The organism is Streptomyces sp. RG80, from assembly GCF_040446465.1.
In the GTDB taxonomy this organism is placed as follows: Bacteria; Actinomycetota; Actinomycetes; order Streptomycetales; family Streptomycetaceae; genus Streptomyces.
In genome coordinates this window covers 454,235-552,042 of the sequence record NZ_JBEAAJ010000009.1, presented here as the reverse complement: position 1 = coordinate 552,042, position 97,808 = coordinate 454,235, and the positions used below count along the sequence as shown (strand labels likewise).

Here is a 97,808-nt window from a genome sequence, read left to right as displayed (position 1 = left end):
ACGACTGGGTTGATAGGCCGGATCTGGAAGCCCAGTAATGGGTGGAGGTGACCGGTACTAATAGGCCGAGGGCTTGTCCATATTTGCTCGCGTCCACTGTGTTAGTTCTGAGGCAACGACCGTTGCCGGTTTTTTGAGCAGAACGCATAACTACAGAGTGTGCTTGTTCGCTCGAAACCATTAGGGTTTCGGTGGTCATAGCGTGAGGGAAACGCCCGGTTACATTTCGAACCCGGAAGCTAAGCCTTACAGCGCCGATGGTACTGCAGGGGGGACCCTGTGGGAGAGTAGGACGCCGCCGAACAATCTTTGGAAGGACCCCTGGTCCCAGCGTTCAGCTGGGACCAGGGGTCCTTTTGTTTTTACAATGCTTGCAGTACCGAGACAGGAGTCACCCATGTCCACCAACTCTCCCGACGACCGACCGGAGCGCGACCAGCGGCGACGGGACAGTGGTGACCGCAATGACCGCGGTGACCGGGGCGGATACCGCGGCGACCGTGGTGACCGCGGTGGCTTCCGGCGCGACAACGACCGAGGCAACGACCGTGGCGGCGACCGCGGTGGTTACGGCCGGCGTGACGACAACCGCGGCGGTGGCTACGGTCGACGTGATGACCGTCGGGGCGACGACCGCGGTGGCTTCCGACGTGACGACAACCGCAGTGGCGACAACCGCAGTGGCGACAACCGCGGCGGCGACAGCCGAGGCGGTTACGGCCGCCGCGACGACCGGCGTGATGACCGGCGTGAAGGGGACCGTGGTCCTCGTCCGGCGTTCCGTCGGGACGATCGTCCCAGTGGGCCGCGTCGGGACGACCGTGACCGCGGTTTCCGCAGGGACGGTGACCGGCCGGCCTTCCGTCGCGATGACCGTCCCAGCGGGCCGCGTCGGGATGACGACCGTGGTCCTCGCCCGGCCTTCCGGCGTGACGACAACCGGGGCGGCGGCTACGGCCAGCGTGACGACCGCCGGAGCGACGACCGCGGCGGCTTCCGACGCGACGACAACCGAGGCGGCGGATACGAACGCCGCGATGACCGGCGTGACAACGACCGTGGCGGCTTCCGTCGCGATGACAACCGCGGCGGTGGATACGAGCGCCGTGACGACCGACGGGACGATCGCCCGAGTGGGCCGCGTCGGGACGACCGTGACCGCGGGTTCCGCAGGGACGGTGACCGGCCGGCCTTCCGTCGCGATGACCGTCCCAGCGGGCCGCGTCGGGATGACGACCGTGGTCCTCGCCCGGCCTTCCGGCGTGACGACAACCGGGGCGGCGGCTACGGCCAGCGTGACGACCGCCGGAGCGACGACCGCGGCGGCTTCCGACGCGACGACAACCGAGGCGGCGGATACGAACGCCGCGACGACCGACGCGATGACCGCCGTGACAACGACCGCGGTGGCTTCCGCCGCGATGACAACCGCGGTGGCGACAACCGCAGCGGCGACCGTGGTGGATTCCGTGGCCGGGACGACCGGGGTGCCCGTGGGCCCCGTCGCGACGACCGTGGTGGCCGTCCCGGAGGGTTCCGCGGTCGCGACGACCAGCGTGGCGACAGCCGCGGCGGTTACGACCGTCGGGACGACCGGCGTGGTGGCGGCCGGTTCCGTGACGAGCGGGACCGGGACCGGGAGCCGATCAAGCGGCTGCCGATCCCCGAGGACGTCACGGGCGACGAGATCGACAAGGACGTGAAGCAGGAGCTGCAGAGCCTGCCGAAGGGGCTCGCGGAGGACGTCGCCAAGAACCTGGTGATGGTCGCCCGCCTGATCGACGAGGACCCCGAGGGCGCGTACGGCTACTCCAAGGTGGCCCTGCGGCTGGCCTCGCGTGTCGCGGCGGTGCGTGAGGCGGCCGGGTTCGCCGCCTACGCGAACCAGAAGTACAGCGAGGCGCTCGCCGAGTTCCGGGCCGCACGGCGGATGACCGGTGGCGTGGAGCTGTGGCCCCTCATGGCTGACTGCGAGCGTGGGCTCGGGCGACCCGAGAAGACGCTGGACATGGCCGGGGCGCCCGAGGTGAGCAAGCTCGACAAGGCCGGTCAGGTCGAGATGCGGCTGGTCGCGGCCGGTGCGCGGCGTGATCTGGGGCAGTTGGACGCGGCCATCGTGACGCTCCAGAGCCCGGAGCTGGCCTCCAACTCCGTACAGCCGTGGACCGCGCGACTGCGCTACGCCTACGCCGACGCGCTGCTTGCCGCCGGGCGTGAGGGTGAGGCTCGGGAGTGGTTCGCGAAGGCCGTGGAGTCCGACAAGGACGGCAGCACGGACGCGTCGGACCGGCTCGCCGAGATGGACGGTGTCGAGTTCGTCGACGCCATCGACGAGAGCGAGAGCGAGGACGTCTCCGAGGCCGAGGCCGAGGGCGTGAACGCGTCGGCTGAGGAAGGCGACGAGGGCGTCGACGAGTTCGACGAGCTCGACGAAGACGACAAGGACTGACGTACCTACGTAAAAGGGCGGGACCCCGGTCATGGGGTCCCGCCCTTTTGCGTACCTCGATTCAGAGTTCCAGCGCCCGCAGTACCAGGCCCGAGGCCGGCTTCGGGCCGAACGATGTCGACTTGCGGGGCATCGTGACGCCCTGGCGGGCCAGGTCGCGGACGACCTCCTCGCGGACCGGGTGCATGAGGACGGCCGTACCGCCGTCGCGTTCCGCCTTGCGGACCGTGGCGGCCGTGTCGTGGATGTAGGCGATGCGGGTGGGGTCGTTCTCGGGGACGTGCCAGACGTGGTCGAGGAGGGTGGCGTGCAGGACCGTCGCGTCCAGGGTGCGCCAGGCGGCCGGGCGGTCGGTGGGGATCGTACGGGCGAGGAGGTCCGGGGCCGGGCGGTCCAGGAGGTGGAAGGCGCCGTCGCCGGCGAGGAGGAAGGCGTTGCCCGCGCAGGCCGCGTCGGCGAGCGCGTCCAGGGCCTCGGCCAACGGGACGTCCAGGCGCTGTATGCGGAACAGGCCCTCCAGGGGGGCCAGGGCCTCCGCCACCGGCAGGCCGTGCAGGAGGCGGTGGATGGCGCGGACGCGGAGGGGGTAGCGGGCCGTGTCGACGAGGAGGACGAGGCCGTGGTCCCAGGGGCTGGGGGAGGGATGCTCGGCGCGGAGGCGGCGGTAGGTCGCCCAGCGGTGGTGGCCGTCGGCGATCAGAGCCTGGTGGCGGGCCAGGTCGGACTGGATCGCGGTCAGGTCGGCGGGGTCGGTGATCGACCAGAGGCGGTGGCTGTAGCCGTCCTCGGTGGTGGTGGAGAGGAGCGGCTCCTGCTCGGCCGTACGTTCGACGACGCCTGTGGTGTCGGACGCAGAGCCGTCGCCGCGGTAGGTGAGGAGCAGGGGCTCCAGGTTCGCGGAGGTGGCGCGCATCAGGGCCGCGCGGTCGGCGATGACGTGCGGCATGACGTCCTCGTGCGGCAGGACCACGCCCTCGGAGGGATCCGACAGGCGCAGGGTGCCGATGACGCCGCGCTGGAGCATGCCGTCGTCGGCGCGCTGCTCGTAGACATAGAGGCAGGGTTCGGGGTCGGCGGCCAGGACGCCTTCGGCGAGCCAGCGGCGCAGGGTGTCGGCCGCCTGTTCGTTGCGGGCGGCCGGGGTGGTCGCCTGGGGCAGGATCAGCCGGACGATGTTGTGCGGGTCCGCGGACTGGAGGTGGACGACACCGTCGGGGCGTACGACGACGTCGTACGGCGGGGATGTGACGGCCGCCAGGCTGCCGACCCGTTCGGGGTCGTAGCGAAGGCCGCGGAACGGGGTGAGTTCCAGGCCTCGGGGCGCCGTTGCTTCCGAGTGACCTGCGGTGTTCATCCCGGCATCGTACGTGTGTCAGTGGCGTGAGGGATGATCGGGGGAAAGCCGTCCAGTGAGGAGCGATGCGGAATGAGCCAGAGCGTCAGGACGAGGCCCGAGGGCAGTGGCCGGGTACTGAGCGAGGCGTACGACACCGCGCTGCTCGACCTCGACGGTGTCGTGTACGCGGGTGGGAACGCGATCGTGCACGCCGTCGAGTCGCTGGCCACCGCCCGCGCGGGTGGCATGCATCTCGCGTATGTCACCAACAACGCGTTGCGGACGCCGGACACCGTCGCCGAGCATCTGACCGAGCTCGGGATACCGACCGGGGCCGATGACGTCATCACCTCGGCTCAGGCGGTGGCGCGGCTCATCAGCGAGCAGGTGCCGGCGGGGGCGCGGGTGCTGGTGATCGGTGGTGAGGGGCTGCGGGTCGCGTTGCGGGAGCGGGGGCTGGAGCCGGTGGAGTCCGCCGATGACGATCCGGCTGCCGTGGTGCAGGGGTTCGGTGGTCCCGATCTGCCGTGGGGGCGGTTCGCGGAGGCTTCGTACGCCGTCGCGCGCGGGGTGCCGTGGTTCGCGTCCAACACCGATCTGACGATTCCGAGCGGGCGGGGGATCGCGCCGGGCAACGGGGCGGCGGTGGAGGTCGTGCGGATCGCGACCGGTGCCGAGCCGCAGGTCGCGGGGAAGCCGTTGCCTCCGATGCACCGGGAGACGATCCTGCGGACCGGCGCCGAGCGGCCGTTGGTGGTCGGGGACCGGCTGGACACGGACATCGAGGGCGCGTTCAACGGCGAGGTGGACTCGCTGCTGGTGCTGACCGGAGTGACCGACGGCGCCCAGCTGCTGGCCGCGCCGCCGCAGCACCGGCCGACCTATGTCGACGCCGATCTGCGGGGCATGCTCACCGGGCAGCCCGAGGTCGTCGAGGCGAACGGCGGCTTTCGGTGCGGAGGTTGGACGGCGACGGCCGGCAGCGACCGGCTGGAACTGGACGGCGACGGGGAGGCGCTGGACGGACTGCGGGCGCTGTGCGCGGCGGCGTGGACGGCGGCCGGTGCGGGAACGTGCGAGCTGGACGGGGGGAAGGCGCTCGCCCGACTGGGGCTGTGAGGCCTGGCGGGCGGGGCACTTGGCGGTCTTCCTGTGAACCCGTGCAGCGGAATCGTGGCTGGTTCCGAGGGTAGGCTAACCTAACTGCGTGTTGGTCGACAGTCCCCCTGAACAGCGCGCGGAGACCGCCCCCGCGCCCCCGACCCGACAGGCGATACGGGCCCTTGGGCTGCTCGTTTCCGTCGCGATCCTGGTGCTCGTCGCCTTGGCGAGCATCGCGATCGGGGCGAAAGAGCTGTCGATGGGGCAGGTGTGGCACGGCCTGTTCGAGGACTCGGGCACGTACGCGGACGTCGTCGTCGACGAGCGGGTGTGGCGCACGCTGCTCGGCCTGCTGGCCGGTGCCGCACTCGGGCTGTCCGGGGCCGTCCTCCAGGCGCTCACCCGTAATCCGCTGGCCGACCCCGGGTTGCTCGGCATCAACGCGGGGGCGTCCGCGGCGGTCGTCACCGCCATGACGTACTTCGGTGTCACGAGCCTGACCGGCTACGTCTGGTTCGCCTTCCTCGGCGCGGCCGCGGTCGGGGCGCTGGTGTGGTTCCTCGGCGGCAGCCGGGGGGCGACTCCGGTACGGCTCGCGCTCGCCGGTACCGCGATCAGCGCCGCGCTCTACGGCTATCTCCAGGCCGTGATGATCACGAACGAGGCCGCGCTCGGCAAGATGCGCTTCTGGACGGTGGGTTCACTGTCCTCGGCGAGCGAGTCGACCATCCTCCAGGTCCTGCCGTTCCTCGCGGCCGGCACGCTCCTCGCCCTCGCCCTCGCCCGGCCGCTCAACGCCATGGAGATGGGCGACGACACCGCCAAGGCCCTCGGCGCCAACCTCAACCGCACCCGGGCGCTGTCGATGCTCGCGGCCACCGTGCTGTGCGGGGCCGCGACCGCCGCGTGCGGACCGATCGTGTTCGTCGGTCTGATGGTGCCGCACGTCGTGCGCTCCTTCACGGGGCCCGACCTGCGCTGGATCATGCCGTACGCGGCCGTCCTGTCGCCCGTGCTGCTGCTCGGCGCCGATGTCATCGGCCGGATCGTCGCCCGGCCCTCCGAACTTCAGGTCGGTATCGTCACCGCGATCCTCGGTGGCCCGGTCTTCATCTTTCTCGTACGACGGCGGAGGACGGCGCAGCTGTGAAGACCAACCGTGCCATCAGGACGCCGGGCGGCCTCTCGGTCCGTCTCGACGTCCGTGCCCTCACCGTCGTACTCCTGCTGCTGGCCGCCGCGCTCGCCGCGAGTGTCGTGCTGATCGGCACCGGCGACTTCCCCATCTCCGCGGGCGATGTGCTCAAGACGCTGCTCGGGAACGGCAACGCGGGGCAGGAGTTCATCGTCAACGAACTGCGGCTGCCGCGGGTCCTCGTCGGGCTGCTGGTCGGGGCCTCGCTCGGGCTCGGCGGGGCGCTGTTCCAGGCGGTGTCCCGCAATCCGCTGGGCAGTCCGGACATCCTCGGCCTCGGGCAGGGGGCGACGGCCGGGGCGCTCGTGATGATCGTGCTGTTCTCCGGGAGCGCGGCCGAGGTCACCGTCGGGGCGCTGGTGGGCGGTCTGGTGGCCGGGCTCTCCATCTATCTGCTCGCCTGGAAGCAGGGCGTGCACGGATACCGGCTGGTCCTGGTCGGCATCGGTGTGTCCGCGATCCTCACCGCGGTCAACGGCTATCTGCTCACCGTCTCCGACATTGTCGACGCGGCCCGGGCGATGGTCTGGATGACCGGGTCCCTCAGCGGCCGTGACTGGGAGCAGGTGTGGCCGCTGCTCTGGCTGTGCGCCGTCCTCGTACCCCTCGTCCTCGCCAACGCGCGCGGGCTGCGGCTGATGGAGATGGGCGACGACGTGTCGAACGCCCTCGGGGTGCGCGTCGAGCGGGTGCGGGGGCTGCTGATGGTCGCCGCCGTCCTGCTCACCGCGACCGCGACGGCCGCCGCCGGTCCGGTCAGCTTCGTGGCGCTCACCGCGCCGCAGCTCGCCCGGCGGCTGACCCGCGCGCCCGGCCCCAACCTGCTGCCGTCGCTGTGTATGGGCGCAGCCCTGCTGGTCGGCGCCGACTGGATCTCGCAGAAGGTCTTCGGCGCCGACCAGATGCCGGTGGGCGTGGTCACCGGTGTGCTCGGCGGGGTCTATCTGCTGTGGCTGCTGGTCACCGAACGGAAGGCGGGCCGGATATGAGCGCCCGCACCCCTCAGGACCCGCGCGGTTCGGAGAACGAGAACATCCCAAGGAGTACCGTGAACCGCCTCTCCGCCGAGAACGTCACCCTCGCCTACGACCAGCGCGTCATCGCCGAGCAGCTGTCGGTGGAGATCCCCGACAACTCCTTCACGGTGATCGTCGGCCCGAACGCGTGCGGCAAGTCCACGCTGCTGCGGGCGCTGTCGCGGATGCTGAAGCCGAACCAGGGCCGGGTGCTGCTCGACGGGCAGGTCATCCAGTCGATGCCCGCGAAGAAGGTCGCGCGGACCCTGGGTCTGCTGCCGCAGTCGTCCATCGCGCCCGACGGGATCACCGTCGCCGACCTGGTGGGCCGCGGCCGGTACCCGCACCAGGGCATCCTGCGCCAGTGGTCGACCGAGGACGAGCGGGTCGTCCAGGAGTCGATGACCCAGACCGGGGTCGCCGAACTCGCGGACCGGTACGTCGACGAGCTCTCCGGCGGTCAGCGGCAGCGCGTGTGGATCGCGATGGCGCTCGCCCAGCAGACCCCGCTGCTGCTGCTCGACGAGCCCACGACTTACCTGGACATCCAGCACCAGATCGACGTCCTGGACCTGTGCGCCGAGCTGCACGAGGAGCAGGGGCGCACGCTGGTCGCCGTGCTGCACGACCTCAACCACGCCGCCCGGTACGCCACCCACCTGATCGCCCTCAAGGGCGGCAGCGTGATCGCCGAGGGGGCGCCGAACGACATCGTCACGGCCGAGCTGGTGGAGGAGGTCTTCGGGCTGCGCTGCCAGGTCATCGACGACCCCGAGACGGGCACGCCGCTGGTGGTGCCGGCGGCGCGGAAGGCGCGCACGAGCGGCGAGCGGGCACGCGCGCGTGAAGAGGCGCGGGTCGGGGCTAAAGAAGCTTCCTGAGCTGGAACAGGTCGCGCAGGCCGGCTTCGAGCTTGATCCGGCCCGAGCCCCAGGCCTTCGCGAAGTTCAGCTCGCCGTCGACCAGGGCCACCAGGTCGTCGCCCTTCATGGTCAGCCTGATCTGGGCCTTCTCCTTCGGAGCGCCCTGGACGGTGTCCTGGACGACGATCCGGCCGCCGGTCATCCGGCCCACGAAGGTGATGTCGAGGTCGGTGATGCGGCAGCTGACGGACCGGTCCAGGGCCGCCGCCGTGCGGGCGTCCCCCTCGGCGTGCTGCATGGAGTCGGAGAGCTTCTCGAGTGCGGCGCGGCACTCCTCGATCGTGGCCATCGCGATCGACGGTACACCCGCCCTTCGCGGTAGCGTCGGGGCATGAGCGACGCAAGTCCGCAGACGGAGAGCCTCGCGGAGGCCGTGGAGCCGGAGTACGACCCGGCCGCCCCCGCTCCGCTGAACGTGCCCCGCACCCCCACCGGCAACGCCGAGGTCGACGAGCGGATAGAGCGGCTCACCGACGCCGACCACCTCGCCACCGACGGACACGTCGAGGTGTACGAGGATGTACACCGAGGGCTGCGTGACGCGCTCACCGCGCTCGACGCCCGCCCGGGACCTCCGGCGCCCTCACCGCCGTACGGACAACACAGGAGCTGAACCGAACGTGGCAGGAGTCGCACGTCGTCGTCTGGACGCCGAGCTGGTCCGTCGGAAGCTGGCGCGCTCGCGCGAGCACGCCAGCCAGCTGATCGCCGCCGGGCGGGTCAGCGTCGGCAAGACCGTCGCGACCAAGCCCGCCACACAGGTGGAGACCGCGGCGGCGATCGTCGTCACGGACGACGACGGCGATCCCGACTACGTGTCCCGGGGCGGCCACAAGCTCGCCGGCGCGCTGGCCGCGTTCGTGCCGCGGGGGCTCGCCGTCGAGGGGCGACGGGCGCTGGACGCCGGGGCGTCCACCGGTGGGTTCACGGATGTGCTGCTGCGGTCGGGCGCCGCGCACGTCGTCGCCGTGGACGTCGGATACGGCCAACTCGCGTGGACTCTCCAGAGCGATGAACGCGTCACCGTCAAGGACCGTACGAACGTACGCGAGTTGACGCTTGAAGCGATCGATGGGGAACCTGTGGATCTTGTCGTGGGGGATCTGTCCTTCATCCCGCTCGGGCTGGTGCTGCCCGCCCTGGTGCGGTGCGTGAAGCCGGACGCCGACCTGGTGATGATGGTCAAGCCGCAGTTCGAGGTGGGGAAGGAACGGCTGGGCAGCGGGGGAGTCGTACGGAGTCCGCAGCTGCGGGCGGAGACCGTGCGCTCAGTGGCCGAGAAGGCATGGGAACTCGGGCTCGGGGTGAAGGGCGTCACGGCAAGTCCGTTGCCCGGACCCTCGGGGAATGTCGAATACTTTCTGTGGCTGCGTGCCGGGGCGCCCGCCCTGGACTCGGCCGACGTTGACCGTGCGGTGGCGGAGGGGCCTCGTTGACACAGAACCGAGCTCGTACTGTTTTCCTGCTCGCCCACACCGGTCGGCCTGCGGCGATCCGCAGCGCCGAGCTGGTCGTGAAGGGGCTGCTGCGTGAGGGCATCGGCGTGCGGGTCCTGGAGTACGAGGCCGCTGATCTGCCCCTGCCGGAGGAAGTGGAGCTCGTCAAGGAGGCGACTCCGCAGTGCCTGGACGGGTGCGAGCTGCTGATCGTGCTGGGCGGGGACGGGACGCTGCTGCGGGGCGCCGAGTTCGCCCGGGCGTCCGGGGTGCCCATGCTGGGCGTCAACCTGGGGCGCGTCGGGTTCCTCGCCGAGGCCGAGCGGGACGATCTCGACAAGGTCGTCGACCGGGTGGTGACCAAGGCGTACGAGGTCGAGGAGCGGATGACCGTTGATGTGGTGGTCCACAGCAACGGGGACATCGTGCACACCGACTGGGCGCTGAACGAGGCGGCGGTGCAGAAGGCCGGCGCGGAGAAGTTGCTCGAGGTCGTACTGGAGATCGACGGGCGGCCGGTCACCGGGTTCGGGTGTGACGGCATCGTGCTGTCGACGCCTACTGGATCTACCGCCTACGCCTTCTCCGCGGGTGGGCCTGTGGTGTGGCCCGAGGTCGAGGCGTTGCTGATGGTGCCGATCTCCGCGCACGCGCTGTTCGCCAAGCCGTTGGTGACGTCGCCGGATTCCGTGTTGGCTGTGGAGGTTCTGCCGCACATTCCGCCGGGGGTGCTGTGGTGTGACGGGCGGCGGACCGTGGAGTTGCCGCCGGGGGCGCGGGTCGAGGTGCGGCGGGGGGCTGTGCCGGTGCGGCTGGCTCGGTTGCACCATGCGTCCTTCACCGACCGGCTTGTGGCGAAGTTCGCGTTGCCTGTTTCCGGGTGGCGTGGGGCTCCGCATTAGAGCTCGGGTGTTCGAGGAGCGTTGGCGGGTGCGGGTGGTTTGTGGTTGCTCGCGCAGTTCCCCGCGCCCCTTCGGGGCGCTTCCCTCGGCCGGGTGACAAGGGCACCTCGCACTCTCCCAGCCCGACCTCGTAAGGTCTTCACCGTGCTGGAAGAGATGCGGATACGGTCGCTCGGAGTCATCGACGACGCGGTCGTCGAGCTGTCGCCCGGGTTCACCGCTGTCACGGGTGAGACGGGTGCGGGCAAGACCATGGTGGTCACCAGCCTGGGGCTGCTGCTCGGTGGGCGGGCGGACCCGGCGCTCGTGCGGATCGGGGCCGAGAAGGCGGTCGTGGAGGGGCGGATCAGCGTTCCCGCGGGCGCGGCGGTGGCCGTGCGGGCGGAGGAGGCCGGGGCCGAGCTCGACGACGGGGCGTTGCTGATCAGCCGTACCGTTTCCGCCGAGGGGCGGTCGCGGGCGCATGTGGGCGGGCGGAGTGTGCCCGTGGGTGTGCTGGCCGAGCTCGCCGACGAGCTGGTCGCCGTGCACGGGCAGACCGACCAGCAGGGGCTGCTGAAGCTGTCCCGGCAGCGGCAGGCGCTCGACCGGTACGCCGGGGACGCCGTCGCCGTGCCGCTCGCCAAGTACACCGAGGCGTATCGGCGGCTGCGGGCGGTCTCCGTCGAGCTCGACGAGATCACCACGCGCGCGCGTGAGCGGGCCCAGGAAGCCGACATGCTGCGCTACGGCCTCGACGAGATCGCCGGCGTCGAGCCGCGCGCGGGCGAGGACGTGGAGCTGGCGGAGGAGGCGGAGCGGCTCGGACACGCCGAGGCGCTGTCGTCCGCCGCCACGGCCGCCCACGCGGCTCTCGCGGGCAATCCCGAGGACCCCGAGGGCATCGACGCCGCCACGTTCGTCGCGGGCGCCCAGCGGGCCCTGGACGCCGTACGGTCGCACGACCCGGCCCTGGCCGCGCTCGCCGACCGGATCGGGGAGATCGGGATCCTGCTGGGCGATGTGGCGGGGGAGCTGGCGGGGTACGCCGACGATCTCGACGCGGATCCGTTGCGGCTGGCGGCCGTCGAGGAGCGGCGGGCGGCTCTGACCGCGCTCACGCGGAAGTACGGCGAGGATGTCGCCGCAGTGCTGGCCTGGGCCGAGCAGGGGGCCGCGCGCCTGACCGAACTCGACGGCGACGACGAGCGGATCGACGAGCTGACCGCCGAGCGGGACGCGCTGCGGACCGAACTGGGCGGGTTGGCGCAGGCGTTGACCGACGCCCGGGCGGAGGCGGCCTCGCGGTTCGCCGCCGCCGTCACCGCGGAGTTGGCCTCGCTCGCGATGCCGCACGCGCGCGTGTCCTTCGACATCCGGCAGACCGAGGATCCCGAGGGCGTCGAGGTCGACGGACGTACGGTCGCGTACGGGCCGTCCGGCGCCGACGAGGTCGAGCTGCTGCTCGCGCCGCACCCCGGTGCTCCGCCGCGGCCCATCGCCAAGGGCGCCTCCGGTGGTGAGCTGTCCCGCGTGATGCTGGCCGTGGAGGTGGTGTTCGCGGGGACCGACCCCGTGCCGACCTACCTCTTCGACGAGGTCGACGCCGGTGTCGGTGGCAAGGCGGCGGTCGAGATCGGGCGGCGCCTCGCGAAGCTGGCGAAGTCCGCGCAGGTCGTGGTCGTCACCCACCTGCCCCAGGTGGCCGCCTTCGCCGACCGGCAGTTGCTGGTCGAGAAGACCAACGACGGGTCCGTCACCCGCTCCGGTGTGAAGGTGCTCGAAGGTGAGGAGCGGGTACGGGAGTTGTCCCGGATGCTGGCCGGCCAGGAGGACTCGGAGACGGCCCGGGCACACGCGGAGGAGTTGCTGGAGGCGGCTCGGGCGGACGCGTAGGGCTTCGCGAGGTGTTGTGGCTCGGGGCGGGTCGGGATGGCCGGTCTGCGGGAGGTGCGGCTCAGGGTGACCGGATGATCAGCCGCCCCGCCGCCGTGGCTCTCGCCGCTGCCTCCAACCGCCCCGCCGCCCTCGCTCTCGCCGCCGCCCTCACCCGTACCGCCGTCGGCGCCCTCCGGGCCAAGGCGCCCGGTGGCCGTGGCCGTTGGGAGCGGGAGAACTACGCCGGGCGCACTGTCGGGCTGTACGCCGGGCCGGCCACCGCGACCGTCGCCGCGCTTGCCGCCGCCCGCGTCCACCCCGCCGCCGGGCTCGCCGTGGCGGCTGCGGGTGCCTGTGGGGCGTACGACGATGTCGCCGGCGCCCACGACCCCCGCAGGGGCTTCCGCGCGCATCTCTCCGCCCTCCGCGGCGGCGAAGTCACCAGCGGGGCCGTCAAGTTGTTCGGTATCTCGGCCGCCGGGCTTGTCGCCGGGGCGTTCCTCGAGAAGCGGGTCGTCGACAAGGTGCTGGCCGGGGTCGTGATCGCCGGGGCGGCGCACTTCGTCAACCTGGTGGATGTGCGGCCGGGGCGGGCGGCCGGTTCGGTTGTCGCGTTCGGGGTGCCGGGGATGCTGCGCGCGGGGCCCGGCGGCGAGTTGGCGGCCGCGACCGTGGGCGCCGCCGCTGCCGTGCTGCCGGCGGATCTCGGGGAGCGCGGGATGCTCGGCGACACCGGGGCGCACGCCCTGGGCGCGGCTCTGGGAGTCGCCGTCGTCGCGGGCAACGGGCGGGCGGGGCTGCTCGCCCATGCCGTAGCTGTCGTCGCCGCGGCCGGGTACGGGGACCGGGTGAGCGGCATCGCGCGGTCGCTGCCGCGCCGCCGCTCGGGCGCCCCCTGTGACCCTGGTCGCTTCCGGCACGCTCCCGGTGACCCCACCCGTTCCGAATGACCCCGTTCGCTACGAACACGCCCCGTTTCTCACCCGTGTGAGTGACCTGCCGCCTCTCCTCCCAGAACCCCCACACCCCCGGCGTTCCCGGAACACCCGTACGTGCTGGCATCCTTGGCCCATAACGCAGTACGCGTAGGAAGCGCGCGGTCCACCCCTCCGCTCGATACCTTCTGTACGTTTCCTCGTGACCGCCCGACGCCGAACCAGGAGCCCCGGCCACGTGACCCCCGTGAGCAGCCACGCACCGCACGGCCAGCCGGCTCTGCGCACCGTTCAGGTGCTCGGCGGCGGCAACGCCCGCAGCGGTGCTCATGTGCGGTCCCTGGCCTCCGGGCTCGTCGCGAGGGGCGTGAAGGTCACCGTGTGCGCCCCGGTCGAGGCCGATCGTGCCTACGACTTCAGCGGGGCCGGTGCCGAGCATGTGCATGTGCCGCGCAGCAGCGACCCCGGATCCGTCGCCGCGCTGCGGGCGGCCTGCGCGGACGCCGACCTCGTCCACGCGCACGGGCTGCACGCCTCGTTCCGCGCGGTGCTCGCGCTCAGCGGCCGGCGGACACCGCTCGTCGTCACCTGGCACGACCGGGCGCACGCCGAGGGTGCCCGCGCCCATCTGGTGCGTCTGTTGGAGCGGCGGGTCGTGAAGGCCGCCTCCGTGGTGCTCGGCGCCAGTTCGGCCCTCGTCGACCGGGCGCGGACCACGGGGGCACGGGACGCGCGGCTCGCCGCCGTCGCCCTGCCCGGGGTCCGCAAGACCGTCCGGCTGGAGGACCCCGACCGGCTGCGGCCCAAGGTGCGGGCCGAACTCGGGGCGACCGGGCGGCCGTTGCTGATGGCCGTCGGCTCCCTCGACGGCAACCGGGGATACGACACGTTGCTGGACGCCTCGCGCGCCTGGCGGGACCTCGACCCGGTGCCGCTCGTCGTGATCGCGGGGGAGGGGCCGCTGCGTACGGAGTTGCAGCGCCGGATCGAGGAGGAGGAACTGCCGATGCGGCTCATCGGACGGCGCGACGACGTCACCGAGCTGCTCGCCGCCGCCGATCTCGCGCTGCTGCCGAGCAGGTGGGAGTCCCGTTCCGTCCTCGCCCAGGAAGCCCTCCACGCGCGCGTGCCGCTCGTCGCGACCGCCGTCGGCAGCATGCCGGAACTGGTGGGCGACGCCGCCGAACTCGTGCCGTACGGCGACGCGGCGGCCCTCGCCGACACCGTCGTACGCCTGCTCGGCGATCCCTCGCGCTGCGAGGAGCTGCGGGACAAGGGCGTACGACAGGCGGCGACCTGGCCGACGGAGGACGAGACCGTCGCCCAAGTGCTCAGCGTCTACGACGAGTTGACCCAGCCGCGGCCGCTCATCTGAGAGCCTGGGAGGCCTAGGGGACGTGTCGGCGGGCCCGCAGCGCCAGGCTCAACGCCAGTACCGTCTGCGGGTCGTCGAGGTCGGTGCCGAGCAACTCGCCGATCCGGGCGAGACGGTTGTAGAGCGTCTGGCGGTTGAGGTGCAGTTCGCGTGCCGTCTCCGCCTTGCGGCCGGCGTGTGCCAGATACGTCTCCAGGGTGGGCAGCAGCGGCGGCTTGGAGCGGTTGTCGTGGTCACGGACCGGGCCGATCGCGCGGTCCACGAAGGCCGCCAGGTCGGGATGGTCGCGCAGCCGCCACAGCAGCAGGTCGATGTCGAGGCGCCGGGCGTCGTACCAGGGGCGGTCCGACAGGCCCTGCGCGGCGGTCGCCGTCTCGGCCGCGTGCCGCAGCCCCGCGGAGGCGGCCGCCCAGCCGCCCGCGACGCCGACGACCACCACCGGTGGCTGGGCCCCCGCCCGCTGCATCCCGGCCCGCTCCACACCGGCCCGCAGCGCCGCCGCGACCCGGTCCGCGACCGCGGCGCGCTCCGACTCCGAGCGCAGGCCGAGCAGGACCAGGACGCGGCCCTCGACCGGTCGTACCCCGAGGAGCACCGGGACCCCCACCGAGGCGAGCTCCTCGGAGACCGCCCGCGCCAGTACCGCCCAGCCGCCGCCGGGTGACAGGGCGTCGCCGAGCCGCATCACCACGGGCAGCAGCGGGCTGTGGCCCGGCTTGAAGCCCAGGACGCGCGCCTGCGCGGGCGCGTCCTCCGCGGCGATGCGGCCCTCGGCGAGGTCGGTCAGGAAGTCGCCGCGCCCCCGCGCCGCCAGCTCCTCCTCCTGCCGGGCCTGCATCAGCACCACAGCGAGGATGCCCGCGGCCCGCTCGGCCGCCATCCGATGGACCGGGACGAGCGGGGAGCGCACCGGGAGCAGGACCAGGCGGGCCCGTACCGAGCCGGTGCCCGGCCCGCCCCCGGGCACGTCCACCAGGACCGAGCCGGCCGGCGGGGTGTCCTTGTGCAGGCCGCGCAGCCCCTCCCAGACCTGGAGCGGGTCCGCGCCCTCGGGACCCGCGCCGGCGGCGTACAGCAGCTGGCCGTCGGTCGTCTCCAGGAACACCGGGTTGCCGCTGAAGTCGGCCAGGATGCCCAGCACCTGCGGCACCCCGCCGCCGCCCAACAGGGCCTCGGTACAGCGCCGGTGCACCTCCTCGGCCCGCTGGAGCAGGGCGTAGTGCCCGTTGACGATCTCGGTGTGGATCTCCTCCGTCACCGTCACGAACGGCACCTCGCGGTGCAGCTGGACCAGCGGCAGCCCGGTCGTCCGGGCCGTGTCGACGAGGGCCGCGGGCAGCCGGGTGAAGCGCGGGCCCAGCTCGATGACCAGGGCCGCGATACCGCGCTCGGCGAGGGTGCGGACGAACGCCCGCTGTTCGGCCGGGCGGGTGCCGAGCCCGTAGCCCGTGGTCAGCAGCAGCTCGCCGCCCTTGAGCAGGGAGGCGATGTTGGGCACCTCGCCCGCGTGCACCCAGCGCACGGGCCGTTGCAGCCGGTCGGCGCCCGCGAGGATCTCCGGGAGGCCGCTGCGCAGGCCGGGCAGCTCCAGCGCCCGTTGAACCGTGATGCCGGCGCCCTGGCTGTCGAATCCGCTGTCCATGAGCCGGACGCTACCCGCGCGCATGCGTCGGGGACATCTCCGAGCGGTTACGGGGACGATCACCGGGCCCGCGGGCCCGACAATCCGTCGCGCCCGCGGTCGAATTGCATGACCGCGTGTCGCTTGTGGCATGTGTCACCTCACCGACACACTGACGCATCCGGAACCGAAGAGCTGTTTGATGTTCGGAATTCGTTGTCATTAACCATGGATGGGGGCGGGAATGACAGACAAGCCCACGCGAGAGGTGCACCGGCTCAAAGCGAATTCCGTCGGCCTGGTCGGCGTCGTGTTCATGGCGGTCGCCACCGCCGCGCCGATCACCGCGATGACCGGCAACCTGCCCATCGCCGTCGGCTTCGGCAACGGCACGGGCGCGCCCGCGGGCTATCTCTTCGCGACGCTCGTCCTGACGGTGTTCTCCGTCGGCTACGTCGCCATGGCCCGGCGGATCACCGCCGCGGGCGCCTTCTACGGCTACATCTCGCACGGCCTGGGCCGGATCGCCGGGATGGCCTCGGGGATGCTCGCCGTGCTGGCGTACATCGTCTTCGAGGCGTCCATCGTCGGCGTCTTCTCCTACTTCGCGAAGACCACCGTCCACGACCAGCTCGGCGTCGACCTGCCCTGGATCGTCTACGCCGTCGCCATGCTGCTGGTCACCGCGGTGCTGGCGTTCTTCGACATCAACCTGACCGCGAAGGCCCTCGGCGTGATGCTGATCGCCGAGATCGCGGTCCTCTTCGTGGTCGCCACCGCCGTACTCCTGAAGGGCGGCGGCCCCGACGGCATCCCGCTGGAGCCGATCAACCCGAAGAACGCCTTCACCGGCACCTCCGCCGGACTCGGCCTCTTCTTCGCGTTCTGGTCGTGGGTCGGCTTCGAGTCGACCGCCATGTACGGCGAGGAGTCCCGCGACCCGAAGCGGGTGATCCCGCGCGCGACCCTGATCTCGGTGATCGGCGTCGGCATCTTCTACATCTACGTCTCCTGGATGACCATCGCCGGCAACGGCCTCGCCGAATCGGTCGAGGTCTCCTCCTCCGCGAGCCCCCTCGACCTGTTCTTCGACCCCACGCAGTCCTTCATCGGCGCCTGGGCCGTCGACACCTTCCAGTGGCTGCTGATCACCGGCTCGTTCGCCTGCGGCATGGCCTTCCACCAGTGCGCGGCCCGCTACTTGTACGCCATCGGCCGCGAGGGCTTCCTGCACCCGGCCCTGGGCCGTACACACGCCAAGCACGGCTCCCCGCACATCGCGTCCTTCGTCCAGTCGGTCATCGCGGTCGCGCTCGTGGCGGCCTTCTGGCTCACCGGCCAGGACCCCTTCCTGCACCTCTACACCCTGCTCGCGATCCTCGGCACGATGGCGATCCTCATCGTGCAGACCCTGTGCTCCTTCGCCGTCATCGGGTACTTCCGCAAGAACCACCCCGAGGACCGCCACTGGTTCCGCACCTTCACCGCCCCGCTCCTCGGCGGCCTCGGCATGATCGCGGTGGTCGGCCTGCTGGTGACCAACCTCGACACCGCGGCCGGCACGGCGGCCGACTCGCTCTTCTTCAAGGCCATCCCGTGGATCGTCGGCCTGGTCTTCTTCGGCGGCCTCGGCCTCGGCTTCTACCTCAAGGCGAGGCAGCCCGAGCGCTACGCCGTCATCGGCCGGATCGTCCTGGAGGACGCGTCCGAACGCACCGAGGAAGCCCCCGTCAACGTGTGAGGAGCGGACGCCGAGGGCGCTCAGGCCGGCCTGATGTTGTGGTTGTAGCGGAACACGTTGTCCGGGTCGTACTCCCGTTTGAGATCCGCCAGTCGCCGGGCGTTCTCGGCCCCCAGCCCGGCGACCACCCGGTCCGCGCCCTCGTCGCCGATGAAGTTGAGGTAGACCGCGCCCGTGCTCCACGGCTGGGCGTCGGCGCGCACGTCCCGGACCCACTGGACGCATCGCTCGTCGTCCGCCGGGTCCTCCCACAGTCCGAAGGGGTGCACGCCCCACGGCGCGTCCCGGTACGGCACGGGGAACTCGTGCGGGCCGCTGCTGATGGCGCCGCCCTGCGGGAACAGGGCGTGCATGGTGCCCGTCGGCACGGGCAGGGCCTCGCCACGGGCGCAGTAGACGTCCACGAAGTCGTCGGGCGCGCCCGTCAGATACTCCGCCGACCAGTAGTTCCGCATCCCCGGCGGATCGTCGATCATGCACTGCACGTCGGCATACGGCATCGCCCCCACGATCTCGGCCTCGTGCGGCAGTGCCAGCAGCGGCTCGGCCACCTTGCGCATGTCCGCCTCGGAACCGGCGTACGTCAGCAGCACACCGCACAGCAGCGTGCCGACCAGGTGCGGCGGTATGAACTCCTCGGGCGGGCCGGTGAGATAGAGGACGGCGCCGCTCGCCTCGTCCGGGCCGGCCGTGATGACGTCGCGGTAGGTGCGGGTGACCTCACGCCCGAACTCCGGGAGGTAGAACACCATCGCGATGGCGAACGCGGGCAGCTCGTGCAGCTTCAGCGTGAGCGCGGTGGCGATGCCGAAGTTGCCGCCGCCGCCGTGCAGGCCCCAGAACAGCTCGGGGTTGTCGTCGGCGCTCGCATGGACCCGTTCGCCGGCGGCGGTGACCAGTTCGACGCCGAGCAGGTTGTCGACGGCGAGCCCGCACCAGCGGTCCAGCCAGCCGGTGCCGCCGCCCAGCACGAAGCCGCCGACCCCGGTGGTCGAGGCCCGTCCACCGGTGGTGGCGAGACCGTGCGGCTCGCAGGCCCGGTCCAGGTCGCTCATGGTGGCGCCGCCCGCGACCCGTACCGCCTCGGCGGCCGGATCGACGGTGACCGCGCGCAGATGCCGCAGATCGACGACCAGGCCGCCGTCGTTCAGCGCCATGCCCGACACGCTGTGGCCGCCGCCGCGCACCGCGATCGGCAGATCCAGGTCACGGGCGAACCGCACGGCCCGTACGACGTCGTCCTCGGACACGCACTGCGCGATCGCCGCCGGACGGCGGTCGATCATCGCGTTGAAGACGGTCCGGTTCTCGTCATAGCCCGGATCGCCCGGGGCGAACACGTCGCCGACCAGATCCTCGCGCAGCGCGGTGAGGGCCGCGCCCGCCTTCGACGGGGATGCCATGGGGCGCCCCCTTTCGTGCAGGGGCTGTGGTCGATCCCAGCCTAGGCGCGCGCGGCCCAAGTGGCGCGCTCAGCCGCCGTACGCGCCCGACGCGGTCAGTCGCAGCGCGGTGTCGATGAGCGGAACGTGGCTGAACGCCTGCGGGAAGTTGCCGACCTGGCGCTTGAGGTGCGGGTCCCACTCCTCGGCGAGCAGTCCGAGGTCGTTGCGCAGGGCCAGCAGCTTCTCGAAGAGCTTGCGGGCCTCGTCCACCCGGCCGATCATCGCCAGGTCGTCCGCCATCCAGAACGAGCAGGCCAGGAAGGCGCCCTCGTCACCGGGCAGACCGTCGACGCCCTCGCTCTCGCCCTCGGTCGGGTAGCGCAGGATGAACCCGTCCGGCGTGGACAGCTCGCGCTGGATCGCCTCGATGGTGCCGATGACGCGCTTGTCGTCCGGCGGCAGGAAGCCCATCTGTGGGATCAGCAGCAGGGAGGCGTCCAGCTCCTTCGAGCCGTACGACTGCGTGAAGGTGTTGCGCTCCTTGTCGTACCCCTTCTCGCACACGTCCCGGTGGATGTCGTCGCGCAGCTCGCGCCAGCGCTCCAGCGGGCCGTCCGCGTCCCCGGACTCGATGAGCTTGATGGTGCGGTCGACGGCGACCCAGGCCATCACCTTGGAGTGCACGAAGTGGCGGCGCGGGCCGCGCACCTCCCAGATGCCCTCGTCCGGCTCGTCCCAGTGGTCCTCGAGGTAGCGGATGAGCTTGAGCTGGAGCAGGGACGCGTAGTCGTTGCGGGCCAGGCCCGTCATGTGCGCCAGGTGCAGGGCCTCGGTGACCTCGCCGTACACGTCCAGCTGGAGCTGGTGGGCGGCGCCGTTGCCGACCCGGACCGGGGCGGAGTTCTCGTAGCCGGGCAGCCAGTCCAGCTCGGCCTCGCCCAGCTCGCGCTCGCCCGCGATGCCGTACATGATCTGGAGGTTCTCGGGGTCCCCGGCGACCGCGCGCAGCAGCCACTCGCGCCAGGCGCGGGCCTCCTCGCGGTAGCCGGTGCGCAGCAGCGAGGAGAGGGTGATCGCGGCGTCTCGCAGCCAGGTGTAGCGGTAGTCCCAGTTGCGGACGCCGCCGATGTCCTCGGGCAGGGAGGTCGTCGGGGCGGCGACGATCCCGCCCGTCGGGGCGTACGTGAGGGCCTTGAGCGTGATCAGGGAGCGGACGACGGCCTCGCGGTACGGGCCGTGGTACGTACAGTGCTCCACCCAGTCGCGCCAGAACTCCTCGGTGAGCTCCAGCGACTGCTCCGGCTCGGGCAGCGGCGGCGGCTCCTTGTGCGAGGGCTGCCACGAGATGGTGAAGGCGATCCGGTCACCCGGGGCGACCGTGAAGTCGGAGTACGTGGTCAGCGACTTGCCGTAGGTCTCGCACTCGGTGTCGTACCAGACCGAGTCGGGGCCCGCGACGGCCACCGTACGACCGTCGTGCTTGTGCACCCAGGGCACGACCCGGCCGTACGAGAAACGCATCCGCAGGGCGGACCGCATCGGGACGCGACCCGTGACGCCCTCGACGATCCGGATCAGCTGCGGGGCGCCGTCACGCGGGGGCATGAAGTCGGTGACCCGGACCGTGCCGCGCGGGGTGTCCCACTCGGACTCCAGGATCAGAGAGTCGCCGCGGTAGGTGCGCCGGGCCGCGGTGGGCGGCTGGGCGTCGGCCGCGTGCGCGGGGCCCAGTCTCCAGAAGCCGTGTTCCTCGGTGCCCAGCAGACCGGCGAAGATGGCGTGCGAGTCGAAGCGCGGCAGGCACAGCCAGTCCACCGTGCCGTCCCGGCAGACCAAGGCGGCGGTCTGCATGTCTCCGATGAGTGCGTAGTCTTCGATGCGCCCGGCCACGTGCAACTCCAGTCGAACGGCCACGTCACCCCCCGAGGAAAAGGGGGCTGTCGCTAGTGCGGTCAAGGGGTCGTTGTAATGCGTCGTTGAGCGGTGAAGCAAAGCAGCCGATGGGCTGCGAGGCAAAACGCCGATCAATACTCAACGAACTGACGAGCTCTCGTTGTTCCGGTGCTTACGGGCGGGGGTGGTGCCGTGTTGCCGGCCGGGCTCGGCAGCGAATGTCCGAGCAGGATACGACGCACGTAGATGATCTGTGTGCCGCTCCGGGCAACGCGGATGGGCCGATCGGGTGAGCAACGGGTGAGAAACGTGAGACGCGTGCACGACGGTGTCGGCGCGTGCGCGGAGCGTGGCCGGAAGCCATCCCGCCGAGGCGCTGATACCCTGGTAGCCCGTGGACCGGTGGTGGATAAAACCCCCGACCGCAGCGACGGCGACGCCGGAGATCTCCGGTCGTAGCGCCGCCCCGCACCCCAGATCGCGACCACGGGAGCCCCGTCTTGGCCATGCCACCCAAATCCACGACGACCAAGCACATCTTCGTCACCGGGGGTGTCGCCTCCTCTCTCGGCAAGGGCCTGACGGCCTCCAGCCTCGGCATGCTGCTCAAGGCGCGCGGCCTGCGCGTCGTGATGCAGAAGCTCGACCCGTATCTGAACGTGGACCCGGGCACGATGAACCCCTTCCAGCACGGTGAGGTGTTCGTCACCAACGACGGCGCCGAGACCGACCTGGACATCGGACACTACGAGCGTTTCCTGGACCGTGACTTGGACGGCAGCGCCAATGTCACTACAGGCCAGGTCTACTCGACGGTGATCGCCAAGGAGCGGCGGGGCGAGTACCTGGGCGACACCGTGCAGGTCATCCCGCACATCACCAACGAGATCAAGCACCGCATCCGGCGTATGGCGACCGACGAGGTCGACGTGGTCATCACCGAGGTCGGCGGCACGGTCGGCGACATCGAGTCGCTGCCGTTCCTGGAGACGGTCCGCCAGGTCCGGCACGAGGTCGGCCGTGACAACGTCTTCGTGGTCCACATTTCCCTCCTGCCCTACATCGGCCCGTCGGGGGAGCTGAAGACGAAGCCGACCCAGCACTCGGTTGCGGCGCTTCGGAACATCGGTATCCAGCCGGACGCGATCGTGCTGCGCTGCGACCGCGAGGTGCCCACCGCGATCAAGCGCAAGATCTCGCTGATGTGCGACGTCGACGAGTCCGCCGTGGTCGCCTGCCCCGACGCCAAGTCGATCTACGACATCCCCAAGACCGTGCACGGCGAGGGTCTGGACGCCTATGTCGTCCGCAAGCTGGACCTGCCGTTCCGCGACGTGGACTGGACGACCTGGGACGACCTGCTCGACCGCGTCCACAACCCCGACCACGAGATCACCCTCGCCCTGGTCGGCAAGTACATCGACCTGCCCGACGCCTATCTCTCGGTCACCGAGGCGCTGCGCGCGGGCGGCTTCGCCAACAAGGCCCGCGTCAAGATCAAGTGGGTCACCTCCGACGACTGCAAGACCCCGGCCGGCGCCGCCGCGCAGCTCGGTGACGTCGACGGCATCTGCATCCCCGGCGGCTTCGGCGACCGCGGTGTGCTCGGCAAGGTCGGCGCGATCAAGTACGCCCGCGAGAACAAGATCCCGCTGCTCGGCCTCTGCCTGGGCCTGCAGTGCATCGTGATCGAGGCCGCGCGCAACCTGGCCGACATCCCGGACGCCAACTCCACCGAGTTCGACTCCGCCACCTCGCACCCGGTCATCTCCACGATGGCCGAGCAGCTCGACATCGTCGCCGGCGAGGGCGACATGGGCGGCACCATGCGGCTCGGCATGTACCCGGCCAAGCTGGCCGAGGGCTCGATCGTGCGCGAGGTGTACGACGACAAGGAGTACGTCGAGGAGCGGCACCGCCACCGTTACGAGGTGAACAACGCCTACCGCGCGGAACTGGAGAAGAACGCCGGCATCCTGTTCTCCGGCACCTCCCCGGACGGCAAGCTCGTCGAGTACGTCGAGTACCCGCGGGACGTCCACCCCTACCTGGTGGCGACCCAGGCGCACCCCGAGCTGCGCTCGCGTCCGACCAGGCCGCATCCGCTGTTCGCGGGCCTGGTGAAGGCGGCTGTCGAGCGGAAGACGTCCAAGTAGCACAACAGTTGTACGGTGGCCGGGGCGCGCGCATTCAAAAGGCGGGTGCCCCGGCTTCTTTTGCGACGTCGGGAAGGACGGGCATGACGATCAAGGACACCCCCGAGGAGTGGGAGATCCGCGCGACGGAGACCCCCTTCGTGGGCAACAAGACCTCCGTCCGCACGGACGACGTGGTCATGCCCGACGGCACGGTCGTCCGCCGCGACTACCAGGTCCACCCCGGCTCGGTGGGCGTCCTCGCCCTCGACGACGACGGCCGCGTCCTGCTCATCCGGCAGTACCGACACCCCGTACGTCAGAAGCTGTGGGAGATCCCGGCCGGCCTGCTCGACGTGCCCGGCGAGAACCCGCTGCACGCCGCCCAGCGCGAGCTGTACGAGGAGGCGCACGTCAAGGCCGAGGACTGGCGGGTGCTGACCGACGTCTACACCACGGCGGGCGGCTGCGACGAGGCCGTACGGATCTTCCTCGCCCGGAACCTGTCGGAGGCCGAGGGCGAGCGCTTCGAGGTCGAGCACGAGGAGATCGACCTGGAGTACGCGCGCGTGCCCCTCGACGAGCTCGTACGGGGTGTGCTCGCCGGTGAGCTGCACAACAACTGCCTGGTCGTGGGCGTGCTGGCGCTGGTAGCGGCCCGGGCCGGGGACGGCCTGGACGCGCTGCGGCCCGCGGACGCGCCCTGGCCGGCGCGTCCGTTCGAGGCCTGAACGCCGATGGTGTGACCATCGGTTGATCCGATCGGGCGACGTGCCCGCCGTGCTCCTCCCGGAACGTTGCAGAGCGTGAACTAGGCTCTGAAATGCCCGAACCGGAGTCCCGGCGGGCTTTGCGCGTGCGGTGGGACGGGAGTGTGGCCCGTGACGGACCAGGCGGTGGACACAGGCGGCCCTCAGCTGTCTGCCGAGGGTCATTTCCTGGGCCGGACACGGGAGTTGAAGGAGCTGCTCGCCGACATCGAGCGAGCGGGCCTCGACACCCTCTCCGGCAGGAAGGCCCCGCGCGCGCGGGTGCTCCTGATCGCGGGCAGACCCGGCTCCGGCCGCACCGCACTCGCCGAGGAATTTGTACGCCAGGTCGCGGAGCGTTACGACGACGGAGTGCTGCGCGCCCGGCTGGGGGAGCCCGACGGCACCCCCGTCCCCGTCGAACGCATCGCCCGCGAACTGCTCACCGCCCTGGACCTGCCGACCCCGGCCGGCGCCTGTGAGGACGACCTGACGGCAGCCCTGCGCGAAGCCCTCGCCGACCGGCGCGCCCTGCTGCTGCTCGACGACGCGGTGAGCGCGGACCAGGTCGACGCGCTGCTGCCGGAGAGCCCGGACTGCCTGGTCGTAGCCGTGTCCGGCGGCCCGCTCACCGGAATCTCCGACGTCCGCCCCTGCACCCTGGGCGGCCTCGACACCAAGTCCGCCCTGGAGCTGCTGACCCGGTACACCGGCTCGGTCCGCATCACCGTCGACCCACGGGCCGCCGAGGGCCTCGTCGAGGAGTGCCAGGCCCACCCCGCCGCCCTGATGCTGGCCGGCGGCTGGCTCGCCGCCCGCCCCAAGGCCGCCGTCGCCGACCTCGCCAAGCAGCTGCGCACGGAGAGTGACGAGGGAACCCCGCTCAGCCGGATGTTCCGTCTCGCCTACGCCGCCCTGCCCAGCGCCGCCGCCCGGATACTGCGACTGCTCTCCCTCGCCCCGGCCGGTCTGATCGACCCGCACACCGCCTCCGCCCTCGCCGGCTGCTCGGTGGGCGGCGCCCGCACCACCCTGGACGACTTCGTCGCCCTCGGGCTGCTGCACGCGGTGGAGTCGCCGCTGCCGCAGTACGAGGTGCCGGGCTGTCTGCACCCCCTCCTCAAGGCCCTCGCCGACACCCAGGACCGCCCGGGCGAGCTCCAGCTGGCCCGCGCCCGGATGCTGGAGCGGACGGTCCGGCTGCTCCAGTCGTGCCGCGCGATCACCGAGACGGACAGCCCCGAGGCCCGCGAGAAGCTCCAGGGCATGCCCCGCTCCCTGCGGTTCCCGCACCCCCGGGCCGCCGAGGACTGGTTGCGCGTCCGCAAGGCCGCCCTGCTGGCCTCGGCCCGTCTCGCCGTCGCCGACGGGGAGCTCGACACCCTCGCCCGCCGGCTGATGTCCCAGCTGGTCCGGGCGATGGTCGCGCACTTCGGCACCCAGGCCGCCGCACCCGACCTGTACGGCATCCACCGGCTGGTGCTCGATGTGGCCGAGCGCCGGGAGCTGCCCCGCGAGAAGGCGGCGGCGCTGCTGAACCTCGGCGACCTGGACGCGCAGACCGGTCGGACGCGGGAGGCGCTGACCCGCTACCGGGCCGCGCTGGACGCCGGACGCGAGGCGAACGACCCGTATGCGACCGGTCGCGCGATGGAATCCGTAGGCGGTGCGCATCTGGAGCTCGGGGACTACGACCGGGCCGCCGACTGGTTCGGCCGCGCCCTCGCCCAGCGGCTGGCCCGGGACGAGCGCCCGGACGCCGCGCGCCTGTACGGCCGGATTGCTGCGGCGCACACCTACGCGGGCCGCTACGGCGAGGCGCTGCGCGGATGGCGGGCCGCGGTCGCCGGGCACCGCAAGAACGGCGATGTCGCCGCCCACGCACGGGCGTTGAGCGAACTGGCACGCGTCCAGGAGTACGCCGGCCGGCCCGAGGAGTCGTTGCGCACCTGCCAGGAGGCCGTCGAGTGGGCGCGGCGCGCCGAGGACGTACGGCTGCAGGCCGCGCTCCAGCTGAGGCTCGCCGACACCCTGGAACACCTCGGCGATCCGGCCGCCGCCGGGCTGCACCGGGGGGCCGCCGAGCGGCTGCTGGGGGAGGAGTTTTCCGAGGCGGAAGCGGAACCGGAACAGCCCGATCCTCCGAAACAAGACTCTGATGCCTGCGAAATCCGTAGTACACCTGCTGAAGATTGATGCAATGAAAGGCTAGACAGCAGGAACACCTTCATTAGACTGGCTCTGCCGCACCTTCTCCTGCGGTGCATCCTGGTGTGCTCATGCATGGCCGGGTACGTGTTGTATTGCCCCACATCCCCTGAGCCAAGGACCGTGATCGACGTGAAGGTCGGCATCCCCCGCGAGGTCAAGAACAACGAGTTCCGGGTGGCCATCACCCCCGCCGGCGTGCACGAGCTGGTGCGCCACGGCCACCAGGTCGTCATCGAGCAGAACGCGGGCCTCGGCTCGTCGATCCCGGACGAGGAGTACGTCGCCGCGGGCGCGCAGATCCTGGCCACGGCCGACGAGGTGTGGGCCACCGCCGACCTGCTGCTCAAGGTCAAGGAGCCGATCGCGGAGGAGTACCACCGCCTCCGCAAGGACCAGACGCTCTTCACCTACCTGCACCTGGCCGCCTCCAAGGAGTGCACCGACGCGCTCATCGAGTCCGGCACCACCGCGATCGCCTACGAGACGGTCGAGCTGCCCTCGCGCGCGCTGCCGCTCCTGGCCCCGATGTCCGAGGTCGCGGGCCGGCTCGCCCCGCAGGTCGGCGCCTACCACCTGATGCGCTCGGTCGGCGGCCGCGGCGTGCTGCCCGGCGGTGTCCCCGGCACCCAGCCCGCGCGCGCCGTCGTCATCGGCGGCGGTGTCTCCGGCTGGAACGCGACCCAGATCGCCGTCGGCATGGGCTTCCACGTCACGCTGCTCGACCGCGACATCAACAAGCTCCGCGAGGCGGACAAGGTCTTCGGCACCAAGGTCCGGGCGATCATGTCCAACGCCTTCGAGCTGGAGAAGGCCGTCCTGGACGCCGACCTCGTCATCGGCGCGGTCCTCATCCCGGGCGCCAAGGCCCCGAAGCTGGTCACCAACGAGCTCGTGGCCCGGATGAAGCCCGGAAGTGTCCTTGTCGACATCGCGATCGACCAGGGCGGCTGCTTCGAGGACTCCCGTCCGACCACGCACGCCGAACCGACCTTCAAGATCCACGACTCGGTCTTCTACTGCGTCGCCAACATGCCCGGCGCGGTCCCCAACACCTCCACCTACGCGCTCACCAACGCGACGCTGCCGTACATCGTCGAACTGGCCGACCACGGCTGGGCCGAGGCGCTGCGGCGCGACCCGGCGCTCGCCAAGGGTCTCAACACCCATGACGGCAAGGTCGTTTACAAGGAGGTCGCGGAGGCGCACGGCCTGGAGCACATCGAGCTGGAGACGCTCCTCGGCTGACCCCACGGAGTCGCCGGAGGACTAAGTCACCTTTTCGTAAAGGCGATACGTCAACAAGGCGGGTCAATCACTCACCTGCGGCCGGACCTTGCCCGACAAGGTCCGGCCGGATGTGTGTATGGTCACTTTGCGACGCTCGGTCAACTCGCCTCGAACGTAACCCTTTGGTCGATTCGTACACCGGTGAAACCTGCCGTGCGACGGCCGTACGCCCTTGACAGCGCGATGTTTGATTGCCGACACATCCTGCCGGGTCCGGCGGATTGTGTTGCTGTGAACACCCGACACGCCATAGAGTCGCCAACCGTCGGCATGGTGCCACGCTGACCTTGTCTAGAAGTTTCCTGGTCACCAAGGAGGTAAGACGACTTGTGAATGAGTCGACATTTACTCCCGGGGGTGGTCAACCAGGAATGCCTGCACGGGCCGAGGGCCCCGCGGGGTTCGAGGCTGTCGGCTCCGTCGCGGTGCGCACCTTCGCAGCCCACCAGGGTCACCTGAACTCCCGAGTGACTCTGTCAGCACACCAGAGCATGGATGGCCATCACGTGAACGCCATGGCCGGCGACGGAAGTGGCGCGCCCCACAACCAGTTCGCCGACTACGACGAACTGCCCGAGGGGCACTTCTACGACCCCGACGCCGAGTACGAGCCCGATCCCGAGTACGCGGCCACGCTCGCTCCCGACGCTGCCCGGCAGCGCCGCGAGCGCATCGGCCCGACCGGTCGCCCGCTGCCGTACTTCCCGATCCCGGGTCCGCTGACCGATCACGGTCCCGCGAAGATCATCGCGATGTGCAACCAGAAGGGCGGCGTCGGCAAGACGACGTCGACCATCAACCTGGGTGCCGCGCTCGCGGAGTACGGACGCCGGGTGCTGCTCGTGGACTTCGACCCGCAGGGCGCGCTGTCGGTGGGTCTCGGTGTCAACCCGATGGAGCTCGACCTCACCGTCTACAACCTGCTCATGGAGCGGGGCATGGCGGCCGACGAGGTCCTGCTGAAGACCGCGGTCCCCAACATGGACCTGCTGCCGAGCAACATCGACCTGTCGGCGGCGGAGGTCCAGCTGGTCTCCGAGGTCGCGCGCGAGTCGACGCTCCAGCGGGCCCTGAAGCCGCTCATGGCCGACTACGACTACATCGTGATCGACTGTCAGCCTTCGCTGGGTCTGCTCACCGTCAACGCCCTGACGGCCGCGCACAAGGTGATAGTGCCTCTGGAGTGTGAGTTCTTCGCGCTGCGTGGTGTCGCACTGCTGACGGAGACCATCGAGAAGGTCCAGGAGCGGCTCAACCCGGAGCTGGAGCTCGACGGGATCCTGGCCACCATGTACGACTCGCGCACCGTGCACAGCCGTGAGGTGCTCGCGCGGGTCGTCGAGGCGTTCGACGACCACGTCTACCACACGGTCATCGGGCGCACGGTCCGCTTCCCGGAGACCACGGTCGCCGGTGAGCCGATCACCACGTACGCCTCCAACTCCGTCGGCGCCGCCGCCTACCGTCAGCTCGCCAGGGAGGTGCTCGCCCGGTGTCACGCCGAGTGAGTCTGCCGGGGGCCGACGAACTCTTCCGTACGACAGGGGGAATGGCGCTCCAGCCGTCCACTCCGCGGCGGGGGGCCAACGGCGACGCCCGGGTGCCCGCGCCCGCGGGGGAGAGCGACGGGGCCGCGTCCGAGGACGCGCCGCAGTCGGTGCCCGCGCAGGGCGGCGACGGCGACGGGGCGGAGCACGTCGCCACGGAGCCGGCCGCGGCCGGCGAGTCCCGCAGCCGAGACGCGGCCGCGGAGCGCTCCGGGCGACGTCAGGACGCGCAGGAAGGTTCTGCCGCATCCGACGCGCCGCGCAAGCAGCGCGGTGGCGGCCGGGCGGCCGCGCGCCGGCCCAGCGGCCGGGAGCGGCACGACGAGAAGATCACCGTGTACGTCTCCGCCGAGGAGCTCATGGATCTGGAGCACGCGCGTCTGGTGCTCCGGGGCGAGCACGGGCTGGCCGTCGACCGTGGCCGCATCGTCCGCGAGGCGGTCGCCGTGGTGCTGGCCGATCTGGAGTCCCGGGGAGACGCGAGCATTCTCGTACGACGACTGCGCGGGCGGTAGCGGTAGCCTGCGGGGGCCATGACCTCGAACGACGCTCCCACCCCCGGCGCCCCCGCCGGCCGTCGGCGTGTGCTGGGGCGGGGCCCCGGGGCTCCGGTGGCCGCCTCGGTACCGGTGGCGGCGGAACCGGAGCCCGAGGTCACGGAAACCCCGGTCGCGGAGCCCGAGGTCGTCGTACCCGGGGCGGAGCCCGAGGCGCCGGTTCGTGAACCCGACGAGCCCCAGGAGCCCGGCGACGGTGTCTTCAAGGTGCGGCTCGCGAACTTCGAGGGGCCCTTCGATCTGCTCCTCCAGTTGATCTCCAAGCACAAGCTGGACGTCACCGAGGTCGCGCTGTCCAGGGTCACCGACGAGTTCATGGCGCACATCAGGGCGATGGGGTCGGACTGGGACCTCGACCAGACGACCGAGTTCCTCGTCGTCGCCGCCACGCTGCTCGACCTGAAGGCCGCCCGGCTGCTGCCCGCCGCCGAGGTCGAGGACGAGGCCGATCTCGCGCTCCTCGAAGCCAGGGACCTGCTGTTCGCACGGCTCCTGCAGTACCGCGCGTACAAACAGATCGCCGACATCTTCAACCGGCGCCTCGACGAGGAGGCCCGGCGCTACCCCCGTACCGTCGGCCTCGAACCGCACCACGCCGAGCTGCTGCCCGAGGTCGTCATCAGCATCGGCGCGGAAGGGTTCGCGAAGCTCGCCGTGAAGGCGATGCAGCCCCGGCCCAAGCCGCAGGTGTACGTCGACCACATCCACGCCCCGCTGGTCAGCGTGCAGGAGCAGGCCGGGATCGTGGTCGCCCGGCTGAAGGAGCTCGGCGAGGCCAGCTTCCGGTCGCTGATCGAGGACACCGACGACACCCTCACCGTCGTGGCGCGGTTCCTGGCGCTGCTGGAGCTCTACCGGGAGAAGGCCGTCGAGCTCGACCAGGAGACCGCCCTCGGTGATCTCATCGTGCGGTGGACCGGCGGGGAGGGCGACGCCGAGCCGACGGTGACCGACGAGTTCGACCGACCGCCCGAGCCGCCCAAGGAGGACAAGGCGTGAGCGAGGAGACCACCGACGTCCCGACCGGGCCGCACACCGTCGCCGACCTCGACCTGAAGCCCGCCCTGGAGGCCGTCCTGATGGTCGTGGACGAGCCCGCGACCGAGGAGCATCTGTCCAAGATCCTTCAGCGGCCCAAGCGGCGGATCGCGGACGCGCTCAGGGAACTGGCCGACGAGTACACCGCCCAGGGCCGCGGTTTCGAGCTGCGGCTGATCGCCGGTGGCTGGCGTTTCTACAGCCGCCCCGAGTTCGCGGCGGCCGTCGAGGGCTTCGTGCTGGACGGCCAGCAGGCCCGGCTCACCCAGGCGGCCCTGGAGACCCTCGCGGTCGTCGCCTACCGCCAGCCGGTGAGCCGCAGCCGGGTCTCGGCCGTCCGCGGAGTCAACTGTGACGGGGTCATGCGGACCCTCCTTCAGCGCGGTCTGGTCCAGGAGGCGGGCACGGAACCCGAAACAGGTGCGATCCTGTACACGACGACGAACTATTTCCTGGAGCGGATGGGCCTGCGCGGTCTGGACGAGCTCCCGGAGCTCGCGCCCTTCCTCCCGGAGGCGGAGGCGATCGAGGCCGAGACCCAGGAAGGGGTTCCGTCGTTCGATCCGGACGCTCCTGACGCGCCGGATGAACACGACGCAGACGACTAGACGGAACTTTGATGCGAAGCAGCAGCGGCAGGAACAGCAGCGGAAACAACGGCGGGAGCCGTGGTGGCAACAGCGGCGGCCGCGGCGGGAGCAGCGGTGGCCGCGGTAACTACCGCGGTGCCGGGAACTCCCGGGACGACAACCAGGGCGGCCGGCCGAAGAAGCCCCGCCCCGAGGAGCGCCGCTACGACGTGGGCCCCGGCGCCTCCCCGGAGGGTCCGAAGTCGGGGCGCGGTGCCTCGGCGCGCGGCGGTGCCAAGGGCGGGCCGAAGCAGGGCCAGGGCACCGGGCGCGGCCGTTGGGTGCCGGCGACCTCCCGTGAGTACGAGGCGCGGGCCGAGGAGCGCAACCGCGAGCGGTACGCGAACAAGAAGGACGTCAAGCTCCCCAAGACCTTCCCGGGCGCCGAGCAGGAGGGCGAGCGGCTCCAGAAGATCCTCGCGCGCGCGGGCTACGGCTCCCGGCGGGCCTGCGAGGAGCTCATCGAGCAGGCGCGCGTCGAGGTCAACGGCGAGATCGTCCTCGAGCAGGGCAAGCGGGTCGACCCGGAGAAGGACGAGGTCAAGGTCGACGGCCTGACGGTCGCGACGCAGTCGTACCAGTTCTTCTCGCTGAACAAGCCCGCCGGTGTCGTCTCCACCATGGAGGACAACGAGGGCCGGCAGTGCCTCGGCGACTACGTCACCAACCGGGAGACCCGGCTCTTCCACGTCGGACGGCTCGACACCGAGACCGAGGGCGTCATCCTGCTCACCAACCACGGCGAGCTGGCGCACCGACTGACCCACCCCAAGTACGGCGTGAAGAAGGTCTACCTCGCGCACATCGTGGGCCCGATCCCGCGCGACCTGGGCAAGCGGCTGAAGGACGGCATCCAGCTGGACGACGGCTACGCCAAGGCGGACCACTTCCGGGTCGTCGAGCAGACCGGCAAGAACTACCTCGTCGAGGTCACCCTGCACGAGGGCCGCAAGCACATCGTGCGCCGCATGCTGGCGGAGGCCGGCTTCCCGGTCGACAAGCTGGTGCGGGTCGCCTTCGGCCCGATCACCCTGGGTGACCAGAAGTCGGGCTGGCTGCGGCGGCTGTCCAACACGGAGGTCGGCATGCTGATGCAGGAGGTCGACCTGTAGGTCCCCGCGGGTCTCGCTCGCACGACGGCCGGTTCCGGATTCTCTTCCGGGGCCGGCCGATGCGTTTTGACGCTCCCGACGGTCTGTGTTCCAAACGGGCGAAGGGAGCGGGGATGACTACTACGCCGACCGACCGCGAGGAGTACGGAACGTGCCTGACGGCCCTGGAGGGCCGTGCGCGACGGTCATGGCCCTCGGGGGCCCGCCGGTCGCCGGAGGCGCCTGAGTGGCCGCTGAGGACCCTTGTGGCGGACGGTCGGGTGCGGTCGTGAACCCCGGGGAGCTGTTGGAGCGTTCGCTCGCCTACGCGCTGGGGAGCGTCGCCGTGGTGGGGAGCGCGGGTCCGGGCCGGGCCACGCCCTGTGCCGAGTGGGATCTGGGGGAGCTGCTCGGGCATCTCGACGACTCCCTGGACGCGTTGCACGAGGGGCTGACCGGCGGGCGGATCGGGCTGGTGCCGCAGACCGACCGCGTCTGCGGCTTCCGTACGCGCGCGTGCGCCGTGCTCGGCGCGTGGGCGGCCGGTCCGCCGGGCGGGGTCGTGGTGGGCGAACGGCCGCTGGACGTCCGGGTGATGGGCGCGGTCGGCGCCGTCGAGATCGCCGTGCACGGCTGGGACGTGGCCCAGGCCTGCGGGCGGCCCCGGCCTCTCCCGGACGCCCTCGCGGCCGAGTTGCTGTCCGTCGCGCGGTGCGTGGTCGGGGAGGAGGACCGGGGGGTGCGGTTCGGGGAACCGGTCGCCGTGCCGGCCTGTGCGCCGCCGGACGTGCGGCTCCTGGCCTTCTTGGGGCGGAGCGAGCCCCTCGCGCAGTGAGGGCGGCGTGAGCAGGGGTGAGACGTGCGGTGGCTACGGCTCCCGCGACGCCCTCCCTGACGGCTGCCGTTCCGCGCTCCGGACGGTGGCGGGATCGTCCCGTCCCGTGGGCCGGTCCGGGCGTGCGAGCAGGTGCCGCATCGTCTCCGCGGCGCGGACGGCCGCCGTGCCGCAGCAGTTGTTGAACAGGACGTGCAGCTGCTCGACCCGCCCGGCCAGGGAGCGCAGACGGGGCAGCCACTCCGCGAGTTCGTGCTCGCCGTACTCGTACCGGAAGCGGTCCTCCTTGCTGCCCGTCCCCCAGGCGGCGCTGCGGCCGTGGAAGCGGACCACGGACAGCCGAGGGGAAGTGACGGGGGCGACGGGCGGGATCGAGGTGGGGAGTGTCTGGGTCATGTCGACGGCCACGGCGGTCATGCCGTACCGGGCGAGCAGCGCGCAGGTCACGTCCGCCCACTCCCTGCGCCACCAGCCGGGGTGCCGGAACTCCACCGCGACCGGCCACCCGGCGGTCCGCTCGGCGCACTCGCGCAGGAACGCCCCGGCGCGCTGTCCGGGCCGGAACCAGGGCGGGAACTGGAACAGCACGCTGCCGAGCCGACCGGCCGCCCGAAGCGGCTCGACGCCCTCGGCGAACCGCGCCCACACCTCGTCGAGGACCGCCGGGTTCCCTGGCTCGGCGGGCAGGCCGCCCGGCATCACCGAACTCCGGGTCGGATGCCCCGTGAGCAGCGAGAACGCCTTGACGTCGAAGAGGAAGCCCGGCGGCGTCCGCTCGGCCCACAACCGGGCGGTGCGGGCGCCGGGCAGCGCGTAGTACGCCGAGTCGACCTCGACGACCGGGAACCGCTCGGCGTAGTGCCGCAGCCGCCCCTCGGCGTCGCGTCGGCCCGGCGGATACCAGCCGCTTCCCGTCAACGCCCGGTCCGTCCATGAACACGTGCCCACCAGGATCTCGCCCATCCGGTGCGGTTACCCGGGTTGTGCGATCCCATCCGGCGCTTTTATAGTCGCAGTGACTATTAAGAGCGGGGAGGGGTGGGGGCACGTGGACGGTTACGACAAGTACGCCCACGAACCCTTCGCCGTCACCGTCGATCTCGCCGTCCTCACCGTCACCGAGGGCGCCCTGCACGTCCTGCTCGTGGAGCGCGGACAGGAGCCGTACGCCGGACAGTGGGCGCTGCCCGGCGGCTTCGTGCAGCCGGACGAGTCCGCCGAAACGGCCGCCCGACGCGAACTCGCCGAGGAGACCGGGCTGGCGGACCTCTCCGGGCTCCATCTGGAACAGCTGCGCACCTACAGCGAGCCGGACCGCGACCCCCGGATGCGGGTGGTCTCCGTCGCGTTCGCCGCACTGCTGCCCGACCCGCCCGAACCGCACGGCGGCAGCGACGCGGCGGACGCCCGCTGGATGCCGTACGACAAGGCCGGGCCGCTCGCCTTCGACCACGACCGGATCCTGGCCGACGCCCGGGACCGGGTCGGCGCCAAGTTCGAGTACACCTGCCTGGCCACCGCCTTCTGTCCGCCCGAGTTCACCCTCGGCGAGCTCCAGCAGATCTACGAGACCGTGTGGGGCACCGCCCTCGACCGGCCCAACTTCCGCCGCAAGGTGCTCGCCACGCCGGGCTTCGTCGAACCCGTCCCGGGCGCCGCGCGGTTGACCGGCGGCCGCGGCAAGCCGGCCGCGCTGTACCGCGCGGGCACGGCCACGACCCTGCACCCGCCCCTGCTCCGAACGCCTCGGGAAGGACGTCCCGCATGACCGCCACGACCGTCAGGAAGCGCGCCGCCACGGGGGCCCTGCTGGGCCTCGCCCTGGGGGACGCGCTGGGCTTCCCGACCGAGTTCAACGACGTGCCGTCGATCCTCGCCAAGTGCGGGCCGTGGCGGGAGATGGAGCTGCCGAAGCCGGCGATCGTCACCGACGACACCCAGATGACGCTGGCCCTGGGGCGGGGGCTGCGGACGGCCATGGACCGCGGACTGCTCGCGCCCAAGCGGATGGAGCGTCCGGTGCGCGAGGAGTTCGTGGACTGGTACCAGTCACCGGAGAACAACCGCGCGCCGGGCCGCACCTGCCTCGTCGCCTGCAACTTGCTCAAGAGCGAGAGCCGCCTCTGGCAGGACGCCAGCCAGATCGGTTCCAAGGGCTGCGGCGCCAACATGCGGGTCGCCCCCGTCGGCCTCGTCCCCGGCCTCAGCGACGAACAGCGCGCCGGCGCCGCCCAGTTGCAGTCCGCGCTCACCCACGGCCACCCGACGGCGCTGGCCGCGTCCGACCTCACCGCGCATGCCGTACGGCTGCTCGCGCAGGGCGCCGAGCCGACCGGACTGGTCGGGCTGCTGCGGTCGTACGCCGTGGAGAACCGCACCCGCTACCACGAGCGCTGGCTCGGCGACCTGTGGACGCGCAGCCAGGATCCGACGCCCGAGCACTTCATCGCGCGCGGCTGGGACGAGTGCCTGGAGATCCTGAACCGCCTCCAGGAAGCGGTCCGCACGGTCTCGCCGGAGACCGACCCGTGTCTGGCCACCGGCGAGGGCTGGATCGCCGAGGAGGCCCTGGCGACCGGGCTGCTGTGCTTCCTGCTGTTCGTCGACGAGCCGGTGACGGCCCTGCGGCGGGCCGCCTGCACGGCCGGGGACTCCGACTCGATCGCCTGTCTGACGGGGGCCTTCGCGGGGGCGTACCACGGGGCCGACGTATGGCCCACCGCGTGGGCGGACCGGATCGAGTACCAGAGCGAGCTGGTGACGCTCGGGGCCCTGTGGGACGCCTGATCAGGCCAGTCGGATCGAGTCGCCCTGCACGGTGATCTTCTTCTCGGCCAGCGGCTGGGTCGCCGGCGGGTGGGCGACCGAGCCGTCCGTGATGCTGAACTTGCTGCCGTGGCAGGTGCAGTTGATGGTGCCGCCGTCGACGTTGGCCACCGGGCACTGCTGGTGGGTGCAGATGTTGGTGAAGGCCTTGAACTCGCCTTCCTTCGGCTGGGTGACGACGATCTTCTCGTCCTTGAAGATCGTGCCGCCGCCGACCGGGATGTCGCCGGTCTTCGCCAGCTCCTGACCGGACGAGGCCTCGACCGTGTCGGAGCCGGAGTCGCCTTCGTCGCCGTACTCGCCGCAGCCGACGGTGAACGCCGCGGCGCCCGTCGCGAGGAGGATCGTGCGTCGCGTCGGGCCGTGAGTCGTCATGTAGTCACTCCGAAGGTGCGGAAGAACCAGAGGGCGGAGGTCAGCCAGACGATCGTGAGCGCGGTGAAGACGAGCCCGCCGACGATCGGCAGCAGCCAGTTGGGGAGTCGCTCCGAGCGGAGCAGCAGCATCTTGGCACTGAACACACCGAAGAAGAAGCAACCCAGGAGCGAGTGCCAGAAAACGCGCGTCTCGTACGTCTGATAGCCGAGCGCGTACAGACAGTGCACCGCGACCGGCACCGCCACCAGGAAGGCCGTACGGCCCGACCAGCGGTGCAGCACCCCCGACCAGCTCGGGCCCGGGAGCTTGCCGTACAGCATCAGTGCCGAGACGAACTGGACCACCGCGAAGAAGATCGCGACCGTGGCCAGCCACGACTTGACCGCGCCCGTGCTGCTGAAGCCGGCGAGGTTGAACGCGGTCCCCGCCGGGTCGTGGGCCTTGCCGTACACGCCGAGGGCGACCGCGACCGCGGCGGCGACCAGCGCGGGGACCAGATAGCGGGCCGGGCCCGGCTGCCGGTGAGCGGGCGGCGGAGGCGGGAAGGCCTGGGTGGCGGCGTTCGGATCGACGGTCATGTCGGCTCCCTCGTACGGACTGGAGTTCAGGGGGTGACGGGGCGGGCCGTGAGCTGCTGTCCGTCGACCGTCACCACACCGGTCGCCGGGTCGATCTCGGGTGCGGGGGAGGGCTTGCCGTCCTTGTTGAGGATGCCGACCTGGCTGCCGTCCTTCAGCACGATCCAGCCGCCGTCGAACTTCGCGTCCCGCACGGTGGCCGTCGCCCGGTACAGCCCGGACGGCTTGATCGCCTTGTCGGCGGTGAAGGTGTAGTGCCCGCCGCCGATGTCGACGGTGCCGCTGATCCGCTTGCCCTCCTTGAGGGTGCCGTTCAGCTCGGAGCCGCCCTTGCCGGTGAGCTTCATCGTGCCGTCGTCCTCGACGTCGCCCTTGAGCCAGGACTCCTTGTCCCGGCCGTCGCAGAAGTACGCGATCGCCCGGCCGTTGCGCAGGGACACCGCGATCGCGGAGGAGTCGTCGTCGGTACGGCCCGCGTAGTCGGCGTCGGGCTGCGGGGACTTCGACGGGGTCGGCGAGGGCGCCGACGTGGTGGGCGCGGGGCTCGGTGACGCCTTCGTGCTGGGCGACTGGGCCACCGACGACGACGTGGTCTTCTCGCCGGTCGTCGCGTTGAGCGACAACATGAACAGGCCTACCAGCAGGCCGGCGAGAAGGGTGAGCAGCGGTCCGGAGCGCTTCATGAAGGGGCCTCCCCCGAGGCGAGCTTGCTGCCCATGAGAGCGGACCGGGGGGCCCGAGTCCAGGGGCGCACCGGTGTGTTTCCTCCCCAAGTAGCGGAGCTGTGGCGTTCGGGTGACATTGTCAGGGTTCGGCCGGCAGTCCCCGCAGGTGTCTCAGCGGGCGGGCGGCGCGCACCCGCCCGACACGGGCTGACTAGGCTGGATGGACACAAGAGCCGTACATCAGCGAGGAGCATCACCGTGGCGGTACGAGCGGTCCGGGGCGCCGTCCAGCTCGAACGGGACGAGGCCGGTCACATGGACGAGCAGGTCGGAGCCCTGCTCACCGCCGTCCTGGAGCGGAACGACCTCACGGCGGACGACCTGATCAGCATCTGGTTCACGGCCACGCCGGACCTGCACAGCGACTTCCCTGCGGCCGCCGCCCGCAAGCTCGGCATCGTGGACGTCCCGCTGATCTGTGCCCAAGAGCTCGACATAGAGGGCGCCATGCCCCGCGTCGTGCGGATCCTGGCGCACATAGAGTCCGACCGGTCCCGCACCGAGATCAACCACGTCTACCTGGGTGCCGCCGGCGCTCTGCGCAAGGACATCGCCCAGTGAGAACCGCACTCGTCGTCGGCACCGGCCTCATCGGCACCTCCGCCGCCCTCGCCCTGGTCAGCCGGGGCGTCCAGGTCCACCTCGCCGACCACGACCCCGAGCAGGCCCGGACCGCCGCCGCGCTCGGCGCCGGCACCGACGAGGCGCCCGAGGGGCCCGTCGACCTCGCGATCGTCGCCGCCCCGCCCGCCCATGTCGCCGGAGTGCTCGCCGACGCCATGCGCCGGGGCGTGGCCCGCGGCTACATCGACGTGGCCAGCGTCAAGGGCGGCCCGCGCCGCGAGCTGGAGGCGCTCGGCCTCGACCTCGCCTCGTACATCGGCACGCACCCCATGTCGGGACGCGAGAAGTCCGGCCCGCTGGCCGCGACCGGCGACCTCTTCGAGGGGCGCCCCTGGGTGCTGACGCCGACCCGCGACACCGACACCGAGGTGCTCAACCTCGCCCTGGAACTGGTCTCGCACTGCCGTGCCGTACCGGTCGTGATGGACGCCGACGCCCACGACCGCGCCGTCGCGCTGGTCTCCCACATGCCCCACCTGGTGTCCAGCATGGTCGCCGCCCGTCTGGAGAACGCCGAGGAGGCCGCCGTACGGCTGTGCGGCCAGGGCATCCGTGACGTGACCCGGATCGCCGCCTCCGACCCCCGGATGTGGATCGACATCCTCTCCGCGAACCCCGGGCCGGTCGCCGACCTGCTCACCGACGTCGCCGCCGACCTGGAGGAGACGGTCCAGGCACTGCGGGCCCTGCAGTCCTCCGACGAGGCCAAGCGCGGTGCGGGAGCCGTGGGCATCGAGGACGTGCTGCGGCGCGGGAACGCCGGCCAGGTGCGGGTACCCGGCAAGCACGGCTCGGCGCCGCGGACGTACGAGATCGTGGCCGTCCTCATCGACGACCAGCCCGGGCAGCTGGCCCGTATCTTCGCCGACGCGGGCCGGGCCGGGGTCAACATCGAGGACGTGCGCATCGAGCACGCGACCGGGCAGCAGGCGGGTCTGGTGCAGCTGATGGTGGAGCCGCAGACGGCGCCGGTACTCACGGCGGCACTGCGGGAGCGGGGCTGGGCCATCCGTCAGTGACGGGCACGGCCCTCCGCCAGTAAGGAGGCCTCCGGCGAGCCAGTACCCTTGTGCGGGGCCCCATCGCGCCCCGCACCCCACCACACCGCACCAGGAAGGTGTCCCCCCGTGGAAAACGGCGCCGCCCAGCCCGTGATCGTCGCCATCGACGGTCCCTCCGGCACCGGCAAGTCGAGCACGTCGAAGGCCGTCGCGGCGCAGCTCGGTCTGAGCTACCTGGACACCGGCGCCCAGTACCGGGCGATCACGTGGTGGATGGTGACCAACGGGATCGACATCGAGGACCCGACCGCGATCGCGGCCGTGGCCGGCAAGGCCGAGATCCTCTCCGGCACCGACCCGGCCGACCCGACGATCACCGTCGACGGCACCGACGTCGCCGCCGCGATCCGCACCCAGGAGGTCACCTCCAAGGTCAGCGCCGTGAGCGCGGTGCCCGAGGTGCGGGCGCGGATCACCGAGCTCCAGCGCTCGATCGCCGCCTCCGCCGTGGTGGGCATCGTCGTCGAGGGCCGCGACATCGGTACGACCGTGCTGCCCGACGCCGACCTCAAGATCTTCCTCACCGCCTCCCCGGAGGCCCGCGCCGCCCGCCGCAGCGGTGAGCTCAAGGGCGCGGACGTCAACGCCACCCGCGAGGCCCTGATCAAGCGGGACGCGGCCGACTCCAGCCGGAAGACCTCTCCGCTCGCCAAGGCGGACGACGCGGTCGAGGTGGACACCACCGAGCTCACGCTGACGCAGGTCATCGAGTGTGTCGTCACCCTCGTCGAGGAGAAGCGGGCCGGGAAGTGACAGCCGCCTCCGAGAAGGCCGTTCCCTCCGAGAAGGGCGCCGAGGTCGGGCGGCGCATCGGCGTCGGCCTGATGTACGGGCTGTGGAAGCCGCGCGTGCTCGGCTCCTGGAGGGTCCCCGCGACCGGTCCGGTGATCCTCGCCGTCAACCACTCCCACATGGTCGACGGCCCGATGGTCATGGGTGTCGCGCCCCGGCCGACGCACTTCCTGATCAAGAAGGAAGCGTTCGTCGGGCCGCTCGACCCGTTCCTGCTCGGCATCGGGCAGGTCAAGGTCGACCGGTCGGGCACCGACCGCACGGCCATCACCCAGGCCCTGGACGTCCTCTCGGCCGGTGGGGTCCTCGGCATCTTCCCGGAGGGCACCCGCGGCGAGGGCGACTTCGCCGCGCTGCGCGCCGGCCTCGCGTACTTCGCCGTCCGCAGCGGTGCCCCGATTGTCCCGGTCGCCGTGCTGGGAAGTTCCGACCGGCCCGGACGGTTGATAAAGGCGCTGCCTCCGTTGCGCAGCCGCGTCGACGTGGTCTTCGGCGACCCGTTCGAGGCGGGCGACGGCAGCGGACGGCGTACCCGCAAGGCGCTCGACGAGGCGACCGAGCGCATCCAGAAGCAGCTCACCGCGCACCTGGAAAACGCCAGGCGGCTGACCGGCCGCTAGGCGACACTGAGTAGTGGATCAGACCATCAGGAAGCGGTCGGTCCACCGATCACCACGATGAACGACGAGGTACGGACTTCATGAACGACCACATCCACTCCGGCGGCTCGGGCGAGCAGCACGACCACGGAGCGCTTGGCGATGCCGAGTACGCGGAGTTCATGGAGCTCGCCGCGGAAGAGGGCTTCGACGTCGAGGACGTCGAGGGCGCGATCGAGGAGGCCGGTCACGGGCCGCTCCCCGTGCTGGCCGTTGTCGGTCGCCCGAACGTCGGCAAGTCGACGCTGGTGAACCGCATCATCGGCCGCCGTGAGGCCGTCGTGGAGGACAAGCCGGGCGTCACCCGCGACCGCGTCACCTACGAGGCCGAGTGGGCGGGCCGCCGCTTCAAGGTCGTCGACACCGGCGGCTGGGAGCAGGACGTCCTCGGCATCGACGCCTCCGTGGCCGCCCAGGCCGAGTACGCGATCGAGGCCGCCGACGCCGTCGTGTTCGTCGTCGACGCCAAGGTCGGCGCGACCGACACCGACGAGGCGGTCGTACGACTGCTCCGCAAGGCCGGCAAGCCCGTGGTCCTCGCCGCCAACAAGGTCGACGGCCAGAGCGGTGAGTCCGACGCGGCCTACCTGTGGGCCCTCGGCCTCGGCGAGCCGCACCCCATCTCCGCGCTGCACGGCCGCGGCACCGGCGACATGCTGGACGCCGTCCTGGAGGCGCTGCCGGAGGCTCCCGCGCAGACCTTCGGCACCGCGATCGGCGGTCCGCGCCGGATCGCCCTGATCGGCCGCCCGAACGTCGGCAAGTCCTCGCTGCTGAACAAGGTCGCCAACGAGGAGCGGGTCGTCGTCAACGAGATGGCGGGCACCACCCGTGACCCGGTCGACGAGCTCATCGAACTCGGTGGCGTCACCTGGAAGTTCGTCGACACCGCCGGTATCCGCAAGCGCGTCCACCTCCAGCAGGGCGCCGACTACTACGCCTCGCTGCGCACCGCGGCCGCCGTCGAGAAGGCCGAGGTGGCGGTCATCCTGATCGACTCCTCCGAGTCCATCTCGGTGCAGGACCAGCGGATCGTGACGATGGCCGTCGAGGCCGGGCGCGCGATCGTGGTCGCCTACAACAAGTGGGACACCCTCGACGAGGAGCGCCGCTACTACCTGGAGCGGGAGATCGAGACCGAGCTCGGCCAGGTCGCCTGGGCGCCCCGGGTCAACGTCTCGGCGCGCACCGGCCGGCACATGGAGAAGCTGGTCCCGGCGATCGAGACCGCGCTGGCCGGCTGGGAGACCCGGGTTCCGACGGGCCGCCTGAACGCCTTCCTCGGCGAGCTGGTCGCCGCCCACCCGCACCCGATCCGGGGCGGCAAGCAGCCCCGCATCCTCTTCGGCACCCAGGCCGGCACCAAGCCGCCGCGGTTCGTGCTCTTCGCCTCCGGCTTCATCGAGGCGGGCTACCGCCGCTTCATCGAGCGCCGGCTGCGTGAGGAGTTCGGCTTCGAGGGCACCCCGATCCATATCTCGGTGCGGGTGCGCGAGAAGCGCGGCGCCAAGAAGAAGTAAGCGCTGGAACAGCAGAAGGGCGGCCCCTGTCGGGGCCGCCCTTCTCGCTTCGTCAGAAGCCGCGGCGCTGGCCGGGCGGCAGTGCCGGCACATGCTGCACCATCGTGCCGTGCTGCCCGATCTGTCCCACGCGCTGCCACTGCGACTGCTGCTGCCCGACGCGGGCGCTGTGCGCACCCGCGCTGTAGGCGCTGTACGAGCTGCTGAACGACCCCGGCCGGTGGCCCCCGTACGAGTCGAGACCCTGGGGGAGGCTTCCGAAGGCGGTGAACCCCAGCTCCTCCTCGCCACTGCGGTCACCCGGCAGCGAGCGGAACGACTTGACGTACTCGGCGTAGAGCGCGTCGTAGATCGGCGTGGCCGATGGGCCGCACAGTGGGTCCGGAGTCGGTCGCGCGGACGGGATCGACTGGTAGGACTGGCGGCGGGGAACGTCGTAGGTGTGCACGTATGTCCAAACGACACCGGGCAGCATGAGATGCGGCCGCGGAAGCGCCCGTTGGGGGCGCGGGCCGCGGCCTCAGGTGCTCAGGTCCCCGCGAGCGGCATCGCCACGGCGACCAGCTTGCCGTTCGCCGCGGCCTTGTCGATCGCGTCGCGCAGCAGGTCCTCACGCGGCTGACGCCCGATCGATCCCACCGGCGCCGCGAACATCAGCACCTGCTGGTGCTTGTTCGCCGCGGCCCGCCAGCTCTCGGTGACCTGGAGCGGCTGGTGCGCCTGCCACCACGCGACCGGCTGCCCGCCGTTCGAGCTCGGCTGAAGGACCGCGTGCAGCTGGCCCATCGCCAGCAGGACCGACCAGCCGTGCAGCACCGGCGGCACCTCGGACAGCTCGGTGACCGGCATGAACCCCTGCTCGATGAGCAGCGGCAGGAAGTCGTCGCCGGCGCCGGTCGTGCCGGGGCGCACGATGGGTCCCGTCGGCTCGACCACGAGCGCCGGGTGCAACTCCCCGGCGATCAGCACGAGTCCGCTGGTGACACCGAGCACCGCCTGCTCGGGCACGACCTTCTCGGGGTCCGGTTCGACGCGGTCGCCGCTGATGGAGCGGACGGCGCCCTGGAGCTGCTCCTCGGTGACCTGGACGACCTGTGAGGGCAGACAGGTGGCGTGGGCGAAGGCGAGGACGGCGGTCTCGTCGCCGATGAACAGGACGGTGCTGGTGCGCTCCGCTTCGGAGTCGCCCGGGGTGCGGCAGGACGTGCAGTCGTAACTGCCGGGGGCGTTCTCTCCGGCGAGCAGCCGGTCGGCCTCATCGTCGCCGATCTCGGCGCGAACCTCGTCGCTGACGTCGAGCATGCGCGGCACGGGTGACTCCCTCGGGAAGCGGTGCCCGGGTGAGTCCCGGGCTCATGAAGAAGACAACGGCCGATCTGTGGCGGGAGTCACGCTCCAGAGCGAACGGAATCGAACCATCCGGCGCACAGGGTCACGCCGGGCGCGGAATCGGGCACTCACCGTCAATTGCTAGGAAATCCAAGGAAGTTGGTTGCGTGAAGTGGGTCACAGATCGTCTGGGTGACTGGTCGACAAATCAGGAAATCCGCGAATGAAGTGGGTGGCCGAAAGAAGTCGCTACCGACGGTAACGGCGAAGTGGCCTGGAACGACAAGGAGTTGGTTGATACCGGGCGGTCGCCCTCCCTAGATTCCTCGGCCGTGTGCAACGAGCACCGCTCGGGTTCGTCCGCCGGCCGTACCGAAAGCCAGCTCGCAGCACCTGCCTCCGGCGGACGGGGCGGAGCGCGACGAGCCCGCCCCTGTGCGGGGAACGTGCCCCGCCTTGGGGGACCCGGGTCCTTCGAGAGGGATTCACATGTCCGAATGTGCCGATACCAACCGCGACCACACACGTAAGGCGCGAACGACGGCGGCGCTCGCCGGGGCGGCCCTGCTCGCCCCGCTCGGGCTGCTGGCCGCGACCGGCGACGCCGCGGCGGCCGACAGCGGGGTGTGGGACCGCATCGCCCGGTGCGAGAGCGGCGGCGACTGGCACATCAGCACCGGAAACGGCTACTACGGCGGCCTCCAGTTCTCCGCCTCCACCTGGCGCGCGTACGGCGGCACCGCCTACGCGGCGACGGCGGACAAGGCGAGCAAGGGCCAGCAGATCGCCGTGGCCACCAAGGTCCAGCGCGCCCAGGGATGGAACGCCTGGCCGACCTGTTCCGCCCGGGCCGGGGCGTACGGCAGCGCCCCCGCGGTCTCCGTCGGCTCGGCCACGACGAAGGCCGCCCCGGCCAAGCCGTCGAAGGCGCCGGCGCGTTCCGAGAGCCACTCGGACCGCGGCGCGTCCCGCGGCGACCACACCGTCCGCGCCGGCGAAACCCTCAGTGGCATCGCCGCCCGGCACGGGACCACCTGGCAGCGCCTCTACGCCGCCAACAAGGCCGTCATCGGCGGTGATCCCGACATGATCGTGCCCGGGCAGCGACTCGAACTCTGAGCTGCTCCCCCCTTCCCGGGCACAGGGTCCCGCCCGCTCGGTCCGCCGACCGGGTGGGGCCCCCGGGACCCTGCGCCGCGTATCGACGGCCCCGCGCGAGGCCCTGCTTAGCGTGGGCCGATGTACCGCAAGCCGATCGAACTGCTCCTCGCCGTCTGTCTGCTCGCCGGAGCCCCCGCCCCGGCCTTCGCGGCCCCACCGCCCCCCGCCCCCGGGCCACAGCCCACGCCCGTGCCGTACGACTGCGCCCGGGACGGGTGGCCCTGGTCCTGCGTCGCGCTGTGCGAGAGCAGCGGGCGCTGGGACGCCGACACCGGCAACGGCTTCTACGGCGGACTCCAGTTCTGGCAGCCCACCTGGGAGGAGTTCGGCGGTCTGACGTACGCCCCGCGCGCGGACCTCGCCACCCGCGAGCAGCAGATCGCCGTTGCTCAGGAAGTGCTGGCAGTGCAGGGGTGGGAGGCCTGGCCGGTGTGTGCCGAGAGGTACGGGCTCAAGGGCCGGATGCACACCGTGAAACCCGGCGACACGCTCTCGGCGATCGCCCGCGAGTACGGCGTCCCGGGCGGCTGGCAGGCGCTCTACCTGGCCAACAAGGACATGATCGGCCGCGATCCGGGCCGGTTGAACGTGGGCACGATGCTGGCCCTCCCGAAGGACACCGAGAGCGCTATCCGGAGTTCGGCCGTGTTCGGGCCGCCCTTGTCGGCGGGTCCAGTTCGGCCGCCTCTCCGCTGAACACGACCGTGCCGCGGCGCAGTTCGTAGACCAGCGTCGCCCGGCCGTGCGGGACCGGCGGCAGCCGCTGCTCGGCGACGACCACGCACGCGTCGAGGCCGCTCAGCAGGTCGTAGGTGCGGGCCGCGACCGCCGGTGACATGCCCTGCGCGGGTTCGTCGACGAGCACCACGCGCGCGCGTGCCAGCAGCGCGCGGGAGAGCGCGAGCATGCGCTGCTCACCGCCGGACAGGGTGCCGGCGCGGCGCGGCAGCAGGGCCGCGAGCTGCGGATAGGCGTCGAGGGCACGGTCGTACGAGGGGGCGGCCAGCGTCAGGTTCTCGCGCACCGTCAGGGAGCCGAACACCGCCTGCCGTTCGGGGACCAGGCACACACCGCGCCGGGCGCGTTCGTGGGCGGGCATCCGGGTCACGTCGGTGCCGTCCCACACCACGGCGCCGCCGGAGAGCGGCACGGTGCCGGCGAGGGCGCGCAGCGCGGTCGTACGGCCGCTGCCGTTGCGGCCCAGGAGGACGGTGAGGCCGGGGCCGGGGGCGGCGAGGGTGATGCCGTGCAGGGCCTCCAGGGGGCCGTAGCGCACGCGCGCGTGGCGGAGCGAGAGGGTGGTCGGCGTCATGGGGTGGCCGTCCGCAGGGTGTCCAGGACGTGTTCCGGGGGGCCCGAGGCGATGATGCGGCCCGCCGTCATGACGTGGACGACGTCGGCGAGGTCGGCGACCAGGTCGAGGTCGTGCTCCACCACCAGCAGGGCCGTGCCGTCGGCGGCCAGCGCCTTCAGGACGCGGGCCAGCGCGGTGACTTCGGCGGTGTCCAGACCGGCGGCGGGTTCGTCGAGGAGGAGTACGCGCGGGGCGCCGGCGAGGGCCCGGGCGAGCTCCGTGCGGCGCAGGGTGCCGGTGGGGAGGCCGGCGGCGGGGAGTTCGCGGACCGGGCCGTCCAGGGCGAGGAGCCGCAGGGTGCGCCCGACGGCGGCCGGATCGGGGACACGGCCCTGCTCGGCGCCCACACGGACGTTTTCGGCCACGGTCAACGACGGGAAGATCGCGAGCTGCTGGAAGGTGCGGGCGACCCCGAGGCGGGTGCGGGCATGGGCGGGCAGGGAGGTGATGTCCCGGGTGCCGAGGAGGATCAGGCCGCCGGTCGGCGTGAGCGTTCCGGCCAGGCAGTGGAACAGGGTGCTCTTGCCCGCGCCGTTGGGCCCGATGACCGCGGTGACCCGGCCGGGCGGGATGTCCAGGTCGACGCCGTCCAGGGCGGTGAAGCCGCCGTAACGGGCCCGGAGGCCGCGGGCCTCGAGCGTGCGTGCGGGTGACTCCGCCGGACGTGCGGCGACGGTCGCCGGCGGCGCCGGGATCCGCGGCGACCGCGGCTCCACCGGCCGCAGCCTCGCCCGAACCCCCTCCCCGAGCGGCGTCAGCACCACCGCCCGGCGCAGCCGCAGCCGCCCCGCCGCCGTCCGCAGCGCCTCGTACGGGCCGCCCGGGAACCGGCCCACCAGCACCGCCAGTACGCCGATCAGGGCCGCCGCCATGCCGCCCCGCGCCCCCGCGTCCAGTCCGACCAGCAGGGCCGCCGCCAGGAGCGCGCCCAGCGTGCTGTCGGCGCCCAGGACCACCACCGCGGCGAACCACAGCAGCCCGCGCACGGGGTCGAAGGCGCCGGGGTCGAAGGCGCGCAGGCCCATGCCGAGCATGCCGCCGCCGAGGGCGGCCAGGGCCGCGCCCGCGACGAACGCCAGGAGTTTCAGGGACGGCACCCGGACGCCCGCCGCCTGAGCGCCCGCCTCGTGGTCGCGCATCGCCGCCAGCGCCCGGCCCGTGCGGCCCGTACGGAGCAGGCGGGTCGCCAGCAGGGCCGCCGCCAGCAGCGCCAACTCCAGGGCGTAGTACGCGCGGTCGCCGTCGAAGCCCGACGGGCGCCCCAGTGACAGCCCCGAGGTGGCGTAGGGCTGGGCGAAGACGAAGCGGCTCACGCCGACGCCCACCGCGAAGGTGGCCAGCGCCAGCGCCAGGCCCCGGCGGCTGATCGCCGGCCAGCCCGTCAGAAGGCCGAGGGGCGCCACCAGCACGACCGCCAGCGCCAGTGCGGCCAACTCGGGCAGTCGGGGCAGTCCCGGGAAGCGGCCGGCCGCCAGGAGCGCGGTGAACAGGGCGCCCAGTCCGGCGTAGGCCGCCTGCCCCAGCGAGATCTGGCCGCCCCGGCCCGTGACCACCACCAGCGACAGCAGCACCACACCCAGCGCCGGCACCTGTACCGACGTCGTCAGATCCGGGCCCGCGAAGCCGAGCGGGAGCAGGAACAGGACCACCGCCACGATCCACGCGCCCGGCGGCGTCGGCACGCGCGCGGTGGCCGTGCGCGGCAGGGCGTCGCGGCCGCCGACACGGGGGAGTGCGAGCGCCGCGACCAGCAGCGCCACCACGAACAGGTTCGCCCCCACCGCCTGGAGCAACGGCTCGCCCCAGCCCGACGGATGCAGCCGGGTCAGCTGGCTCTGCGCCACCCCGATGCCCAGCGCGACCACCACGGCGACCGGCAGGCTCCGCATCCGGGCCGCCACCGCGACCGCCACCACCTCCATCACCAGCAGCGGCAGACCGTACGGGTCCAGGCGCACATATGGCGCCAGGAGTACGCCCGTCAGGCCCGCCGTGAACGAGCCGAACGCCCAGCCCGCCGCGGCCACCCGGTCCGCGTCGATCCCGCCCAGGACCGCCAGTTGCCGGTCGTCGACCACCGCCCGCAGCTCCCGGCCGAAGCGCGTCCAGCGGATCAGTGTCCCGACGGCCACGGACAGGACCAGGACGACGGCCAGCTGTCCCCACGGATCCGCCGACACCAGCTCCGGCGCGTCGTCCCGCGCCCCCTGCCCCCACACCAGCGCCGCCCCGCCCACCAGCAGCACGAACACGCCGATCGACGCGACCAGGGTCTGCGCCGGGTCGCCGCCCAGGACCGCGAGCGGCCGGAAGACGAACCGTTCCAGCGCCAACCCGATCCCGGGCGCGAGGACCAGCAGCGTCACCGTCGCGCCCGCCCACAGCGGCCAGCCCCACTCCACGACGCAACTCCGCAGCGCGTACGCGCACACCATGGCGATCGCCCCGTGCGCGAAGTTCAGGACGCCGGTCGCCCGGTACGTCACGATCAGGCCGATCCCGGTGAGCGCGGCGGCGCTGCCGACCGAGAGTCCGGCGAGTGTGAGGTCGTAGGTGAGCGAGGACATCAGTCGGTTTCCTCGACCGGCTCGCAGATGGGGCAGGGACCCAGCTCGCCGCTCGCCACCAGCTTGGCGTCCACCGGCACGGCCTCCACCTTCCCGGAGACCAGCGGACAGTCCGCGCGGTGCCACAGGGTGCCGCCCGGCACCATCAGCAGGTCGCCGCTGACGGCCAGGGGAGCGGTGGCCGGACGCGCGGGATCGTCCTCGGGCTCGGTGGCCACCAGCAGGCCGTACAGCTCCTCCACGCGCAGCGCGGCGATCGTGTTGCGGCCGTGCGCCAGCAGTACGGCCCCCGCGATGATCAGCGCTGCGCCGGGAACGGTGCAGGAGGCCAGGTAGGGCAGCTGCCGTTCGGCGTAACGCTCGCCCGAGATGCCGTACCAGCCGATGACGCACAGCACCGCGCCCGTGGCGAGCGCGGCCCAGCCGGCCCACAGGACGGGGTGCACGGTCCGTAGTCGGGCTGTCCGCATCTCTGGCTCCCACATGTCGTGTGCCTGTCCATGGCGGCCAATCTTTTGCACTATGCCTTCTGGAAGCTGACCCTGAAAGCACCGGGCGCACATGGCCCGGACCGACACCCGGTGGTGAGCCAGATGGTTCTCGGGAGCGACCGCAAGTGGGGGAACGGCAGCCGAGGGCTGGTGGCGACGGTGTTCGTCCTCGCCGCGGCCCTCACGGCGTGCAGCGACGACAGCGGCGGGAACGAGAGCCCGTCCGTGACTCCGACCCCGGAGACGACGACCAGCGCGCCGCCGACGAGCGCGCCGGCCAGTGGGCCCGCCGACCAGGCGGCGGCCGAGAAGGAGGTCAAGGAGAACTGGGAGAAGTTCTTCGACCCGAAGACCTCCACCAAGGAGAAACAGGCCGTCCTGGAGAACGGTGACAAGATGGGGCCGGTCCTGGCGGCCTTCAGCGGTGACAAGCGCGGCGGACAGGTCGATACCCAGGTCACCGACGTGGAGTTCGGCTCACCGACCCAGGCGACCGTCACGTACACGCTGCTCCTGAACGGTGCCACCGCCCTGCCCGACACCAAGGGGACGGCCGTCGAGCAGGACGGCACCTGGAAGGTGTCCGTCAACACGCTGTGCGCGCTGGTCCAGCTGAGCGGCAATGCGTCGGCGTCGGCCCTGCCGGGCTGCTGAGGCCGTCGCCGCGGTGCTGCTGCTCGCCCTGAGCGCGGCCTGCGGCAGCCGGCTGCCGGAGAGCGACTTCGGGCACGGGGAGCGCTCCGGCCCCGCACCGGACAGCGCGCCGATCCGCGTCGGCATCGTCACCAGCGCCACCAGCCCGGTCGGCGGCGACACCTTCGTCGACCCGCGCGACGGGGCCAAGGCCTGGTTCGACCGGCTCAACGCGCGCGGGGGCATCGACGGGCGCCGGGTGGAGGTCCGCGAGTGCGACGACGGGGGCAGCGGCGTCGGCAACAACACCTGTGTGCACCGGCTGATCGACGAGGACGAGGTGGTGGCCCTGGTCGCCACCACCGCCCTCGACTACGCGGGCGCCTCCCGGGTCTCCCACGCGCGCGTGCCCGACATCGGCGGCCAGCCCATCGGCGCCGCCTACGACACCTACCCCCACCTGTACGGCGTCTACGGCAGCCTCGCGCCCCGCGACGGCACCAAGGGCTGGGACGGCAAGCAGTACGGCGGCACCGAGGTCTACCGGTACTTCAAGCGCGAGCACGGGGCGCGTACGGCTGCCGTCGTCTCCTACAACCAGGCCGCCTCGGCCGCCTACGCCCGGCTCGTCGAGCGGGGTCTCGAAGCCGAGGGCTACAAGGTGGTGAGCGAGCAGGTCGACTTCGCGCTGCCCAACTTCCGCGCGGTCGCCGCCGACCTCAAGGAGCAGGGGGCGGACCTGGTCTTCGACGCCATAGACGCGCACGGCAACGCCCGGCTGTGCGAGGCGATGGACGACGTCGGCGTCCGGGTCACCGCCAAGGTCACCAACGTGCAGAACTGGAGCTCCGCCGTCCCCGACGCCTACAAGGACTCCCCGAACTGCCGCAACGCCCTGTGGGCCACCGGGTCCAGCCGCAACTACGAGGACACCGGCCACGAGGCGGTACGGGAGTTCCGGGACGCGACCAAGGGGCTGAAGACCCATTCCCAGTGGCAGTTGGAGGGGTGGGCCGCCGCGATGTGGTTCACGGAGGCCGCCGAGGCCTGCGCCAAGGCGGAGGGCGGCGTCACGCGCGCGTGCGTGGACGCGTACATGGACCGCAGCGAGGACTGGACCGCCGACGGGCTGCTGGTGCCCGTCCGGTTCGACCGGCTGGCCGAGCCACCGACGACCCGCAGGACGTGTCTGTCGGTGGCCCGGTGGCGGGACGGCACGGGATGGGAGTCACAGGGCGACATGGACGACACCTGCTTCGACGTGCCGCAACTGCCCTACTGACCCGCCCGGTTCGTCGCGTCACCTCAGTGAGGCGAAGAACTCCCTGACGTCGGCGGCGAGCAGCTCCGGGACCTCCAGGGCGGCGAAGTGGCCGCCGCGGTCGAACTCCGTCCAACGGGCCAGGGTGTTGGCCTGCTCGGCCCAGCGGCGGATCGCCACGTCCTCGCCGAAGTTGGCCACCGCGGTCGGAACTCCGGAGTTCGACACCGGGAACCAGTCGCCGACGTGGCTGTTCTCGTAGTACATGCGGGCCGCCGAACCGGCCGTCCCCGTCAGCCAGTACAGCATCACGTTGGTGAGCAGCGTGTCCCGGTCGATCGCGTCCTCGGGCAGCGCGGCCGAGGAATGGGTCCACGCCTGGAACTTCTCCATGATCCAGGCGAGCTGGCCGACGGGGGAGTCGGTGAGGGCGTAGGAGAGGGTCTGTGGGCGGGTGGACTGGAGGGCGTTGTAGCCGAAGCCGTCCGTGGTGAACTCGGCGATGCTCGCGAGGCTCCGCAGCTCACGGTCGGTCAGCCCCTGCCTGGCCTCCTCGTCGACCGGGCCGAGCGGGATGAAGCCGACCGACGCGGCGTTCACATGGACGCCGAGCACCGCCTCGGGGGCGACCCGGGCGAGTGCCGGCGAGACCAGCGCGCCGACGTCGCCGCCCTGGGCGCCGTAGCGCTCGTAGCCGAGCCTGCGCATCAACTCGGCCCACGCGCGGGCGACCCGGTTGACGTTCCAGCCCTTCTCGCGGGTGGGCCCGGAGAACCCGAAGCCCGGGAGGGACGGGATCACCAGGTGGAAGGTGTCGCCGAGCCGGTCGATCAGGCCGAGGAACTCCACCACCGAGCCCGGCCAGCCGTGCGTCAGGATCAGCGGCAGCGCGTCCGGCGCCGTGGAGCGGATGTGCAGGAAGTGCACCTGGGCGCCGTCGATCTCCGTGACGAACTGCGGGATCTCGTTGAGGGCCGCCTCGTGCTTGCGCCAGTCGTAGCCACTGCGCCAGTAGGTCGCGAGGTCGCGGAGATACGGCAGTGAGGCGCCGTACTCCCAGCCCGCGTCCGGCAGTTCGTCCGGCCAGCGGGTCAGGTCCAGGCGGGTGTGGAGGTCGTCCAGCCGGCCCTGGGGGATGTCGATCCGGTAGCTGTGCACGCTGTTGTCTGCCATGAGTCCAAGGTAGGAACCCTTGCGGACAGCGACTGTCCGCAATCCCTGCCAGACTCGCTTTCATGTTGGAGACCTCGGCACGACTTCTGCGCCTGCTCTCGCTTCTCCAGGCCCACCGCGACTGGTCCGGCGCCGACCTCGCCGACCGGCTCGGCGTCACCCCGCGCACCGTGCGCCGGGACGTGGACCGGCTGCGCGAGCTGGGTTACCCGGTCAACGCCAGCCCCGGCACCGGTGGCGGCTACCAGCTGGGCGCGGGTGCCGAGCTGCCGCCGCTGCTCCTGGACGACGACGAGGCGGTCGCCGTGGCCGTCGGGCTGCGCACGGCCGCCGGACAGGGCATCGAGGGCATCGGTGAGACCTCGGTGCGCGCCCTCGCCAAGCTGGAGCAGGTGCTGCCGAGCCGGCTGCGCCGCCGGGTGGGCGCCCTGAACGCCTTCACCGTGCCGATGCTGAGGGGACCGCAGCCCTCCACCGTCGACCCGGCCGTGCTGACCGAGCTCGCCCACCTCTGCCGGGACGCCGAGCGCCTGCGCTTCGAGTACCGCAGTCACCACGGGGAGCCCAGCCGCCGTACCGTCGAACCCCACCGCCTGGTCTGCACCGAGCGCCGCTGGTACCTGGTCGCCTGGGACCTCGACCGCGACGACTGGCGGACCTTCCGCGTCGACCGCATCACCCCGAAGCCGCCGCACGGGCCCCGCTTCACCCCGCGCACACCGCCGGCCGAGGACCTCGCCGCGTTCGTCTCCCGGGGCGTCTCCACGCGCGCGTACGCCGCGCACGCCGTCATCCGGCTGCTGGTGCCGATCGAGGAGGCGGCCGAGCGGGTCTCACCGAGCGCCGGGCAACTGGAGGCCGACGGCCCGGACGCCTGCGTCCTGCGCACCGGGGCCGCGAGCCTGGACGTGATGGTGATCCACGTGATGCTGATGGGCTTCGAGTTCGAGGTGCTGGAGCCCGCCGAGCTGACCGAGGCGATCAGGACGGCTCACGACCGGCTTGCTCGCTCTTTGGCTCGGGCTGAGGGGTCAGCGCCGCGTACTCGGGATGGTGCAGGTCGAACGCCGGTGACTCGGAGCGGATCCGGGGCAGCGTCGTGAAGTTGTGCCGCGGCGGCGGACAGGAGGTCGCCCACTCCAGGGAGCGGCCGTAGCCCCAGGGGTCGTCGACCTCGACCTTCTCGCCGTACTTGGCGGTCTTCCAGACGTTGTAGAGGAACGGCAGCGTGGAGATGCCCAGCAGGAAGGCGCCGATCGTCGAGATCGTGTTGAGCGCGGTGAACCCGTCGGCGGCGAGATAGTCGGCGTACCGGCGCGGCATGCCCTCCGCGCCCAGCCAGTGCTGCACCAGGAACGTGGTGTGGAAGCCGACGAACAGCGTCCAGAACTGGATCTTGCCGAGGCGTTCGTCGAGCATCTTGCCGGTGAACTTGGGCCACCAGAAGTAGCAGCCGCCGAAGATCGCGAAGACGACCGTGCCGAAGACGACGTAGTGGAAGTGGGCGACCACGAAGTACGAGTCGGAGACATGGAAGTCCAGCGGCGGTGCCGCCAGGATCACCCCGGTCAGACCGCCGAACAGGAACGTCACCAGGAAGCCCGTCGCCCACAGCATCGGCGTCTCGAAGGACAGCGAGCCCCTGATCATGGTGCCGATCCAGTTGAAGAACTTCACCCCGGTCGGGACGGCGATGAGGAACGTCATGAAGGCGAAGAACGGCAGCAGCACCGCGCCCGTGACGAACATGTGGTGCGCCCACACCACCACCGACAGGCCGGTGATCGCCATCGTCGCGCCGACCAGCGTCAGATAGCCGAAGAGCGGCTTGCGGCTGAAGACCGGGAGGATCTCCGTGATGATGCCGAAGAACGGCAGCGCGATGATGTACACCTCGGGATGGCCGAAGAACCAGAACAGGTGCTGCCACAGCAGCGCCCCGCCGTTGGCGGCCTCGAACACCTGGGAGCCGAAGCGCCGGTCCGCCTCCAGCACCAGCAGCGCGGCCGCCAGCACCGGGAACGCCATCAGGATCAGGATCGACGTGAACAGCGTGTTCCAGGTGAAGATCGGCATCCGGAACATCGTCATGCCGGGCGCGCGCATCCCGATGATGGTGGTGATGAAGTTGACCGCGCCGAGGATCGTGCCGAAGCCGGCCAGCGCCAGGCCCATGATCCACAGATCGGCGCCGACGCCGGGCGAGCGCTCCAGGCTGTTGAGCGGCGCGTAGGCGAACCAGCCGAAGGCCGCGGGCCCCGAGGGCACCAGCAGCGAGCCCAGCACGATCAGCCCGCCGAAGAGGAACAGCCAGTACGACAGCATGTTCAGCCGTGGGAAGGCCACGTCGGGCGCGCCGATCTGGAGCGGCATCAGCTCGTTGGCGAAGCCCGCGAAGCTCGGGGTCGCGAAGAGCAGCAGCATGATCGTGCCGTGCATCGTGAACAGCTGGTTGAACTGCTGGTTGTCGATGATCTGGAGCCCGGGGCGGGCGAGTTCGGCGCGCATCAGCAGCGCCATCAGCCCGCCGATCAGGAAGAACACGAACGACGTGATCAGGTAGAGATGGCCGATCTTCTTGTGGTCCGTGGTGGTCAGCCAGTCGACGATCACCCGGCCGTGGTGCTTGGTCGGTACGGGTCGCACCGTCGTCTGCACGGTCTCGGTCCCCATCGCTCGCTCGCCCCTTCGCTCGTCGCGTCCCGGGTCCGCCGTCATGATGCTCGCGTCGTCGCGTACGGCGACAGGGGGCGTACGGGGGTTCTGTGTCGGATCCGTGTTTTTCCTACGCGGTGTCAGCTCCCGCGATCCCACACCGAATCGGAATGGAAAGGCTCCGACGGCACGTCTTCCGGCACTTTCCGTCCGGTTATTCGCGGAGCGGCTCCGACACGCGGGAATTACGTTCGATTGCGCGCGGAAGGCCTACGGAACCGCCCGTACGTGTGACACCCGCCGCGGTAGCGGCTGATGTATCTCCGGCGGAAACGGCTGTCGGCATCCTGTGACAGAAGCGTGACCGGAGAGGGATCAGTGACCCACAGTGTCCTGATTCCTGGCCCCGTGCCGTGGACAGGGCCTAGCGTGGCCGTATGGCACCGATACCGACACCACCCGCCGAACCCCACGACAGCCCGGACGCCTACGTCGGCCTGGACTCCGACAGTGCCGAGCGGCTCGCCCGAGGCAAGGGCTGGTCGACCGTGCGCTCGCTGCCCCCGGGGGCGATCATCACGATGGAGTACCGCGCCGGCCGGCTGAACTTCGAGGTGAAGGACGGCCGCGTGGCCCGCGCCTGGAAGGGCTGACGCACCTCGTGGCGGACGACGACGGCCCCGGTTCCTGGAGCGGAACCGGGGCCGTCGGTGCGGGGTGGGTGTGTGCGTACCGTCCCCGCCGTCCGCCGACTAGCCGCCTGTCAGGGGGCGGGCCGCCGAGGTCGTGCCGCGTGCGACGCGGTCCGGCTGGGGCGGCCGGCGAGGGCCGACCGGGGTGATCGGGGTGCGCTCCGAGCGGGCCGTGTGGGGGCCCGGTGCCAGATGGACGGGCGTCCGGGCCGAGCGGGCCGCGGGCTCGCTCTGGGTGGCGGGGGTGCGCGGCTTGAGCGGCATCGGGACCTCGACGGGATGGACGGTCGCGGGAGCCGTACGGCCGGCCCGCCAGCGGTCGCGCAGGTCGAAGATGGCGTTCTCGGTGCGGGCGATGAGCGGCTCGCACCACGGCAGCGCCAGCAGGATCAGCAGCCCCGCGACCCAGCCGAGCAGCACGTCGCTCAGCCAGTGCGTGCCGAGGTAGACGGTGGCGAGGCCGACGCCGAGCGAGGTCACCGCGGAGACGGCGGACAGCCATCTGCGGGCTCTCGGGGTGGAGGCCAGATAGGCCAGGATGCCCCAGGTCACCACGGCGTTCGCGGTGTGGCCGCTGGGAAATATATCGCCGCCCAGGCCCATCTCGTTCGCGCCGATGGTGGTCGCGTAGTGCGGGCCGAGCCGGCCCATGCCCAGCTTGGCGGCGCCGACGGTGATGTTCAGCAGCAGCAGCGAGGCGCCCAGGGTGAGCAGCGGCCGCAGGGTGTGCTGCCGCCAGGAGCGCCAGCCCAGCCAGGCCGCGACCATCACCGCGGTCGGGCCGCGCTGGCCGAGCACCACGTAGTAGTCCACGAACCAGTGGATCTCCGCCCACTGCTGGTACGGCCGGAAGAACATGACCTGCCAGTCCAGGCGGACCAGCCACGATGTGTCGACCACGAGCCACACGATCGCCAGGTAGAAGGCGAGGCCTCCGGCGATCAGCGCGACCCGGTGCCGGGACATTTTCGGCATGTCGATGTGGGCCGGTCGTTCCGGCTCACGGTCCAGCCTGGCGAACACCCGGTCCAGACGGGTGAGGTTTCGTTCGGTACGCACCCAATCGACGTTACAGCGAGTGAGGTCGGATGCCCGTCGAATCCACGGCTTTGTGATGACGATGTGATGTGGGATTCCTCTCAGGAAGAGGTTTATTTCCGAGGAATCCACTATCCGGTCCGGTTACCTCCTTCAATTCCTTTGATCATTCCGGGTTCCGGTTTATGGGCGCTTATGAATTCGTTCACCGAATGATGGGGCGGAATTATCCGGCCGCTCATCGGACCCCGCGAGTCGATCATGGCGGACCCGAGCCGTTCAGCCAGAACGCCCCGTACACGGCCGACGCGAGCGCGATACCGCCCACCACCAGCACCGACCGGGAGGTGCGCAGCCTCGCCAGCGCGAGGGCGAGCGGGAACAGAAGGGGGAAGGCGGGAAGCAACAGGCGCGGTTTCGAGCCGAAGTAGCTCGACGCGCACAGGGCGAGCGCGGTGACGACCCCGGCGTACACCAGGAGCGGCAGCGGCTGACGCTGCCGTACGCAGATGACGTACAGCCACACCACCAGGCCGACCCCGATGATCAGCCCCACCCCGGCGAGGGCCGACGGGAAGGAGGCGAACTTCTCGCCGACGAAGCGGGCGAAGGCGTAGCCCCCGTCGAACCCGTTGCGCCAACCCGCCTGGACGTCGAGATAGCCGAGCGGGCCCTTCCCGGTGCGGTGACCGACCCAGAGGACGTAACCGGCGGCGCCGAGGGGGGCGAGGAGCATGCCGAGGGCTCGGGGCAGGACGGGGGCGGGGGTCAGGGCGGGGGTGCTGTCCGCCCGCGCCGCATTTCGGTCCCGTACGAACGAGGCGATCGCCGTCACCCACACCGCGGCGACCACCGCGAGCCCCACCGGACGGGTCAGGCCCGCCAGGGACGCCAGGGCGCCCGCGAGCACCCAGCGGCCCGTCAGCACCGCGTACAGCGACCACGCGGCGAGGGCGGTGAACAGCGACTCGCTGTACGCCATCGACTGCACGATCCCCACCGGCAGCAGCGCCCAGACCAGCACGGCGCAGACCCCGGCCCTACGGCCGTACACATGGTCCGCGACCGCGAAGATCCCCCAGGCCGCGGCGAGCGAGGCGAGCAGGCTGACGACGAAGCCGGCGTCGGCGTAGGACAAGGGGGAGATCGCGGCGAGGCCCCGCTCCAGCCAGGGCAGCAGCGGGAAGAAGGCCAGGTTGGAGTGGACGTCGCCGTTGGGCAGGCGCACCTCGTAGCCGTATCCCAGCTCGGCGACCCTCGTGTACCAGAGGGAGTCCCAGCGGGCCGTCAGCAGTGTGTACGCGCTCTTGTCGCGCGCCGCGCTCCACAGGGTCAGGGTGAGCAGGCCCAGGGCACGGACGGCCGCGTACCCGAGGAGGGCCGGGGCGGCGCGGCGCAGGGCGCTCGGCGTCGGCGCCGGGCGCGTCTCAAGATCGGTCACGGATCCGATTATCGAGGGCCGCCCGAACCGCGGGGCCCGCCTGGGGCGTATCAGCAGGGGAAGGGTAGTGGCGTACGCCACACGGGTTCGGCGCGGAGTGTGAGAGGTCCACCACTTGGCCGACGCGTGAACTCGCGTACGCTGACGTGTCACTCGCCTTCGTTGCGCGGGCCGGAGATCACCGCTCCTCTCCGGCCGAGATCACGGGGAGTCCCCACCCCGTGTGCCCGCCGATCGCGAGGGAACATCTGGGAGGTACGTGCATGTCCGGGACGACCACGGCCGCCGCTGCGCTGCGCCGTCGGGCGGCCGGCGCCGGTGCCAACCGCTGGGTCGTCCTCGTCGTCCTCTGTGTGAGCCTGCTGCTGGTCGCGGTCGACGCGACCGTGCTGCACGTGGCGGTCCCCGCCGTCACCGAGGACCTCAAGCCCGGCGCGATAGAGCTGCTCTGGATCGTCGACGTCTACCCCCTCGTCTGCGCCTCGCTGCTGATCCTCTTCGGCACCCTCGGCGACCGTGTCGGCCGCAGACGGATCCTCCTGCTCGGCTACGCCCTGTTCGGCGTCGCCTCCGGTCTGGCAGCCCTCGCCGACAACGCGCAGGTGCTGATCCTGGCCCGGGCCCTGCTCGGCGTCGGCGGCGCGATGATCATGCCCGCCACGCTCTCGATCCTGCGCCAGGTCTTCCCCGACCGGCGTGAGCGCGCCCTCGCCATCGGCATCTGGAGCGCGGTCGCCGCGGTCGGCGCGGCCGTCGGCCCGCTGCTCGGCGGCTTCCTCCTCGAGCACTTCTGGTGGGGCTCGGTCTTCCTCGTCAACATCCCGCTGATGCTGGTCAGCCTGCCGGTGGGCCGGCTTCTGCTGCCCGAGTCGAAGGGGTCGGGCCAGGGTCCCTGGGACGTGGTCGGCGCCCTGACGGCCGCGGCGGGCCTGTTCGCCCTGGTCCTCGGCGTGAAGCGGCTCGGCAGCGGAGAGCTCGACGAGATCACGGCGCTGCCGCTGCTCGTGGGCGCCGCGCTGCTGGTCCTCTTCGTACGACGGCAGCGCAGCCGCAGCCATCCGCTGGTGGACCTGGGGATGTTCTCCCGGCCGGCCTTCAGCACCTCCGTCGGCTGCATCGTGCTGGCGATGCTCGCGCTGGTGGGCCTGGAACTGATCGCGGCCCAGTACCTCCAGCTCGTGCTGGGACTGTCCCCGCTCGAGACGGGGCTGCGGCTGCTGCCGCTGACCGTCGCGGCGATGGCGTCCGGACTGGCCGGCGCGCGGATGCTGCGGCGGTTCGGCCCGCGCCGCATGGTCTGCTTCGGTTTCGTCCTGACGGCGCTGGCCGTGCTGACCCTGCTGGCCATGGGCGGCGAGGACAACGCGCCTCTGCTGCTCTTCGGTTTCGTCCTGCTGGGCTTCGGCCTGGAGACCACGCTCTTCGGGGCGTACGAGTCGATGCTGAGCGAGGCTCCGCCGGAGCAGGCGGGCGGGGCCGCGGCGATCGGCGAGACCTCGTACCAACTGGGCGCCGGCATCGGCATCGCGCTCCTCGGCAGCGTGATGAACGCGGCGTACGCGCCCGGACTCTCCTCGGTGCAGGGCGTCCCGGCCGCCGACTCGGCTCGGGCGGGGCACTCGCTCGGCGAGGCCTACGAGATCGCCGGGCGGCTCGGCGGTTCGGCGGGAGAGACCCTGCGCCGCACCGCGCGGGACTGTTTCGTGCACGGACTGCATGTCACGCTGCTGGTCAGCGCGGGCCTGCTGCTGCTCGGCGCGGTGATGGCGCTGCGGCTGCCGCGGACCATGCAGTGCGAGCCGACGGTCGCCGTCGAGGTTCCCGCGCCCCGGGAAGTCGCCGAGTCCCGCGTCTCCGCCTGAGGTACTGGACGTGCGCGACACTGCACCCGTAACGTCGGCCGCAGAGTCGTAACTAGCGCTGCTAGTTTTTAGTCGCCGGAGGGTGCCCCATGTCCGCGTCCGCGAAGCTGCCCCCGTTCGATCCCGCCGATCCGCTCGGCATCGACGACCTGCTGGACCCGGAGGACCTGGCGATCCGGGACACCGTGCGGTCCTGGGCGGCCGACCGCGTGCTGCCGTATGTCGCCGAGTGGTACGAGAGCGGCGAGCTGCCCGGCATCCGTGAACTCGCCCGTGAGCTCGGCGGGATCGGGGCGCTCGGGATGTCGCTCACCGGCTACGGGTGCGCCGGGGCGAGCGCCGTGCAGTACGGGCTCGCCTGTCTGGAGCTGGAGGCCGCCGACTCCGGGATCCGCTCCCTCGTCTCCGTGCAGGGTTCCCTCGCCATGTACGCCATCCACCGCTTCGGCTCCGAGGAGCAGAAGCAGGCCTGGCTGCCGGGCATGGCCGCCGGCGAGATCATCGGCTGCTTCGGGCTGACCGAGCCCGACCACGGATCCGACCCCGCCTCCATGCGGACGTACGCGAAGAAGGACGGCACGGACTGGGTCCTCAACGGGCGCAAGATGTGGATCACCAACGGGTCCGTCGCCGGGGTCGCCGTGGTGTGGGCGCAGACCGACGAGGGGATCCGCGGATTCGTCGTACCGACCGACGCGGCCGGGTTCTCGGCGCCCGAGATCAAGCACAAGTGGTCGCTGCGGGCCTCCGTCACCAGCGAACTCGTCCTCGACGACGTACGGTTGCCCGCCGACGCGGTGCTGCCGGAGGTCGTCGGGCTCAAGGGCCCGCTGAGCTGTCTGTCGCACGCCCGGTACGGGATCGTCTGGGGGGCGATGGGGGCGGCGCGGTCCTGTCTGGAGTCGGCCGTCGACTACGCGAAGTCGCGGGAGCAGTTCGGGCGGCCCATCGGTGGCTTCCAGCTTACCCAGGCCAAGCTCGCCGACATGGCGGTCGAACTGCACAAGGGGATTCTGCTCGCCCACCACCTGGGGCGGCGCATGGACGCCGGCCGGCTGCGTCCGGAGCAGGTCAGCTTCGGCAAGCTGAACAACGTGCGGGAGGCGATCGAGATCTGCCGGACGTCGCGCACCATCCTCGGTGCCAACGGGATCTCCCTCGAATACCCCGTCATGCGGCACGCGACCAACCTGGAGTCGGTGCTCACCTACGAGGGCACCGTCGAGATGCATCAGCTGGTACTGGGCAAGGCGCTCACCGGGCTCGACGCGTTCCGGTAAGCCTCTCCGTCGAAGCCTTTCGGTGAACCCTGCGCGGGGGCAGGGCCGGTGAGCGGCCCTGCCTCAGCTCTGGTTGAAGAAGCCGTCCGTGCGGTGCGCGGCCGGGGCGCCGTTCACGATCTCCGTGTTGGCGGGGGTCAGCAGGAAGACGCGTGTGGACACGCGCTCGATGGAACCGCGGAGCCCGAAGATCAGGCCGGCGGCGAAGTCGACGACACGCTTGGCGTCGGTCGCCTCCATCGCGGTCAGGTTCATGATGACGGGGACCCCGTCCCGGAAGAGCTCGCCGATGGCGCGCGCGTCCCGGAAGCTGTCGGGGGTGACCGTGCCGATGCGACGGCCCTTCTCCTCGGCGACGTCCGAGGCCACCTTGACCCGCGGGTCGGTGACCCAGGCATCCCCGGGCTCGGTTCCTTCGGAGTAGCCGTCGTCGTCGTAGTAACGCTCGTCATCGTTGTCGTCAACGAGGCCCAGCCAGGCACTCGCCTTGCGCACCGATCCCATGGACGCCTCCTCTCACAGCGGTCTTTCTCTCTTTACGTATCCCTATCGTCATCCATGATGCGGATGACGCGCCATGTGGATAGACGCCGCGCGGGGGGTTTGTGACGGTACTGGTGCACAGCGCATCCGTCGAGAGCCCGCGTTTCACAAGGGCCGTTTCCCATACGGCTGCTGACTGTGAGTGAAATATGATTCTTCACGGCGTATGGGTGACGGGCGGAGCGTACGGGTGAACGAGGGCCGATACGATGCCGCCGCTCAACGTCGTACCAACCACGGGGGATCGTCATGTTCGGAATCGTCAGGCCCTGCCGTCATCGGCTCGGGGAAAATCTCAAGACGCAGTGGATGGCGCATTTGTGCGGGCTGTGTCTCGCGCTGCGCAAGGACCACGGGCAGTTCGCTCGGATCGTCACCAACTACGACGGCCTGCTCATCTCGGTTCTGACGGAGGCTCAGGCCGACCGCGTCTCCTCGGGCCGGCGTACGGCGGGACCGTGCCCGTTGCGCGGAATGCGGACCGCGTCCGTCGCCGCCGGAGAGGGCGCGCGGCTCTCGGCCGCCGTCTCGCTGGTGCTCGCCTCGGCCAAGGTCCGCGACCATGTCGCCGACGGGGACGGGCTGCTGGCCCGCAGGCCGGTGGCGCTCGCGGCGCGCCGGGTCGCGTCGAGCTGGGGAGCGGCGGGCGCCCGCAGCGGCTCCGCGGTCGGGTTCGACACCGCGGTGCTCGTCGACGCCGTGGACCGGCAGCTCGGCATCGAGAGCCTTGCTGGGCTCGGCACGCCGATCCTGACCGTCACCGAACCGACCGAGACGGCCACCGCGGCAGCCTTCGCGCACACCGCGATCCTCGCCGGACGGCCGGGCAACACCGAGCCGCTCGCCGAGGCGGGGCGCCTCTTCGGCCGGCTCGCGCATCTCCTGGACGCCGTGGAGGACCGGGAGACCGACGCCGCGGCCGGTGCGTGGAATCCGCTCACGGCCACCGGCACCTCCCTGGCGGAGGCCCGGCGGCTCGCCGACGACGCCGTGCACGGGATTCGGCTCGCACTGCGGGAGGCAGAGTTCAGCGACCCGAAGCTGGCGCACGTGCTGCTGGTGCACGAGCTGCGGACGTCCGTGGACCGGGCCTTCGGCAGCTCCTCCTGCGGACACGCGGCCGAGCTGTCCCACCCCTACGCGCCTCCCGGGCCCGGCGGTCCGGGCTTCCCGCCCCCGGAGCCGCCCCGCCGGGACCGGCGCGGGCTGCTCGCGGGGTGTGCGGTGTGGCTGGGGCTCGCCTGTACGTGCCAGATGTGCTGCGGCGAGTTCGAGGACCCGTGGACCGGGCAGCGCCGCGAAGGGCTGTGCAGCCAGTGCGACTGCGGCAGCTGCTGCGACTGCTGTGACTGTTGCAGCTGCTGCGGGGACGGTTGTTGCTGCGATGGGTGCGGGTGCGACTGCTGATTCGACGTGGAGACGTAGGGGTGCGGGTTGTTCGGCGGCCGCGGGTGCGTGGTGGCCTGTCGCGCAGTTCCCCGCGCCCCTAGGTGTCTTTATGCTCCGGTGGTGAGATCTCGGACTTCTGGATCGCCGAGCCCGTCGTGCCCCACTTCTTCAGGATGTCGGTGTACGTGCCGTCCGCGAGCAGTTTGTTCACGGCGGCCTGGAAGGCGGGCGCCAGTGCGGTGCCCTTCTTGAAGGCGAAGCCGACGTCCAGGCGGTGGAACTCGTTGAGGAACTTCACGCCTTCCTGGTGGGCGACCGCGTAGCGAAGCCCGTTGATCGTCGACATCACGACATCGCTGCGGCCCTGCTGGAGCGAGGACCAGATGGCGCCCTGCTCGCTGTACGTCTGCACCTGGTACGCCTTCTCGCCGGCGTCGGTGCAGACGTGCTTGTTCTCCTCCAGGGTGGCCTCGAAGGTGGTGCCCGCGCCGGTCGCGACGTTCAGACCGCACAGCTGCTTGAGGTCGGTGACCTTGTTCAGCTTGCTGTCCTCGCGAGTGGCGAAGCCCTGGCCGTCGTTGATGTAGGTGACGAAGTCGATCGTCTTGCGGCGCTCGTCGGTGACGCCGAAGTTGCCGACGCCGAGGTCGTACTTGCCGCTGTCGAGGGCCGGGAGGATCGCCTCGAAGCCGGCCTGCTGGGTCTTGAGGGTGATGCCGAGGACCTTGGCGACCGCGTTCGCGAAGTCGACGTCCTGGCCGGCCAGGGTCTTGCCGTCGTCCAGGATCGAGGTGCCGGGCGGCTGGCCGGAGATGCTGACGGCGAGCGTGAGGGTCCGGGTTCCGGAGGGCAGCAGTTTCGCGGCCGCCGGGTCCTTCTGGATCGCGGAGACGACATCGGTGGTGGGGATCTCATCGGACTTGGCCGCGGCGTTCACGGCGTCGTCCGTGCCGGAGCCGCATGCCGTGAGGAACAGAGTCCCCGCGGTGATGAGGGCGAAGGGGGCTAGGAGGGCATTTCGGGCACGCGTGGGTGTGCGCATGGCAGGAGGTTCTCCTGGGAGCGAGAAGCGCTGAATGAGGGGAGGGCGCGCGTGTGAAGGCGAAGAAGAAAGAAGAAGAAAAAGCGCAGTCAGCGGGGTCGGCTCAACAGGAAGAGGACCACACTCGACCGAAGTCGATGTGGGAGCGCGTGACCAGCCACTGCTGCGGATGCATGGGGTAAGTGGAACAGGCATCCGGTTGTGCGTCAACCGACTTGAGACGTACGGCTCACAGTGCGGACAACCTTGACAGCGAGGGGAAACAGACCCGTAGTCTCACAAGGCGGCCCTGCTGAGGGGCTCGGCCGCATCCGTGTGAAGGCATCCACCCGAGTTCGTTGCCGTCCCCACGCTCGACCTCGCTCGAGCGGGAGGGGACCCACTCGCCACGGAGCCTTCATGTCCTCCGACACCCTCGCCAAAGCAGCCGCCGCACCGGACATCCCGGAACACGCCGCCGACCTGCGGATCGTCCCGCAGCGCCGGGTCGGACAGTGGACGGCCGCCGTCGCCGTCCTCGTCCTGCTCGCCCTCGCCGTCAACTCCGTCCTGCGCAACGACGCGTTCCAGTGGGATGTCGTCGCCGAGTACTTCACCACCGCGGCCGTGCTGCGCGGACTGTGGCTCACCCTGTGGCTGACCGCGGTCGTGATGGCGCTCGGCTTTGTGCTGGGCGCACTGCTCGCGGCGGCCAGACTGTCGTCCAACCCCGTTCTCAGAAGCGTCAGTTGGGGCTATGTCTGGCTGTTCCGGTCGATCCCGATCCTGGTGCAGCTGCTGCTGTGGTTCAACATCGGCGCGCTGTATCCGCAGATCCTCGGGGTGCGCACGGTCGATCTGCTCGGGCCGGTCACCGTCGCGGTCATCGGACTCACCCTGCACGAGGCCGCGTACGCCGCCGAGGTGGTGCGCGGGGGCATCCTCTCCGTCGACCGCGGCCAGATCGAGGCCGCGCAGGCGCTCGGGCTGAGCCGGTGGCGGCGCTGGTGGCGGATCGTGCTGCCGCAGGCGATGCGCTCGATCGTGCCGCCCGCCGGGAACATGCTGATCGGCACCCTCAAGGGCACCTCCATCGTCAGCGTCATCGCCGTGCAGGACCTGCTCTACTCGGTGCAGCTCGTCTACCACCGCACCTACGAGGTCATCCCGCTGCTGATGGTGGCCACCGTCTGGTACACGCTCGTCACCTCGGTGCTCGGCGTCGGCCAGTACTACCTGGAGCGGCACTACGCGCGCGGTTCGGAGCGGTCGCGATGAGGGCATCACTCGTCATCGTCGGGGCCGGCCCCCGGGGCACCGGCCTGATCGAGCGGATCGCCGCCAACGCGCCTGACCTGTACGGCGGTTCGGGGACGGACATCGAGGGCCTGGACATCCATCTGGTCGACCCCCATCCGCCGGGCGCCGGACGGATCTGGCGCGAGGCCCAGTCGCCGCTGCTGTGGATGAACTCGCACGCCGAGGACGTCACCATGTTCACCGACGAGACCGTGGACATGGCCGGACCGGTGCGTCCCGGGCCCACGCTGCACGAGTGGGCCGGCATCGAGGGCGCCACCTTCGCCGACCGGCAGCTCCAGGGCGGGTATCTGCGCTGGGTGCACGAGCAGGCGGTCGCCGCGCTGCCTCCCTCGATACGGGTGCACCACCACCCCCGGCGCGCCCTGCGGGTCAGCGGTCCGCGCGAGGGACGTCAGCAGGTGTGGCTGGAGGGCCGCCCGCGCCCGCTCCTCGCCGACCTCGTCGTCCTCGCCCTCGGCCACCTCGACGCCGAACTCGACGACGAGCAACGGTCGTTGGCCGCCCACGCCGTCGAGCACGACCTCGTCCACCTCCCTCCCGACTTCACCGCCGACAGCGACCTGTCCGCCCTCGCCCCCGGCGAGCCGGTCATCGTCCGCGGCTTCGGGCTCGCCTTCGTCGACCTGATGGTGCTGCTGACGGAGGGCCGGGGCGGACGGTACGAGGGAGACACCTATGTGCCGTCCGGGCGGGAGCCCGTGCTGTACGTCGGCTCGCGGCGCGGAGTGCCGTACCACTCGAAGATCGGTTACGACTGGACGGGGGAGCGGCCCCCGCTGCCCCGGTTCTTCGGGCCCGCCGAGGTCGACGCACTGCTCGCCAGGCCCGGCGGGTTCGACTTCCGGCGGGACGTGTGGCCGCTGGTGGCCAAGGAGTTGGGGTTCGCGCACTACCACCGGCTGTTCACGGTGCACGCGGAGCGGACCACGATGTCCTGGGGCGACTTCGAGGAGAAGTACGCGGCCTCGGACGAGGCCGAGCGCGCGGTGCTGGTGGCGTCCGCCGTGCCGGATCCCGCCGACCGGCTGGACCTGGAGGCGCTCGACCGTCCGCTGGAGGGGGTGCGGTACGGGTCGTTCGAGGAGCTTCAGGAAGGGCTGCGGGGATATGTGGAGCGGGATCTGACTCGACGTCATGATCCGGCATACAGCCCGGACTTGGCGGTCTTCCTCGGGCTGCTGTCGGTCTACGGTCAGTTGATCCGGCTCGGCGGCACCGGCTCCTGGTGGCACGGCTTCTTCAGCTATCTGGCTTCCGGGCCGCCCGGACCCCGGCTGCGGCAGCTCATGGCTCTCTCGAGGGCGGGTGTCGTCAGGTTCCTCGGCGCGGATGTCTCGGTGACCGCCGAGGACGGGCTGTTCCGGGCCACGAGCGCGAGTCTGCCGGGGTACTCCGTCGAGACGCGGGCGCTGGTCGAGGCGCGGCTGCCCGAACCCACGGTCGGCCGGGCCCGGGACGCCCTGCTGCGCGCGCTGCGGGAGGACGGGGCCGTCGAGACCCCGGAGGGACTGCTGAGGGTGGACCCCGGTGACGGGCGGATCCTCGACCGGTCCGGCCGGCCGCACCCCCGGCGCTTCGCGCTCGGTCCCTTCACCGAAGGCCGTACCTCCGGCGCCTTCACCCGGCCGCGCACCGGCGGTCCCGCGTTCCGGCAGAACGACGCGACGGCACGGGCGGCGCTGACGTTCCTGAGTGCCCTCGCCGACCGCGCGGCCGCCTGAAACCCCCACTACGGCAAGGAAGTTCACCGCTATGAGCGTGATGGTCGACATCAGGTCCGTCCACAAGAGCTTCGGCTCGCTGGAAGTGCTGAAGGGCATCGACCTCGCCGTGCGCACCGGCGAGGTCACGGTGGTCCTCGGCCCGTCCGGCTCCGGCAAGTCGACGTTGCTGCGCACCATCAACCACCTGGAGAAGGTGGACGCCGGCGCGATCAGCGTCGACGGCGCGCTGATCGGCTACCGGCGCTCCGGCGACAAGCTGTACGAGCTGCCCGAGCGCGAAGTGCTCAGACAGCGCACCCGGATCGGTTTCGTCTTCCAGAACTTCAACCTCTTCCCGCACCTCACCGTCCTGGACAACATCGTCGAGGCGCCCGTCTCCGCGCTGAAACGGCCGCGCAAGGAGGCCGTCGAGGACGCGCGCGGGCTGCTCGACCGGGTGGGGCTCGCCGACAAGGCCGACGCCTACCCCCGGCAGCTCTCCGGCGGACAGCAGCAGCGGGTCGCCATCGCCCGGGCGCTCGCGCTCAAACCCCGGCTGCTCCTGTTCGACGAACCCACCTCCGCGCTCGACCCCGAGCTGGTCGGCGAGGTCCTCGACGTCATCAAGGACCTGGCCCATCAGGGCACCACGATGATCGTCGTCACCCATGAGATCGGGTTCGCCCGCGAGGTCGCCGACACGGTGGTCTTCATGGACGACGGGCGGATCGTCGAGCAGGGCCCGCCCGGCGACGTACTCGACTCGCCGCGGCACGACCGGACCCGGGCGTTCCTCTCGAAGGTGCTGTGATGCTGCATCTGTCCGCCGCGATCGACCAGCCGACCGTGTACGACGCCGACTCCTACGTCGACCTGGTCCGCCTCGCCGAACACGGCGTCCTCGACTTCGTCACCCTGGACGACGGCTTCGCCCGCCCCGGCCCCGACGCGCTCGCCGTGCTGTCCCGGGTGGCGCCGAGGACGAACCGGATCGGCCTGGTGCCCACGGTGACGACCACGCACACCGAGCCCTTCCATGTCCAGGCGGCCGTCGCCACCCTCGACTGGGTCAGCCGCGGCCGGGCCGGCTGGCGGCTGGAGGTGTCGGCCACCGAGGGCGAGGCCCGCCTCTTCGGTCGCCGGCACGCCGCCCCCGTCGACGCGCTGTGGCAGGAGGCCGGCGAAGTCGCCGACGTGGCCGCGAGGTTGTGGGACAGCTGGGAGGACGACGCCGAGATCCGGGACGTGCCGACCGGCCGCTTCGTCGACCGGGACCGGCTGCACCACGTCGACTTCGAGGGCACGGGGTTCAGTGTCAGGGGCCCGTCGATCGTGCCCCGGCCCCCGCAGGGGCATCCGGTACGGGTCATCGACGTCACGCAGGGGCATGCCCGGCGGACGGCCGCGCGGTACGCCGATGTGGCGCTCGTGCGGGTCGCGAGTGCCGCGCAGGCCGCCGCCGTGCGCGCCGAACTCCGGGCCGACGCCGGACGGTTCGGCCGTGACCCCGGCGAGCTGCGGGTTCTCGCGAGCCTCCTCGTCGACCTCGGGGGCGGCGAGCACGCGGCCGAGCCGGGCCACGGCGGAGGCGGCCCCCGGCGCACGGCCGAGGGCCCGCTGTACCGGGGCGGGCCCGTCGACCTCGCCGAGCTGATCGCCGCCTGGCACGGTCAGGGCGCCGTCGACGGCTTCCATCTCACGCCCGCCGAACCACACCGTGACCTGGAGCGGCTCGTCAACGGCACGGTGCCGCTGCTCCAGCACCGGGGCCTGTTCCGCACGTTCTATCCGGGCAGCACGCTCCGGGACCACCTGGGCCTGACCCGGCCCGCCAACCAGTACGCGGGGGAGCGGTCATGAGGAAGCGGATCCATCTCGCCGCGCACTTCCCCGGCGTCAACAACACCACCGTATGGGCCGATCCGCGGTCCAGGTCGCAGATCGAGTTCTCCTCCTTCGAGCACCTCGCCCGCACCGCCGAACGCGGGCTGTTCGACTTCTTCTTCCTCGCCGAGGGGCTGCGGCTGCGCGAGCACAAGGGCCGTGTCCACGACCTGGACGTGGTCGGACGTCCCGAGTCGATCACCGTGCTGGGCGCGCTCGCCGCGGTCACCGAGCGCCTCGGACTCGCCGCCACGGTCAACACGACCTTCAACGAGCCGTACGAACTGGCCCGCAGGTTCGCCACGTTGGACCACCTCAGCGGCGGCCGCGCCGCCTGGAACGTGGTGACCTCCTCCGACGCCTTCACCGGGGAGAACTTCCGGCGCGGCGGCTTCCTCGACCGGGCCGACCGGTACACCAGGGCCGCCGAATTCCTCGCCACCGCGCGGGAGTTGTGGGACTCCTGGACACCGGACGGGGTGCCCCGGCCGTTCGCCCACCGGGGAGAGCACTTCGACATCGCGGGCGAGTTCGGCGTGCCGCGCTCACCGCAGGGGCATCCGGTCGTCATCCAGGCCGGGGACTCCGACGAGGGACGGGAGTTCGCCGCGTCCACGGCCGACGTGATCTTCACGCGGCAGGGGTCCCTGGCGGAGGGGCGGGCCTTCTACGCCGACGTGAAGAGGCGCCTCGCCAAGTATGGCCGCGGCCCTGACGAGTTGAAGATCATGCCCGGTGTCTCCGTCGTCCTCGGCGACACCGCCGCCGAAGCGCAGGAGAAGGCTGCCGGGATCCGCCGGCAGCAGGTCTCCCCGCAGACCGCGCTCCTCACGCTGGAGCAGATCTGGGGCGTAGACCTCTCCTCGTACGACCCGGACGGCCCGCTCCCCGACATCGACCCGGTGGCCGAGCCGGAGCTCACCCAGGGCCGGACCCGGCGCGGGAACACGCTCGCGATCGCCGAGAAGTGGAGGGCACTGGCGAACGAGAAGGGGCTGTCGATCCGGGAGACCGTGATCGAGGCGGGCGGTCGGCAGTCCCTCATCGGCACCCCGCAGGCGGTCGCCGCCGAACTGACGGAGTTCGTGAGGCTCGACGCCGCCGACGGCTTCATCCTCGTCCCGCATCTCACCCCCGGCGGACTCGACGAGTTCGTGGACCGGGTGGTGCCGCTGCTCCAGGAGCGAGGGGTGTTCCGCACGGAATACGAGGGAACCACCCTGCGCTCACATCTCGGTCTCAACGAGCCGGTAGAGAAAGGCTGATCACATGACTTCGGAAGCGTCGGACACCTCGGACGCGTGGAAGCAGTGGCACGAGCACCGCGTCGAGACGGTGTCCGCGCCCTACGGGCCGCTCGCGCTCACGGGCACCCACTGGCTGGAGGACCATCCCGACGGACGCCTTCCCGGCATACCCGGGACCTGGGCCGCCGACGGCGACGCCGTGCTGCTCAAGGCCGTGGCGGCGGACGGGCTGACCGTCGACGGCGACCCCTTCAGCGGTGAGGCGAGGCTCGGCGCCGACCCGGGAGCGGTGGACGCGGCCCGCGTCGGGCACGGCGAGCGGCGGCTGGTCGTGCTGGTCCGCGAAGGGGTCTGGGGCGTACGGGACTTCGACCCCGCGTCCGAGGCGCGCCGCGCGTTCCGGGGCATCGACGCCACACCCCACGATCCGCGCTGGTCGGTGCCGGGGCGCTTCACGCCGTACGGCGACCGTCGCACCGTGCGCGTGGAGAACGCGGACGGGCGGCGGCGTGGACTGGGGCTCGGCGGGGAGCTGGCGTTCGTCCTCCACGGGCGGGAGCTGACGCTTCAGGTGACCGTCGAGGCGGACGGTTCGCTGTGGGCGGTTTTCGGCGATGTCACGAGCGGGTCGAGCAGTTACCGCTTCCGCTTCCTGAGGCCCGCCGCGCCGGACGCCGAGGGGCGCGTGACGGTCGACTTCAACCGTGCGGTGCTTCCGCCGTGCGCCTTCGCCGACCATTTCATCTGCCCCTTCCCGCCGCCGGGCAATACGCTGGACATCGCTGTCGAAGCGGGGGAGCGCACCCTGCTCTGAGGCATGGTCACTTCTTTAGGAGTTCATGGGTGGTTCAACGGTTGACGGCCGAAAGGCGCCCTTGCGGCTACCGGTCGTTCGGCCGAATACTCCCCCACAGCGCTTGTCAGGGGCACGGCGTGTTCGGAATCCGGACATTCTTCCCCCTGGCTGCGCCTCACGGGCCCCGACCCCACGCGGGCCCCCAACCTCCCTGGGAGGGAACGAAAAGTGAGGATCAAGCGCACCACCCCCCGCAGCGGCATTACGAGACGGACCCGGCTGATCGCCGTCACCTCCGGACTCGTGGCCGCCGCCGCGATCGCGATCCCCAACGCGAACGCCGCCCCGGACGCGACCCCCTTCAGCGCGAACGAGCTGAAGAGCGCCAACAGTTCGGTGCTCAAGGCCGATGTCCCGGGCACCGCCTGGGCCGTCGACAGCAAGAACAACCGTGTCGTCGTCACCGTCGACAGCACGGTCTCCAAGGCCGAGATCGCCAAGATCAAGCGGCAGGCCGGCGCCAACGCCGACGCGCTGACGATCAAGCGGACCAACGGCACGTTCAGCAAGTTCATCCAAGGCGGCGACGCCATCTATGCGAGTAGCTGGCGCTGCTCGCTCGGCTTCAACGTCCAGGACAGCAGCGGCAACCAGTACTTCCTGACCGCCGGTCACTGCACCGACGGCGCGGGCACCTGGTACTCCAACTCCGGGCGCACCACGGTCATCGGTTCGACCGCCGGCTCCAGCTTCCCGGGCAACGACTACGGCATCGTGCGCTACTCCGGGTCCGTCAGCCGGCCCGGCACCGCGAACGGGGTGGACATCACCCGCGCGGCCACGCCGGCCGTGGGGACCACCGTCATCCGTGACGGCTCCACCACCGGTACGCACAGCGGCCGGGTCACCGCCCTCAACGTGAGCGTCAACTACGGCGGCGGTGACGTCGTCGGCGGTCTGATCCAGACCACCGTCTGCGCCGAGCCCGGCGACTCCGGCGGCTCGCTCTACGGCAGCAACGGCACCGCGTACGGTCTCACCTCCGGCGGCAGCGGCAACTGCACCTCCGGTGGCACGACCTTCTTCCAGCCGGTCACCGAGGCCCTGAGCGCCTACGGCGTCAGCGTCTACTAGGCCCCGGCAGGACATCGGCACCTGTACGGCCTGAATCGCAGCCGGCACCTGGTGAGCCCCCGCACGCGTCTGGCGTGCGGGGGCTCGCTATCGTCGATCACCAACACGGGGGAGAGGACCGCAGGTTGGAGTTCGACGACCGGCAACGGCGGGTGGCACGCAGCGCGTTGCTGTTCGTGGCACCGCTGGTGCTGCTGATCCTGCTGACGTTGGTGCTGCTGTGGGAGATCGTGCGGTCCAACATCACCGGCGACCTGGCCGGGCAGTGGCCCTGGCGACTGCGCCTGATGGACATGAACCCGCTGGGCGCCCTGCTGGCGGTGGCGCTCGCGGCGGTGTTCGGGCGGGCCCAGTACGGGCGGACGGTACGGCCCGCGATGGGCTGGAGCTCCGCCTGGACCGTCGGCGACCTCGGCCCGGACGAGCCCGGCTGGCGCGTCGAGATCGTGAACGGCGGCTCGCAGCACGCGGTGGTGGAACAGGTGGACTACTGCCTCGTGCCGCGCGGCGAGGAGCCCACCGTGTGGACCGACCACGCCGGGATACTGGCGGAGCTCGCCGACCGGGGGCTCGTCCAGGGCAAGGACTACTACCTTCGGCTGACCGGCGCCGGATTCCCCCTGGGCAACGGGGGAATGCGGGCGGGGACGTACGGCCGGCGGTTCATCGACGAGATCGACCAGCTGCGCGTGCGACTGCGGGTCGCCGACGCCGTGGGCGACAGCCACGAACGGATCATGGACCTGATGCGCGGCGCCCGCATGGAGCGCCCCGGTTCATGACGCCGGGCACAGCCACTCCAGTACGGCGGGCAGGGCCTCGATCGCCCCGAAGTGCCCGGCGTCCGGGTCCAGCACGGGCCGGGCGCGGGGGACGCGGTCCAGGAGCCACCGGAAGTGGCCCAGGGGGGAGAACCTGTCGTGGGCGCCGTGCCACAGCAGGACCGGCCGGGTGATGTCCGCCGGGTCGAAGCCCCAGTTGCTCAGCAGGGCGAGGGAGTCGTCGAGCCAGCCGTACGCCGAAGTGCGCAGCGCCTCGCGGTAGTTGCGCAGCAGCATCTCGCCGACGGCCGGGTCGGAGACGATCCGCCGGTCGGCCTCGGTGAGCCCGTCGCGGATGGTCACCAGCAGCTGGGCGGGGTCCCGGCGGACGTCGGCGGCCCGGGCGGAGAGCCGTTCGGCGTAGGCGAGCGTGTCGGTCAGCGCCAGGGTGTAGTCCTCGACGTTGGACTCCGCCATGCCCTCGAACCAGTGCAGCCCGGCCGCGTCCGGCGGCGCGGGGGACACCAGGGCCGCCGCCCGCCGCACCCGCCCCGGCAGCAGCGCGGCGCAGGCCAGGGCGTGCGGGGCGCCGCCGGAGCGGCCGAGGACGGTGAACCGGTCGAGGCCGAGGGCGTCGGCCAGATCCGACACGTCCCGGGCGGCGTCGGCGACCCGGCGTCCGGGGTGCCGGTCGGAGTCCGCGTAGCCGGGACGGTCGTAGGCGATGAACCGCACCCAGGGGTGTGCCTTCACCACGTCCTCGGGGACCACTCCGGCACGGCAGCCCGGGGTGCCGTGCAGCAGCACCACCGGTGTGCCGTCCCGTTCGCCGTACTCCTCGACCGTCAGCCACCGGCCGTCCCTCGTCTGTATGCCGTCGAGCACCTGTGTCCTCCGTCTCCCCTTTGTGTACATCGCGGAGTTACCGTCGAAGTACACACCTTGAGCGCCTGATTCGGACCCTGGGGGCCGTCATGGTCGAGGAGCTGGTGGCAGCGGGAGTGACCCTCGCGTCCGCCGGAGCGGTGTACGCGATGGCGGCGGCCCGGGTCGTCAAACAGTACGAACGGGGCGTGGTCTTCCGGCTGGGCAAGCTCCGGTCGGAGGTGCGCGGACCGGGGTTCACGATGATCGTGCCGGGCATCGACAAGCTCCGGAAGGTCAACATGCAGATCGTGACGATGCCGGTCCCGGCCCAGGAGGGCATCACCCGGGACAACGTCACCGTGCGGGTGGACGCCGTCGTCTACTTCAAGGTGACCGCGCCGGCCGAGGCGATCGTGCGGGTGGAGGACTACCGGTTCGCGGTCTCGCAGATGGCGCAGACCTCGCTGCGTTCGATCATCGGCAAGAGCGAGCTGGACGATCTGCTGTCCGACCGCGAGAAGCTCAACCAGGGCCTGGAGCTGATGATCGACAGCCCTGCCGTGGAGTGGGGCGTCACCATCGACCGGGTCGAGATCAAGGATGTCTCCCTGCCCGAGACCATGAAGCGCTCGATGGCCCGGCAGGCCGAGGCCGACCGCGAGCGGCGGGCCCGGGTCATCAACGCCGACGCCGAACTCCAGGCGTCCAAGAAGCTCGCCGAGGCCGCCAAGGAGATGTCCGAGCAGCCGGCCGCGCTGCAACTGCGGCTGCTCCAGACGGTGGTGGCGGTCGCCGCCGAGAAGAACTCCACGCTGGTGCTGCCCTTCCCGGTGGAGCTGCTGAGGTTCCTGGAGAAGGCACAGCAGGGGCCTGCGGTCGGACCGGCGGTCGCTCCTCAGCAACCGGTGCAGGAGCAACTTCCGCCACCTCAGCCCCGACTGGAACCCGGCTCCGAGGGATCGAATTCAAGCCAGGACTAGACCTCACGGCCTGCTCATTGGTTACTCGCTCGTAGTGTTTGCGCTGCGAACCTGCCTGGTGTGACTGTGCACGGTCAAGTTCAAGGAGGCGTGCAACCGCGTTCTACGCGCGTCCGGAACTCAACCTTGTGCGCCCCCCATGGGGTTCGGAAGAGTAGGCGCTCGTCAACCAGCCTTCCGGCCCGCGAGGTCCCCACAACCGACCGGGCCGACCCCCCACAGGAGGACACGAGTTGAAGCACCGACGCATACCCAAGCGGCGGGCAGCCCTGGCAGGTGCGGGAATCGCCGCACTGGTCGCCGCGGGCATCACCTTCCAGACTGCGAACGCGAGCGAGCCCGCGAAGAGCCCCGAGTTCAAGGTTCTGTCGGCCCTGGCGGCCGGAAACCTCGCCTCGACGCTCGACAAGGAACTCGGCGCCGACGCGGCGGGAACGTACTACGACGCGAAGAGCAAGGCACTTGTCGTCAACGTCCTCGACGAGACCGCGGCCTCGGTCGTCGAGAAGGCCGGCGCCAAGGCCCAGGTGGTGGAGAACTCCCTCGCCGAGCTCAGAGGCGCCCGTACGACGCTCAAGGACGACGCGACCATCCCGGGTACGTCCTGGGTGACCGACCCGACCACCAACAAGGTCGTCGTCACCGCCGACCGCACCGTCTCCGACGCCGAGTGGAGCAAGCTCACCGAGGTCGTCGACGGGCTCGGTACGACGGCGGAACTCCAGCGCACGAAGGGGGAGTTCAAGCCCTTCGTGGCCGGCGGCGACGCGATCACCGGCGGCAGCGGGCGGTGCTCCCTCGGCTTCAACGTGGTCAAGGGCGGGGAGCCGTACTTCCTCACCGCCGGGCACTGCACCGAGTCGATCTCCACCTGGTCGGACTCCAGCGGGACCGAAATCGGCACGAACGAGGTCTCCAGCTTCCCGGACAACGACTACGGGCTGGTGAAGTACACCGCCGAGGTCAACCACCCGAGCGAGGTGAACCTCTACAACGGGTCCTCGCAGGCCATCTCGGGGGCGGCGGACGCCACCGTCGGCATGTCCGTCACCCGCAGCGGGTCCACCACGCAGGTGCACTCCGGGAAGGTCACCGGCCTCGACGCCACGGTGAACTACGGCAACGGCGACATCGTCAACGGCCTGATCCAGACCGACGTGTGCGCCGAGCCCGGTGACAGCGGCGGCTCGCTGTTCTCCGGCAGCAGCGCGGTCGGGCTCACCTCGGGCGGCAGCGGTGACTGCACCTCCGGCGGGGAGACGTTCTTCCAGCCGGTGACCGAGGCGCTGTCGGCGACGGGTACGTCGATCGGCTGACCGGCACGGATCGCGAAAGGTCCCGCCCCCTTCGGGAGGGGGCGGGACCTTTCGTTCCCCGCAGGTCCCGCAGTCCCACAGTCCCGCGGGTCCCGCAGGTCCTTCAGGTCGCCTCGGCCGGCACCGGCTCGCCCTCGTGCTTCGCGCGCAGCACCGACGCCCCGAGCGTGACCGCGATCCCGACCGCCGCCCAGGCCGACAGCACCAGCAGGGCGCCGGTGGTGTCGTTGCCCTTGAAGTAGGCGATCGAGCGGGCCACCCAGGTGCCCGCGCCCGGTGGCAGCACCGGGCCGATCGCCTCCCAGAACGGCGGCAGCATCGGCAGTGGGAAGGCGCCGCCCGCGCTCGGGTTGCCCGCGATGACGACGAGCAGGATCGCCAGACCGATACCGACGGTCCCGAAGAGGGCCTGGAGGGCGAGGGTCGCCGCCCCGACGGCGAAGGTGATCAGGGCGCCGAGCCCCCAGAAGGCCATCACGCTGCCCGGCAGCGCGTCCAGGATCGGCCCCACGATCACCGCGCCGCCGAGCCCGCCGACGATCGACACCAGGGCCATCACCACCAGCCGGATCACCGCGCGGCGCGGGTTGGCGGGCCGGGCGCCGCTGCTGATCGCGAGGATCGAGGCGGTCAGATAGCCGCCGACGCACCAGCCCACGACGACATAGAAGGACGACAGCCCGTCGAAGTCCGTCGCGGAGGCCGGGGCCACGTCCACCGTCCGGACGGTCCGCCGCTGGGAGGCCTCCAGGGTGGTCAGGTACTTCTCCAGGGTGGTCGCGAGAACCGTGCCGCCGCCGCTGGCGACCAGCAGCCGGTCGGTCGTCCCGGCCACGTCGATGATCAGCGCGCCGTCGATGTCCCGGTTCATGATCTGCCTGCGGGCCGTCGCCTCGTCGGACAGCGCCCGGGGGTCCAGCGGCGAGCCGGGCAGCTTCTCCAGCCGGGCCACCGCCTGCTCGGCCGCGGCTCGCGGCGCCACCACCGCGAAGGGCACGTCCCTGGGCTTGGGACTGTGCAGTGCCCCCACATAGGAGGCGATGAACAGCAGCTGGAGGGCGACCACGCCGAGGACGAGCAGCGTGGCGCGGGGGGTGACCGCGTCCTTGACCTCGGCGAGAAGGCCGTTCTGGGTGCCGTTCTGTGTCATGTCCCCACAGTCCGAGGTGGTGGACGTTTCCGCAGGTGGGAGGCGGCCGAACGGTTGTCGTACAGACGTTCGGGTTTTGGTCTATGGTGGGGGTGAGGCAGTTGGGAACACACGTTCGAAATCGGGAGGCGCGGATGCCAGGGTTCACGCATCTGCACACCGTCTCCGGGTTCTCCCTGCGCTACGGCGCCTCCCACCCGGAGCGGCTGGCCGAGCGCGCCTCCGTGCGGGGCATGGACGCCCTCGCCCTCACCGACCGCGACACCCTCGCGGGCACGGTCCGCTTCGCCAAGGCCTGCGCGAAGGCGGGGGTGCGGCCGGTGTTCGGCACCGAGCTCGCGGTGGAGGAGCGCGCCCCCGGTTCCGTACGACCCGCCGAGTCCCTACGGCAGGAGAAGCGCCGCGCCCCCGTCCGCGGAGGCGCCTTCCTCGACGAGTCGACCCCCCGCGTCACCTTCCTCGCCCGGGACGGCGCCCGCGGCTGGGCCGACCTGTGCCGGCTCGTCACGGCGGCCCACACGAGCGAGGGGACCCCGCTGCTGCGGTGGGCGGACAACGCGGGCGACGGGCTGACCGTCCTGCTCGGCCCCGCCTCCGACGTCGGCCGCGCCCTCGCCGCCGGCCGCCCCGACCGGGCGGCCCGGCTCCTCGCCCCCTGGCGCGAGACCTACGGCGACGCCCTCCGACTGGAGGCCGTCTGGCACGGCCGCGAGGGCACCGGCCCCGGCTCCCTGCGCCTGGCCGCCCGCACCGTCGGCTTCGCCGCCGAGCAGCGCGTACGCCCCGTGCTCAGCAACGCCGTCCGGTACGCCGACCCCGGCCAGGGCCCGGTCGCCGACGTCCTGGACGCCGCCCGCCGGCTGGTCCCGATCGACCCGACGAAGGAACTGGACTCCGGAGAGGCCTGGCTCAAGGACGCGTCCGCCATGCTGGCGGCGGCCGAGCGGATCGTGGAGGCCGCGGGCTTCCGGCGCGACACCGCCCACCGCCTGCTGGAGCAGACCCGGGCGACGGCCGCCGAGTGCCTGGTCGACCCCGAGGACGACCTCGGCATCGGCAGCGTCCACTTCCCCGAACCGCACCTCGTCGGCGCGAGCCGCCGCACCGCCCAGCGCGCACTCGCCTCCCGGGCGGCGGCGGGGATGGTGCTCAAGGGGTACGCCGATCAGCGCGCCTACTGGGAGCGGATGCACCGGGAGCTGGACATCATCGCCCACCACGGCTACGCCTCCTACTTCCTGACGGTCACTCAAGTGGTGGACGACGTACGGGACATGGGCATCCGGGTGGCCGCCCGCGGCTCCGGCGCCGGCTCCCTCGTCAACCACCTCCTCGGCATCGCCCACGCCGACCCGGTCGAGCACGGGCTGCTGATGGAACGCTTCCTGTCCAAACGCCGGCTCGTACTGCCCGACATCGACATCGACGTGGAGTCCGCGCGCCGGCTGGAGGTCTACCGCGCGATCATCGGCCGGTTCGGCACCGAGCGGGTGGCGACGGTCGCGATGCCGGAGACCTACCGGGTGCGGCACGCGATCCGGGACGTGGGCGCGGCCCTGTCCATGGACCCCGCCGACATCGACCGCATCGCCAAGTCCTTCCCGCACATCCGCGCCCGCGACGCCCGCGCGGCACTGGAGGAGCTGCCCGAACTGCGGGCGCTCGCAGGGGAGAAGGACCGGTACGGAAAGCTGTGGGAGCTCACCGAGGCCCTCGACGCCCTCCCGCGCGGAGTCGCCATGCACCCCTGCGGGGTCCTCCTCTCCGACGCCTCCCTCCTGTCCCGTACGCCGGTCATGCCGACCAGTGGCGAGGGGTTCCCCATGTCGCAGTTCGACAAGGACGACGTCGAGGACCTCGGGCTGCTCAAGCTGGACGTGCTGGGTGTGCGGATGCAGTCGGCGATGGCGCACGCGGTCGCGGAGGTGGAGCGGGCGACGGGGGAGCGGGTCGACCTGGACGCGGTACCGCCGGGCGATCCGGCGACGTATCAACTCATCCGTTCCACCGAGACGTTGGGCTGTTTCCAGATCGAGTCGCCGGGACAGCGGGACCTGGTCGGGCGGCTTCAGCCGGCCACCTTCCACGACCTGGTCGTCGACATCTCGCTCTTCCGGCCGGGGCCGGTCGCCGCCGACATGGTGCGGCCGTTCATCGAGGCCCGGCACGGACGGGCACCCGTCAGGTATCCGCATCCGGATCTGGCGGAGCCGCTGAAGGGGACGTACGGGGTCGTCGTCTTCCACGAGCAGATCATCGACATCGTCGACATCATGACCGGCTGCGGACGCGACGAGGCGGACCGGGTGCGGCGCGGGCTGTCCGACCCGGAGTCGCAGGGGCGGATCCGGTTCTGGTTCGCCCAGCACGCGGCGGCTCGCGGTTATGACGCGGAAACGATTCAGCGGACCTGGGAGATCGTCGAGGCCTTCGGCAGTTACGGCTTCTGCAAGGCGCACGCGGTCGCCTTCGCCGTACCGACGTACCAGTCCGCGTGGCTGAAGGCGCACCACCCGGCCGCCTTCTACGCCGGGCTGCTCACCCACGACCCCGGGATGTACCCGAAGCGGCTGCTGCTGGCGGACGCGCGGCGGCGTGGGGTGCCGATCCTGCCGTTGGACGTGAACCGGTCGGCGGTCGCCCATCGTATCGAACTGGTGTCTGAATCCCCTGTGGTGTGGGGGCTCCGGCTCGCCCTCTCCGACGTGTACGGCATCAGCGAGGCCGAGGCGGCGCGGATCGCGGACGGACAGCCGTACGCCTCGCTGCTGGACTTCTGGGAGCGGGCCCGGCCGAGCCGACCGCTCTCCCAACGGCTGGCCCAGGTGGGAGCGTTGGACTCCTTCGGCGCCAACCGGCGTGATCTGCAACTGCACCTGACCGAACTGCACCGGGGAGCGCGGGGTGCCGGTGGCGGCCAACTCCCGCTGGCGGGCGGCCGGAAGACCGCGCCCGCCGGACTCCCGGACCTGTCCTCCGCCGAGCGGCTCAGCGCCGAACTGGGTGTGCTGTCGATGGACGCCTCGCGCAACCTGATGGACGACCACCGGGAGTTCCTGCGGGAGTTGGGCGTGTTCGACGCGCGCCGGCTGCGGGAGACGCGGCACGGCGAGACGGTCCTGGTCGCGGGCGCCAAGGCGGCCACCCAGACACCGCCGATCCGGTCCGGCAAGCGGGTCATCTTCACCACCCTCGACGACGGCACCGGCCTGGTCGACCTCGCCTTCTTCGACGACTCCCACGACGCCTGCGCCCACACCGTCTTCCACTCCTGGCTGCTGCTGGTGCGCGGGGTGGTGCAGCGGCGCGGCCCGCGCAGCCTCAGCGTGGTGGGCGCCGCCGCCTGGAACCTCGCCGAACTGGTCGAACTGCGCGCCGAGAGCGGCCTCGACGCGGTGTCGGCACGGCTGGCCGAGCCCGTCGAGGAAGGGGCCGGCGATCCGACCGGCGGCCGGCGAATCCAAATGCCGACGGGATACGAACTGCATCCGTGGGCCGATCTGCGACCTGCGGGTCAAGAGCCTTCACAGGTACGGAAGTTGTGGCACCAGAGTCCGGGGAGTGCGGGATGACCATCCTCTGCGTACGTTTCCAGCTGCCGCCGACGGGCGAGGCGGCCCTGCCGGGCCTGCTCGAGTTGCTGGAGGAGTTCACGCCGGTCGTCGAGGCGCTGCCACCGGACGGCGCGCTGGCCGATCTGCGGGGCGCCGAACGGTACTTCGGGCGCGACGCCGTCGAACTGGCCTCGGTGATCCGGGTCCGCGCCCTCGCCCTGTACGGGGTCGACTGTGTGATCGGCGCGGGCCCGGGCCGGATGCTGGCCCGGATGGCGATGCGGGACGCGCGGCCCGGAGTGACCCGCGCGGTGTCCGAGGAGTCGGCCGTGGACTTCCTCGCCGAGAAGCCCGTCGCCGCCCTCCCCGGCGTCGGCACGGCCACCGCCCGCACCCTGTGCGAGTACGGCCTCGACACCCTCGGCCGGGTCGCCGCCGCCCCCCTGTCCACACTCCAGCGCCTGGTGGGCGCGCGGGTCGGCCGAGAACTGCACGAGAAGGCGAACGGCGTCGACCGCGGCCGGGTCGTCCCGAACGCCGTGTCGAGGTCGCTGGCCGCCGAACGCCCCTTCACCCGCGACGAGTTGGACCCCGACCGGCACCGCCGCGCCCTGCTCTCCGCCGCCGACGAACTCGGCGCCCGACTGCGCGCCCTCGACAAGGTCTGCGGCGCCCTCACCCTCACCGTCCGCTACGCCGACCGCTCCTCGACCACCCGCACCCGCACCCTGAAGGAACCCACCGCCCACTCGGCGGCGCTGACCAGGACGGCCTACGAGATGTACGAGACCCTCGGCCTCCAGCGGGCCAGGGTCCGCGCGACGACCCTGCGCGCCGAGGCCCTCGGCCCCGCCGAACAGGCCTCCCACCAGCTCACCTTCGACCCCGCCGACGACAAGCTCCGCCGGATCGAGGAGGTCGCGGACCGCGCGCGAGCGAAGTTCGGGCCGCACGCGGTGATGCCGGGGGCGCTGGCGGCGTGAGCAGGAGGAAGGGGCATCGGTCGGCGCCGGGGTGTGACGTAGGGTGCCCGCATGGAATGGCGGGGTCCGACGTATCGGATGGTGGACGGGGAGCGGGTCGACGGGGTCTGGTGCCATGTGTGGCGTCAGGACCCGCTGATCGCCACGCATGTGCACGACCTCGTCGTGTACGCGGACGGCGCGATCGAGTGGGAGCGATCCGAGCTGACCGACCTGGCCGGGCTGGAGCGCCGGCTGGCCAAGGGGGTCATCGCGGTGCGGAATCCGGAGGACCCGCCGCTTCCCGAGCAGTCGTCCGATTGGCTCAGCCGCTCCTCCGAGCCGCGCACACCGGAGAGCTTCCTCCTCGAAGTCGCCGATCGCATCGAGGAGTTGAACGGGCGTCCCACGACCGTGCAGCGCTGCCGCGAGGCCATCCGGCGGTACCGGCAGCAGCCGACAGAGCTCAGCCGGGAAGCGCTTCGGGAGGCGTACCTGGCGATTCCGGCGCACCGTCGCATCTACGCCCTGGGCGACATGGACCGCCAGGACCGCCCGCTGCGGATCCTGCTCACCGACGTGGGCGAGGCCGTCGACGGAAACGGCCCGGTGGTGACCGAGGAGATGCACCGGAGCGTTCTGGAGTACCTCGCGGAGTTCGACCGCGGAGTCACACAGCGGCCGGAACCGGTGTACGCGGACGACCCGACCGGGGCCGTCCCAGCGCCCGTCGTCCTGCCCGGCACCGTCTACCCCCGCGGCTGGCCCGAGAAGCCCGGCCTCTTCATGCTGCGCAACAACTACCCGGCCGAGATCCGCTTCGCCGGCCGCGTTCATCCCTCCGTGCACGACGGCTACCTCGCCCTGGCCGAGACCTACCAGGGCGACGACTGGCCCGACGTGCGCCTCGCCGTCATGGCCGGGCTGCTGCGCGCCAAGTTCACCCAGCACCCCGACCTCGCCGAGATCCTCCTCGCCACCGGCGGTGCCATGATCAGCTACGCCGGCCACGAGGAGTCCCCCTACTGGCGGGACGCCGGCTCCCGCGGCGGCCGCAACTGGGTCGGCCGGCTGCTGGAGTTGGTCCGCTCCGAGCTCAGTTGGCCCACGGCGGGGTGATGACCGTGCCGTCGGCCAGGGTCGCCTCCAGGCCGATGGACGTGGTCACCCAGGAGATCGCCGTCCGGTCGGTCGGGTTCTCGACGCTGAAGGTCGCACCGGGGTTGATGATCACGGTGTCGCCGGCCGTGATCCGGTGCGCCTGATCGTCCAGGGTGATCAGGAGTTCCCCGTCGAGGAGATGGAAGATCTCCTCACGGTTCACCGTGTGGGCAGGGGCCTTGGTGCCCGCCGGGATCTCGCCTCGCCACGCGCACAGCTCCTTGCTGCCGCTGAGGGGAGTGGCGTACGAGACGAAGCGGGCGCCGTGGATCTCGTGTGTGACGGCTTCGGACGCGTGGATGACTGGCATGGGCGGCCTCCGTATCGGTAAGTGGTCAAGTCGAAGTGGGTCAAGCGGAAGTGGTCAAGCGGCTTGACTATATGCCTCTATGGTCAAGCAGCTTGACCAATTCGTCAAGGGTGTTTCAATGCATCCGTGCAGAACTCCGAAGCCCTCGCCCTGTCCGCCGTCCTGCTCGCCGCCGCGGGGGACCTGACCCAGCGCATCAACGACGGTGTCGTCGCGCGCGGGTTTCTCGAGGTGCGGCCCATGCACGGGTTCGCGTTCGCCCGGCTCGCCCCGGCCGGGGCCACGGCCACCGAGCTCGCCGCCCATCTCGGGGTGACCAAGCAGGCCGCCAGTCAGCTCGTCGACGAGCTGGTGCGCAAGGGGTACGTCGAGCGCCGGCCGCATCCCGATGACGCGCGGGCCCGGCTCGTGGTGCTGACCGAGCGGGGGTGGGCCTGTACCCGTGCCGCGGAGGAGGCGGCCGCGGAGGCGGTTCAGGCGTGGGTCGGGCTGATCGGTGAGGGTGAAGTGCGGGCGTTGCGTGATCGATTGGCGCGCATCGCACCCTATGGTCCCATCAGGCCCGCCTGGTGATGGTTCATCAGTGAATGCGCTTGAGTCGCACTCGTCCCCGGTTAGCACTGGAAGTTTTTACTGACGCGTAACTTCACAAGTGCACTACTCGTTCGTAACTTGACGAGTGAACAGCATCCTCGTGATCCGGATCACAGGGCGTAACGCCGTCGCAACTCCCTTGAGCCGCAAGGAGATCACACGATGCTGCCCTGGAAACGAGTGCTCAGACCCCTGGCCGCGCTGCTGCTGACCGCCACGGTCGCCGTCGTCCCCGCCGCCACCACCGCTCACGCCGCCGACGCCTCCGCCGCTTCGAGCAGCGGCTGGAACGACTTCTCGTGCAAGCCGTCCGCCGCCCACCCCCACCCCGTCGTCCTCGTGCACGGCACGTTCGCCAACTCCGTCGACAACTGGCTCGGTCTCGCGCCGTACCTGAAGAACCGCGGTTACTGCGTCTACTCCTTCGACTACGGCCAACTCCCCGGCGTCCCCGTCTTCTACGGACTCGGCCCCATCGAGAAGTCGGCGGAGCAGCTGTCCGCCTTCGTCGACAAGGTGCTCGGCTCGACCGGCGCCGCCGAGACCGACCTCGTCGGCCACTCGCAGGGCGGCATGATGCCCCGCTACTACCTCCGGTTCCTCGGCGGAGCCGCGAAGGTGAACGCCCTCGTCGGCATCGCGCCCAGCAACCACGGCACCACGCTCAACGGCCTCACCCAGCTGCTCGCCTACTTCCCGGGCGCCGGTGACCTGCTCTCGCAGAACACCCCGGCGCTCGCCGACCAGGTCGCCGGATCCGCCTTCCTCGCCAAGCTCAACGAGGGCGGCGACACCGTTCCCGGCGTCAAGTACACGGTCCTCGCCACCAAGTACGACGAGGTGGTCACGCCGTACCGGAGCCAGTTCCTCACCGGAGCCGGCGTCCGCAATGTCGTCGTCCAGGACCTGTGCCCGCTCGACCTCTCCGAGCACGCGGCGATCGGACTGTTCGACCTGATCGCCTTCCACGAGGTGACCAACGCGCTCGACCCCGCGCACGCCACCCCGACCACCTGCGCGTCGGTGCTCGGCTGACGCACGAACGGGGCTGCCCGGCCTGAGCCGCCGGACAGCCCCCGCCCCCCGTGGCGGTCCTAGTGGCTGTGCCGCCCACCGCCCACCGCGCGTCGGCGGACCGACGCGAAGAGGATCGCCGCCCCCGTCGCGAGAACGGCCGCACCGCCCATGGCGAGGTACGCCGTGTCGCTGTCGCCACCGGTCTCGGCGAGGTCCTGCGTGGCACCGGCCGCCTTCACGTCGTTCACGGGAGCGGCGGCGGTCGTCTCCGGTTCCGTGCCGGCCGGCTCCGCCGAGGTGTCGGCGTCCTGGTCGCCGTGGCCGTGGTGCTCGACCGTCGACTTCTCCTCGCCCTCCTCGATCTGCTCCTCGGAAGGCGCGGAGGCGCTCGGCGCCGGGGCCGGGGCCGAGCCGCCCGCCGAACCGCCACCGCTCCCACCGCTGCCGCCGAAGGTGACGTCGGAGCAGGAGTAGAACGCCTCCGGGCTGTCCGAGCGCTGCCAGATCCCGTACAGCAACTGCGCGCCCGAACGCTCCGGGAGCGTGCCGGAGAACGTGTAGTAGCCGCCCGTCGCGACCGGGTCGGTGGCCGTCGCCACCGGGTGGTCCAGGTCCAGGTCGTCCCAGGCCAGCGGCTGCGCCGGGTCGTAACCCGCCTTGGTCACGTATACCTTGAAGGTGCCCTTGTGCGGGGCGGTCACGCGGTACTTGAAGGTGTACGACCCGCTGCTCACGCTGGTCGTCGGCCAGTCCGCGCGGGCCAGGTCCAGGCCCTTGAACTCGTCGTTGCCCGCGCTGCACAGCTCGCCGTCCGGGATCAGCGACTGGTGCCGCCCGTTCGCGTCACCGATCCGGATGCCGTTCCAGTCGTAGAGCGCCTGCGTACCGCCGGCCGCGACCGCCGCCCTGCACGCCTCGGACTTCGGGCTCTCGGGGCCCTCCGCGTAGCACTGCGCGACCCGGCTGACCGGATCGCCCATCGTGCCGTGCGCCGACGCGGGCGCGGCGCCCAGCGCGGTGAGGGCCAGCGGGGTCAGGCCGAGGGCGGCGACGACGGCGGCCTTACGACGTGCAGGCATGGAAAAGCTCCTCGCAGAGGTTCTTGGGGCCCGTGGGGACGATCAGAAAGCTAGCCCCAAGAAACCGGGAAATCGCCTGCTGGGAGCAGCTGATGGAGATCCTTATGGTGCCTTTAAGGAAGTGCTCAGGCTGGGATCAGGTAGGTACCGTCGCGGCATGGACGACGAGGAGATCAGGACCGCCGGCGCCGCCGACGTGGCGGCCGTCAAGAGTGTGACCGACGCGGCGTACCGCCACTACATCGAGCGCATCGGGAAGGTGCCGCAGCCCATGGAGCGGGACCACGCGGCGAATGTGGCGGCGGGGCAGGTGTTCGTCACGGGGAGGCCCGTGCGCGGTCTGGTGGTCGTCGAGGAGCGCGTCGACCATCTGTACGTCGACAACATCGCCGTCCACCCCGACGCCCAGGGCACGGGCGTGGGGCGACGGCTGCTGCACTTCGTGGACGCACACGCGCGTGCGCTCAGCCTGCCCGAGGTCAGGCTCTACACGAACGCGCTGATGTGGGAGAACCAGAAGATCTACCCGAAGTACGGCTACGAGGTCGTGGAACGGCGAGTGGACGGGCCCTACGACCGCGTCCACTACCGCAAGCGACTGGACTGACGTCTCTCATGCGCCGGTCCGACCGGCATCAGCCGTCCGGCCACCAGGTGCGCGCGATGTCCTTTCGCACCTCCTGGCGCCCGGCGGGGCGCTCGTCGGCCTCCTCGCGGATCCGGCGGGCGTCGGACTTCTTCAGGGGCTTCTGCACGGTTACGCGGCGCATGGCTGCCTCCTTCAGTGCCTACCGAGTTCCGCGTTCTCGCGGAGGTAGACCCTTTTGGGGAGAGTTACTCATCGGAGCGGATCTGTCAGTGGTGACCATCACGATTTCGACTGGCTTTCGAGCGCTCTTCCAGCGCCGTCTGATTGTCAGTGCCGGATGTCACGCTGTGGACCATGGCGAAACACAGGGAATTCGACGCCGACGCGGACCTGGATTGGGATGCGGAGGCCGCCTCTTTCGACGACGAGCCGGATCACGGCCTGCGCGACCCCCGGGTGCGCGCCGCCTGGGCCGACCGGCTGCGCTCCTGGCTGCCCGGCCGGGCCTGCGACATCCTCGACCTGGGCTGCGGCACCGGCAGCCTGTCGCTCCTCGCGTCCGAGCAGGGACACCGGGTCACCGGAGTGGACGCCTCGCCCGCGATGGTGGACCTCGCCCGCGCCAAGCTCGCCGGCCGTGACGCGGCGTTCCTCGTCGGTGACGCGGCGACGCCGCCGGTGGGGGAGCAGCGCTTCGACGTCGTCCTCGTACGGCATGTGCTGTGGGCGCTCCCCGACCCCGGCCGCGCCCTGCGGCACTGGCGGGAGCTGCTCAGGCCCGGTGGGCGGCTGGTACTGGTGGAGGGGGTCTGGGGCACGGTCAGCCCCGTCGGCATACCCGCCGAGCGCCTCGCCGCCCTCCTGGAGCCGCTCGCCGGACAGGTGCGGGTGGAGCCACTGTCCGGCGACGCGGCGCTGTGGGGGAGGGCGGTGGACGACGAGCGGTACGCGATGGTGGCGACCGTCTAGGTCATGGCCAGGCCATGTCCCGGCCACGTCTAGGCGAGCAGCGACTCCAGACCGCCCTCGACGGAGGCGAGCGCCTCCAGCTCGTCGAGCGCGGTGACGGCGGCGGTCGCCGCCTCGGGATCCGACTCCGCCAGACCGCTCTCGGCGAACTCGTCCTCGTCCAGGCGCAGTACGTCCGTCCCGTCCGCGGAGCGCCACAGGTCCAGGTCGAGATCCTCCACGACGAGTTCGCCAGCGGAGCGCACGGAGGGCCGGGTGATGTCGCAGTACCAGCCCTTCAGGGTGCCGTCGGCGGCGCGGACCTCCTTCACCGCGTACCAGCGGTCCCGCCAGTAGTGCTCCGTGAAGACGTCCCCGGGCTCGAAGCGGACGAAGCCGAAGTCGCGGACGCCCTCGCCGGCCCAGGCGGCGCGGACGGTGACGTGGTTGCCGTCGTCGCCGATCAGCTCGGCCGGGTAACGGATCTTCGTCCGGCCCGCCTTGACCAGCACCACGTCCAACCGCTCTGCCGTCTCAGCCGAGTTCACGGACATACCGAACCTCCGTCGCGCAGATCTCGTACCCGAACCACTTGTTGATCGCGATCATCGGGCCGTTCCCGGTGTCGTTGCCGGTGAACGCCTCCCGGAACCCGGCGGCGCGGGCGCGGTGCAGGGAGTCGTTCTTGGCGAGCTTGGCCAGGCCCCTGCCGCGGTGGGCGCGGGCCGTGCCGGTCATGGCGGTGCCGTAGCGGGTGCCGCCGTCGGTGCGGGCCAGGCTGAAGGCGGCGGGCCGGCCGTCGACCACGGCGACCGTGGTGAGCTCGGGGCTCATCAGCGGCTGCCGCCAGGTCTCCTTGAGCCAGGCCTCGTAGTCCGTGAACTCGTAGTCGACATCGCTCGGTTCGTCGGCCAGCGTCGCCGAGTCCAGCTCGAACAGCGGGCGGGGATCGTCCGCGAAATCGGCGCCCGTACGCAGCTCGACACCGGGCGGCGGCGTCCGGAGCGGGGGCAGGGTGCCGTTCACGAGGTCCAGCCGGAAGAAGTGCGCGGAGCGGCTCGCCCGGTAACCGCGGCGCTCGGCGAATGCGCGGTTGCCCGGCTCGTCCAGGGCCCAGGCGAACAGCTTCGTCGCGCCGAGCCCGGCGAGGTACTCCTCGGCGGTGCGCACCAGCAGCGTGCCGGCGCCGTGGCGGACGTGCTCCGGGTGCACGTACACGTTGACGTAGCCCTGTCCCGGCTCCGGGCTGTCGTGCACGAGGCCGACCTGGGCCGTGCCGATCACCTCGCCGTCGCGCTCCGCGAGGAGCGGGCGGTAATGGGCGTCGGGGTGCATCTGGGCGACGTCGTAGGCGAGCGAGTCCGGGGTGTACATCACGAAGGGCAGGGCGGCGTCGCGGACGCGGACGAAGGCCTCGAAGTCGCTCCGGACCTCGGGGCACAGGGCACGCACGGTCACTGTCATGTGATCGGACGCTACGGGGGAGACAGGTGCGGTCGCCTCTCAATTTTCCGAGGTGTGCGGGACAATCGGCCCGTGACCTTGAAGATCGACATCGACGACAGCGCACCGTCGTACGAGCAGGTGCGGGCGCAGATCTCCGAGCAGGCGCGGACGGGGGTGCTGCCGGTCGGTTACCGGCTGCCGACCGTGCGCGGGCTGGCCGAGTCGCTGGGCCTCGCGCCGAACACGGTGGCGAAGGCCTACCGGGCGCTGGAGACCGACGGGGTGATCGAGACGCGGGGCCGCAACGGCACGTTCGTCGCCGCGGCGGGCGCGGCGGCGGAGCGGGAGTTGGCCTCGGCGGCGCAGGCCTATGTGGAGCGGGCCCAGCGGTTGGGAGTGGCCGAGGACGCGGCACTGGCCGCCGTGCGCGACGCGGTGCGGGCGGTCTACGGGACGGGCTGAGCGGGGTCCGGAACCGCCGTAGGGAGAATCAGCCGCCGAGGAGCTCCGTGAACGCCGTCGCGTCCCGCACGGCCGCCCCGTTCGGGTCGTTGTTGAAGTACGCGTACACGTCCTCGTCCACGGACCAGGTGTCCGCGATCCGGCCCGCCCAGGTCTGAAGCGACCGCCCGCCGTACCGCGGCCACTCCCGTGCCCGCCCCTCGTGGAACCGGACGTAGCCCCAGTCGGTCGTGCGCCACAGCGGGGTCACCGGGCGGGCGCGGACGTCCGCCCAGCACAGGGCGGCGCCGCGGGACTCCAGCACCTCGCGCACCCGAGGCGTCCACCACGACTCGTGCCGTGGCTCGACCGCGACCCGCACGCCGGACGGGAAGCAGGACAGACACGCGTCCAGCAGTTCCGCGTCGGCCTTCAGGGTGGGCGGGAGCTGGAGGAGGACCGGACCCAGCCGCGGGCCCAGGCCCTCCGCGTGCGCCAGCAGCCGGCCGACCGGCTCCCGGGGTTCCTTCAGCCGCTTGATGTGGGTCAGATAGCGGCTCGCCTTGACCGCGACCACGAAGTCCCCCGGGACCCGCTCCCGCCAGGCCGCGAAGTTCTCCCGCGACGGCAACCGGTAGAAGGCGTTGTTGATCTCGACCGTCGGGAAGCGCGTCGCGTACTCCTCCAGCCAGAGCCGCATCGGACAGCCGGCCGGATAGAGCACGCCCCGCCAGTCCTTGTACTGCCATCCGGACGTGCCGACGAACCGGGTCATACATCCATCAAAGCACCGGCTCCATCACGGCACCGGCTCGATCAACGCACCGGCTAGAGATACAGACCCGCGTCCGCCCCCTCGCGCGGCTCCGGCACCGCCGTCGGGGACGTGCCCCGGCGCAGCGCGTACAGCTCCGCCAGGGTGGCCCCCTCGCGGCCCACGCCCTCCTCCGAGCCCAGCCAGTCCACGGCCTCCCGACGGGTCAGCCGACCCACCTCGATACGGGCCAGACAGCGGCCGGGACGGACGACGGCCGGGTGGAGACGCTCCAGATCCTCGTTGGTCGTCACACCGACCAGGACGTTGCGTCCCTGGCCGAGCAGACCGTCGGTGAGGTTCAGCAGCCGGGAGAGCGCCTGGCCTGCCGTGTGCTTGGCCTCGCCGCGGATCAGCTCGTCGCAGTCCTCCAGGAGCAGCAGCCGCCAGCGGCCCTTGCCCGTGGAGTCGTCCTCGCCGATGGCGATGTCCATCAGATACCCGACGTCGGAGAAGAGCCGCTCGGGGTCCAGGACACAGTCCACCTGGCACCAGTCCCGCCAGGAACGGGCCAGCGTGCGCAGCGCCGAGGTCTTGCCGGTGCCCGGCGGGCCGTGCAGCAGCAGGAGCCGGCCCGCGATGTTCTCGGGGGTCGTCCGCATCAGACCGGTCATCGCCTCGGCCACCGGCGCGGTGTAGTTGTCCCGCACCTCGTCCCAGGTGCCCGCCGCGATCTGCCGGGTGGTGCGGTGCGGGCCGCGGCGCGGGGAGTAGTACCAGAACCCCATGGTCACGTTCTCCGGCTGCGGCTCGGGCTCGTCGGTGGCGCCCTCCGTGGCCTGGTCGAGGACCTTCTGCGCCAGCTCGGCGCTGGTCGCGGTGACCGTGACGTCCGCGCCGCGGTTCCAGCGGGAGACCAGCAGGGTCCAGCCGTCGCCCTCCGCCAGGGTGGCGCTGCGGTCGTCGTCGCGGGCGATCCGCAGGACGCGGGCGCTGTCCGGGAGCAGGGTCGCACCGGACCGTACGCGGTCGATGTTCGCCGCGTGCGCGTACGGCTGCTCGCCCGTCGCGAAGCGGCCGAGGAACAGCGCGTCGACGACGTCGGACGGGGAGTCGCTGTCGTCGACGTTGAGCCGGATCGGCAGAGCGTCGTGTGGGTTCGCAGACATGCCCGCCATGATCCGGCACGGGCGCGTCACATGCATCCGGTTTCCGTAGTGCGTCCCGTGTGTCGGATGAGACCGTTTACAGAGCCTCCGTCCTGTTACAAGGCTGTACATATCAAACCCCTGCCGCAGCAGTCGATCCCGCGATTACTGTTGTCCTCGATGGGACGTCATGGGTGGAATTCGGGGGCACGGCGGTGGCGGCTCACCGCACTGCTCGGTGTGGGCGCGGCCGCTCTGGCACTGGTCGTGACCCTCCTCAACACGCTTCCTGGGAACGGCGCGAGCACCGACGGCACCTCACGCGACGGCGACAAGGTGCACGGCACCCCCACCAGCACACCGGACGCGGAGACCCCGGAGGTGGGCTGGGGTTTCACACACACGCAGTTCAGCGCCGACGAGGGCGGCGCGGCCGCCGTCGAGCGGGTCGAGGGACGCCTCGCGGACGTCGGCGGACTGCCGCAGAACCAGCACATCATGGGCTGGGGGGCCGACAACCCGGAGCCGGTCAAGGGGCGTTACGACTTCGAGGACCTGGACCGCCGGATCGACTTCGTCCGCGCCTCCGGCTCCACGCCGGTCGTGACCCTGTGCTGCGCCCCGGACTGGATGAAGGGCGGCGAGGCCGGCGTCGGCAACACCGACTGGAGTCAGGCCTCGCTGGAGACCGCGCCGGAGCCCGCGCACTTCAAGGACTACGCCGCGCTCGCCGCGACGGTCGCCAAACGCTACCCGGACGTCCGGCACTTCATCGTCTGGAACGAGTTCAAGGGCTTCTGGAACGACGCCGAGGCCCGCTGGGACTACGAGGGCTACACACGGCTCTACAACCTCGTCTACAAGGCGCTGAAGAAGGTCAACCCCGAGATCATGGTCGGCGGACCGTATCTCGTGATGGACAGTCTCGACCCGCGCTCCTCGGACGCCTCCGCCACCTTCAAGGGCCCCTGGGGCGCGATGGACCAGCGGATCCTCGACGCCTTCGACTACTGGAACAAGAACAAGGCCGGCGCCGACTTCGTGGTCGTGGACGGCTCCAGCTACACCAACGACGACGAACTCCTGCCGAACGAGTTCGCGGCGACCGAGAAGTTCACCGCGGTCAGCCGATGGGTGCGCGAGCAGACCGGCGACCTGCCGCTGTGGTGGGCCGAGTACTACGTCGAACCCGCCGACAGCAGGGACGAACGCGAGGGCTGGTCCGAGAGCCGCCGGGTCGCCGTGCAGGCCGCCGGGATGATCGCCCTCGCCAAGGGCGGCACCACCTCCGCCTTCTACTGGAACCCGGAGAACGAGAAGGGCACCGCCTGCCCGGGCTGCCTCTGGACGCCGACCAGCGGGAAGGACGGCGGGCAGGAGCTGCCGATGTTCGACCTGGTGAGCCGGTTCAGCAAGGCGTTCGCGCCGGGCACCGCGTACAGGACGGTGTCCGTCGCCGCCGACGACGTGCCCAATGTGTGGGTCCTCGCCACCGACAAGATGGTCCTGGTGGTCAACACCCTCGACCGGCAGATCAGCGCGAAGGTGGATGGTCAGACGTTCGACATGGCGGCCTACGAGGTCAAGTGGCTCAGCCGCTGAGCCGCTTGACCTCGTAGGAACCGCACGGCGCTACTTCATGGTCAGGAACCGCTGCACCAGCGAGGCCAGCAGCACCGCCAGCAGCGGCAGTGAGAACCAGAAGCTGCTCTGGAGCCACCGCAGTTGCCGCACGCTCGGCCGGACCGCGACCCGGATCACCTCGCGTGCCGTCAGCAGCACGATCAGGGCGAGGGCCGCGAGACCGCCCACCACCGACCAGGGCGTCCACGTCACCTGCGGCCCGATCGGGCCCGGATCCGCCTGCGGCACCTTGCCCGCGGGCTGCTTGGCCAGCGCGTACATGGTGACGTCCGTGTTGACGAAGACCTTCTTCAGCTCCGCCCGCTTGTCCAGGTTCTGGATCAGCCGCGGCTCCCAGGACTTCGAGTAGCCGACGTCCAGTTCGAGATAGGTCACCTGGCTGCGGTTGATCATCAGATACGAGTTCGGCCCCGCGTCCCTGAGCGCCTTGACCAGGCTCGACACCAGCACCGGGTCGGTCGGTGCCAGCGTCGGCACGTACTCGACCTTCTCCATGTCCCGGGCGCCCCACGGCATCGCAGGCGTCACGTTGTCGACCGTGTCGTTGCTCAGCCACAGCAACCGGACCGTCGGGTCGTCGTGGGCGTACACGTACTCCATCGCGGCGACCTCGCCAGGCCGGATCCGCTCGAACGGCTCGTTGCCCCAACGGGCGATCAGGAAGCCGCCCATGAGGAGCAGACCCGCCATGAGCGCGGCCAGCGGGGCCAGGCTCACCCGGTCCTTGTCGCGTTCCTTCGCCGTGATCCCGGTGCGCGGGAACAGCGCGAGGCCCATCAGCAGGGCCGCGCCGGGCAGGGCGAACATGAAGACCCGCAGCGCCATCTCGCCGCCGTAGGACTGCATGCCGAAGCCCAGGAACGGCACGAAGGTCAGCACGAGCAGCGAGCGCTCCCGGTAGTGGTGGTCGCGGCGGCGCCACCAGCCCCAGCAGGCGAACGCCATCACGCCGCCGGCCAGCAGTACGCGGGTGTAGAGGACGAGCTTGTGCGTCGAACTGCCGCCCTCGATACGACCGCCCACCGACGACTGCACATTGCCGCCGACGCCGCCGACCCCGCCGAAGAGCTCGTCGAAGTGCCCGGACCAGTACGGCTCGGCCATGAAGCCCACCCACACGGCCACCATGACGGCGAACAGGATGGGCAGACCGCGCAGTTCGGACTTGCCGATCATCACCAGCGCCGCCAGCACGCCCAGCATCACGAACGGGGTGAGCTGGTGGGCCGGGACGCTCGCCGCGAACAGCCCTATGAGGACCATCAGCAGGACCGCGCGCTGCCGTCGGTTCGCCGGCTCGACCTCCGCCTCGCCGGGTCGCTTCGTCGTCCAGATCACCCGCGGGGCGCGGAAGTAGACCAGCAGGAGCGCCGCGAACACCAGATAGAGGAGATACGTGAAGCCCTGCGGGGAGAAGTAGTCCTGGCCGACCCAGCCGGACAGCACGAACACCCACAGGCCGGTCCACTTGGCCCGCCAGCTCGCCCGCATCGAGCGGACCAGCAGGAACATCGGTGCCAGATAGAGGAGTTGGATGGCCAGCGGCCACCAGCGGATCACTTCGGTGAAGTCCGTGACCCCGCAGGCCTCGGCGACGAACGCGGCCGCCGCGAAGAAGCCCGGCCAGCTCCAGCGCGCGTCCAGGTCGGGCACGGCCGAGCCGGTCCGGTCGATGTAGTCGAGGAAGCCCAGATGCTGCCAGGCGGTCGCGAACCGGGGTTCCGTCTCGATCACCGCGGGCAGCGCGTGCAGCGACACGACCGTCGCCAGCAGCGTCACCAGCAGCAGCGCCTTGTGCTCACGGCCCAGCCAGAGCAGCGAGGCGAAGGCCACGGCCAGCAGCGCGGCACCGACCAGGGTGGGCAGCGGCAGCACGGAGATCAGCCCGAGCCCGCCCATCTCGTCCAGGTCGGCCTCGCCGAGGCGCAGCGCGGGCACCCAGTACAGCAGCAGCGCGGCGGTCAGCAGACACCCGAGCACGACCCCGACCCGGCTGGGCTGGAGCCGCTCCCGCCACGACAGGAGCGGCGGCTCCTCTGACACCAAAACCTCTTCCCGTACGGGCGGCTCCTCCCGTACGACCGCGCGGGCGGGCTCGAAGGGCGCGTCCACCTCCGGCTCGGCCGGGCCTTCGGGCACCTCCACCGGTCCCAGCGAGGCCTCGGACCCCGGCTCCCGCTCCTCCACCGGCAGCCCCACCTCGGGCAGCTTCGCCCAGGTCGGGCGGTGCGGCTCCGGGTGCGGCTCGGGACGCACCACGGGCGTACCCGTGGGCGGTGTGCCCGGACCGGGCCGGACGTCGGGGCGGCGCTCCAGGTGGTCGAAGTCGACGTGGATGCCGAGACCGAGCGTGTCCTGGTCCAGCGCCCAGGCGGGCCCGCGCCTGCGGACGCCCAGCGGGACGGTGGCCTCGCGCGCCCCCAGGTCGGCGAGGTCCCCGTCGGGCGCCGCGTCCTCGGGGACGGCCCCCGCGGGCGAAGCCTTGAGGATCTTGTACAGCTTGGGCGCCGCGATCGCCACGATCACCGCGAGCGAGGAGATCTCCGCGACACCGGCGCCGGTCAGCCCCATCCGGGGGAGCAGCAGCAGCGTCAGCCCGAGCACCAGAGCGCACAACAGGCCCTGGAGCCACGCCAGTCCGGCCGTACGGCTCTGCGCGCGCAGCACCGCGAAGTACGTCTCCATGACGACCCGCAGCACCGCGCCGACCGCGAACCAGCGCAGCAGCGGGGTCGCCGCGTCCGCGTAGCCCGTGCCGAAGACGCCGAGGATCCAGGGCGCGCCGAAGAACAGGACCGCGCACACCGGCAGCATGATCCGCGCCATGCGCCTGAGCGCGGCCCGGGTGTTGGCGGCCAGCCGGCCCGGGTCGTGGGAGCCCTCGACCGTGAGGGAGGCGCCCATGTTGATGGCGAGCAGGTTGACCGTGCCGCCGATGGTCGTCGTGATGTAGAAGTACGCGTTGTCCTCGGAGCTGACCTGCGCGGCGACGATCACCGGGACCAGGTAGACCACGGCGAGCGAGAAGAGGGAGCCGGTGTAGTCGCCCGCGAGGAAGCGCCCGATCTCCTTCATCGACGGCGGCCGCGCATGGTCCTCGGTCGCCTTCACATGCCGGGCCACCAGCCGCCGGAACACCAGCCAGCCCAGCGGCAGCACCGACACCGCGATGGCCGCGACCCACGACACGAAGACGCCCATGGTGGGGATCGCGGTGGCGAAGGCGACCAGCAGCACCAGCTTCACCGCGGAGAACACGGTGTTGCCGACCGGCACCCACAGCGCGCTGCGCAGCCCGGTCAGCACCCCGTCCTGAAGGGTCAGCACCGACCAGGCGACGACCGCGAGCACGAAGAACAGCGCGTGCGAGGGGTCGTTGAGGAAGCCGTACGACGGCCCCCACAGGCCCAGCGTGAGCAGGAAGACGCCCGCGGCCAGCGCCACGATCACCGAACTGCCCGCGTACGTACGGAAGATGAGTCGTCCGGTGGCCCGGCCCGCGACCGGTATGAAGCGGGCCAGGGCGCCGGTCAGGGTCACCGCGGTCAGCCCCGCGAGGAGCTTCATCGCGGCGATCGCGGCGGAGCCCTGCCCGACCGCGGACTCGGAGTAGTGGCGGGCCGCGGCCAGCCAGAAGCCCAGCCCGAGCACGGCGGAGATGCCCGTGTTCAGCATCAGGGCGTAGGCGTTGCGGAACAGCTGGCTGCCGCCCGGCGACCGGCCTATCCCGGGTAGCCGGAAGCGGCGCCCCGACTGCTCGGGCGCCTCGGTGACGGGCTCGGTGGCCTCGGGGGTGGTCGTCGTGTCAGACACGGGAACGGATGGCCTTCCGGCGGACCTGTCGTGCTCTTCGGACCATGGCGTACCCCTTGGTGAACGCGCGGTCCCGGGCGAAGTTCCGGGCGATGGCCCGGCCTTCGATCAGCCGACGGAACTCCTCGGCGTCCGTACCGCGCCGCACGGTGACCCGTAGCAGCGCGTACGGCCCCTGGCGGCGACGGGCGAGGCCGTTGCCGACGGCGAGCGCCTGGGCGTACCCCGTCTCACGGACCTTCTCCCGCACCCGGCGGCTGGAGTAGCCGTACGGGTAGGCGAACGAGGCCGGGACGGTGCCGAGTTGGTCGGCCACGATCTCCTTGCAGAGGATCAGCTCGCGGCGCAGGGAGTCGTCGTCGAGCTGGTCGAGCTGCGGGTGGGTGTGGCTGTGCCCGCCGATCTCGACGCCCTCCGCGGCGAGTTCGCGCACCTGCGGCCAGTCCAGCATGGTGTCCAGGGCCCGGCCGTTGTCGTGCGGGCCGCGCAGCCACCCGGTGGACACGAACAGCGTGGCCGGGAAGCCGTGCTTGGCGAGCACGGGCAGGGCGTGCCGGTGCACCCCCTCGTAGCCGTCGTCGAAGGTGACCAGCACCGGGTGCTCGGGCAGCGGACGGCCCGAGCGCCAGTGCGCCGCCAACTCGGCCGTGGTGACGGGCGTGTGGCCCGAGTCGCCGATGATCTCCATCTGCTCGGCGAAGGCCTCCGGGGTGACGGACAGCTCGCGGGTGGCCTCGTTCGGGTCGGCCGCCACCGCGTGGTACATGAGCACCGGCACGCGCGTGTCAGCCATCGGAGCCCCCCTCGATCCGCGCCACCTGGAACGTGGCGCCGCCCTTCCGGGCCCGGACACTGCCCACCACGTACCCACCGGCGGCCGTCAGCACCCC

General features: G+C 71.3%; 89 protein-coding genes, 2 rRNA genes and 1 pseudogene (1 of these 92 cut by a window edge). 60 read left to right on the top strand and 32 right to left on the bottom strand.

The genetic code is table 11. The features are described from left to right. The 4 genes from ABKA17_RS32275 to ABKA17_RS32260 all read left to right on the top strand — a co-directional run. Nucleotides 1-81 (top strand): 23S ribosomal RNA (locus ABKA17_RS32275); the annotation flags it as partial. A gap of 106 nt (nucleotides 82-187) precedes the next feature. Then, nucleotides 188-304 (top strand): 5S ribosomal RNA (gene rrf, locus ABKA17_RS32270). Nucleotides 305-464: 160 nt separating this feature from the next. Continuing rightward, nucleotides 465-1,703 (top strand): hypothetical protein, encoded by a 1,239-nt coding sequence (locus ABKA17_RS32265; protein ID WP_502994438.1) that lies wholly within the window; start codon nucleotides 465-467, stop codon nucleotides 1,701-1,703. Further along, nucleotides 1,700-2,449 carry a hypothetical protein gene (locus tag ABKA17_RS32260; protein ID WP_353695854.1) on the top strand — a complete coding sequence of 250 codons (750 nt, stop codon included), beginning with the start codon at nucleotides 1,700-1,702 and terminating at the stop codon, nucleotides 2,447-2,449. Before ABKA17_RS32265 ends, ABKA17_RS32260 begins: the two co-directional genes overlap by 4 nt. A 61-nt stretch (nucleotides 2,450-2,510) precedes the next feature. On the opposite strand, the gene ABKA17_RS32255 is transcribed toward ABKA17_RS32260, so the two are convergent. Continuing rightward, a complete protein-coding gene (locus tag ABKA17_RS32255; RefSeq protein ID WP_353695834.1) occupies nucleotides 2,511-3,803 on the bottom strand; it encodes a DUF1015 domain-containing protein in 1,293 nt (430 codons plus the stop codon). Nucleotides 3,804-3,875: 72 nt separating this feature from the next. Here ABKA17_RS32255 and ABKA17_RS32250 point away from each other — a divergent pair, with 72 nt between their 5' ends. The 4 genes from ABKA17_RS32250 (at nucleotide 3,876) to ABKA17_RS32235 (ending at nucleotide 7,978) form a co-directional block, all read left to right on the top strand. Next, on the top strand, nucleotides 3,876-4,904 hold the full coding sequence (locus tag ABKA17_RS32250; RefSeq protein WP_353695833.1) for an HAD hydrolase-like protein: 1,029 nt from the start codon (nucleotides 3,876-3,878) through the stop codon (nucleotides 4,902-4,904). A gap of 88 nt (nucleotides 4,905-4,992) precedes the next feature. Continuing rightward, entirely contained in the window at nucleotides 4,993-6,036 is a 1,044-nt protein-coding gene (locus ABKA17_RS32245; RefSeq protein WP_353695832.1) for a FecCD family ABC transporter permease, read from the top strand. Next, nucleotides 6,033-7,070, top strand: a complete 1,038-nt coding sequence (locus ABKA17_RS32240) for a FecCD family ABC transporter permease (RefSeq protein ID WP_353695831.1) — start codon at nucleotides 6,033-6,035, stop codon at nucleotides 7,068-7,070. Before ABKA17_RS32245 ends, ABKA17_RS32240 begins: the two co-directional genes overlap by 4 nt. After that, the gene (locus tag ABKA17_RS32235) at nucleotides 7,067-7,978 is read left to right on the top strand and encodes an ABC transporter ATP-binding protein (protein WP_353695830.1); all 912 of its coding nucleotides are present in this window, start codon (nucleotides 7,067-7,069) and stop codon (nucleotides 7,976-7,978) included. The genes ABKA17_RS32240 and ABKA17_RS32235 overlap by 4 nt, the downstream gene beginning before the upstream one ends. Here the strand turns inward: ABKA17_RS32235 and ABKA17_RS32230 are convergent. Next, nucleotides 7,962-8,309, bottom strand: coding sequence for an SCP2 sterol-binding domain-containing protein (locus ABKA17_RS32230; RefSeq protein WP_353695829.1), 348 nt, complete (start codon nucleotides 8,307-8,309; stop codon nucleotides 7,962-7,964). The genes ABKA17_RS32235 and ABKA17_RS32230 overlap by 17 nt on opposite strands. 42 nt (nucleotides 8,310-8,351) lie before the next feature. On the opposite strand from ABKA17_RS32230, the gene ABKA17_RS32225 reads away from it, so the two are divergent. From ABKA17_RS32225 to ABKA17_RS32200, 6 genes are all read left to right on the top strand, one after another. Continuing rightward, nucleotides 8,352-8,633, top strand: a complete 282-nt coding sequence (locus tag ABKA17_RS32225; protein ID WP_353695828.1) for a hypothetical protein — start codon at nucleotides 8,352-8,354, stop codon at nucleotides 8,631-8,633. A 7-nt stretch (nucleotides 8,634-8,640) separates the two neighbouring features. Further along, nucleotides 8,641-9,456, top strand: coding sequence for a TlyA family RNA methyltransferase (locus ABKA17_RS32220; protein ID WP_353695827.1), 816 nt, complete (start codon nucleotides 8,641-8,643; stop codon nucleotides 9,454-9,456). Beyond that, nucleotides 9,453-10,358, top strand: coding sequence for an NAD kinase (locus tag ABKA17_RS32215; RefSeq protein WP_059196707.1), 906 nt, complete (start codon nucleotides 9,453-9,455; stop codon nucleotides 10,356-10,358). Before ABKA17_RS32220 ends, ABKA17_RS32215 begins: the two co-directional genes overlap by 4 nt. A gap of 156 nt (nucleotides 10,359-10,514) precedes the next feature. Continuing rightward, the gene (gene recN / locus ABKA17_RS32210; protein ID WP_353695853.1) at nucleotides 10,515-12,233 is read left to right on the top strand and encodes a DNA repair protein RecN; all 1,719 of its coding nucleotides are present in this window, start codon (nucleotides 10,515-10,517) and stop codon (nucleotides 12,231-12,233) included. A gap of 74 nt (nucleotides 12,234-12,307) precedes the next feature. After that, the gene (locus ABKA17_RS32205) at nucleotides 12,308-13,165 is read left to right on the top strand and encodes a hypothetical protein (RefSeq protein WP_353695826.1); all 858 of its coding nucleotides are present in this window, start codon (nucleotides 12,308-12,310) and stop codon (nucleotides 13,163-13,165) included. 223 nt (nucleotides 13,166-13,388) lie between these two features. Further along, a complete protein-coding gene (locus ABKA17_RS32200; RefSeq protein ID WP_353695825.1) occupies nucleotides 13,389-14,525 on the top strand; it encodes a glycosyltransferase family 4 protein in 1,137 nt (378 codons plus the stop codon). 13 nt (nucleotides 14,526-14,538) lie between these two features. Here the strand turns inward: ABKA17_RS32200 and ABKA17_RS32195 are convergent, their stop codons facing one another. After that, complete coding sequence (locus ABKA17_RS32195) at nucleotides 14,539-16,167, bottom strand: PucR family transcriptional regulator (RefSeq protein WP_502994436.1); 1,629 nt, start codon at nucleotides 16,165-16,167, stop codon at nucleotides 14,539-14,541. 223 nt (nucleotides 16,168-16,390) lie between these two features. On the opposite strand from ABKA17_RS32195, the gene ABKA17_RS32190 reads away from it, so the two are divergent. Beyond that, the gene (locus ABKA17_RS32190) at nucleotides 16,391-17,887 is read left to right on the top strand and encodes an APC family permease (RefSeq protein WP_353695823.1); all 1,497 of its coding nucleotides are present in this window, start codon (nucleotides 16,391-16,393) and stop codon (nucleotides 17,885-17,887) included. A 20-nt stretch (nucleotides 17,888-17,907) separates the two neighbouring features. Here ABKA17_RS32190 and ABKA17_RS32185 read toward each other — a convergent pair whose 3' ends face one another. After that, the gene (locus ABKA17_RS32185) at nucleotides 17,908-19,290 is read right to left on the bottom strand and encodes an FAD-binding oxidoreductase (protein WP_353695822.1); all 1,383 of its coding nucleotides are present in this window, start codon (nucleotides 19,288-19,290) and stop codon (nucleotides 17,908-17,910) included. A 69-nt stretch (nucleotides 19,291-19,359) separates the two neighbouring features. After that, nucleotides 19,360-21,162, bottom strand: coding sequence for a glycoside hydrolase family 15 protein (locus ABKA17_RS32180; RefSeq protein WP_353695852.1), 1,803 nt, complete (start codon nucleotides 21,160-21,162; stop codon nucleotides 19,360-19,362). A 509-nt stretch (nucleotides 21,163-21,671) separates the two neighbouring features. On the opposite strand from ABKA17_RS32180, the gene pyrG reads away from it, so the two are divergent. The 10 genes from pyrG (at nucleotide 21,672) to ABKA17_RS32130 (ending at nucleotide 33,244) form a co-directional block, all read left to right on the top strand. Beyond that, the gene (gene pyrG, locus ABKA17_RS32175) at nucleotides 21,672-23,321 is read left to right on the top strand and encodes a CTP synthase (RefSeq protein ID WP_353695821.1); all 1,650 of its coding nucleotides are present in this window, start codon (nucleotides 21,672-21,674) and stop codon (nucleotides 23,319-23,321) included. 83 nt (nucleotides 23,322-23,404) lie between these two features. After that, nucleotides 23,405-24,031 carry an NUDIX domain-containing protein gene (locus ABKA17_RS32170; protein ID WP_353695820.1) on the top strand — a complete coding sequence of 209 codons (627 nt, stop codon included), beginning with the start codon at nucleotides 23,405-23,407 and terminating at the stop codon, nucleotides 24,029-24,031. Nucleotides 24,032-24,181: 150 nt separating this feature from the next. Next, the gene (locus ABKA17_RS32165; protein ID WP_353695819.1) at nucleotides 24,182-26,245 is read left to right on the top strand and encodes a tetratricopeptide repeat protein; all 2,064 of its coding nucleotides are present in this window, start codon (nucleotides 24,182-24,184) and stop codon (nucleotides 26,243-26,245) included. A 144-nt stretch (nucleotides 26,246-26,389) separates the two neighbouring features. Continuing rightward, complete coding sequence (gene ald, locus ABKA17_RS32160) at nucleotides 26,390-27,505, top strand: alanine dehydrogenase (protein ID WP_353695851.1); 1,116 nt, start codon at nucleotides 26,390-26,392, stop codon at nucleotides 27,503-27,505. 413 nt (nucleotides 27,506-27,918) lie between these two features. Next, complete coding sequence (locus tag ABKA17_RS32155; RefSeq protein ID WP_353695818.1) at nucleotides 27,919-29,055, top strand: ParA family protein; 1,137 nt, start codon at nucleotides 27,919-27,921, stop codon at nucleotides 29,053-29,055. Next, nucleotides 29,040-29,609 (top strand): hypothetical protein, encoded by a 570-nt coding sequence (locus tag ABKA17_RS32150; RefSeq protein ID WP_353695817.1) that lies wholly within the window; start codon nucleotides 29,040-29,042, stop codon nucleotides 29,607-29,609. Before ABKA17_RS32155 ends, ABKA17_RS32150 begins: the two co-directional genes overlap by 16 nt. 18 nt (nucleotides 29,610-29,627) lie before the next feature. After that, the gene (locus ABKA17_RS32145; protein WP_353695816.1) at nucleotides 29,628-30,650 is read left to right on the top strand and encodes a segregation and condensation protein A; all 1,023 of its coding nucleotides are present in this window, start codon (nucleotides 29,628-29,630) and stop codon (nucleotides 30,648-30,650) included. After that, a complete protein-coding gene (gene scpB, locus ABKA17_RS32140) occupies nucleotides 30,647-31,297 on the top strand; it encodes an SMC-Scp complex subunit ScpB (RefSeq protein WP_353695815.1) in 651 nt (216 codons plus the stop codon). The genes ABKA17_RS32145 and scpB overlap by 4 nt, the downstream gene beginning before the upstream one ends. Nucleotides 31,298-31,308: 11 nt before the next feature. Continuing rightward, nucleotides 31,309-32,430 carry a pseudouridine synthase gene (locus ABKA17_RS32135; RefSeq protein WP_353695814.1) on the top strand — a complete coding sequence of 374 codons (1,122 nt, stop codon included), beginning with the start codon at nucleotides 31,309-31,311 and terminating at the stop codon, nucleotides 32,428-32,430. Nucleotides 32,431-32,698: 268 nt separating this feature from the next. Then, nucleotides 32,699-33,244, top strand: coding sequence for a TIGR03086 family metal-binding protein (locus tag ABKA17_RS32130; protein ID WP_353695813.1), 546 nt, complete (start codon nucleotides 32,699-32,701; stop codon nucleotides 33,242-33,244). A gap of 33 nt (nucleotides 33,245-33,277) precedes the next feature. Here the strand turns inward: ABKA17_RS32130 and ABKA17_RS32125 are convergent, their stop codons facing one another. Next, a complete protein-coding gene (locus ABKA17_RS32125) occupies nucleotides 33,278-34,207 on the bottom strand; it encodes a DUF72 domain-containing protein (protein WP_353695812.1) in 930 nt (309 codons plus the stop codon). An 85-nt stretch (nucleotides 34,208-34,292) separates the two neighbouring features. On the opposite strand from ABKA17_RS32125, the gene ABKA17_RS32120 reads away from it, so the two are divergent. Both ABKA17_RS32120 and ABKA17_RS32115 read left to right on the top strand, forming a co-directional pair. After that, complete coding sequence (locus ABKA17_RS32120) at nucleotides 34,293-35,012, top strand: NUDIX hydrolase (protein WP_353695811.1); 720 nt, start codon at nucleotides 34,293-34,295, stop codon at nucleotides 35,010-35,012. After that, complete coding sequence (locus ABKA17_RS32115; RefSeq protein ID WP_353695810.1) at nucleotides 35,009-36,031, top strand: ADP-ribosylglycohydrolase family protein; 1,023 nt, start codon at nucleotides 35,009-35,011, stop codon at nucleotides 36,029-36,031. Before ABKA17_RS32120 ends, ABKA17_RS32115 begins: the two co-directional genes overlap by 4 nt. On the opposite strand, the gene ABKA17_RS32110 is transcribed toward ABKA17_RS32115, so the two are convergent. From ABKA17_RS32110 to ABKA17_RS32100, 3 genes are read right to left on the bottom strand one after another with little or no spacing between them, the layout of a single operon-like run. Beyond that, nucleotides 36,032-36,445: a Rieske (2Fe-2S) protein gene (locus ABKA17_RS32110; protein ID WP_353695809.1), complete on the bottom strand. Its 414-nt coding sequence runs from the start codon at nucleotides 36,443-36,445 to the stop codon at nucleotides 36,032-36,034. Then, complete coding sequence (locus ABKA17_RS32105) at nucleotides 36,442-37,026, bottom strand: DUF6529 family protein (RefSeq protein WP_353695808.1); 585 nt, start codon at nucleotides 37,024-37,026, stop codon at nucleotides 36,442-36,444. The genes ABKA17_RS32110 and ABKA17_RS32105 overlap by 4 nt, the downstream gene beginning before the upstream one ends. Nucleotides 37,027-37,052: 26 nt before the next feature. Then, nucleotides 37,053-37,709 (bottom strand): hypothetical protein, encoded by a 657-nt coding sequence (locus tag ABKA17_RS32100; RefSeq protein ID WP_353695807.1) that lies wholly within the window; start codon nucleotides 37,707-37,709, stop codon nucleotides 37,053-37,055. Between the two features lie 240 nt (nucleotides 37,710-37,949). Between ABKA17_RS32100 and aroH the strand changes: the two genes are divergently transcribed. The 5 genes from aroH to der all read left to right on the top strand — a co-directional run bounded on the left by aroH (nucleotide 37,950) and on the right by der (nucleotide 42,407). Further along, a complete protein-coding gene (gene aroH / locus ABKA17_RS32095; protein ID WP_353695806.1) occupies nucleotides 37,950-38,312 on the top strand; it encodes a chorismate mutase in 363 nt (120 codons plus the stop codon). Then, the gene (locus ABKA17_RS32090; RefSeq protein ID WP_353695805.1) at nucleotides 38,309-39,394 is read left to right on the top strand and encodes a prephenate dehydrogenase; all 1,086 of its coding nucleotides are present in this window, start codon (nucleotides 38,309-38,311) and stop codon (nucleotides 39,392-39,394) included. The genes aroH and ABKA17_RS32090 overlap by 4 nt, the downstream gene beginning before the upstream one ends. A 108-nt stretch (nucleotides 39,395-39,502) precedes the next feature. Further along, the gene (gene cmk / locus ABKA17_RS32085) at nucleotides 39,503-40,189 is read left to right on the top strand and encodes a (d)CMP kinase (RefSeq protein ID WP_353695804.1); all 687 of its coding nucleotides are present in this window, start codon (nucleotides 39,503-39,505) and stop codon (nucleotides 40,187-40,189) included. Nucleotides 40,190-40,260: 71 nt separating this feature from the next. Beyond that, nucleotides 40,261-40,848: a lysophospholipid acyltransferase family protein gene (locus tag ABKA17_RS32080; RefSeq protein ID WP_353695850.1), complete on the top strand. Its 588-nt coding sequence runs from the start codon at nucleotides 40,261-40,263 to the stop codon at nucleotides 40,846-40,848. Nucleotides 40,849-40,928: 80 nt separating this feature from the next. Next, a complete protein-coding gene (der, locus tag ABKA17_RS32075) occupies nucleotides 40,929-42,407 on the top strand; it encodes a ribosome biogenesis GTPase Der (protein WP_353695803.1) in 1,479 nt (492 codons plus the stop codon). A 52-nt stretch (nucleotides 42,408-42,459) separates the two neighbouring features. Here the strand turns inward: der and ABKA17_RS32070 are convergent, their stop codons facing one another. Then, complete coding sequence (locus ABKA17_RS32070; RefSeq protein ID WP_353695802.1) at nucleotides 42,460-42,855, bottom strand: hypothetical protein; 396 nt, start codon at nucleotides 42,853-42,855, stop codon at nucleotides 42,460-42,462. An 80-nt stretch (nucleotides 42,856-42,935) separates the two neighbouring features. After that, nucleotides 42,936-43,718, bottom strand: coding sequence for a DUF8842 C-terminal domain-containing protein (locus tag ABKA17_RS32065; RefSeq protein WP_353695801.1), 783 nt, complete (start codon nucleotides 43,716-43,718; stop codon nucleotides 42,936-42,938). Nucleotides 43,719-44,225: 507 nt separating this feature from the next. Here ABKA17_RS32065 and ABKA17_RS32060 point away from each other — a divergent pair. Then, nucleotides 44,226-44,855, top strand: a complete 630-nt coding sequence (locus ABKA17_RS32060) for a LysM peptidoglycan-binding domain-containing protein (RefSeq protein ID WP_353695800.1) — start codon at nucleotides 44,226-44,228, stop codon at nucleotides 44,853-44,855. A 120-nt stretch (nucleotides 44,856-44,975) separates the two neighbouring features. Then, a complete protein-coding gene (locus ABKA17_RS32055) occupies nucleotides 44,976-45,593 on the top strand; it encodes a transglycosylase family protein (RefSeq protein WP_353695799.1) in 618 nt (205 codons plus the stop codon). Here the strand turns inward: ABKA17_RS32055 and ABKA17_RS32050 are convergent. Genes ABKA17_RS32050 through ABKA17_RS32040 form a run of 3 tightly spaced genes read right to left on the bottom strand, consistent with a single transcriptional unit; the run spans nucleotide 45,526 to nucleotide 49,288 of the window. Further along, nucleotides 45,526-46,209 carry an ATP-binding cassette domain-containing protein gene (locus tag ABKA17_RS32050; RefSeq protein ID WP_353695798.1) on the bottom strand — a complete coding sequence of 228 codons (684 nt, stop codon included), beginning with the start codon at nucleotides 46,207-46,209 and terminating at the stop codon, nucleotides 45,526-45,528. The two genes, ABKA17_RS32055 and ABKA17_RS32050, sit on opposite strands and share 68 nt — an antisense overlap. Then, a complete protein-coding gene (locus ABKA17_RS32045) occupies nucleotides 46,206-48,818 on the bottom strand; it encodes an ABC transporter permease subunit (RefSeq protein WP_353695797.1) in 2,613 nt (870 codons plus the stop codon). Before ABKA17_RS32045 ends, ABKA17_RS32050 begins: the two co-directional genes overlap by 4 nt. Then, nucleotides 48,818-49,288, bottom strand: coding sequence for a hypothetical protein (locus tag ABKA17_RS32040; protein WP_353695796.1), 471 nt, complete (start codon nucleotides 49,286-49,288; stop codon nucleotides 48,818-48,820). Before ABKA17_RS32040 ends, ABKA17_RS32045 begins: the two co-directional genes overlap by 1 nt. A gap of 123 nt (nucleotides 49,289-49,411) precedes the next feature. Between ABKA17_RS32040 and ABKA17_RS32035 the strand changes: the two genes are divergently transcribed. Then, nucleotides 49,412-49,963, top strand: coding sequence for an MTB12 C-terminal domain-containing protein (locus tag ABKA17_RS32035; protein WP_353695795.1), 552 nt, complete (start codon nucleotides 49,412-49,414; stop codon nucleotides 49,961-49,963). After that, the gene (locus tag ABKA17_RS32030) at nucleotides 49,932-51,224 is read left to right on the top strand and encodes an ABC transporter substrate-binding protein (protein ID WP_353695794.1); all 1,293 of its coding nucleotides are present in this window, start codon (nucleotides 49,932-49,934) and stop codon (nucleotides 51,222-51,224) included. Before ABKA17_RS32035 ends, ABKA17_RS32030 begins: the two co-directional genes overlap by 32 nt. Before the next feature lie 18 nt (nucleotides 51,225-51,242). On the opposite strand, the gene ABKA17_RS32025 is transcribed toward ABKA17_RS32030, so the two are convergent. Beyond that, nucleotides 51,243-52,376, bottom strand: coding sequence for an epoxide hydrolase family protein (locus tag ABKA17_RS32025; RefSeq protein WP_353695793.1), 1,134 nt, complete (start codon nucleotides 52,374-52,376; stop codon nucleotides 51,243-51,245). A gap of 62 nt (nucleotides 52,377-52,438) precedes the next feature. On the opposite strand from ABKA17_RS32025, the gene ABKA17_RS32020 reads away from it, so the two are divergent. Beyond that, nucleotides 52,439-53,479, top strand: coding sequence for a helix-turn-helix transcriptional regulator (locus ABKA17_RS32020; protein WP_353695792.1), 1,041 nt, complete (start codon nucleotides 52,439-52,441; stop codon nucleotides 53,477-53,479). Here ABKA17_RS32020 and ctaD read toward each other — a convergent pair. Then, nucleotides 53,478-55,049, bottom strand: a pseudogene (gene ctaD, locus ABKA17_RS32015) (aa3-type cytochrome oxidase subunit I); the annotation flags it as partial. The gene ABKA17_RS32020 and the pseudogene ctaD overlap by 2 nt on opposite strands. Nucleotides 55,050-55,468: 419 nt before the next feature. On the opposite strand from ctaD, the gene ABKA17_RS32010 reads away from it, so the two are divergent. Further along, nucleotides 55,469-55,684, top strand: a complete 216-nt coding sequence (locus tag ABKA17_RS32010; RefSeq protein WP_353695791.1) for an I78 family peptidase inhibitor — start codon at nucleotides 55,469-55,471, stop codon at nucleotides 55,682-55,684. Between the two features lie 99 nt (nucleotides 55,685-55,783). On the opposite strand, the gene ABKA17_RS32005 is transcribed toward ABKA17_RS32010, so the two are convergent. Both ABKA17_RS32005 and ABKA17_RS32000 read right to left on the bottom strand, forming a co-directional pair. Then, entirely contained in the window at nucleotides 55,784-56,782 is a 999-nt protein-coding gene (locus tag ABKA17_RS32005; RefSeq protein ID WP_353695790.1) for a phosphatase PAP2 family protein, read from the bottom strand. Between the two features lie 238 nt (nucleotides 56,783-57,020). Then, the gene (locus tag ABKA17_RS32000) at nucleotides 57,021-58,202 is read right to left on the bottom strand and encodes a glycosyltransferase family 39 protein (RefSeq protein ID WP_353695789.1); all 1,182 of its coding nucleotides are present in this window, start codon (nucleotides 58,200-58,202) and stop codon (nucleotides 57,021-57,023) included. Between the two features lie 263 nt (nucleotides 58,203-58,465). Here ABKA17_RS32000 and ABKA17_RS31995 point away from each other — a divergent pair, with 263 nt between their 5' ends. Together ABKA17_RS31995 and ABKA17_RS31990 are read left to right on the top strand one after the other, a co-directional pair. Then, nucleotides 58,466-60,064 carry an MFS transporter gene (locus ABKA17_RS31995; RefSeq protein WP_353695788.1) on the top strand — a complete coding sequence of 533 codons (1,599 nt, stop codon included), beginning with the start codon at nucleotides 58,466-58,468 and terminating at the stop codon, nucleotides 60,062-60,064. Between the two features lie 89 nt (nucleotides 60,065-60,153). Continuing rightward, the gene (locus tag ABKA17_RS31990; RefSeq protein WP_353695787.1) at nucleotides 60,154-61,344 is read left to right on the top strand and encodes an acyl-CoA dehydrogenase family protein; all 1,191 of its coding nucleotides are present in this window, start codon (nucleotides 60,154-60,156) and stop codon (nucleotides 61,342-61,344) included. Nucleotides 61,345-61,407: 63 nt separating this feature from the next. Here the strand turns inward: ABKA17_RS31990 and ABKA17_RS31985 are convergent, their stop codons facing one another. Then, a complete protein-coding gene (locus ABKA17_RS31985; protein WP_353695786.1) occupies nucleotides 61,408-61,848 on the bottom strand; it encodes a cell division protein SepF in 441 nt (146 codons plus the stop codon). Between the two features lie 288 nt (nucleotides 61,849-62,136). Here ABKA17_RS31985 and ABKA17_RS31980 point away from each other — a divergent pair, with 288 nt between their 5' ends. Then, nucleotides 62,137-63,294, top strand: coding sequence for a DUF5685 family protein (locus tag ABKA17_RS31980; protein WP_353695785.1), 1,158 nt, complete (start codon nucleotides 62,137-62,139; stop codon nucleotides 63,292-63,294). A gap of 79 nt (nucleotides 63,295-63,373) precedes the next feature. Here the strand turns inward: ABKA17_RS31980 and ABKA17_RS31975 are convergent, their stop codons facing one another. Then, nucleotides 63,374-64,318: an ABC transporter substrate-binding protein gene (locus tag ABKA17_RS31975; protein WP_353695784.1), complete on the bottom strand. Its 945-nt coding sequence runs from the start codon at nucleotides 64,316-64,318 to the stop codon at nucleotides 63,374-63,376. A gap of 399 nt (nucleotides 64,319-64,717) precedes the next feature. Between ABKA17_RS31975 and ABKA17_RS31970 the strand changes: the two genes are divergently transcribed. The 8 genes from ABKA17_RS31970 (at nucleotide 64,718) to ABKA17_RS31935 (ending at nucleotide 73,166) form a co-directional block, all read left to right on the top strand. Next, nucleotides 64,718-65,575 (top strand): amino acid ABC transporter permease, encoded by an 858-nt coding sequence (locus ABKA17_RS31970; protein ID WP_353695783.1) that lies wholly within the window; start codon nucleotides 64,718-64,720, stop codon nucleotides 65,573-65,575. Continuing rightward, nucleotides 65,572-67,341, top strand: a complete 1,770-nt coding sequence (locus ABKA17_RS31965; protein ID WP_353695782.1) for an FAD/NAD(P)-binding protein — start codon at nucleotides 65,572-65,574, stop codon at nucleotides 67,339-67,341. Before ABKA17_RS31970 ends, ABKA17_RS31965 begins: the two co-directional genes overlap by 4 nt. Nucleotides 67,342-67,372: 31 nt before the next feature. Next, nucleotides 67,373-68,134: an amino acid ABC transporter ATP-binding protein gene (locus tag ABKA17_RS31960; protein WP_353695781.1), complete on the top strand. Its 762-nt coding sequence runs from the start codon at nucleotides 67,373-67,375 to the stop codon at nucleotides 68,132-68,134. Continuing rightward, nucleotides 68,134-69,183 (top strand): LLM class flavin-dependent oxidoreductase, encoded by a 1,050-nt coding sequence (locus ABKA17_RS31955; protein WP_353695780.1) that lies wholly within the window; start codon nucleotides 68,134-68,136, stop codon nucleotides 69,181-69,183. Before ABKA17_RS31960 ends, ABKA17_RS31955 begins: the two co-directional genes overlap by 1 nt. Beyond that, nucleotides 69,180-70,472 (top strand): NtaA/DmoA family FMN-dependent monooxygenase, encoded by a 1,293-nt coding sequence (locus ABKA17_RS31950; protein ID WP_353695779.1) that lies wholly within the window; start codon nucleotides 69,180-69,182, stop codon nucleotides 70,470-70,472. The genes ABKA17_RS31955 and ABKA17_RS31950 overlap by 4 nt, the downstream gene beginning before the upstream one ends. Nucleotides 70,473-70,476: 4 nt before the next feature. Further along, the gene (locus ABKA17_RS31945; protein WP_353695778.1) at nucleotides 70,477-71,268 is read left to right on the top strand and encodes a DUF1684 domain-containing protein; all 792 of its coding nucleotides are present in this window, start codon (nucleotides 70,477-70,479) and stop codon (nucleotides 71,266-71,268) included. Between the two features lie 210 nt (nucleotides 71,269-71,478). Further along, nucleotides 71,479-72,384 (top strand): S1 family peptidase, encoded by a 906-nt coding sequence (locus ABKA17_RS31940; protein WP_353695777.1) that lies wholly within the window; start codon nucleotides 71,479-71,481, stop codon nucleotides 72,382-72,384. A 125-nt stretch (nucleotides 72,385-72,509) separates the two neighbouring features. Then, nucleotides 72,510-73,166 (top strand): hypothetical protein, encoded by a 657-nt coding sequence (locus ABKA17_RS31935; protein WP_353695776.1) that lies wholly within the window; start codon nucleotides 72,510-72,512, stop codon nucleotides 73,164-73,166. On the opposite strand, the gene ABKA17_RS31930 is transcribed toward ABKA17_RS31935, so the two are convergent. Continuing rightward, a complete protein-coding gene (locus ABKA17_RS31930) occupies nucleotides 73,161-74,030 on the bottom strand; it encodes an alpha/beta fold hydrolase (RefSeq protein ID WP_353695775.1) in 870 nt (289 codons plus the stop codon). The two genes, ABKA17_RS31935 and ABKA17_RS31930, sit on opposite strands and share 6 nt — an antisense overlap. 89 nt (nucleotides 74,031-74,119) lie before the next feature. Here ABKA17_RS31930 and ABKA17_RS31925 point away from each other — a divergent pair, with 89 nt between their 5' ends. Next, a complete protein-coding gene (locus tag ABKA17_RS31925; RefSeq protein ID WP_353695774.1) occupies nucleotides 74,120-74,992 on the top strand; it encodes a slipin family protein in 873 nt (290 codons plus the stop codon). A 233-nt stretch (nucleotides 74,993-75,225) separates the two neighbouring features. Next, complete coding sequence (locus ABKA17_RS31920) at nucleotides 75,226-76,308, top strand: S1 family peptidase (protein ID WP_353695773.1); 1,083 nt, start codon at nucleotides 75,226-75,228, stop codon at nucleotides 76,306-76,308. Between the two features lie 103 nt (nucleotides 76,309-76,411). Here the strand turns inward: ABKA17_RS31920 and ABKA17_RS31915 are convergent, their stop codons facing one another. Continuing rightward, complete coding sequence (locus ABKA17_RS31915) at nucleotides 76,412-77,458, bottom strand: ABC-2 transporter permease (RefSeq protein ID WP_353695772.1); 1,047 nt, start codon at nucleotides 77,456-77,458, stop codon at nucleotides 76,412-76,414. A 134-nt stretch (nucleotides 77,459-77,592) separates the two neighbouring features. On the opposite strand from ABKA17_RS31915, the gene ABKA17_RS31910 reads away from it, so the two are divergent. The 3 genes from ABKA17_RS31910 to ABKA17_RS31900 are packed head-to-tail and all read left to right on the top strand — an operon-like array spanning nucleotide 77,593 to nucleotide 83,093. Beyond that, nucleotides 77,593-81,030, top strand: coding sequence for a DNA polymerase III subunit alpha (locus ABKA17_RS31910; protein WP_353695771.1), 3,438 nt, complete (start codon nucleotides 77,593-77,595; stop codon nucleotides 81,028-81,030). Then, on the top strand, nucleotides 81,027-81,995 hold the full coding sequence (locus ABKA17_RS31905; RefSeq protein ID WP_353695770.1) for a DNA polymerase Y family protein: 969 nt from the start codon (nucleotides 81,027-81,029) through the stop codon (nucleotides 81,993-81,995). Before ABKA17_RS31910 ends, ABKA17_RS31905 begins: the two co-directional genes overlap by 4 nt. A gap of 51 nt (nucleotides 81,996-82,046) precedes the next feature. Next, nucleotides 82,047-83,093: a DUF7639 domain-containing protein gene (locus ABKA17_RS31900; protein WP_353695769.1), complete on the top strand. Its 1,047-nt coding sequence runs from the start codon at nucleotides 82,047-82,049 to the stop codon at nucleotides 83,091-83,093. On the opposite strand, the gene ABKA17_RS31895 is transcribed toward ABKA17_RS31900, so the two are convergent. Further along, nucleotides 83,071-83,445 (bottom strand): cupin domain-containing protein, encoded by a 375-nt coding sequence (locus ABKA17_RS31895; protein WP_353695768.1) that lies wholly within the window; start codon nucleotides 83,443-83,445, stop codon nucleotides 83,071-83,073. The genes ABKA17_RS31900 and ABKA17_RS31895 overlap by 23 nt on opposite strands. Nucleotides 83,446-83,571: 126 nt before the next feature. Here ABKA17_RS31895 and ABKA17_RS31890 point away from each other — a divergent pair, with 126 nt between their 5' ends. Together ABKA17_RS31890 and ABKA17_RS31885 are read left to right on the top strand one after the other, a co-directional pair. Continuing rightward, nucleotides 83,572-84,018, top strand: a complete 447-nt coding sequence (locus ABKA17_RS31890) for a MarR family winged helix-turn-helix transcriptional regulator (RefSeq protein ID WP_353695767.1) — start codon at nucleotides 83,572-83,574, stop codon at nucleotides 84,016-84,018. Nucleotides 84,019-84,201: 183 nt separating this feature from the next. Further along, a complete protein-coding gene (locus ABKA17_RS31885) occupies nucleotides 84,202-85,074 on the top strand; it encodes an esterase/lipase family protein (RefSeq protein ID WP_353695766.1) in 873 nt (290 codons plus the stop codon). Nucleotides 85,075-85,133: 59 nt separating this feature from the next. Here ABKA17_RS31885 and ABKA17_RS31880 read toward each other — a convergent pair whose 3' ends face one another. Next, on the bottom strand, nucleotides 85,134-86,135 hold the full coding sequence (locus ABKA17_RS31880) for a lytic polysaccharide monooxygenase auxiliary activity family 9 protein (RefSeq protein ID WP_353695765.1): 1,002 nt from the start codon (nucleotides 86,133-86,135) through the stop codon (nucleotides 85,134-85,136). 157 nt (nucleotides 86,136-86,292) lie between these two features. Here ABKA17_RS31880 and ABKA17_RS31875 point away from each other — a divergent pair, with 157 nt between their 5' ends. Next, entirely contained in the window at nucleotides 86,293-86,742 is a 450-nt protein-coding gene (locus tag ABKA17_RS31875) for a GNAT family N-acetyltransferase (protein ID WP_353695764.1), read from the top strand. Nucleotides 86,743-86,770: 28 nt separating this feature from the next. Here ABKA17_RS31875 and ABKA17_RS31870 read toward each other — a convergent pair whose 3' ends face one another. Then, on the bottom strand, nucleotides 86,771-86,905 hold the full coding sequence (locus ABKA17_RS31870; RefSeq protein ID WP_353695763.1) for a hypothetical protein: 135 nt from the start codon (nucleotides 86,903-86,905) through the stop codon (nucleotides 86,771-86,773). Between the two features lie 173 nt (nucleotides 86,906-87,078). Here ABKA17_RS31870 and ABKA17_RS31865 point away from each other — a divergent pair, with 173 nt between their 5' ends. Then, nucleotides 87,079-87,693, top strand: a complete 615-nt coding sequence (locus ABKA17_RS31865; RefSeq protein WP_353695762.1) for a class I SAM-dependent methyltransferase — start codon at nucleotides 87,079-87,081, stop codon at nucleotides 87,691-87,693. A gap of 29 nt (nucleotides 87,694-87,722) precedes the next feature. Here ABKA17_RS31865 and ABKA17_RS31860 read toward each other — a convergent pair whose 3' ends face one another. Then, nucleotides 87,723-88,226: a ribonuclease FAU-1 family protein gene (locus tag ABKA17_RS31860; RefSeq protein ID WP_353695761.1), complete on the bottom strand. Its 504-nt coding sequence runs from the start codon at nucleotides 88,224-88,226 to the stop codon at nucleotides 87,723-87,725. Next, nucleotides 88,207-89,136 (bottom strand): GNAT family N-acetyltransferase, encoded by a 930-nt coding sequence (locus tag ABKA17_RS31855; protein WP_353695760.1) that lies wholly within the window; start codon nucleotides 89,134-89,136, stop codon nucleotides 88,207-88,209. The genes ABKA17_RS31860 and ABKA17_RS31855 overlap by 20 nt, the downstream gene beginning before the upstream one ends. Nucleotides 89,137-89,208: 72 nt before the next feature. On the opposite strand from ABKA17_RS31855, the gene ABKA17_RS31850 reads away from it, so the two are divergent. After that, a complete protein-coding gene (locus ABKA17_RS31850) occupies nucleotides 89,209-89,580 on the top strand; it encodes a GntR family transcriptional regulator (protein WP_353695759.1) in 372 nt (123 codons plus the stop codon). Nucleotides 89,581-89,608: 28 nt separating this feature from the next. On the opposite strand, the gene ABKA17_RS31845 is transcribed toward ABKA17_RS31850, so the two are convergent. Further along, on the bottom strand, nucleotides 89,609-90,334 hold the full coding sequence (locus ABKA17_RS31845) for a DUF72 domain-containing protein (protein WP_353695758.1): 726 nt from the start codon (nucleotides 90,332-90,334) through the stop codon (nucleotides 89,609-89,611). A gap of 53 nt (nucleotides 90,335-90,387) precedes the next feature. Beyond that, the gene (locus tag ABKA17_RS31840) at nucleotides 90,388-91,482 is read right to left on the bottom strand and encodes a DUF5925 domain-containing protein (protein WP_353695757.1); all 1,095 of its coding nucleotides are present in this window, start codon (nucleotides 91,480-91,482) and stop codon (nucleotides 90,388-90,390) included. A 159-nt stretch (nucleotides 91,483-91,641) separates the two neighbouring features. Between ABKA17_RS31840 and ABKA17_RS31835 the strand changes: the two genes are divergently transcribed. Further along, nucleotides 91,642-93,063: a GH39 family glycosyl hydrolase gene (locus ABKA17_RS31835; RefSeq protein WP_353695756.1), complete on the top strand. Its 1,422-nt coding sequence runs from the start codon at nucleotides 91,642-91,644 to the stop codon at nucleotides 93,061-93,063. A 30-nt stretch (nucleotides 93,064-93,093) separates the two neighbouring features. On the opposite strand, the gene ABKA17_RS31830 is transcribed toward ABKA17_RS31835, so the two are convergent. The 3 genes in view from ABKA17_RS31830 to ABKA17_RS31820 are tightly spaced (each overlapping or abutting the next) and all read right to left on the bottom strand, a layout consistent with a single transcriptional unit that may run on beyond the window. Next, nucleotides 93,094-96,918 (bottom strand): lipopolysaccharide biosynthesis protein, encoded by a 3,825-nt coding sequence (locus ABKA17_RS31830; RefSeq protein WP_353695755.1) that lies wholly within the window; start codon nucleotides 96,916-96,918, stop codon nucleotides 93,094-93,096. Further along, entirely contained in the window at nucleotides 96,911-97,711 is an 801-nt protein-coding gene (locus tag ABKA17_RS31825) for a polysaccharide deacetylase family protein (RefSeq protein WP_353695754.1), read from the bottom strand. Before ABKA17_RS31825 ends, ABKA17_RS31830 begins: the two co-directional genes overlap by 8 nt. Beyond that, nucleotides 97,704-97,808, bottom strand: the final stretch of a protein-coding gene (locus ABKA17_RS31820) for a glycosyltransferase family 2 protein (RefSeq protein ID WP_353695753.1). Its footprint extends 894 nt past the window's final position; the window shows 105 of its 999 coding nt (coding positions 895-999); its start codon lies beyond the right edge, outside the window — the gene reads right to left on this strand; its stop codon occupies nucleotides 97,704-97,706. Before ABKA17_RS31820 ends, ABKA17_RS31825 begins: the two co-directional genes overlap by 8 nt.

Coding starts and splice junctions, on each gene's coding strand:
- ABKA17_RS32265 (WP_502994438.1), top strand. CDS start 465: ATGACCGCGGTGACCGGGGCGGATACCGCGGCGACCGTGGTGACCGCG.
- ABKA17_RS32255 (WP_353695834.1), bottom strand. CDS start 3,803: ATGAACACCGCAGGTCACTCGGAAGCAACGGCGCCCCGAGGCCTGGAA.
- ABKA17_RS32250 (WP_353695833.1), top strand. CDS start 3,876: ATGAGCCAGAGCGTCAGGACGAGGCCCGAGGGCAGTGGCCGGGTACTG.
- ABKA17_RS32235 (WP_353695830.1), top strand. CDS start 7,067: ATGAGCGCCCGCACCCCTCAGGACCCGCGCGGTTCGGAGAACGAGAAC.
- ABKA17_RS32230 (WP_353695829.1), bottom strand. CDS start 8,309: ATGGCCACGATCGAGGAGTGCCGCGCCGCACTCGAGAAGCTCTCCGAC.
- ABKA17_RS32225 (WP_353695828.1), top strand. CDS start 8,352: ATGAGCGACGCAAGTCCGCAGACGGAGAGCCTCGCGGAGGCCGTGGAG.
- recN (WP_353695853.1), top strand. CDS start 10,515: ATGCGGATACGGTCGCTCGGAGTCATCGACGACGCGGTCGTCGAGCTG.
- ABKA17_RS32205 (WP_353695826.1), top strand. CDS start 12,308: ATGATCAGCCGCCCCGCCGCCGTGGCTCTCGCCGCTGCCTCCAACCGC.
- ABKA17_RS32195 (WP_502994436.1), bottom strand. CDS start 16,167: ATGGACAGCGGATTCGACAGCCAGGGCGCCGGCATCACGGTTCAACGG.
- ABKA17_RS32190 (WP_353695823.1), top strand. CDS start 16,391: ATGACAGACAAGCCCACGCGAGAGGTGCACCGGCTCAAAGCGAATTCC.
- ABKA17_RS32185 (WP_353695822.1), bottom strand. CDS start 19,290: ATGGCATCCCCGTCGAAGGCGGGCGCGGCCCTCACCGCGCTGCGCGAG.
- pyrG (WP_353695821.1), top strand. CDS start 21,672: ATGCCACCCAAATCCACGACGACCAAGCACATCTTCGTCACCGGGGGT.
- ABKA17_RS32170 (WP_353695820.1), top strand. CDS start 23,405: ATGACGATCAAGGACACCCCCGAGGAGTGGGAGATCCGCGCGACGGAG.
- ABKA17_RS32155 (WP_353695818.1), top strand. CDS start 27,919: ATGCCTGCACGGGCCGAGGGCCCCGCGGGGTTCGAGGCTGTCGGCTCC.
- ABKA17_RS32145 (WP_353695816.1), top strand. CDS start 29,628: ATGACCTCGAACGACGCTCCCACCCCCGGCGCCCCCGCCGGCCGTCGG.
- ABKA17_RS32135 (WP_353695814.1), top strand. CDS start 31,309: ATGCGAAGCAGCAGCGGCAGGAACAGCAGCGGAAACAACGGCGGGAGC.
- ABKA17_RS32125 (WP_353695812.1), bottom strand. CDS start 34,207: ATGGGCGAGATCCTGGTGGGCACGTGTTCATGGACGGACCGGGCGTTG.
- ABKA17_RS32115 (WP_353695810.1), top strand. CDS start 35,009: ATGACCGCCACGACCGTCAGGAAGCGCGCCGCCACGGGGGCCCTGCTG.
- ABKA17_RS32110 (WP_353695809.1), bottom strand. CDS start 36,445: ATGACGACTCACGGCCCGACGCGACGCACGATCCTCCTCGCGACGGGC.
- ABKA17_RS32105 (WP_353695808.1), bottom strand. CDS start 37,026: ATGACCGTCGATCCGAACGCCGCCACCCAGGCCTTCCCGCCTCCGCCG.
- ABKA17_RS32100 (WP_353695807.1), bottom strand. CDS start 37,709: ATGAAGCGCTCCGGACCGCTGCTCACCCTTCTCGCCGGCCTGCTGGTA.
- ABKA17_RS32080 (WP_353695850.1), top strand. CDS start 40,261: ATGTACGGGCTGTGGAAGCCGCGCGTGCTCGGCTCCTGGAGGGTCCCC.
- der (WP_353695803.1), top strand. CDS start 40,929: ATGAACGACCACATCCACTCCGGCGGCTCGGGCGAGCAGCACGACCAC.
- ABKA17_RS32060 (WP_353695800.1), top strand. CDS start 44,226: ATGTCCGAATGTGCCGATACCAACCGCGACCACACACGTAAGGCGCGA.
- ABKA17_RS32055 (WP_353695799.1), top strand. CDS start 44,976: ATGTACCGCAAGCCGATCGAACTGCTCCTCGCCGTCTGTCTGCTCGCC.
- ABKA17_RS32050 (WP_353695798.1), bottom strand. CDS start 46,209: ATGACGCCGACCACCCTCTCGCTCCGCCACGCGCGCGTGCGCTACGGC.
- ABKA17_RS32045 (WP_353695797.1), bottom strand. CDS start 48,818: ATGTCCTCGCTCACCTACGACCTCACACTCGCCGGACTCTCGGTCGGC.
- ABKA17_RS32040 (WP_353695796.1), bottom strand. CDS start 49,288: ATGCGGACAGCCCGACTACGGACCGTGCACCCCGTCCTGTGGGCCGGC.
- ABKA17_RS32035 (WP_353695795.1), top strand. CDS start 49,412: ATGGTTCTCGGGAGCGACCGCAAGTGGGGGAACGGCAGCCGAGGGCTG.
- ABKA17_RS32030 (WP_353695794.1), top strand. CDS start 49,932: ATGCGTCGGCGTCGGCCCTGCCGGGCTGCTGAGGCCGTCGCCGCGGTG.
- ABKA17_RS32025 (WP_353695793.1), bottom strand. CDS start 52,376: ATGGCAGACAACAGCGTGCACAGCTACCGGATCGACATCCCCCAGGGC.
- ABKA17_RS32020 (WP_353695792.1), top strand. CDS start 52,439: ATGTTGGAGACCTCGGCACGACTTCTGCGCCTGCTCTCGCTTCTCCAG.
- ABKA17_RS32010 (WP_353695791.1), top strand. CDS start 55,469: ATGGCACCGATACCGACACCACCCGCCGAACCCCACGACAGCCCGGAC.
- ABKA17_RS31995 (WP_353695788.1), top strand. CDS start 58,466: ATGTCCGGGACGACCACGGCCGCCGCTGCGCTGCGCCGTCGGGCGGCC.
- ABKA17_RS31990 (WP_353695787.1), top strand. CDS start 60,154: ATGTCCGCGTCCGCGAAGCTGCCCCCGTTCGATCCCGCCGATCCGCTC.
- ABKA17_RS31985 (WP_353695786.1), bottom strand. CDS start 61,848: ATGGGATCGGTGCGCAAGGCGAGTGCCTGGCTGGGCCTCGTTGACGAC.
- ABKA17_RS31980 (WP_353695785.1), top strand. CDS start 62,137: ATGTTCGGAATCGTCAGGCCCTGCCGTCATCGGCTCGGGGAAAATCTC.
- ABKA17_RS31975 (WP_353695784.1), bottom strand. CDS start 64,318: ATGCGCACACCCACGCGTGCCCGAAATGCCCTCCTAGCCCCCTTCGCC.
- ABKA17_RS31970 (WP_353695783.1), top strand. CDS start 64,718: ATGTCCTCCGACACCCTCGCCAAAGCAGCCGCCGCACCGGACATCCCG.
- ABKA17_RS31965 (WP_353695782.1), top strand. CDS start 65,572: ATGAGGGCATCACTCGTCATCGTCGGGGCCGGCCCCCGGGGCACCGGC.
- ABKA17_RS31960 (WP_353695781.1), top strand. CDS start 67,373: ATGAGCGTGATGGTCGACATCAGGTCCGTCCACAAGAGCTTCGGCTCG.
- ABKA17_RS31955 (WP_353695780.1), top strand. CDS start 68,134: ATGCTGCATCTGTCCGCCGCGATCGACCAGCCGACCGTGTACGACGCC.
- ABKA17_RS31950 (WP_353695779.1), top strand. CDS start 69,180: ATGAGGAAGCGGATCCATCTCGCCGCGCACTTCCCCGGCGTCAACAAC.
- ABKA17_RS31945 (WP_353695778.1), top strand. CDS start 70,477: ATGACTTCGGAAGCGTCGGACACCTCGGACGCGTGGAAGCAGTGGCAC.
- ABKA17_RS31925 (WP_353695774.1), top strand. CDS start 74,120: ATGGTCGAGGAGCTGGTGGCAGCGGGAGTGACCCTCGCGTCCGCCGGA.
- ABKA17_RS31915 (WP_353695772.1), bottom strand. CDS start 77,458: ATGACACAGAACGGCACCCAGAACGGCCTTCTCGCCGAGGTCAAGGAC.
- ABKA17_RS31910 (WP_353695771.1), top strand. CDS start 77,593: ATGCCAGGGTTCACGCATCTGCACACCGTCTCCGGGTTCTCCCTGCGC.
- ABKA17_RS31905 (WP_353695770.1), top strand. CDS start 81,027: ATGACCATCCTCTGCGTACGTTTCCAGCTGCCGCCGACGGGCGAGGCG.
- ABKA17_RS31900 (WP_353695769.1), top strand. CDS start 82,047: ATGGAATGGCGGGGTCCGACGTATCGGATGGTGGACGGGGAGCGGGTC.
- ABKA17_RS31895 (WP_353695768.1), bottom strand. CDS start 83,445: ATGCCAGTCATCCACGCGTCCGAAGCCGTCACACACGAGATCCACGGC.
- ABKA17_RS31885 (WP_353695766.1), top strand. CDS start 84,202: ATGCTGCCCTGGAAACGAGTGCTCAGACCCCTGGCCGCGCTGCTGCTG.
- ABKA17_RS31880 (WP_353695765.1), bottom strand. CDS start 86,135: ATGCCTGCACGTCGTAAGGCCGCCGTCGTCGCCGCCCTCGGCCTGACC.
- ABKA17_RS31875 (WP_353695764.1), top strand. CDS start 86,293: ATGGACGACGAGGAGATCAGGACCGCCGGCGCCGCCGACGTGGCGGCC.
- ABKA17_RS31870 (WP_353695763.1), bottom strand. CDS start 86,905: ATGCGCCGCGTAACCGTGCAGAAGCCCCTGAAGAAGTCCGACGCCCGC.
- ABKA17_RS31865 (WP_353695762.1), top strand. CDS start 87,079: ATGGCGAAACACAGGGAATTCGACGCCGACGCGGACCTGGATTGGGAT.
- ABKA17_RS31860 (WP_353695761.1), bottom strand. CDS start 88,226: ATGTCCGTGAACTCGGCTGAGACGGCAGAGCGGTTGGACGTGGTGCTG.
- ABKA17_RS31855 (WP_353695760.1), bottom strand. CDS start 89,136: ATGACAGTGACCGTGCGTGCCCTGTGCCCCGAGGTCCGGAGCGACTTC.
- ABKA17_RS31845 (WP_353695758.1), bottom strand. CDS start 90,334: ATGACCCGGTTCGTCGGCACGTCCGGATGGCAGTACAAGGACTGGCGG.
- ABKA17_RS31840 (WP_353695757.1), bottom strand. CDS start 91,482: ATGTCTGCGAACCCACACGACGCTCTGCCGATCCGGCTCAACGTCGAC.
- ABKA17_RS31835 (WP_353695756.1), top strand. CDS start 91,642: ATGGGACGTCATGGGTGGAATTCGGGGGCACGGCGGTGGCGGCTCACC.
- ABKA17_RS31825 (WP_353695754.1), bottom strand. CDS start 97,711: ATGGCTGACACGCGCGTGCCGGTGCTCATGTACCACGCGGTGGCGGCC.